Annotated in this window: 95 protein-coding genes and 4 pseudogenes (2 of these 99 cut by a window edge); 54 read left to right on the top strand and 45 right to left on the bottom strand. The window is 71.2% G+C overall.

The annotated features are described in order from the left end of the window. The 5 genes from ASC56_RS11795 to tatA form a co-directional block, all read left to right on the top strand. Nucleotides 1-643, top strand: partial view of a class I SAM-dependent methyltransferase gene (locus tag ASC56_RS11795; protein ID WP_079102449.1) — the 3' portion only. 242 nt of this gene lie to the left of the window's left edge; only the last 643 of its 885 coding nucleotides appear in the window; its start codon lies beyond the left edge, outside the window; it ends in the stop codon at nucleotides 641-643. A 40-nt stretch (nucleotides 644-683) separates the two neighbouring features. Further along, the gene (locus ASC56_RS11790; protein ID WP_055491267.1) at nucleotides 684-3377 is read left to right on the top strand and encodes an NACHT domain-containing NTPase; all 2694 of its coding nucleotides are present in this window, start codon (nucleotides 684-686) and stop codon (nucleotides 3375-3377) included. Between the two features lie 247 nt (nucleotides 3378-3624). Continuing rightward, a complete protein-coding gene (locus tag ASC56_RS11785; RefSeq protein WP_159039636.1) occupies nucleotides 3625-4272 on the top strand; it encodes a hypothetical protein in 648 nt (215 codons plus the stop codon). Nucleotides 4273-4456: 184 nt separating this feature from the next. Continuing rightward, the gene (locus ASC56_RS42975; RefSeq protein ID WP_055491265.1) at nucleotides 4457-5593 is read left to right on the top strand and encodes a TerD family protein; all 1137 of its coding nucleotides are present in this window, start codon (nucleotides 4457-4459) and stop codon (nucleotides 5591-5593) included. 274 nt (nucleotides 5594-5867) lie between these two features. Then, nucleotides 5868-6155, top strand: coding sequence for a Sec-independent protein translocase subunit TatA (tatA, locus tag ASC56_RS11775; RefSeq protein ID WP_055491264.1), 288 nt, complete (start codon nucleotides 5868-5870; stop codon nucleotides 6153-6155). A gap of 16 nt (nucleotides 6156-6171) precedes the next feature. On the opposite strand, the gene ASC56_RS11770 is transcribed toward tatA, so the two are convergent. After that, entirely contained in the window at nucleotides 6172-6402 is a 231-nt protein-coding gene (locus ASC56_RS11770; protein WP_055491263.1) for a hypothetical protein, read from the bottom strand. 190 nt (nucleotides 6403-6592) lie between these two features. Between ASC56_RS11770 and ASC56_RS11765 the strand changes: the two genes are divergently transcribed. Then, nucleotides 6593-6844 carry a DUF6400 family protein gene (locus ASC56_RS11765; protein ID WP_055491262.1) on the top strand — a complete coding sequence of 84 codons (252 nt, stop codon included), beginning with the start codon at nucleotides 6593-6595 and terminating at the stop codon, nucleotides 6842-6844. Between the two features lie 240 nt (nucleotides 6845-7084). Here ASC56_RS11765 and ASC56_RS11760 read toward each other — a convergent pair whose 3' ends face one another. The 5 genes from ASC56_RS11760 to ASC56_RS11740 form a co-directional block, all read right to left on the bottom strand. Beyond that, a complete protein-coding gene (locus ASC56_RS11760; protein WP_234376932.1) occupies nucleotides 7085-8536 on the bottom strand; it encodes a cytosine permease in 1452 nt (483 codons plus the stop codon). A 206-nt stretch (nucleotides 8537-8742) separates the two neighbouring features. Next, on the bottom strand, nucleotides 8743-10161 hold the full coding sequence (locus tag ASC56_RS11755; RefSeq protein ID WP_055491260.1) for a cell wall metabolism sensor histidine kinase WalK: 1419 nt from the start codon (nucleotides 10159-10161) through the stop codon (nucleotides 8743-8745). Further along, on the bottom strand, nucleotides 10142-10816 hold the full coding sequence (locus ASC56_RS11750; RefSeq protein WP_055491259.1) for a response regulator transcription factor: 675 nt from the start codon (nucleotides 10814-10816) through the stop codon (nucleotides 10142-10144). Before ASC56_RS11750 ends, ASC56_RS11755 begins: the two co-directional genes overlap by 20 nt. A 3-nt stretch (nucleotides 10817-10819) precedes the next feature. Then, a complete protein-coding gene (locus ASC56_RS11745; RefSeq protein ID WP_159039635.1) occupies nucleotides 10820-11572 on the bottom strand; it encodes an LmeA family phospholipid-binding protein in 753 nt (250 codons plus the stop codon). A 230-nt stretch (nucleotides 11573-11802) separates the two neighbouring features. After that, on the bottom strand, nucleotides 11803-13980 hold the full coding sequence (locus ASC56_RS11740; protein ID WP_055491257.1) for an MMPL family transporter: 2178 nt from the start codon (nucleotides 13978-13980) through the stop codon (nucleotides 11803-11805). A gap of 316 nt (nucleotides 13981-14296) precedes the next feature. Between ASC56_RS11740 and ASC56_RS11735 the strand changes: the two genes are divergently transcribed. The 6 genes from ASC56_RS11735 (at nucleotide 14297) to ASC56_RS11710 (ending at nucleotide 20811) form a co-directional block, all read left to right on the top strand. After that, a complete protein-coding gene (locus ASC56_RS11735; protein ID WP_055491256.1) occupies nucleotides 14297-15427 on the top strand; it encodes an ABC transporter substrate-binding protein in 1131 nt (376 codons plus the stop codon). Between the two features lie 6 nt (nucleotides 15428-15433). Next, nucleotides 15434-17179, top strand: a complete 1746-nt coding sequence (locus tag ASC56_RS11730) for an iron ABC transporter permease (RefSeq protein ID WP_055491255.1) — start codon at nucleotides 15434-15436, stop codon at nucleotides 17177-17179. Beyond that, a complete protein-coding gene (locus tag ASC56_RS11725; protein WP_055491254.1) occupies nucleotides 17172-18308 on the top strand; it encodes an ABC transporter ATP-binding protein in 1137 nt (378 codons plus the stop codon). Before ASC56_RS11730 ends, ASC56_RS11725 begins: the two co-directional genes overlap by 8 nt. A gap of 18 nt (nucleotides 18309-18326) precedes the next feature. Beyond that, on the top strand, nucleotides 18327-19040 hold the full coding sequence (locus ASC56_RS11720; RefSeq protein ID WP_055491253.1) for a GntR family transcriptional regulator: 714 nt from the start codon (nucleotides 18327-18329) through the stop codon (nucleotides 19038-19040). Between the two features lie 83 nt (nucleotides 19041-19123). Continuing rightward, the gene (locus tag ASC56_RS11715; RefSeq protein ID WP_055491252.1) at nucleotides 19124-20494 is read left to right on the top strand and encodes an acyclic terpene utilization AtuA family protein; all 1371 of its coding nucleotides are present in this window, start codon (nucleotides 19124-19126) and stop codon (nucleotides 20492-20494) included. Next, nucleotides 20491-20811, top strand: coding sequence for a DUF4387 domain-containing protein (locus ASC56_RS11710; RefSeq protein WP_055491251.1), 321 nt, complete (start codon nucleotides 20491-20493; stop codon nucleotides 20809-20811). The genes ASC56_RS11715 and ASC56_RS11710 overlap by 4 nt, the downstream gene beginning before the upstream one ends. Nucleotides 20812-21012: 201 nt before the next feature. On the opposite strand, the gene ASC56_RS11705 is transcribed toward ASC56_RS11710, so the two are convergent. The 11 genes and pseudogenes from ASC56_RS11705 to ASC56_RS11665 form a co-directional block, all read right to left on the bottom strand. Beyond that, nucleotides 21013-21471, bottom strand: coding sequence for an Rrf2 family transcriptional regulator (locus ASC56_RS11705; protein WP_055491250.1), 459 nt, complete (start codon nucleotides 21469-21471; stop codon nucleotides 21013-21015). Nucleotides 21472-21690: 219 nt separating this feature from the next. Beyond that, nucleotides 21691-21759, bottom strand: a pseudogene (locus ASC56_RS41810) (4Fe-4S binding protein); the annotation flags it as partial. Next, the gene (locus ASC56_RS41805; RefSeq protein WP_234376931.1) at nucleotides 21756-22307 is read right to left on the bottom strand and encodes a hypothetical protein; all 552 of its coding nucleotides are present in this window, start codon (nucleotides 22305-22307) and stop codon (nucleotides 21756-21758) included. The pseudogene ASC56_RS41810 and the gene ASC56_RS41805, both read right to left, overlap by 4 nt. Nucleotides 22308-22637: 330 nt before the next feature. Further along, nucleotides 22638-23867, bottom strand: a complete 1230-nt coding sequence (locus ASC56_RS11695; RefSeq protein ID WP_055491248.1) for an acyl-CoA dehydrogenase family protein — start codon at nucleotides 23865-23867, stop codon at nucleotides 22638-22640. A gap of 13 nt (nucleotides 23868-23880) precedes the next feature. Beyond that, nucleotides 23881-24009: pseudogene (locus ASC56_RS41800) on the bottom strand (winged helix family transcriptional regulator); the annotation flags it as partial. A 542-nt stretch (nucleotides 24010-24551) separates the two neighbouring features. Next, complete coding sequence (locus ASC56_RS11690) at nucleotides 24552-27314, bottom strand: fumarate reductase/succinate dehydrogenase flavoprotein subunit (RefSeq protein ID WP_079102447.1); 2763 nt, start codon at nucleotides 27312-27314, stop codon at nucleotides 24552-24554. Then, nucleotides 27311-28099 (bottom strand): ABC transporter ATP-binding protein, encoded by a 789-nt coding sequence (locus ASC56_RS11685; RefSeq protein WP_055491246.1) that lies wholly within the window; start codon nucleotides 28097-28099, stop codon nucleotides 27311-27313. The genes ASC56_RS11690 and ASC56_RS11685 overlap by 4 nt, the downstream gene beginning before the upstream one ends. Beyond that, nucleotides 28083-28964, bottom strand: a complete 882-nt coding sequence (locus ASC56_RS11680) for an ABC transporter permease (protein WP_055491245.1) — start codon at nucleotides 28962-28964, stop codon at nucleotides 28083-28085. Before ASC56_RS11680 ends, ASC56_RS11685 begins: the two co-directional genes overlap by 17 nt. After that, nucleotides 28961-30304, bottom strand: coding sequence for an ABC transporter substrate-binding protein (locus tag ASC56_RS11675; protein WP_055491244.1), 1344 nt, complete (start codon nucleotides 30302-30304; stop codon nucleotides 28961-28963). Before ASC56_RS11675 ends, ASC56_RS11680 begins: the two co-directional genes overlap by 4 nt. Nucleotides 30305-30319: 15 nt before the next feature. After that, a complete protein-coding gene (locus ASC56_RS11670) occupies nucleotides 30320-30547 on the bottom strand; it encodes a ferredoxin family protein (RefSeq protein ID WP_055491243.1) in 228 nt (75 codons plus the stop codon). A 36-nt stretch (nucleotides 30548-30583) separates the two neighbouring features. Next, nucleotides 30584-31375 (bottom strand): GntR family transcriptional regulator, encoded by a 792-nt coding sequence (locus ASC56_RS11665; RefSeq protein WP_055491242.1) that lies wholly within the window; start codon nucleotides 31373-31375, stop codon nucleotides 30584-30586. A gap of 254 nt (nucleotides 31376-31629) precedes the next feature. On the opposite strand from ASC56_RS11665, the pseudogene ASC56_RS41790 reads away from it, so the two are divergent. Continuing rightward, a pseudogene (locus ASC56_RS41790) lies at nucleotides 31630-31764 on the top strand (FMNH2-dependent monooxygenase); the annotation flags it as partial. 256 nt (nucleotides 31765-32020) lie between these two features. Here ASC56_RS41790 and ASC56_RS11660 read toward each other — a convergent pair. Further along, nucleotides 32021-32944, bottom strand: coding sequence for an LLM class F420-dependent oxidoreductase (locus ASC56_RS11660; protein ID WP_055491241.1), 924 nt, complete (start codon nucleotides 32942-32944; stop codon nucleotides 32021-32023). 388 nt (nucleotides 32945-33332) lie between these two features. Here ASC56_RS11660 and panD point away from each other — a divergent pair, with 388 nt between their 5' ends. Further along, nucleotides 33333-33752 (top strand): aspartate 1-decarboxylase, encoded by a 420-nt coding sequence (gene panD / locus ASC56_RS11655; RefSeq protein WP_055491240.1) that lies wholly within the window; start codon nucleotides 33333-33335, stop codon nucleotides 33750-33752. 38 nt (nucleotides 33753-33790) lie between these two features. Continuing rightward, nucleotides 33791-34465 carry an aspartate/glutamate racemase family protein gene (locus tag ASC56_RS11650; protein WP_055491239.1) on the top strand — a complete coding sequence of 225 codons (675 nt, stop codon included), beginning with the start codon at nucleotides 33791-33793 and terminating at the stop codon, nucleotides 34463-34465. Nucleotides 34466-35155: 690 nt separating this feature from the next. Here ASC56_RS11650 and gndA read toward each other — a convergent pair. Beyond that, the gene (gene gndA / locus ASC56_RS11645) at nucleotides 35156-36595 is read right to left on the bottom strand and encodes an NADP-dependent phosphogluconate dehydrogenase (protein WP_055491238.1); all 1440 of its coding nucleotides are present in this window, start codon (nucleotides 36593-36595) and stop codon (nucleotides 35156-35158) included. Nucleotides 36596-36949: 354 nt separating this feature from the next. On the opposite strand from gndA, the gene ASC56_RS11640 reads away from it, so the two are divergent. Next, nucleotides 36950-38104, top strand: coding sequence for a transglycosylase family protein (locus ASC56_RS11640; RefSeq protein ID WP_055491237.1), 1155 nt, complete (start codon nucleotides 36950-36952; stop codon nucleotides 38102-38104). On the opposite strand, the gene ASC56_RS11635 is transcribed toward ASC56_RS11640, so the two are convergent. Further along, complete coding sequence (locus tag ASC56_RS11635) at nucleotides 38074-39186, bottom strand: DMT family transporter (protein WP_199835968.1); 1113 nt, start codon at nucleotides 39184-39186, stop codon at nucleotides 38074-38076. The genes ASC56_RS11640 and ASC56_RS11635 overlap by 31 nt on opposite strands. 263 nt (nucleotides 39187-39449) lie before the next feature. Between ASC56_RS11635 and ASC56_RS11630 the strand changes: the two genes are divergently transcribed. The 7 genes from ASC56_RS11630 (at nucleotide 39450) to ASC56_RS11600 (ending at nucleotide 48930) form a co-directional block, all read left to right on the top strand. Next, nucleotides 39450-40169 carry a (2Fe-2S)-binding protein gene (locus ASC56_RS11630; protein WP_055491236.1) on the top strand — a complete coding sequence of 240 codons (720 nt, stop codon included), beginning with the start codon at nucleotides 39450-39452 and terminating at the stop codon, nucleotides 40167-40169. Nucleotides 40170-40244: 75 nt separating this feature from the next. Beyond that, nucleotides 40245-41396: a glycogen synthase gene (gene glgA / locus ASC56_RS11625; RefSeq protein ID WP_055491235.1), complete on the top strand. Its 1152-nt coding sequence runs from the start codon at nucleotides 40245-40247 to the stop codon at nucleotides 41394-41396. 45 nt (nucleotides 41397-41441) lie between these two features. After that, nucleotides 41442-42662, top strand: a complete 1221-nt coding sequence (gene glgC / locus ASC56_RS11620) for a glucose-1-phosphate adenylyltransferase (RefSeq protein WP_055491234.1) — start codon at nucleotides 41442-41444, stop codon at nucleotides 42660-42662. A gap of 290 nt (nucleotides 42663-42952) precedes the next feature. Then, on the top strand, nucleotides 42953-45283 hold the full coding sequence (locus tag ASC56_RS11615; RefSeq protein WP_055491502.1) for a GH92 family glycosyl hydrolase: 2331 nt from the start codon (nucleotides 42953-42955) through the stop codon (nucleotides 45281-45283). 145 nt (nucleotides 45284-45428) lie between these two features. Next, the gene (locus ASC56_RS11610; protein ID WP_055491233.1) at nucleotides 45429-46790 is read left to right on the top strand and encodes a wax ester/triacylglycerol synthase family O-acyltransferase; all 1362 of its coding nucleotides are present in this window, start codon (nucleotides 45429-45431) and stop codon (nucleotides 46788-46790) included. Nucleotides 46791-47107: 317 nt separating this feature from the next. After that, nucleotides 47108-48598, top strand: coding sequence for an SDR family NAD(P)-dependent oxidoreductase (locus ASC56_RS11605; protein ID WP_055491232.1), 1491 nt, complete (start codon nucleotides 47108-47110; stop codon nucleotides 48596-48598). A 98-nt stretch (nucleotides 48599-48696) separates the two neighbouring features. Next, a complete protein-coding gene (locus ASC56_RS11600) occupies nucleotides 48697-48930 on the top strand; it encodes a hypothetical protein (protein WP_055491231.1) in 234 nt (77 codons plus the stop codon). Nucleotides 48931-49070: 140 nt separating this feature from the next. Here ASC56_RS11600 and ASC56_RS41785 read toward each other — a convergent pair. The 4 genes and pseudogenes from ASC56_RS41785 to ASC56_RS11585 all read right to left on the bottom strand — a co-directional run. Continuing rightward, nucleotides 49071-49175: pseudogene (locus tag ASC56_RS41785) on the bottom strand (3-oxoacyl-ACP reductase); the annotation flags it as partial. A 111-nt stretch (nucleotides 49176-49286) separates the two neighbouring features. Next, the gene (locus tag ASC56_RS11595; protein ID WP_055491230.1) at nucleotides 49287-50501 is read right to left on the bottom strand and encodes a glycosyltransferase 87 family protein; all 1215 of its coding nucleotides are present in this window, start codon (nucleotides 50499-50501) and stop codon (nucleotides 49287-49289) included. A gap of 103 nt (nucleotides 50502-50604) precedes the next feature. Then, nucleotides 50605-51501 carry a LysR family transcriptional regulator gene (locus tag ASC56_RS11590; RefSeq protein ID WP_055491229.1) on the bottom strand — a complete coding sequence of 299 codons (897 nt, stop codon included), beginning with the start codon at nucleotides 51499-51501 and terminating at the stop codon, nucleotides 50605-50607. A gap of 151 nt (nucleotides 51502-51652) precedes the next feature. After that, nucleotides 51653-52213 carry an HD domain-containing protein gene (locus tag ASC56_RS11585; RefSeq protein ID WP_055491228.1) on the bottom strand — a complete coding sequence of 187 codons (561 nt, stop codon included), beginning with the start codon at nucleotides 52211-52213 and terminating at the stop codon, nucleotides 51653-51655. A 486-nt stretch (nucleotides 52214-52699) separates the two neighbouring features. Here ASC56_RS11585 and ASC56_RS41160 point away from each other — a divergent pair, with 486 nt between their 5' ends. The 4 genes from ASC56_RS41160 (at nucleotide 52700) to ASC56_RS11570 (ending at nucleotide 56082) form a co-directional block, all read left to right on the top strand. Then, complete coding sequence (locus tag ASC56_RS41160; RefSeq protein ID WP_199835967.1) at nucleotides 52700-52876, top strand: hypothetical protein; 177 nt, start codon at nucleotides 52700-52702, stop codon at nucleotides 52874-52876. Nucleotides 52877-52930: 54 nt separating this feature from the next. Continuing rightward, entirely contained in the window at nucleotides 52931-53413 is a 483-nt protein-coding gene (locus tag ASC56_RS11580; protein WP_055491501.1) for a GNAT family N-acetyltransferase, read from the top strand. Between the two features lie 211 nt (nucleotides 53414-53624). Then, nucleotides 53625-54509 (top strand): SDR family oxidoreductase, encoded by an 885-nt coding sequence (locus ASC56_RS11575; protein ID WP_055491227.1) that lies wholly within the window; start codon nucleotides 53625-53627, stop codon nucleotides 54507-54509. Between the two features lie 43 nt (nucleotides 54510-54552). Continuing rightward, the gene (locus ASC56_RS11570; RefSeq protein WP_055491226.1) at nucleotides 54553-56082 is read left to right on the top strand and encodes an FAD-dependent oxidoreductase; all 1530 of its coding nucleotides are present in this window, start codon (nucleotides 54553-54555) and stop codon (nucleotides 56080-56082) included. 118 nt (nucleotides 56083-56200) lie between these two features. On the opposite strand, the gene ASC56_RS11565 is transcribed toward ASC56_RS11570, so the two are convergent. The 4 genes from ASC56_RS11565 to ASC56_RS11550 form a co-directional block, all read right to left on the bottom strand. Further along, the gene (locus tag ASC56_RS11565; protein WP_055491225.1) at nucleotides 56201-56566 is read right to left on the bottom strand and encodes a TraR/DksA C4-type zinc finger protein; all 366 of its coding nucleotides are present in this window, start codon (nucleotides 56564-56566) and stop codon (nucleotides 56201-56203) included. A gap of 50 nt (nucleotides 56567-56616) precedes the next feature. Then, on the bottom strand, nucleotides 56617-57801 hold the full coding sequence (locus ASC56_RS11560) for an alcohol dehydrogenase catalytic domain-containing protein (RefSeq protein ID WP_055491224.1): 1185 nt from the start codon (nucleotides 57799-57801) through the stop codon (nucleotides 56617-56619). Nucleotides 57802-57899: 98 nt separating this feature from the next. Continuing rightward, nucleotides 57900-60155, bottom strand: a complete 2256-nt coding sequence (locus ASC56_RS11555; RefSeq protein WP_055491223.1) for a catalase — start codon at nucleotides 60153-60155, stop codon at nucleotides 57900-57902. Nucleotides 60156-60684: 529 nt separating this feature from the next. Further along, nucleotides 60685-62199: a sugar porter family MFS transporter gene (locus ASC56_RS11550; protein WP_063784961.1), complete on the bottom strand. Its 1515-nt coding sequence runs from the start codon at nucleotides 62197-62199 to the stop codon at nucleotides 60685-60687. A gap of 199 nt (nucleotides 62200-62398) precedes the next feature. Here ASC56_RS11550 and ASC56_RS11545 point away from each other — a divergent pair, with 199 nt between their 5' ends. Further along, nucleotides 62399-62818 carry a CBS domain-containing protein gene (locus ASC56_RS11545; protein WP_055491222.1) on the top strand — a complete coding sequence of 140 codons (420 nt, stop codon included), beginning with the start codon at nucleotides 62399-62401 and terminating at the stop codon, nucleotides 62816-62818. Nucleotides 62819-62855: 37 nt separating this feature from the next. On the opposite strand, the gene ASC56_RS11540 is transcribed toward ASC56_RS11545, so the two are convergent. Together ASC56_RS11540 and ASC56_RS11535 are read right to left on the bottom strand one after the other, a co-directional pair. Continuing rightward, complete coding sequence (locus ASC56_RS11540) at nucleotides 62856-64199, bottom strand: amidase (protein WP_055491221.1); 1344 nt, start codon at nucleotides 64197-64199, stop codon at nucleotides 62856-62858. Nucleotides 64200-64359: 160 nt separating this feature from the next. Beyond that, nucleotides 64360-65406 (bottom strand): LacI family DNA-binding transcriptional regulator, encoded by a 1047-nt coding sequence (locus ASC56_RS11535; RefSeq protein ID WP_055491500.1) that lies wholly within the window; start codon nucleotides 65404-65406, stop codon nucleotides 64360-64362. A 232-nt stretch (nucleotides 65407-65638) separates the two neighbouring features. On the opposite strand from ASC56_RS11535, the gene ASC56_RS11530 reads away from it, so the two are divergent. Genes ASC56_RS11530 through ASC56_RS11505 form a run of 6 tightly spaced genes read left to right on the top strand, consistent with a single transcriptional unit; the run spans nucleotide 65639 to nucleotide 75102 of the window. Beyond that, on the top strand, nucleotides 65639-66931 hold the full coding sequence (locus ASC56_RS11530; RefSeq protein WP_055491220.1) for an extracellular solute-binding protein: 1293 nt from the start codon (nucleotides 65639-65641) through the stop codon (nucleotides 66929-66931). 6 nt (nucleotides 66932-66937) lie between these two features. Continuing rightward, the gene (locus ASC56_RS11525; protein ID WP_055491219.1) at nucleotides 66938-67831 is read left to right on the top strand and encodes a carbohydrate ABC transporter permease; all 894 of its coding nucleotides are present in this window, start codon (nucleotides 66938-66940) and stop codon (nucleotides 67829-67831) included. Then, nucleotides 67828-68733, top strand: coding sequence for a carbohydrate ABC transporter permease (locus tag ASC56_RS11520; protein ID WP_055491218.1), 906 nt, complete (start codon nucleotides 67828-67830; stop codon nucleotides 68731-68733). Before ASC56_RS11525 ends, ASC56_RS11520 begins: the two co-directional genes overlap by 4 nt. A 46-nt stretch (nucleotides 68734-68779) precedes the next feature. After that, nucleotides 68780-70012 carry a glycosyl hydrolase gene (locus ASC56_RS11515; RefSeq protein WP_199835966.1) on the top strand — a complete coding sequence of 411 codons (1233 nt, stop codon included), beginning with the start codon at nucleotides 68780-68782 and terminating at the stop codon, nucleotides 70010-70012. A gap of 40 nt (nucleotides 70013-70052) precedes the next feature. Further along, on the top strand, nucleotides 70053-72047 hold the full coding sequence (locus ASC56_RS11510) for an endo-beta-N-acetylglucosaminidase (protein ID WP_055491216.1): 1995 nt from the start codon (nucleotides 70053-70055) through the stop codon (nucleotides 72045-72047). 37 nt (nucleotides 72048-72084) lie between these two features. After that, nucleotides 72085-75102, top strand: coding sequence for a glycoside hydrolase family 38 C-terminal domain-containing protein (locus tag ASC56_RS11505; RefSeq protein ID WP_055491215.1), 3018 nt, complete (start codon nucleotides 72085-72087; stop codon nucleotides 75100-75102). Nucleotides 75103-75138: 36 nt separating this feature from the next. Here ASC56_RS11505 and ASC56_RS11500 read toward each other — a convergent pair whose 3' ends face one another. Beyond that, on the bottom strand, nucleotides 75139-75876 hold the full coding sequence (locus ASC56_RS11500; RefSeq protein ID WP_371330055.1) for a FadR/GntR family transcriptional regulator: 738 nt from the start codon (nucleotides 75874-75876) through the stop codon (nucleotides 75139-75141). Nucleotides 75877-76037: 161 nt separating this feature from the next. On the opposite strand from ASC56_RS11500, the gene ASC56_RS11495 reads away from it, so the two are divergent. From ASC56_RS11495 to ASC56_RS11465, 7 genes are all read left to right on the top strand, one after another. Next, nucleotides 76038-77123 (top strand): sugar ABC transporter substrate-binding protein, encoded by a 1086-nt coding sequence (locus ASC56_RS11495; protein ID WP_107309232.1) that lies wholly within the window; start codon nucleotides 76038-76040, stop codon nucleotides 77121-77123. Further along, nucleotides 77120-78616, top strand: coding sequence for a sugar ABC transporter ATP-binding protein (locus ASC56_RS11490; protein WP_055491214.1), 1497 nt, complete (start codon nucleotides 77120-77122; stop codon nucleotides 78614-78616). Before ASC56_RS11495 ends, ASC56_RS11490 begins: the two co-directional genes overlap by 4 nt. Next, nucleotides 78609-79634: an ABC transporter permease gene (locus ASC56_RS11485; RefSeq protein ID WP_055491213.1), complete on the top strand. Its 1026-nt coding sequence runs from the start codon at nucleotides 78609-78611 to the stop codon at nucleotides 79632-79634. Before ASC56_RS11490 ends, ASC56_RS11485 begins: the two co-directional genes overlap by 8 nt. Before the next feature lie 77 nt (nucleotides 79635-79711). Next, the gene (locus ASC56_RS11480; RefSeq protein WP_055491497.1) at nucleotides 79712-81052 is read left to right on the top strand and encodes an L-fuconate dehydratase; all 1341 of its coding nucleotides are present in this window, start codon (nucleotides 79712-79714) and stop codon (nucleotides 81050-81052) included. Next, nucleotides 81049-81804, top strand: a complete 756-nt coding sequence (locus ASC56_RS11475) for an SDR family NAD(P)-dependent oxidoreductase (protein ID WP_055491212.1) — start codon at nucleotides 81049-81051, stop codon at nucleotides 81802-81804. The genes ASC56_RS11480 and ASC56_RS11475 overlap by 4 nt, the downstream gene beginning before the upstream one ends. Beyond that, a complete protein-coding gene (locus tag ASC56_RS11470; RefSeq protein WP_055491211.1) occupies nucleotides 81801-82787 on the top strand; it encodes an aldo/keto reductase in 987 nt (328 codons plus the stop codon). The genes ASC56_RS11475 and ASC56_RS11470 overlap by 4 nt, the downstream gene beginning before the upstream one ends. Nucleotides 82788-82893: 106 nt before the next feature. After that, the gene (locus ASC56_RS11465; protein ID WP_055491210.1) at nucleotides 82894-83733 is read left to right on the top strand and encodes an amidohydrolase; all 840 of its coding nucleotides are present in this window, start codon (nucleotides 82894-82896) and stop codon (nucleotides 83731-83733) included. Here the strand turns inward: ASC56_RS11465 and ASC56_RS11460 are convergent. Further along, on the bottom strand, nucleotides 83721-85145 hold the full coding sequence (locus ASC56_RS11460; protein WP_055491209.1) for a lipase maturation factor family protein: 1425 nt from the start codon (nucleotides 85143-85145) through the stop codon (nucleotides 83721-83723). The two genes, ASC56_RS11465 and ASC56_RS11460, sit on opposite strands and share 13 nt — an antisense overlap. A gap of 226 nt (nucleotides 85146-85371) precedes the next feature. Between ASC56_RS11460 and ASC56_RS11455 the strand changes: the two genes are divergently transcribed. Further along, nucleotides 85372-87462, top strand: a complete 2091-nt coding sequence (locus ASC56_RS11455) for a SpoIIE family protein phosphatase (protein ID WP_055491208.1) — start codon at nucleotides 85372-85374, stop codon at nucleotides 87460-87462. Between the two features lie 48 nt (nucleotides 87463-87510). Beyond that, a complete protein-coding gene (locus tag ASC56_RS11450; RefSeq protein ID WP_055491496.1) occupies nucleotides 87511-88371 on the top strand; it encodes an Fpg/Nei family DNA glycosylase in 861 nt (286 codons plus the stop codon). Nucleotides 88372-88491: 120 nt separating this feature from the next. Here ASC56_RS11450 and ASC56_RS11445 read toward each other — a convergent pair whose 3' ends face one another. From ASC56_RS11445 to ASC56_RS11425, 5 genes are all read right to left on the bottom strand, one after another. Further along, entirely contained in the window at nucleotides 88492-89151 is a 660-nt protein-coding gene (locus ASC56_RS11445; RefSeq protein ID WP_055491207.1) for an anti-sigma factor, read from the bottom strand. A gap of 143 nt (nucleotides 89152-89294) precedes the next feature. Continuing rightward, a complete protein-coding gene (locus ASC56_RS11440) occupies nucleotides 89295-89810 on the bottom strand; it encodes a hypothetical protein (protein WP_055491206.1) in 516 nt (171 codons plus the stop codon). Between the two features lie 135 nt (nucleotides 89811-89945). After that, the gene (locus ASC56_RS11435) at nucleotides 89946-90494 is read right to left on the bottom strand and encodes a sigma-70 family RNA polymerase sigma factor (RefSeq protein ID WP_055491205.1); all 549 of its coding nucleotides are present in this window, start codon (nucleotides 90492-90494) and stop codon (nucleotides 89946-89948) included. Between the two features lie 168 nt (nucleotides 90495-90662). Continuing rightward, on the bottom strand, nucleotides 90663-92087 hold the full coding sequence (locus ASC56_RS11430; protein WP_055491204.1) for an amino acid permease: 1425 nt from the start codon (nucleotides 92085-92087) through the stop codon (nucleotides 90663-90665). A 119-nt stretch (nucleotides 92088-92206) separates the two neighbouring features. Next, nucleotides 92207-92668: a universal stress protein gene (locus tag ASC56_RS11425; protein WP_055491203.1), complete on the bottom strand. Its 462-nt coding sequence runs from the start codon at nucleotides 92666-92668 to the stop codon at nucleotides 92207-92209. Nucleotides 92669-92831: 163 nt separating this feature from the next. On the opposite strand from ASC56_RS11425, the gene ASC56_RS11420 reads away from it, so the two are divergent. Then, nucleotides 92832-93677 (top strand): polysaccharide deacetylase family protein, encoded by an 846-nt coding sequence (locus ASC56_RS11420; protein WP_055491202.1) that lies wholly within the window; start codon nucleotides 92832-92834, stop codon nucleotides 93675-93677. Between the two features lie 91 nt (nucleotides 93678-93768). Here the strand turns inward: ASC56_RS11420 and ASC56_RS11415 are convergent, their stop codons facing one another. From ASC56_RS11415 to ASC56_RS37845, 4 genes are all read right to left on the bottom strand, one after another. Continuing rightward, entirely contained in the window at nucleotides 93769-94419 is a 651-nt protein-coding gene (locus ASC56_RS11415; protein ID WP_055491201.1) for a class F sortase, read from the bottom strand. Nucleotides 94420-94536: 117 nt separating this feature from the next. Continuing rightward, a complete protein-coding gene (locus ASC56_RS40565) occupies nucleotides 94537-95220 on the bottom strand; it encodes a hypothetical protein (RefSeq protein WP_055491200.1) in 684 nt (227 codons plus the stop codon). A 195-nt stretch (nucleotides 95221-95415) separates the two neighbouring features. Further along, nucleotides 95416-96180, bottom strand: a complete 765-nt coding sequence (locus ASC56_RS11405) for a DUF4239 domain-containing protein (RefSeq protein ID WP_079102445.1) — start codon at nucleotides 96178-96180, stop codon at nucleotides 95416-95418. 16 nt (nucleotides 96181-96196) lie between these two features. Further along, complete coding sequence (locus ASC56_RS37845; protein ID WP_159039634.1) at nucleotides 96197-96772, bottom strand: hypothetical protein; 576 nt, start codon at nucleotides 96770-96772, stop codon at nucleotides 96197-96199. A gap of 293 nt (nucleotides 96773-97065) precedes the next feature. Here ASC56_RS37845 and ASC56_RS11400 point away from each other — a divergent pair, with 293 nt between their 5' ends. The 3 genes from ASC56_RS11400 to ASC56_RS11390 all read left to right on the top strand — a co-directional run bounded on the left by ASC56_RS11400 (nucleotide 97066) and on the right by ASC56_RS11390 (nucleotide 101392). Further along, nucleotides 97066-98019 (top strand): SCO0930 family lipoprotein, encoded by a 954-nt coding sequence (locus tag ASC56_RS11400; protein WP_055491198.1) that lies wholly within the window; start codon nucleotides 97066-97068, stop codon nucleotides 98017-98019. Between the two features lie 416 nt (nucleotides 98020-98435). Further along, the gene (locus ASC56_RS11395) at nucleotides 98436-99248 is read left to right on the top strand and encodes an SAM-dependent methyltransferase (RefSeq protein ID WP_055491197.1); all 813 of its coding nucleotides are present in this window, start codon (nucleotides 98436-98438) and stop codon (nucleotides 99246-99248) included. Further along, nucleotides 99245-101392, top strand: a complete 2148-nt coding sequence (locus ASC56_RS11390) for a bifunctional diguanylate cyclase/phosphodiesterase (protein ID WP_055491196.1) — start codon at nucleotides 99245-99247, stop codon at nucleotides 101390-101392. Before ASC56_RS11395 ends, ASC56_RS11390 begins: the two co-directional genes overlap by 4 nt. Before the next feature lie 154 nt (nucleotides 101393-101546). On the opposite strand, the gene ASC56_RS11385 is transcribed toward ASC56_RS11390, so the two are convergent. After that, entirely contained in the window at nucleotides 101547-102431 is an 885-nt protein-coding gene (locus ASC56_RS11385; RefSeq protein WP_055491195.1) for a LysR family transcriptional regulator, read from the bottom strand. Between the two features lie 120 nt (nucleotides 102432-102551). Here ASC56_RS11385 and ASC56_RS11380 point away from each other — a divergent pair, with 120 nt between their 5' ends. The 6 genes from ASC56_RS11380 (at nucleotide 102552) to ASC56_RS11355 (ending at nucleotide 109682) form a co-directional block, all read left to right on the top strand. Beyond that, entirely contained in the window at nucleotides 102552-103223 is a 672-nt protein-coding gene (locus tag ASC56_RS11380) for a succinate dehydrogenase (protein ID WP_055491194.1), read from the top strand. Nucleotide 103224: 1 nt separating this feature from the next. Continuing rightward, entirely contained in the window at nucleotides 103225-105183 is a 1959-nt protein-coding gene (locus ASC56_RS11375; RefSeq protein WP_055491193.1) for a fumarate reductase/succinate dehydrogenase flavoprotein subunit, read from the top strand. Then, nucleotides 105180-105929 carry a succinate dehydrogenase/fumarate reductase iron-sulfur subunit gene (locus ASC56_RS11370; protein WP_055491192.1) on the top strand — a complete coding sequence of 250 codons (750 nt, stop codon included), beginning with the start codon at nucleotides 105180-105182 and terminating at the stop codon, nucleotides 105927-105929. The genes ASC56_RS11375 and ASC56_RS11370 overlap by 4 nt, the downstream gene beginning before the upstream one ends. Nucleotides 105930-106272: 343 nt before the next feature. Then, entirely contained in the window at nucleotides 106273-107043 is a 771-nt protein-coding gene (locus ASC56_RS11365; RefSeq protein WP_055491191.1) for a GNAT family N-acetyltransferase, read from the top strand. A gap of 245 nt (nucleotides 107044-107288) precedes the next feature. Continuing rightward, nucleotides 107289-108113, top strand: a complete 825-nt coding sequence (locus ASC56_RS11360) for a 1-acyl-sn-glycerol-3-phosphate acyltransferase (protein ID WP_055491495.1) — start codon at nucleotides 107289-107291, stop codon at nucleotides 108111-108113. Nucleotides 108114-108263: 150 nt separating this feature from the next. Next, nucleotides 108264-109682: a metallophosphoesterase gene (locus tag ASC56_RS11355; protein WP_055491494.1), complete on the top strand. Its 1419-nt coding sequence runs from the start codon at nucleotides 108264-108266 to the stop codon at nucleotides 109680-109682. 42 nt (nucleotides 109683-109724) lie between these two features. Here ASC56_RS11355 and ASC56_RS11350 read toward each other — a convergent pair whose 3' ends face one another. The 3 genes from ASC56_RS11350 to ASC56_RS11340 all read right to left on the bottom strand — a co-directional run bounded on the left by ASC56_RS11350 (nucleotide 109725) and on the right by ASC56_RS11340 (nucleotide 113783). Then, entirely contained in the window at nucleotides 109725-110759 is a 1035-nt protein-coding gene (locus ASC56_RS11350; RefSeq protein ID WP_055491190.1) for an LLM class flavin-dependent oxidoreductase, read from the bottom strand. Nucleotides 110760-110821: 62 nt separating this feature from the next. Continuing rightward, nucleotides 110822-112774 carry a hypothetical protein gene (locus ASC56_RS11345; RefSeq protein ID WP_055491189.1) on the bottom strand — a complete coding sequence of 651 codons (1953 nt, stop codon included), beginning with the start codon at nucleotides 112772-112774 and terminating at the stop codon, nucleotides 110822-110824. Between the two features lie 451 nt (nucleotides 112775-113225). Then, the gene (locus ASC56_RS11340) at nucleotides 113226-113783 is read right to left on the bottom strand and encodes a hypothetical protein (protein WP_055491188.1); all 558 of its coding nucleotides are present in this window, start codon (nucleotides 113781-113783) and stop codon (nucleotides 113226-113228) included. A gap of 501 nt (nucleotides 113784-114284) precedes the next feature. On the opposite strand from ASC56_RS11340, the gene ASC56_RS11335 reads away from it, so the two are divergent. Further along, nucleotides 114285-115343: the 5' portion of an APC family permease gene (locus ASC56_RS11335; protein ID WP_055491187.1), read on the top strand. Its footprint extends 759 nt past the window's final position; 1059 of the gene's 1818 nt are visible here — the first part of the coding sequence; it begins with the start codon at nucleotides 114285-114287; the stop codon falls past the right edge of the window.

Below are 115343 nucleotides of genomic sequence, written 5' to 3'. Positions count from 1 at the left end.
TGCGTTGGCCATGGCCCGCCGTCGGCCGGCGCTGTCCGGCGCGGCGCTGGTTGAGGGCCGGGCTCAGGAACTCCCTTTCGCCGACGACGGTTTCGACGCCTGCGTCTCACACATGGCACTGATGCTGATGAGTGACATGGACCAAGTCGCCGTGGAGATCGCCCGGGTGCTAGCCCCCGGTGGTGTGTTCGCGTGCGTGGTGGGAGGCGGAGTCGCGGGCGGCGAGGCCTACGAGCGGTTCCGCTCGCTGCTGCGCTCCACCATCGCGGAGCTCCCGGGGCGGCGCATTCCGGTGCTGGGCGACGCAAGGACCCGTAGCCGCGACGGACTCGACGAACTGCTCGGCCCGGTCGGGTTCGAGCCGGTGGACTGGGCGACGGTCTCGATCGATCTCGGCGGGCCCGCGGAGGAGGTGTGGATGGCCGTGTCCGGCGTCTACGACATGGGCCCGCTCGACCGGGAGACCCGCGACACCCTGCGCGAAGCCTTCCTGGACGAGGCCCGGTCGGCGGAACCCTTGAGCGGTCACGTTCCTTGCACGTTCAGGATCCACCTCGCCACGACGCGGCTGGGACCCCACCCCTTCGGGTTCTGCTCGGCCTCGCCCGGGAACACGGCGGGGAGTCGGCGTGATATCCCGTGAGTACGTGACGTGCGCGGGACCTTTGATCGACAATTCGCTCATGGACACTCGACGGGGTGGGTGGGGCGGTTGGCGGCCGCCGTCCGAGGTACGCAACATCGTCCGGAACAGCACCGTCGAGTACCTGGTACAGGCAGGACACATCCACGGCGACCTCGTGGTGAACCTGCCGTCCCCCCGCGACCCGGTGGACGTCGCCGCCGAGGAACTGGCCCGCGCGGTGCGCGCCCGGTGGTCGGCCGAGGCCGCCGGCTGGGAGCTCGGCGACACCGAGGCGCCGCTCGCCGTACGGTGGCTCGCGCGCTGGACGTCCGCCGCGGAACCCGGTGCCGCCGTCCGCAGCGACCGGCTCGGCGACGTCGTCGACACGCTGTGCGGACTGGACCCACGCCGGCTCCTCGTCCTCGGCGCCCCCGGCTCCGGCAAGTCCACGCTGCTCGCCATGACCGTCCTGCGCCTGGCCGAGCGTCATCTGGGTGATGTGACCCGCGGCGTCCGCGGCGACCGCGCCACGCCCGTCCCGGTGCTGCTGACACTGGAGTCCTGGGACGCGGAGACCGTGGCCTTCCGCGACTGGCTGGTCAGGCGCATCGAGGACGAGCATCCGGGGCTGCCACGGGTGGCGGGCGCGCACCCGGCCCGTCGGCTGGTCCGCGACGGCCGGGTCCTCGCCGTGCTCGACGGCCTCGACGAGCTCCCCGACCACCGCCGTGCCGCCGTCGTCCGCCAACTCGACTCCTCGCCACGGGAGTCGGGCTTCGTCCTGGCCTCCCGCACCGAGGAGTACCGCGCCCTCGGATTACACCTGGCCGGCGCCTCCGACATCGAGGCACTCCCGGTCGGCCCTCGTGACGTGGCCCGCCACCTGCTGCGCACGGCTCCCGACGCACTGCACGAGCCGTGGGGCCACGTGGTCGACGAACTGGCCGACCACCCCGAGGGGCCGCTCGCCCAGGCGCTGGCGACTCCGCTGATGATCTGGCTCGCCCGCCGCGCCTACCACGCCCCGTACACCAACCCGGGGCGCCTCACCGACCGGGTCCGGCTGCCCACGCGCGAGGCCGTCGAGAAGCACCTGCTGGACGCGGTGATCCCGGCGGCCTTCGCCCCCCGCGCCCACGACACGGAGCGGCTCCACGCGCCCGGTCACTGGAACGCGGTGCGGGCCCGGGGCTGGCTCGCGTTCCTCGCCCGTGAACTGGACCGCCGTGGCACCGCCGAGTTCTCGTGGTGGCGACTGAACCGGGCGTGGGCGGCCCGGCTCCTGGCCGCACCGACGCTGCTGGCCGTGTGCATCGTCGTCGCCGAGTCGGTGCTGTCGGTCACCACATGGGCGCAGGACAGGTACGGGGACTCGCTGCTTCCGGCGAGCATCTTCGCGCACACCGACATGTTGATGGGTTTCGCCTTCGGCATGGGCGTGCAGATGGCGACACTGCTCTGGTTCGGCGACCGCGTCTGGGAACCCCGGCGCCGGGCCAACCCCTTCAAGGCGGGCGCCGCCCTGCGCTCGGCCTCGCGCGGAGCCTCCGTGCGCAAGGGGCTGACGGCCCTCGCCATCCTCCTCGTGCCCAGCGCGCTGTACCTGCTCATGGACCAGGGCACCTACCATGCCGGCGCGTTCACCGTGCAGTCCCTGCTGAGCTACGCCGTACCGGCACTGGTGACGGCGGTGATCGCCGCGCCGTCGGACACGGTCGACGCCGCCACCCCCGACGACCTGCTCCGCGACGAGCGCCGCACCGCCCTGCTCACTCTGGGCGTCGTCAACCCGCTGATCGGGCTCGGCGCCGGCGCGCAGGCCCTGCTGACCGGCCACGGCCCCGTGGAGGTCTGGGCGGCTGCGGCGAAGGCCTTCACCGGTGCGGCGATGGTGCTCGTGGTGCTGAGCCCGTGGTTCCTGTGGGTCGTCTCCAAGGCATGGCTCGCGGTCCTGGGCCGGGTGCCCTGGTCGCTGATGGAGTTCCTGCGCGACGCGTACGGCCAGGGGCTGCTCCAGCGGTACGGCGGCGCCTACCGCTTCCGGCACCTGATGCTTCAGGAACACCTGGCGGGACGCGTACAGCACACGCAGCGCCCGCCCGTCATCCCGGCGCCACGGCAGCAGCCCCTCGTCGTCACGGGGCCGCAGCCGCGCCGGCGACCGCCGGCCACGAGACCGGCGCCCCGCCTCTCGGAGGTGCTGGACAACCCGCCCCCGGTGCACCAGCTGCGCGGCTACACCGTGGTCTCCACCGAGGAGGCATACGTCCTGTCCGGCCGCGACCGCCGACTGCCGCTGGGCCACTGGCCGTGGTGCGGGCTGTTCATGATCGTCGCGATGCTGCGCCTCGCCGCGACCGGAGAGTGGAACAACCTCTCCGGCTGGAGCAGCGTGGCGTTCTGGCCCGTCTTCGCCGTGTTCTTCAACCTTGTGGCATGGGTGCTGCCCAAGACCACCGTGGAACTGCGCCTCGATGCCCATGGGGTCGAGGCCCGCATGGGGCGCCGCCGGGTCGCGTACGCCTGGCAGGACGTCCTGGCTGTGCGCGTCCGGCAGGTCCATGTCCGGGGCCGCAACCAGCGCTACTACGGCCCGCACGTCCGGCTCAGGCCGGGGGCGCCTGAGCCGGGGCGGGCGTTCCGCGGCAGGGACGACTGGTATCTGGTGATGCCGCTGCACGTGCGCCCGGCCATGCCTCCCGATGTGGTCGATGCCTTCGTACGCTTCTCGGGGGGCCGCTGGCGGGGCTGATTCGTCGGCCACGGGGAGTGGCAGCGCCGCACGAAGGTGTGAATCGGCGGAGGACTGAATTCCCTTTCGACGGTGTCGAGTTGGCGTCCCGGCACGAGGTGGCGTCACGCTCGACTACGCCCCCGAGGGACCTTTTAAAGGTTGCGCAAGTCGGGAACTATTACACTCGCCATCCTCCGACCGCACTCGATTGCGGCAGACCCGCGGACGCCGACGGGCGCCGCGGCATCGTCCATTGGGGGGCCACATGCTCGATCCTGAGCCTTCAGAGCCGGACATTCGCGTTGCCTTCGACCGGGTTCTGGACCGGGCGCTCAACTCCCAGCAGGTTACCGACGCCCTCGATCGCTCGGGTGGATCACTCAACCGTGAGCAGTTGCGTACGCGGGCACTGGAGGCGCGTACCGCCATCGTGGCCGCCGCGGACATCGAGTACCGCGAGTACCTGGAGGCGAAGGCCATGGACGCCGGGCACGGCCGTCGGCCGGGGGCCGCCGGCTCCGACGCGGCGAGCGAGCGCGACGCCGCCGGGCTCCTGCCGACGCTGGCCGTGCTGGTGCCGAGTCTGTCGGCCGTCGCCGCGACCGTGTTCCTGGTGTCCGGTTTCGCTCTGCGTGCCTTCGGCGCGCGGCCCTATGTCGGCGGCGGACTGATCACGGCAGGGCTGATCGCCGCCTCCGTCGCCGTCGGCGCTGCGGTCGGTGACGTCGTCTGGCTGCTGCGGGCCGCGGCGCGCAACCGCCCCGCGGCGGAGAACGGCACCACGGGCACCTCTGGTTCGGAGGTCCGCAAGGCGTGGGACGAGTGGCAGCTCGCTCTGCTGGAGCGGGGGATCCTCCCGTTCCTGCTCGGCCGCATCGAGGCGGGGGAGCGGGGCGGGCGCCCCGTTCGCTGACCGGGCTCGACGCGTCTCCTCCCGCCACGCGGCGCCCAACTCCCAGCTTCTACAGTTCTGTGGATTCAGGCGCGACGGTTGGTCATCCCTTACTTTGTTGATTGCGCAACCGAGGAACCATAAAGGTGTGGATCACGTCATTCCTGGTGAATGAGGCGGGCCGGAGCAGGAGCAGAGGAGTCCCATGGGTGTCCCCTTGACCAAGGGCGGCAATGCGTCGCTGAGCAAGCAGGCTCCCGGCCTGACTGCCGTGACGGTCGGGCTGGGCTGGCAGACGGACTCCGCCGCGGGGCCCGACTGCGAACTGGACGCCAGTGCGCTGATGTGCGACCGATCGGGAAGGGTCCTGTCGGACCGGCACTTCGTCTTCTTCAACAACCCGAGCAGCCCGGACGGTTCGGTGCGTCTGTCCGGACCCGGCGGCTTCCCGGCCACCGGAGAGGACAGGCAGCGGATCGAGGTCGACCTGGTCCAGGTCCCGCCCGAGGTCGAGAAGATCGTCTTCCCGGTGTCCCTCTACGACGCGCAGGTCCGCGGACAGAGCTTCGGACTCGTTCGCAGGGCCCACATCCGCGTCATCGACCGGGACGGCGGCAGCGAACTCACCCGCTACGACCTCGCGACCGCGGGCTCCGCCACGGAGACGGCGCTCGTCTTCGGGGAGTTGTACCGGCACGGCGCGGAGTGGAAGTTCCGTGCCGTCGGCCAGGGGTACGCCTCCGGCCTTGCGGGCATCGCCACCGACTACGGCGTGGACGTCCTGCGCGACGCCGCGGGCTCCGCACCGGCCGCCACCGCCCGGGCCGAGGTACCCGCACCCGCCCAGGCGGCGTACGCGCAGCCCGTCGCCTCACCCACTCCGACCGTCGCCGTGCCTCAGGCGCCGACGATCGCCGCATCACCGCAACCGACAGGGAGTTCTTCCGTGACCTGCTTCTTCGACCCCAACCACGGCCCCGGCATGTCGTCGGTGACGTGGTCCCCGCAGTGGGGCGTACCCCGGCCGATCCAGGCCTGCGGCAGCTGTGCGCAGCGGGTGCAGACCACGCCCCCGCCGTACTACATGCCGCCCCAGCAGGGCTATCCGCAGCCGGGCTACCCCGCGCCGGCGCCGCAGGGCTACCCGCAGGGGGGTTACCCGCAGCAGGGCTACCCGTCCCAGCCCGCCGACCACTCGCAGCAGCACGGCGGCGGACGGCGGTTCGGCGCGGGAGCGCTCATCGGCGCCGGTGCGGCCGGTCTGGTCGGCGGCGCACTCCTCAACGAGGCGTTCGACGACGACGAGCCGGAAGTGATCGTCAACAACTACTACGAGGACTGACGGGTCCCCGCCCCGCTGGCGCCCGTCCGCGTTCCCTCGCGGCCGGGGCCGGCGCGCGGTCGACCTTCGCGGGGGTCGGGCAGTTGGCGGCACGCACCGAAGCGTCCGCGGCCTGGGGCGGGTTGTGACCTCGGGCGGGGTGGGGCGGGCCCTCGCCCAAGAGGACGAACCACACCACCGAACGCTTGTACAGTTGCGCAAAGTGGTAACTGTCGCGGATGGTGGGACGCGTCCGGCGGGCACCATGGCCCGCCGAAGAGAAGGGACGAGTGGGATGCTCCGCAACGGACTGGAACCCTGGCACCTGCTGATCGTGGCGATCGTGCTCATCGTGCTGTTCGGCTCCAAGAAGCTCCCCGACGCCGCCCGCGCGCTCGGCAAGTCGATGCGCATCCTCAAGAGCGAGGCGAAGGCGATGAAGAGCGACGGTGCCGAGCAGCCGTCGACGGCGTCCGCCCCGTCCGCCGATGCGGCCGACCAGCCGGCGCAGCGGATCATCAAGTCCGCTCCCGGCGAGACCGCGCCCGCCCCGTCCGCCACGGAGAGCAGCACGGCCGGCTGAACCTCGCGGTGGCCCGTCAGGGGCTTGCCGCGTCGTAGCCGTAGCGCAGGGGCTCGCTGTGCACCTTCAGGTCCCGGCGGTAGATGTACAGCGCCTCGGCGCGCATCCCCTCCGGTGGAGAGCTCACCTCGCAGGGGTAGGTGACCTGCAGGGCCCTGGGCCGGTGGGTGACCTGCACGCGCAGTCCGTCCGCGGGGCCTCCGTGGAGGGTCGCACTCTCCAGACCCGTCGTACCGCTCGTATCCATGGCTAATACTTTAGCAGTTACGCAAGTATTGAACTGTTGATGGGCCGCCTAGCTCGGTCTGATCGTCCGGTGGGGCGGGCCGGGGCTTGTCCGCGTGACCGGGATCTCCCGACGGCTGTGTCCGGAAATGCGGACATCCCTGATAGAAATGTCGAATAGCTGTCCGGTTTCAATGCAGGAAAGCCCGCTCATGGCCCACGAGAACACCCCCGACCATCACATATTCGAGATGGATCTCACCCTCGACGAAGCGCGTCGGCGGGCGGAGTTCCTCGCGGCGATGGGACCCGACTGGGACCCGATGGTGGCGTTCGAAGAGGAGAACGCGGCGTACCGCATGCTCTACTCCGGCCTCGACGACCGGCAGCAGGAGATCTACGACCGGCTCGTGGCCGCCGGAGTACTGCCCCCCGACCTCGGAGGCGGTCGTGCTTCCGATTGATCCCCACGCCGACCGGGCGCGCCGAGCCTGGCTCCGCTGCCCGCAGTGCCGGGACCATGAAGGCTGCGAGATCTGCCAGGCCGGACGGACATGCCCGCATCACTGGCGGTATCTGCTGGGCAACGTGGCTCATGTGGTCCACCTGCAGTGCCCGAACTGCACCCATATCTGGTCCCAGGACACAGCCGCCTGACCGTCGGCGCGGAACCATCGCCGACGGTCCCTGGCGGGCGGCGGCCGTCACGGTTCGCGATGCTCGTGCGCCGCCCGTTGCAGTTCCTCCGCCTCGGTCTCGGCCAGCCGCCGCTCGGCTGCCACGTCGATCGACCGGGTCAGCAGCCAGTAGAGCAGCGCGGCGACCGGCAGCCCGACGAACAGGGAGATGTCGGCTCCGCCGAGCGCGCTTGCGGCGGGCCCGACGTAGAGCTTGTCGACGGAGAAGAACGGCACCATCACGGCGAACCCCACCAGGTACGCGATGATGCCGTGCCGGCCCCAGCGCCCGTAGACCCCGTGCGGATCGAAGATCTCGGCGATGGCGTAGTGCCCACGGCGCACGACGTAGTAGTCCATGAGGTTCACCGCGGTCCACGGGATGAACAGGTAGAGCACCAGCAGCAGGAAGCTGTTGAAGTCCTGGAGGAAGTGGGAGGTCGCGGCCAGCGCCCCCACCAGGGAGAGCGCCGCGGTGAACCCGATGGTCACCAGCCGTACGGCGAGCGTCGGCCGCACCTTCTTGAAGGAGTCGACGGCGCTGATGAGCGTCAGCGACCCGCCGTACATGTTGAGCGCGGTGACGGACACCAGGCCCAGGGCGGCGAACAGCAGTACAACCGCCCCGAACCCGCTGAACACCTTGTCGCCCGCGGCCCTGATCGACCGGATCGCGTCGAAGTCCTTGCCCGCCCAGGCGGCGAGCAGCGCCCCGAGAACCATCAGCCAGATGCCGCCGAGCGCCGACCCGAAGTAGGTCCAGTAGAAGGTCTTGCGGACGGTCACGTCCGGCGGGAGGTAGCGCGAGTAGTCCGAGACGTAGATGGCCCAGCTGATCTGGTAGCCCGCGGCGACGCCGAACTGGGCCAGGAACGGGGTCCACTTGAAGCCGCCGAGGTCGAACGAGCCTGGCGGGTAGTGCAGGTGGACCAGGACCCCCACGGTGAAGACCCCGAAGACCACCAGGAAGGTGTACGTCAGGACGCGCTCGGCCCGATGGATGATGTCGTAGCCCACCAGCGCGATGACGAGCGCGAGCACGGTGACCACCACCACCCACAGCTTGACGCCCCCGTGCACCGTGGTGTGCAGCGCGTCCCCGGCGAGGATGGTGTTGAAGACGTTGAACCCGGCGTACTGCACATAGGCGAAGAGCCACACCAGAAGCGCCCCGACGTAGCCGAACTGCGGCCGCGACTGGATCATCTGGGGCAGCCCCAACTGGGGGCCCTGGGCCGAGTGGAAGGCCATGAAGAAGGTGCCGACGACGGTGCCCGCCACGATCGCGATGAGCGACCAGAGGAGATTGCCGCCCTCGGTGATGCCGATCAGCCCGACCGCCAGCGTGGCGATCTGCGCGTTCGACATGAACCAGAGGGGCCCCAGATGCCACAGCTTGCCGTGCCGCTCGTCCAGCGGGACGTAGTCGATGGACCGGATCTCCAGGCCCCGCACCTGCGGTTCTGATCGTGTGCTCACGGCCCCTCCCGGGTGCGTCGCGGACCTGTGCGCAGGCAGGTGCGCTGTCTCGCCCAGGGCGCTTCTGACGGAGATCCGTCAGAGGGGCCCTGAGGCAGGGAGCCTGGTTTCAGGAGTATCTCGATGCCCCGCATGATGTTCAAGGACGGGGCGCCTGTTCGTGGCAGAGCGCACCGCCGATGCGACCAGCGCCGCTGTCCTGATCCTCAGTGGGATCCGGGCCGGGAGGCGGTGTCTGACGACAGCGTGGGCAGCAGGACGGTGAAGGTGGCTCCCGGTCCTTGGCCGCCGCGCGCGGGCTCGGCGTAGGTCTCCTGGACGGTGAGGGAGCCGCCATGGGCGGTGGCGATGTCCCGGACGATCGGAAGCCCGAGTCCCGCCCCGGTGGCTTCGCCCGCGTGTCGGGTGCGGGCGCTCTGCAGGCGGACGAACCGGTTGAAGATCCGTTCGCGGTCCTCGACCGGAATGCCGGGGCCGTCGTCCGCGACGGCGATGACGGCCGTGTCCGGGGCTTGGGTGGTGACGGTGACGTCGACGTGTTCGTGGGCGTGGCGGTCGGCGTTGTCGAGGAGGTTGCGGATCAGGCGCGTGAGCTGGTCGGGGTCGCCGAGGACGTGGACGTCCTCGGCGCGGTGGAGGGTCACGGGGACCTGTGAGGGCGCGGCGTCGATGGCGGCCTGGACGAGGGCGGTGAGGTCGACGGGTTCGCGGCGGGAGACGAGGGTGTCGTCGTCGGAGCGGGCGAGGAGGAGGAGTTGCTCGACCAGCCGTTGCAGCCGGGTGGTCTCGGTGACGGCGCGCTCGGCGAGTTCGGGCCAGGGGGCGCGGTCGGGGTGGGCGAGGCCGACTTCCAGGGAGGTGCGCATGGCCGCGAGGGGGGTGCGCAGTTCGTGGGAGGCGTCGGCGACGAAGCGGCGTTGGCGGGAGGCCGAGGATTCCAGGCGGTCGAGCATGGTGTTGAGGGTGTGGGTGAGGCGCCCGATCTCGTCGTTGCCGGCGGGTTGGGGGATGCGGCGGTGCAGGTCGCTGCCGGTGATCTCGGCGGCTTCGGCGCGGATGCGCTCGACGGGGCGCAGGGTACGGCCGATCAGCAGCCAGGACATTCCCACGGCGCCGACCAGGACCAGCGGGAGGGCGTAGAGCAGGTGGCCCTGGAGGTCGCTGGTCAGCAGGGAGAGCAGTTCGGTGGAGCCGCCGACGTAGATGACGACCGGGGTGGTGCCGGAGACGTGGCGCTGGGCGATGACGCGTTCGTCGACGTGGGCGGCGGTGGAGGCGGGGGAGATGCGGGGGGTGGTGCTGCCCGGGGGCAGGGTGTAGCGGGCGGGTTGGCCGGCGACGTTCGCGGTGGAGGCGAGGACGGTGCCGGAGACGTCGACGACCTGGGCCCAGGCTCCGAGCCCGCCTGGGGGGGAGGGCAGCGGTTTGGGCCAGGTGCCGTTGGTGCCGGAGCGGGAGATGCTGTCGGCGTAGGCGTTGAGCGTGGTGGTGACGTTGCCGCGTACGGCGTGTACGACGCTGAAGAGCAGCACCGCGGTGGCCAGGGAGACGGCGACGGCGATGGCGAGGGTGGCCAGCGCGGTCAGTCGCAGGCGCAGGGAGCGGCTAGGGGCGGTGCGGATCAATGCGGTACCCCGATCCTCGGACCGTCTCGATGATGCGGTGGGTGAACGGCTGGTCGATCTTCCGGCGCAGGTTGTGGATACGGACCTCGACCACGGCGGGGTCGCCCGCGGCGGCGTCCCAGCAGTGTTCCAGCAGTTCGCTCTTGGGCACCGCCCGCCCGTCCGCGCGCAGCAGGTACTCCAGGACGGAGTGTTCACCCGGGGTGAGGGCGATGGCTCGTCCGGCCCGCTGGACGGTGCGGGTGGAAGGGTCCAGGGTCAGGTCGCCCGCCGTGAGGAGGGCGGGCCGCGGGGCGGCGGCGCGACGCAGCAGGGAGCGGATGTGGGCGAGCAGGACCGGGTAGGAGAAGGGCTTGGTGAGGTAGTCGTCGGCGCCCAGGTCCAGGCCTTCCGCCTGGTCGAGGTCGGCGTCCATGGCCGTGAGCATGAGGATGGGTGTCCAGTTTCCGGCTTCCCGCAGGCGGGAGCAGATCTGGTAGCCGTCGAGGCCGGGGAGCATCACGTCCAGGACGATCAGGTCGAAATCGTGCTCGGTGGCCTCCCACAGGCCCTCGGTCCCGTCGGCGGCGAGTACGACGGCGTAGCCCTCGGCCCGCAGACCCCAGGTCAGGGAGGCGCCGAGGGCGTCGTCGTCTTCGATCACGAGGATGCGCATGGTTCAAGCCTGAGTGGTCGCCGCGCACCCCGCGCCCCCGGGGCTGCCCGCCGAGCCGACCAGGCTGCTGGTCCCCGGGATGGCGAGCTGCAGGGCGAGGCCGGTGTGGTCGGGGCGGGCTGAGGTCAGTCGGGCTCCCGCAGGCAATCCTGCCAGGGAGACGGTGTGGGGTCTGAGGCTCGCGGCCAGGCCGGCGCCGCCCGGTGTCTTGGTGAGGGCGCTGACGGGCAGGGCCCGGCCGAGGATCGAGACGGTGGCCGGGGTGAGGGTGATGCTGTGTGCGGTGGTGGTGATGCTGCTGGCCACGGTCACCGGCAGGCCGAGACTCCCGACGGGGCCGGTGAGGGTCAGGTCGTTGCCGTCCGTGCCCAGGTTCAGGCGGGTGGCCGCAGCGCCCAGGTGCCGGCCCAGGGCGGCGTAGGGAATGGTGGCGGTGGCGCTGCCGCCGGTGGTCGAGCCATGGGTGGTGACGCCGTGCAGGGTGGCGGCGACGTTGCTGAGCCGGATGCCGGCGCGTTGGACACCGTCGGCGGTGATGCGGACGGTGCCGAGGGTGCCGGTGAGCGTGTCCAGGCCGGCCAAGGGGTCGGTGAGTCGGGCAGTGACCGCTCCGGTGGGGTGGAGCTTGCAGCGGGTGGCCTGGACGATGCGCTGTTGCGCGGTGTCGGCGACCAGGGTGTCGGTGATGCCGACGGCGGTCGCGCCGGCCGCTGCCAGAGCGGCAGCGATGATCACTGGGGTGCGGCGGAGTTTCATCGTCAGGGCTTCCTGTCCGGGGGCGGGACTCCGGGAAGGCGCGGACCCCGGCACAGGCGCCGCGTCGCGCCGGTGCCGGGGGTGCCGCTCACGGCACGAGGTGGGTGGGATACGGCAGCGCCGATGCCCTGCTCGGGTTCAGGGAGGCGCTCCCTGCGTGGATCAGGGAGGTGCTCCCTGCGTATGGATCTGGGAGGTGCCGGGGCCGTCGGTCACGAGGACTCGTTCGCTCAGGCCCGCAGTTGCGGCAAGGCACCGGTGCGGTCGAGGAGATCGTCGTCGTGGTCGTCGAGGTCCGGCCGCTCGACAGGGGCCGCAGGCTTGATCCACAGGGCCTTGGCGGCCCAGGCGGGCAGGTACCAGTTGGCCTTGCCGAACAGGACCACCAGGGCGGGGGTGAGCAGGGTGCGCACCACCACGGCGTCGATGAGGACACCCGCGGCCATGCCGGTGGCCATCATCTTGACGGTCACGTCGGGGGCGGAGGACAGCGAGAGCAGCGCCAGGAAGAGGATCAGGGCGGCGCTGGTGACCAGCCGTCCGGTGCGGGAGATGCCCTCGACCACGGCCCCGTTGGTATCGCCGGTGCGGTCGAAGGACTCGCGGACGCGGGCCAGGATGAACACTTCGTAGTCCATCGAGACGCCGAAGAGGAAGCCGAACAGCAGCATCGGCACCAGGGGGCTGATCGACCCGGTCGCGGGGATCCCCCACAGGGCGTTGGAGCCGTAGCCGAGCTGCCAGACCAGCACCAGGATGCCGTAGGCGGCGCCGACGGAGAACACGTTGAGGGCGACGGCCTTGGCGGGCAGCAGCAGCGATCGCATGCCGCGGGCCAGCAGCACGAAGGTGACCAGGGCGACGACTGCCAGCAGCACGGGGAGCCACTGGGTCATGATGTGCGTGACGTCGGTGTTCTGGACGTCTTCGCCGCCGATCAGGGCGTCGTGCGGGGCGGCGGCGCGCAGGTCGGCCACGACGGACCCGGCGTGGGAGGTGCCGACCTCCGTCTTGGGCAGCCCCATGACCACCGAACTGCCGGTGTGGTGCCAGGCGGGGGTGTCCGCGACCAGGATGCCGTGCATCGAGGGCAGGGCGCGCAGGGTCGCGGCGGTGGCGGCGGGATCCGTGCCGGCGGGCAGTTCGATGGGAGCCGAGGTCAGTACGCCGGTGGGGAAGCCGTCGTTCTGCAGGGCCACCAGGGCCCGCTGAGCGGGGCTGGTGGGGGAGAGCGAGGTGACGGCAGGCTGGTTCATGTTGATGGTCAGCCCGAAGGCGCACAGCGCACCGAGGATGGCGGCGCCCGCGGCGGCGGCGATCTTGGGCCGCTTGACGATCGCCTTCGCGGTGTTCGTCCACATCGTTCCGGGGCCGGTGTTCTTGCGCTTGCGCAGCCGGATCCTGTCCATGCGCGGTCCGGCGGTGGCCAGCAGCAACGGGACGACGGTCAGTGCGACCAGGGCGGCGATGGAGGGAATGAACAGACCGGACATGCCCACGCCCTGCAGGAAGGAGACGGGCACGACCATGAGCGCGAACAGGCCGAGGGAGGCGATGAGCGCACTGAACGCGACCGAGTGCCCGGCCTTGTGCAGCGAGCGCAGCACCGCCTGCTTGTTGTCGGCTCCCGCGTCGCGCTCCTCGCGCCAGCGGTTGACCAGCAGCAGGGCGTAGTCGACGGAGAGGCCGAGACCCAGCAGGGCGACGATGAACTGAACGGAGGGGTTGATCGCGATGCTGGTGGCGTAGGTCAGGCCCCAGATGGCCAGTTGCATGGTCAGCACCGAGATGATCGCCGAGATCAGCGGCAGGACGGCCAGCGCGGACCCGAAGACCCAGGCCAGAACGATGAGCGCCAGGCCGATCCCCACGAGGATCTCGCTCAGCACGCTGCCGCCGGAGCCACCGCCGCCGGAGCTGAGCTGCTCGACACCGGTCACCTGGACGGTCGCCCCGGGAACGGCGTGGCTGATCGCGGAGCCCATGGCGTCCGTCACCTGCTGCGGCACCGGGTCACCCATGCGCGGAGGATAGACCATCACCAGGGTGGAGGTCCCGCCGGTGCCGACCAGCGAGCGGTCCCCGGTGTTGGCGTAGGACAGGTCGCGCACCTGCGGCAACGAGGCGGCGACCCTGTCCGCGGCTGCCAGGCCGGCCTTCACCGTCGGACTGTCCACGGTGGTGCCGTGCGGCAGGCCGACCACCAGCACGCTGGGCCGGGCCGCGACCCCGCCGTACTCCTTCTGCAGGGCCTGGTTGGCGGTGTAGCTGGCGGCGCTGATCGTGGTGCCGCTCTTGAGGCGGCCGGACACGTGCGGCGCCATGAGCACCCCGACGACGGTGACGGCGACCCAGGCCACGGCCACCCAGATCCGGTGCCGCATCACGAATGCGGCGAAGCGTTGCATGACTGGATACCTCCAAGAGCGGGTGGGGTCCGCAGTCGCGGACCTCTCACGCGTGCCGAAGGTAGGAAGCCGAACCTTTCGATTCGCTTAACGGGCCGCCCTCGCGCAAGCGCCTCGTTTCGGGCAGGTTGGTGGCCGGTGACTCGCAGGTCTCGTCTGCCCCGGACAGCCCAGACCCACCGACGCCGAGCTACGCCATAGCAAACAGCGATCCGCACAGCCCACCGCCATTCCTTCAAACAGCCCACTGTCATCCCTTCAATCTGCATCGCAAGCGTGATGCTATAGCATATTGACTATTAGAGAGGTCATCGCTATGCGCCCCAAGTCCTCCCGCTCCGCCGTCCGGCTGGCGCTCGCCGCACTCGTGGCGGGTGCGGCCGTCGCGGGCTGTTCGACGAGCGGCTCCACCACCCCCACGACCGTGTCGTCCGCGCCGCCGGCGTCCCCGGCGCGGGCCGCCGATCTGGTGACCCGGTCTCACGGTGAGTCCGGGCTGATCGTCTACGGCAACACGCCCGCCGCGGCCATGAAGCCCCTGCTGGACGCCTTCACCAAGGCCTATCCGTGGATCAAGCCGGCCTACTCGCAGCTGTCGGACAGTCAGGTGTTCAGCAAGTACCAGTCCGAGCACGCCCAAAGCGCCCGCAGCGCCGACCTGTTGATCTCCGAATCGATCCCGCAGTTCCTGCAGGGCAGGCAGAACGGTCTGTTCGCGAACGTCGTCCCGCAGGGCATGGACAAGTTCCCCGCCTTCACCGACCAGGGCCAGGGCGTGTACGTGATGTCGCCCGAGCCGGTGCTGGTGACCTGGAACACCAAACTGGTCCCGGGGGCCGAGAGCCCGACCAGCTATGCCTCCCTGGCCGCGAAGGTGAAGGCCGACCCGTCCCACAACCCGCTGGTCAGCTATTCCCCCAACAACCCGCTCGGGTACGAGGCGGTCTACGGCCTGACCCACATCCTGGGCGCCGACACCGTCTACCGTCAGCTCGACACCTTCGGCCCGCACACCAAGACCTTCGACGAGGGCCTGGACGGTCTGCAGCACCTGGTCCAGGGCGGCGCCTCGGTCGGCTGGCTCTCCAGCGGTCTCGCCCAGGGCGTCGTCCCCCAGTACAAGGGACTGATCAAGTACGGCTACATGAGCGACGCCACCCCGCTCGTCCCGCGCCTGATCGCCCAGACCTCCGGCGCCGCCTCGCCCGCCTCCGCGCAGCTGTTCCTCGACTTCGTCTTCAGCGAGAGGGGCCAGCAGGTCATGTGCGCCGCCGGGATGGAGGCGTCGATGAACGGCTTCAAGCCCGCCACCGGCTGCACGGCGGACCTCATCGATCTGGCCAAGCACGTCCCCGCCGCGAAGACCTACCTGGTCCCGGTGTCGCAGGACGTCGTCGACCAGCAGAAGTCGATCACCGACCACTGGAACAAGGCCCTCGGTCGCTGACCCGCCATGACACCCGACACGTTCCCGGCACAGCTCGCCCCGCTGCGACGCGACCGGCGCCGCCTCGCTCCCGCCGCCCCGGGCCAGTACCTGGTCTGGGCCCTGGTCGCCGTGCCGGCCCTGGCGCCGCTGGTGCCGCTGGTCTACACGTCGCTGCTGTCCAAGCCGTACTACCTGCCCGGCGGTGTGCTGAGCGTCGACGCCTACCGGCAGCTGTTCACCGACCCCGCCTTCCGTACCGCGGCCCTGAACACCGTCCTCTTCGCCACCTGCGCCACCACGGCCGCGGTCGCGCTGGGCGCCGCCTTCGCCGTCCTGGTCACCCGCACCAACGTCCCGGGGCGGCGCCTGCTCGGACCCGCGCTACTGGCCCCGCTGCTCATCCCCCCGCTCGGCCTGATCGTGGGCTGGGAATCCCTGTACGGACCGTCCGGCTACCTCACCCAGCTGTGGCACAAGAACCTGCACCTGCCCGTCTGGAATCTCACCTCGCTCCCGGGCATGTCGACGCTGGGCGCCGTGCTCACCCTCCCCATCGCCTATCTGACCTGCAAGGCCGTCCTGGAAGGCGCCGACGGAACCCTGGAGGACGCCGTGCGTGCCTCGGGCGGCGGCACCCTTCTCGTGCTGCGCACGGTGACCGTGCCGACGCTGCGCACCGCGCTGCTCGACAGCGGGATGCTGATCTTCACCCTCTGTCTGGAGGTGCTCGGCATCCCGCTGTTCCTGGGGCGGCCGGCGAACATCCAGTTCATCGCGAGCTACCTCTACGACTCCTGGTCCAACAGCCCCGTTCCCGACCCGCCGATCGTCTCCGCCGGAGCGATCCTGCTGCTGGTTGTGGTCTCCGGCATCCTGCTGCTGCGCGGACGGCTGCTGCGCCACTCCGCCCGCTACACCGCCGGCGCCCGCGCCACCCCACCCGCGCACCCGATGGACCTGGGCCGCTGGCGCGCGCCGGTCATCGCCGCCTCGGCCGCGTTCGTCGCGCTCACGTCGGTGATCCCGCTGCTGGGTCTGGCGCTGATGTCCAGCGTCACCTCCCTGACCACCCTGGTCGCGCCCTGGCACCTGTGGACCGGCGACAACTGGCGGCAGATCTGGACCGACCCCACCCTGCACCGGGCCATCACCGACAGCCTGACCGTGGCCGCGATCGGCAGCGTCGTCACCGTCGCCCTGGTCGCCCTGGCCACCGTGATCGCCCACCGCTCCGGGTTCCGGCTCCGGCGCACCCTGCCCGCGCTGCTGGTCTATCCGCGGGCCACCCCCGGCATCGTGTTCGGGGTCGGCTTCTTCTGGCTGTTCCTCATCGTGGACTGGCCCGGCGCGATGCTCCGCACCAGTCTGTGGGGCGAACTCGTCGCGCTGTGCGTGCGCAACATGACCCTCTCGTACGTCATCCTCGCCCCGGCCCTGGCCCGCCTCAGCCCCGAGTTGGCCAAGGCATCCGCGGCCTCGGGCGCCGGCTGGTGGACCACCACCCGCCGCATCACCCTGCCCCTGCTGCGCCCCGCGCTGCTCAGCGCCCTGGTGCTGATGTTCGTGACCCTGATCAGCGACTACGACCCGGTGGTCTTCCTGAGCAAGCCCGGCACCGAGCTCATGGGGACCACCATGCTCCAGACCTGGTCGAAAGGGCTGCCGGGCCCGGTCGCCGCCCTCGCCCTGGTCCAAGTCCTCCTGGTCGCCCTTGCCCTCGGCCTCGGCCTGGGCTGGACCCTGCGCAAGAAAGCCCGCCGCCATGCCTGAGATCACCGTCCGCCGGCTCAGCCAGACCTTCGGGACCGCCAAGGTCCTCGACCAGGTCGACTTCACCGTCCCCGACGGTCGTTTCGTGACCCTGCTCGGCCCCAGCGGCTGCGGCAAGACCACCACGCTCATGTCGATCGCCGGGTTCCACACCCCCGACGCCGGCACCATCGCCCACGGCGACCGCGTGCTGTTCGACGCCGCGGGACGCAATCTGCCCGCCGAGCAGCGCGACCTCGGCGTCGTCTTCCAGTCCTACGCGCTGTGGCCGCACCTGACCGTCGCCGAGAACGTCGCCTTCCCGCTCAGGATCCGCAAGGCCGGGCGCATCGAGATGAAGCACCGCGTGGCCGACATCCTCGAACTGGTCGAACTCGTTCCCCGTGCCGACGCCTATCCCCACGAGCTGTCGGGCGGACAGCAGCAGCGGGTCGCCCTGGCCCGCGCGCTCGCCCACGGCCCCCGCGCGCTGCTGCTGGACGAGCCGTTCTCCAACCTGGACGCCAGGCTCCGCGACCGCGCCCGCGAATGGCTGGGCGAGCTGCAACGCGACCTCGGCATCACGACCGTCTTCGTCACCCACGACCAGACCGAGGCGCTCGCCATGAGCGACCGCGTCCTGGTCATGAACCGCGGCCGCATCGTCCGCGCCGGCACACCCGAGGACGTCTACCAGCGCCCCGGCAGCCGTTTCGTCGCCGAGTTCCTCGGCCGCTGCACCTTTCTCACCGGCACCGCCCGCAAGCTCGACGGCTCCGCGTGGCTCCTGGAGGCCCCCCACCTGCCCGGCGGCCTGCCCTTCCACGCGCTCACCCCGCCGCCGCCCGGACCGGTCACGCTCGCCCTGCGCCCCGAGTCCCTCCTCCTCGACACCCCCGCCGCCCCTGGCGCACCCACCTGGCAGGCGGCGATCACCCGTGCCACCTTCCTCGGCGACCACTATCTCTACACCCTCCGGGTCGGGCCTCACGAACTGCAGGCCCTCAGCCCCCGGCGGCTGCCCGAGGCCACCGTCCAGGTCACCGTCGCCCCCGAAAGCGCCACCGTCGTCACCGACGATCCCGACCACTTCCCCATCGAGGACCCGGCGCCGTCCACGCCCCTGGACACGTTTGACAATGTGCTGTAGCACATATCGAATACGTCCATGCCGCTCCCCGCGCTCAGCTCGCAGTCCCTGTCCGAGCAGGCCTACCACGCCCTTCGGGCGGCGATCGTCCAAGGTGACCTCGCCTGGGGCGAGAAGATCACCGAGCGAGGGCTGGCCGAACGCCTCGGCGTCAGCCCCACCCCGGTGCGCGAAGCCCTGCGCCGCCTGGAGCAGGAGCAACTCGTCGAGCGCACCGGGCCCCGCTCGCTGCGCGTGGCCACCGTCTCCCCGCTCGCCCGCAGTGAGAGCGGCACCATCGAGGCTGCCCTGGAAGCAGTGGCCGCGCGCTTCGCCGCCGAGAAGGCGACTCCCGAGCAGCTGGATGGCATGGAGCGACTCTTGGACGAGGCGGACGAGGCCGCCGAGACGCTGCGCGCCGACCGGGCCGCCGGCCGTGATCTGTCCCCCCATCAGATCGAGCGCATCTTCCACGCCGTGCGCGACTTTCACGGCGCGGTCGAAGCCGCCGCCGACAACGCCCAACTCATGCGCACCCTGGACCAGGTGCGGGCCTTCAGCCGCTCCGAGCGCCTGAAGATCGCCTCCGCCCAGCTCACCGCCGGCCGCACCGCCGGCCAGGAACAGCGCTACCAGCAGCACCGGGAGATCCTCGACGCACTGCGCGCCCGCGACGCCGACCGCGCCGAGCAACTCGCCCGTGCCCACGCCATGTCGGCCGTCGGGGAGCTCGTCGGCTGGGACCGCACCTGAGGAGGGGCCCCTCCGCTCGGGAGGGCCTCCTCGTGGCCACTTGCTATATCTAATAGACAAGTCCCTCATGAAGAGGACGAGAGATGGAAATCAGGATTCTGGCGCCCACCGGGGCGCTCGGAGCAGGCTTTCCGGCCGTTTCCCTGGAACGCGGTGTCGCGCTGCGGCCGCATGTGATCGCCTGCGACGCGGGGTCGACCGACAGCGGACCGTTCTACCTGGGCAGTGGAGAGCCGAAGCTGTCCCGTGAGGCCGTACGCCGCGACCTGCGGCTGCTGCTGAAGGCCCGCGACACCCTGGGGGTCCCGCTGATCATCGGTTCCTGCGGCACGAGCGGACGCGACACAGGAGTCGATCTGGTCGCCTCCCTCGCCCACGAGATCGCCGCCGAGGAGGGCCTGTCGTTCACGGCGGCCCGCATCTACGCCGACCAGGACCCGGTCCGGCTCGCCAAGTACTACGCCGAGGGGCGTGTCCGTCCCCTCGCCCCCGCGCCACCGCTCGACCTCGACATCCTGACGAGCAGTCATGTCGTCGGCATGATGGGCGTGGAGCCGATCCAGCGTGCTCTCCGTGAGGGCGCCGATGTCGTCCTGGCCGGACGCGCCAGTGACACCGCCCTGTTCGCCGCGGTCCCGCACCTGCGGGGGGCGGACCCGGGCCTGACTTGGCACATGGCCAAGACCGTCGAGTGCGGCGCGGCGTGCGCGGTCCCGCCCAGCGCCGACGGCCTGTTCGTCCACCTGCGCGACGACCACTTCGACGTGGAACCACTGGACCCCGCCGCCCGGCTGACCCCGCACTCGGTGGCCGCTCACACCCTGTACGAGAACGCCAACCCGTACCTGATCACCGAACCCTCAGGCGTACTCGACACCACCCGCGCCACCTACACCGCCCTGGACGAGCGGCGCGTCCGGGTGGCCGGCGCCGAGTTCCGGCACAGCGACACCTACACGGTCAAGCTGGAGGGGTCGCGGCTGGCCGGCTACCAGACCATCGCGGTGGGCGGGATACGTGACCGCGTCGTCATCGAAGAGCTGCCGAAGCTGATTCCCATGGCCCAGGACTACTTCCGTGCGAAGATCATCGACGTGTTCGGCGGGCAGGTCGACCCCGACCAGGTCGGCATCGCCTACCGCCTGTACGGCCAGGACGCCGTCCTCGGCGCACGCGACCCGCAACGCAACGATCCCGTCCACGAACTCGGGGTGCTCATCACGGTGACCGCACCCACCCAGGAGACCGCACACGCGGTGGCGACCTTCGTCGCCCACATCTCCTCCCACCTGCCCGTTCCCGGCTACGACGGCCTCGCCAGCACCGTCGCCTACCCCTTCTCACCGCCCGAGACCGACCGCGGCCCCGTCTACCGGTTCACCGTCAACCACGTCGCAGTGCCGGCCGACCCGTACGAGATGTTCCGTATCGTCCACGAGGAGGTGGCCCCGTGACCCGGCTGCTCGACCTGTGCTCCCTGATCCGCTCGAAGAACGCGGGCCCGTTCGTGCTCACCTTCGACTTCATGTGCCACGACCAGGAGAGCTACGACCTCCTCACCACCTCCGGCGTGCTCACCCCGCAGCTCTTCGCCGACCTGTACGGCGCCGACCCGGCCGAGGTGCTGCTGGTCCACCACGCGCTCGCCCACGCCGTCAAGGTCTCCTTCCCCCGCCCGGTCCGCCAGGGAGACATCCACGACGCCGACTGCTACGGCGGCCAGCAGTACGCCCCCTTGGTCGACCTCGCCATCCCTGCCACCCCTGACTGACCTGCAACTCGGTCAACAGCGCAGTCGAGAGAGGGTACGCCGGGGACATCGGATCGGACGCTGCCCGGACCTGCGACTCCGCCCTGCGTGTCCGCGACCGTCTGCTGACCGAGTTCGCGGCGGGCCTCGGCAACGGACGGCGCCGTGGCGCCGGGTACGCCCGGCGGACTCTGCGAGATCAGCTGTGAGTGATCCAGCCTGTCAGGGGTTGACCCAGGCGCCCGGTGTGTTCGTCAACGCCGCTACGGCGTCGGGTAGTTGGGCCGACGCGACTTCGGCGAGCGACACACCCTCGAGGATCTCGCGGACGTTGGACCGCAGTGCGATCCACAGGGGGAGCAGTGACTCGGCGGCGCCGGAGTAGGAAAGTTCCGGGGGGCGGACCCCGCGCACCGAGACCAGCGGTCCGTCCACGGTGCGTATGACGTCGGCGATGCTGATGGAGTCGGCGGGTCTGGCCAGCCGGTAGCCGCCGTTGCCACCGCGCTGGCTCAGCACGAGACCACCGCGGCGCATGTCGTTCAGGATGCTTTCGAGGAATTTGTGCGGGATGTCCTGGGCGTCGGCGATGGCCTCGGCCTTCAGTGGCGCATCGTCCCGTGACGCGGCGAGCTGCAGCGCGGCACGTACCGCGTAGTCCGCCCTGGCTGAGATCCGCATGTGGGCATTATCCGGTACGGCTCGGGTCGGTGTCCGTGCGGGCGGGCCGCCGGGCAGGGGGCGGGTGTCCCCTGCCCGGCGGTCGACGTGCTCAGGCCGCGGCGGGCGTGTAGTGGGAGGCGTCGTCGCCCTCGGGGTGAACGCGGACGACCGGGTGGGCGGTGCGGTACTTGCGTGAGACGAATCGCCGGGGATGCCGTCCTCGCCGCGGTCGAAGACGTTGGTCGGGCAGACCTTGATGCACTTGTCGCAGGTGATACAGCGTTCTGCCGAGACCAGTTCGATCACGAAGCCACCTCCAGTGGTGCGGCCGGTGCTGTCAGTGCGGTCGTCAGGGGCTCGGTGCGGGTCCACACCTGGTCGAGGCCGCCGGTGACGATGCGGTGGTGCTGCCGGGGGTCCTGTGCCGGGAAGTCGAGGCGTTTGGCCATGCTGCGGGTCTCGGTGCGCGCGAGCGCCGCGGTGTACATCCAGCGGGCGTGCGCCGCCATCGCCGCCGCCTGCCGGGCCCGTATTCCCGACCTTCTTGCCGACCAGATCGCGGGCCGAGTGGATGGGGCTGTCCTTGAGGACGTAGAAGCCGTTGTAGGCGCGGACTGGATGTCCTGCGGCCCGCTGATCGTGTTGCCGACCCACTTCAGCTTCACGTCCTCCAGATAGCCGAGATCCTCGGCCAGTTCCGGCAAGGTGACCTGTCCTGCCCAGCCCTGGTAGCGGAGCGTCTTGATCTGGCTCTTACCGGAAGTGGCTCCGGTCGCGGTGCCGCAACTCACGGCCACCGCCGAAAGACCGAGCAGAGAGAGGACCTGGCGTCTGGTCGCTGCCGTAGTGGCCATGAAGAGTTCCTGTTCAAACGAATGGAGAGCGGCGTGGATGCATCGGCACGCCGAAGCGCCAACCGAAAGCAGTGGTCGAGAGTCAGGCGCAAGCAAGGCGCGCGGCAATAGTGGAGAGAGACCGCGTCAGAAATGCCTGCGGGAAATCAGTCGTCTACGGCAACAGCGGTATGGGCTGGTAGCCGACTGTGAAGTGGAGCGGGAGAGCGGTGCCCGCCGGCCTGTTCAGCGGCCGGCACAGATGGCGCTGGCCTGACGTCGCAGATCGACGTCGCGTGGCGCATGCCGATCAGGCCCGAGCCGGCGGGGAATTCAAGCGGTATCGCGCGGTCAGACAGGCAGGACGAACGGAGGATGGGCACCGTTGAGGAAGTAATCCCCGACGTCGCGAAGCCGGTGGGAGACGGGCTCGTACAAGGTGTGGGTCCGCGCATTGCGCCAGAAACGGTCGAAGCCCAGCCGCGAGGACGCGGAGCGGGCGCCGATGATGTCGAGGGCGCGGGTGGTGGACTCCTGCGCAGCCCTGGAGGCGGCGGCTTCGGCCATGGCCACGAGGACCGAGATGTCCGCGTACTCGTCGTAGGTGAGGTCCTCGCCGCGCGCCAGACCGCCGTGCACGGCTTGAAGTGCTTGTTCGTTGAGCGCGGAGGCGGAGCGGGCGAGGACGGTGAGTTCTCCGTAGGTGGCCAGCACCTGCGGGTCCTGGGGAGAGCCGGCCGGCGAGGCGGGATGCCAGGGTGAGTAGCCGACCCTGCGGTACTCACGGGCTTCGGCGAGCACTCCCTCAGCCATGCCGAGAAGGAGCTGGACGGAGAGGAGACGTCCGACCGGCGATGTGAGAGCAGCCAGGGGCGACAGGACATCCTCGTCGGCGGACAGGGAGCCGAGTACGTCGTGGGCCGCGACCGGCACGGCGTCGAACTCCACGCTGCCGCCGGCCGCGAGCCGCTGGCCGAAGGTGTCGGCGTCGCCGCCGATCGTCACGGCGTGGTGGGCGGGATCCACGACGACGGCGAGTGGTTCGCCGGTGTCTGCTCGTACGGCCCGCACGGCGAGGCGGTCGGCGACCAGAACCCCCGTGGCGTAGCTCTGACGACCGTCGAGCACATAGCCACGGGATGCCCTGGCCAGCGTCGGAGGCGGTTCGTGAGAAGCGAAACCACCGCCCCAGCACCACTCCTGGGTCGCGGACTGCCGCTCGAGTCGGGCGGCGCGAGCGGGCTCGGTGAAGTACCGGGCACTCCACGACAGGAAGTAGTGACAGCCGAGCAGCTGACCGATCGCGCCGTCGGCTGCGGCGATCTCCCGGACGACGTCGTAGGCCGTGTCCCAGTCCGCCCCGCCTCCCCCTAGCTCAGCCGGTATGAGGAGCCTGAGCAGTCCCGCCTCACGCAGTCGGGACACCTCGTCCAGCGGGGCCTTGCCCGCCTGCTCCCTGGCCACCGCGTCAGTGGCCAGGTCGTCGGCCGTCTCGCGGGCGACGCGCAGCCAGTGCGCACGGCCGGGCGCGGTCCGAACGGATTCCGAGGCGGGTTCGGACGACGCGGTGGCAACGCCCACGGCGATGGTCTCCTCAAGGTCGGCGGCACGGTGCGCTGGTGGGGCTCTCTTGCTGGCGTGGCACGTACTTGTAGCCCACGCGCCGTACGGTGACGATCCGGTGCCGGTGAGCCCTGCCCAGCTTGCGGCGCAGTCCCGCGACGGGTGGGTTCGCCTGATCACCCGGGATGAGAGAGAAGGAGCGGAGTGGCACGCGCAAGGTGTGGGCTGCGTGCCCTGCACGCGACAGCAGGCGGCGCTGACGACGTGACCGAAGTCGACATGCCGAACGACGAACGAGTCGTTGCTGCGTGTGGGGCATGTGCATCATCCTGCGCACCCGCAGGGCGGGCCGTCAATGTATTCCTAGTAAATCGATAGGAAATGTAGGGAAGGCAACACTGCGGTTGGGTTCACCGACCCCCGGAAGATCCAGACGTAGCCCCAACTCGGCGTGCTCAGAAGAGGGTTGGCAGACAACCGCATCACGGCCGGCGGGGTGCCGAGCAGGAAGCCGAGCACTGCCGCACGGCTTGTATCGCTTCGCCGTACAGGTACTACCGATCCTGCGCCATCACCGCGGACTGCCGTGCCCATCGGCAGTCGGTGCGCTGCGCCCGGCGGGCTCCGGCCGATGGCCGGTGGCGTCGTACCGGTACGACCGGCGGAACGCGGCACGACTCTTGGTCCGTCGCCACGGCGCCATCACAGTGCCCGCGCCGCATAGGCCCTGACGTCCGCGTCGGAGTCCGTCGTCGCCGTGGCCAGGGCTGCTCGGGCGTCGTCGGTGGCACGGTGCCGGGACAGGGCCAGTACGGCGGCCTTGCGGACATCGGCGTTGGGGTCGGCGACGGCCTTGGCGAGTGCGGGAACGGCCACGTCGGGGTCCGCGGCGGACAAGGCGGTGGCGGCGCCGGCCCGTACCTGCCAGGCGGGGTCGGACAGGGCTGACTCGGCGTGTACGGCCAGAAGCGTCGGGCAGCCGGTCGTGCCCAGGGCTTCGTAGGCTGCGCCGCGCACCAGGGCGTCGGGATCGTCGACCAGTTCGGCAAGGGCGGAGTGGACTACGTCCGAGTCCGGACCCGGAGCCGTGCCGGCCAGGGCCTTGGCGATCGTGACGCGGACCTCGCGAGAGGGTTCGGTGGCCGCCGCGCGGGCGACCTCCGCAGTGGCGTCGACCGACACGAGCGCTCGCACCGCCGCAATACGGACGGCGATGTCGGAGTCCGACAGGGAGGCCGCGAACAGGTCCGCGTCACCGGCGCGCAGGCCGCGCAGGATGTCCAGTGCGGCGGCACGGACGACGGGATCGGACTCGGAGAGGGCGGCGACGAGGCCGTCACGCAGGACCGGGTCCGGGGTCAGGGTCTCGACCAGTTCACGCAGCGAGGCGGCCGCGGCGGCGCGGACGCCCGCGTCGGTGTCGGCGAGAGCCGCGGCCAGTGCCGGTCCGGTACCCGGCGGCGTGGTCTCCGTCAGGACGGCGATGGCCGTTCGGCGGACAGCGGGCTCCGAGTCGGTCAAGTAGGGGGCGAGTGACGAGAGTTCGGGTTGGTCCTCGGTGAGGGCGAGGAGTTCGAGGAGGCGCGGTGTGGCTGGTGCCTCCGCATCGGTACCGGGGCGGGCGGTTGTAGCGGCAGTGGCGGGCTCCTGCCGCATCGTCACCGGGGCCGCCTCCCGAGCCCCCGCCGTCGCCACCTGGTCCGGGCGGACCTCACCGAGGTGACGTGAGGGGCCGCCGACCGGGGTGAAGCCGTGTACCGGAACCAGATAGGGAGCCACGGGGCGTGCCGTGAACTCCATCGCACCGGATGGGGACTTGCGTAGATCGAGGTGATGGAACCAGGACGCGTCGTCACGGTGGGGGTGGTCGATGCGGTCGTGGTAGAGGCCCCAGCGGGACTCCGTGCGGGCCAGGGAAGCACGGGCGGCCATCTCCGCGCAGTCGCGGATGAACGTGACCTCCGCGCAGCGCATCAGTTCATGCGGGGTGCGCGCGCCCATCGCGGCGATGTCGGCGCGCATCCGCTCGAACGCCTCCAGGGCGAGTGACAGCCGGGCGCCGGACTTGGGTGGAGCCACGTAGTCGTTCACGAAGCGGCGCAGCTTGTACTCGACCTGGGGCTGCGGCGGGCCGTCGGGGTTGCGCAGCGGGCGATAGATCAGCTCGTGCGCGTCGCGCAGTTGTCCGGAGGGAAGTTCCCCTTCATAGGGCGTGTACTGTGCGGCGTCCGCGCCCGCCAGCTCGCCGAAGACGAACGCGCCGATCATGTAGTTGTGCGGTACACAGGCCAGGTCGCCGGCGGCGTACAGGCGGGGGACGGTCGTGCGGGCGTGGTCGTCCACCCGGACGCCGGAGGCGGAGTGGCCGCCGCACAGGCCGATTTCGGAGATGTGCATCTCGACGTCGTGGGTGCGGTAGTCGTGGCCGCGGCCCGCGTGGAAGGTGCCGCGGGTGGGGCGCTCGGTGGAGTGCAGGATCGACTCCAGTGCCGTGATCGACTCCTCTGGGAGGTGGCTCAGCTTCAGGTACACCGGGCCGCGGTCCGACGCCACCTCCGCCGCGAACTCCGCCATCATCTGGCCCGACCAGTAGTCGGAGTCGACGAAGCGTTCACCGCGCCGGTTGACCTGGTAGCCGCCGAAGGGGTTGGCGACGTAGGCGCAGGCCGGGCCGTTGTAGTCCTTGATCAGCGGGTTGATCTGGAAGCACTCGATGCCGGTCAGTTCGGCGCCCGCGTGGTAGGCCATCGCGTAGCCGTCACCCGCGTTGGTCGGGTTCTCGTACGTGCCGTACAGGTAGCCGGACGCGGGCAGGCCGAGCCGTCCGCAGGCGCCGGTCGCGAGGATCACCGCGCCGGCACGGACGGTGACGAAGGCGCCCGTGCGGGTGTGGAAGCCCACTGCACCCACCGCCCGGCCCTGCGCGGTGAGCACGCGCACCGGCATCACCCGGTTCTCGATCCGGATCCGTTCGCGCATCTCGCGCCGCCGCAGTTGCCGGTACAGGACCTTCTTGACGTCCTTGCCCTCCGGCATCGGCAGCACGTAGGAGCCGGAGCGGTGGACCTGGCGGACCGCGTACTCGCCGTGCTCGTCCTTCTCGAACTTGACCCCGTACGACTCCAGTCGCTGCACCATGGCGAAGCCGCGGGTGGCGGTCTGGCGGACGGTGGACTGGTCCACGATGCCGTCGTTGGCGCGGGTGATCTCGGCGACGTAGCCGTCGGGTTCGGCGCGGCCCGGGATGACCGCGTTGTTGACGCCGTCCATGCCCATGGCGAGTGCGCCGGAGTGGCGTACGTGGGCCTTCTCCAGCAGCAGGACGTCCGCACCGTGCTCGGCGGCGGTCAGCGCCGCCATGGTGCCGGCCGTGCCGCCGCCGATGACGAGGACGTCGCAGGTCAGCTCCTCGGCGTCGGTGAGCGCCGGGATCTCCACAGGGGTGTCCACCAGGGTGCCTTTCAAGAGCCGAGTGACGTGAGGATGTCGCGCCGCAGGGCGATGCGCGCCGGATCGTCGTGGGCGGCTCGCTCGCGCGGTCGCGGTACGTCCCTTACGGCGACAAGTCGGCCCGCGCCGAGCACGGCCACGCGGTCGCCGAGGAACAGGGCCTCGTCCACGTCGTGGGTGACGAAGACGACGGTCGCGCCGGTGCCGCGCAATACCTCCACCAGCAAGTCCTGCATGCCGACGCGGGTCTGGGCGTCGAGCCCGCCGAAGGGTTCGTCCATCAGGATGGCGCGTGGGCGTCCGGCGAGGGCGCGGGCCAACTGGGTGCGCTGGCGCTGACCGCCGGAGACGCGGTGCGGCAACTGCCGGGTCCGGTCGGCGAGTCCCACCCGTGCCAGCCAGCCCTCGGCCTGTTCCCTGCGTCGCGCGCGTGGCAGGCCCTGGACGGCGAGGGGCAGTTCGACGTTGGCGCGCAGGGTGCGCCAGGGCAGCAGGGCGTCCTCCTGGAAGATCAACGCCCGGTCCGCACTCGGGCCGGTCACCGGCCGTCCGTCCTGTTCCACCGCCCCGTCCAGCGTGGGCAACAGCCCGGCCCAGGTGCGCAGCAGCGTCGACTTGCCGCAGCCGGAGGGGCCGACGACGGTGAGGATCTCGCCGGCCGTGACGTCCAGGTCGACGTCGACCACGGCTGGGGCGTCCGGCCGGCCGAGCACGGCGCCGCGCAGGGTGAGGCGGGTGCCGCGCGGGGTCGCCGGCACGCCTCTCGACTCGGCCGGCCTGGTCTCAGACGAGGTGCTCATCACGTGCCTCCTCGGCCTTTGCGGGTTCGGTGGTGGACGTGACCATCAGGGCTCGAGCGGGCCGGGGGCGGGCGCCGGGGACGTACGACGTGCGCGGCAGCCAGCGGGTGAGGCGGCGGCCGAGCAGTTCGACGGCGGTGGAGGTGAGCCAGCCGAGCAGGCCGATGGTGACCATGCCGACGAAGACGCCCGGGTAGTTGACGATCGTGTAGTCCTGCCAGGTGCGGTAGCCGACGCCGTACTGGCCGGAGATCATCTCGGCGGAGATCACACAGATCCAGGACACGCCGATGCCGACGGACAGGCCGCCGAAGATGCCGGGCAGTGCGCCGGGCAGGACGACGCAGCGGAGGATCCGCCACCGGCTGCCGCCCATGGTGCGTACCGCCTCCTCCCATACGGGGGTCAGCGCGCGAACCGCGTGCCGGGTGGAGACCAGCACGGGGAAGAAGGCGGCGGTGAAGGTGATGAAGACGATGCCCTGCTCGTTGGAGGGGAAGAGAAGGATGGCGACGGGGACCATGGCGATGGCCGGGATGGGGCGCACGACCTCCAGGACCGGGCCGAGCAGGTCCTCGGCGAGCCGCGAGCGTGCCACGAGCACGCCGGTGGCCACGCCCAGGACGGCGGCGAGCAGGAAGCCCGTCACGATGCGGGTGAGGCTGTCGGTGAGGTCGGTCCAGTAGTCGGGGCCGGAGAGCCGGTCGGCGAAGGTCCGGGCCACGTCGGTCACCGTCGGGAACTGCGAGAAGCGCACCCACACATTCACGTGGAGTGCGGTCAGCAACTGCCACAGGCCGAGACCGGCGGTCAGTGAGCCGGCCCGCAGCACGAGCCGACCCGCCCGCCTGGGGTACCGGGTCATGAGGCCCGCCCCAGGGCGTCCGCGTACGTGATCACCTGGGCACCGCTGTGACCGGCCACATAGGTCTGTGCGGTGGCCGGGGCGACGAAGGGCAGCAGTTGCTTGCCGTCCGCCACCCAGACGGCCTTGTCTGCGAACCAGAGGGTGCCGGTCGTGGCGTCGGGGACATAGGCCGCGCGGATGCCGTCCTTGTGCCGGGCGACGTAGGCGAGGAGCCGGGCGGGGGACGTGAAGCTCCGGGTTTTCGTGGCGCCCTTGGACCAGACCTCGCTCCCGGCGGCGAGCGGCGTCGCGGCGAGCCGCCTGGCGTAGCCGGCGCCGAGGGCTCTCTTGACGTACTGGTCGTCGACGAAGGAGTTCACGTCGATGTCGCCGGTCAGCTTGGCCGTCTTCAGGACCGACACGTCCTGTATGAGCGCGGAGACGAGCTGCGGCTTGACGGCGGGGTCGAAGGTGGAGATGCCGTGGGCGCCGTTGTAGAGGTAGACGACCTCGGCGGGCAGGCCGGTGGCCTTCGCGACCTTCTCGGCGGCGTCCACCGGATGGGCGTTGAGGTAGTCGGTCGCTTCCGCCTGGGCCTTCAGAAACGCCTCCAGCACGGCGGGGCGCTGTTTGGCGAAGTCCTCGCGGGCGGTGACGCCATGGAAGGTGGGCAGGTTCAGCTGGGCGCCGTCGTACAGGGCCTTCGCCTTGCCCTGGTAGGCGAGCAGGCCCGGCCAGGCCACGAACTGCGACAGCGCGTCCGCGCTGCCCGCCGAAAGGGCCGACGCGCCCACCGCGGGTTGCTGGTTCAGCTTCTCGATCCCCGTGTTCGGGTCGATGCCGGCCCTCTGCAGGGCCCGCACCAGGGTGCCGTCGGCGGCCGAACCGACGCTCGTGGAGATCCTCTTGCCCTTGAGGCTCTGCAATGAGGTGAGCTTGGATTTCGGTGCGACGACGACCGTGTTCAGGCCGCCCTTGAGGTTGTAGCCGGTGACCGAGACCAGGTGGGTAGGTTTGCCCAGCTGCTTGCCGCGGGCCGCGTTGATGAGCAGCGGGAAGTCCCCCATGGAGCCGATGTCGATCTTCCCGGCGGCCATCTGCGCCGTGATGGGTGCGCCGGTGGCGTAGTCCTGCCAGTCGACCTTGTACGTCTTTCCGTCGTGGAGGGCGTTGAGCTGCTTCTCGAAGTAGCCGAGGGAGCGCAGGAGGGTGCCGGCGGTGACCGTGTTGATGGTCTTGGACTGGTATCCGACGGTGACGGTGACCGTGGAGCTGCCGCCCGCCTCGGCGCTGCCGCCGCAGGCGGACAGAGGGAGCAGCAGAGCGGATGCGGCGAGTGCGACTGCCTTGCGTTCCATGGAAGTTCGGGCCTCTCAGCGGAGCAGGTAGGGCATGTTGACCGTGACGGCTCCGGTGGGACAGCGGGCCGCGCACGGGCCGCAGTACCAGCACTCGTCGACGTGCATGTACGCCTTGCCGCTGCTGACGTCGATGGCGAGGGAGTCCAGCGGGCACATGTCCACGCAGAGCGTGCAGCCGTCGATGCACTTCGACTCGTCGATGGTCACGGGCACGTCGGCCCGCTGGGGCGCCAAGGGCATGGCTGTCTCCAGGGAAGGTCGAGCTCTTCGGGGGCGTCAGACGGAGCGGTGCAGCAGGCCGCTCATCGTGATGCGGTCGCCGCGGAAGCGGATGAACTCGAGGTCGACGGGCCGGCCGTCGGCGAGATGCGTGAGTCGTTCCAGCATCAGGACGGCCGCGCCGTGGGGGGCCTGCAGCACGGCGGCGGAGTGGGCGTCGGCGTTGACCGCCTCCAGGGTGATCTCGGCATGGCCGAGAGGCAGGCCGCAGGTCGCCTCCAGCAGGCGGAAGACGTCGGTGTTCTCCAGGTCCGCGGCCAGGAGCGCGGTGCCGATGTCCAGGGGGATGTAGGTGAGGTCGAGGGAGAGGGGGAGGCCGTTCAGGCGGCGCAGGCGCTCGATGTAGAGGACGTCGGCGCCCGAGGGCACGTGGAGTCGTTCGGCGACGGGGGCGGGGGCCGGGACGGGGCCCATGGTGCGGACCTCGTTGGTGACCCGGCCGTGTTCGCGGAGGGTTTCCGCGAGGCCCAGCAGGCGATCGAGGCCATGGGGGTACTTCCGGGCCACGACCAGGGTGCCGACACCGGGCTGGCGTTCCACGAGGCCCTCGGTGCGCAGCAGGTCGAGGGCCTGGCGGACGGTGTTGCGGGAGGCGCGGTAGTCGGTGGCGAGGGTCGACTCGTGGGGGAGCGCGCCGTCGGCGAAGGCGCCGGTGAGGAGCTGGCGGCGGAGCAGGTCCGCGAGTTGCCTGGCCCGGTCGGCGCGCAGCCTGCGCCGACTGCGGTGAGCGGCGACCGTGGTCGCTGCGCCTTGGCCGGCGTGGTCTCGGATGCGGTCGGAGGGCGGCATGGCTCGAACCATAGCTATCCGATAGGAATAGTGGTGTTGCTGGAGTGTTGCGCCACCTGACGCCTCGCCGGATGCGTCGCTGACCTGGGCGTTCGGTAGGCCGGCGGGAGCATCCGCCAGGCTGTGCCGGTCGTGGCGGTGGGGGCGCTGGGCCTATGTGTGCCGCCACCAGGCCAGGGCCCGAGTCGTCCGGGTAGACCCGGCTGCGCGTCGGCGCGCGCTATGCCGCAGTGCGGCGTCTTCTCGGCGGAACACTGGTGGGTCGCTCCGCCGACATCGGCTATGTCACCCCGCACGACACCGACCAGGCCCGCGCAGCCGTCGCCGAGGTCCGCGCCGTCCAGGACGCGGCAGGGCGGGCCGAGGAGCCGCTCCACATCTTCGCCGACTCCTGGCCGAAGAGTGGCAACGCCGATGAGCTGGTCGCGGCCAGTTGGACTCGGCGAGGCTGTTCACCCGGTATGGCGCGAGGGCGACGGCTCCGAGGACGGGTACGCCACAGGGCGGTAGGCGCGGCACGTCAGGAACCTTGCGGTCGGTCTCGGTCTACCCGCGTCGACGCCACTGCGCTCGGCAAGCCACGCGAGGCTCGGCCTCACACAGGGGTGCAGGGCATCTGCCCGGGCCGACGCCCGATGGGCTCACTCAGCCGGCCAGTTCGCCGAGGAGTGCCCACGTGCGACGGCGATCCGCCTCTCCCGCGATCTCGGTGCCCGAGAACACGACCTCGGTCGCGCCGGCGTCGCGGTAACGTCGTACTTCCGCTTCGACCGCCTTCTCGTTGCCGATCACGGCCACGTCGGCGGCCCGGCGGCCGCCGGAGAGTTCGATGACCCGGGCGTAGGACGGGATCTGTTCGTAGAACGCGAGGCTGTCGGTGGCCTTCGCCCGCACCGAATCCACGTCGTCCGTCACCACCCCGGGCACCAGGGCCACGATCCTGGGCGCGGGACGGCCGGCGGCCTCCGCCGCGGCGGTCAGTGCGGGGACGATGTGTTCCGCCAGGGCACGCGGGCCCGCCAGATACGGCAGGATCCCGTCCGCCAGCTCCCCGCTGACCCGCAGCGCCTGCGGCCCCATCGCGGCGACCAGCACGGGGACGCCGCTCTCGGCGCCCGGTACCCGTGCCGGGACCGGGGTGGTGGCGGTGAGCAGCTCACCGTGGAAGTCCGCCGTGCCGGTCTCCGTCAACTGCCGTAGCGCGGTGAGGAATTCACGCAGGCGGGCGATGGGGCGCTCGAAGGGCAGGCCGAAGCCGGTCTCCGTCAGCAGCTTGGTGCCCAGGGCCAGACCGAGGTGGTAGCGGCCGTGCGTCGCGGCCTGCGCGGTCTGGGCCTGGCTGGAGACGAGCAGTGGGTGCCGGCCGAAGACGGGGATCGCCGAGGTGCCCACATGCAGTCCGGGCACCGCGCGCCCGACGATCGCGGCGAGCTGGGGTGAGTCCGCGCCGAACGTCTGGCCGAACCAGGCCGACCGCAGACCGGCGGCCGCGGCCTCCTGGGCCAGCTGCACGCTGGCGTCGACCTGGTTCTGCGCGCCGGAGGCGTTGAGTGCTACTCCAACAGTCATGCCAGTCGGAACGGGCACCCGCCGGACTCGCATTCCTGTCCACGTGTGACAGCTTCTTGTCAGTCATGTGTACGCGAGCCATACCTCCCCGCATCAGAAGCGCGGCATATCGGTGTTCCCCTCTTCGACGAGCGCTACGCCGTGTCCCTCGCTCAGCCGGTCGAAGCGTTTCTCCAGGGGGTGGAACCGATTGGAACGGGAAGCGCGCCGAGGCCCCGTGACGCGGGTGCGCGTTCGACTGGCGCGGCGTCAGAAAGGTCGGCAATGGGTCAGTGCGGGTCCTCAAGCACCGGGCACAGCCGACCGAACATGCGAGACGCTGTAGCCTCCGAAGACCGCCCTTGACCTGCACAGGCAGGCAGGGAGCAGACAAACCGGGAGTTTCTTCGTGTTTCGTACAGTATTCAAGTCCAAGATTCACCGTGCCACCGTCACCCAGGCCGATCTGCACTACGTCGGATCCGTGACCATCGACGCCGACCTCCTCGACGCCGCTGACCTGCTGGCCGGTGAGCTCGTCCATATCGTCGACGTCACCAATGGCGCCCGCCTGGAGACGTACGTCATCGAGGGCGAGCGTGGGTCCGGTGTCATCGGGATCAACGGCGCCGCGGCCCATCTCGTCCACCCCGGCGACCTGGTGATCATCATCAGCTATGCCCAGGTCTCCGACGCCGAGGCACGCGCGCTGCGGCCGCGGGTCGTGCACGTGGACGCCGACAACCGGATCGTGGCCCTGGGCGCCGACCCGTCCGCCCCGGTACCGGGCTCGGACCAGGAGCGCAGCCCGCAGGCCGTCACGGCCTGACCACCTGACCGACACCACCCGACCGAAAGGCAGGGTCGATGACCTCGTACGCCGGGCCGCTCCTCCTGCTCCACACCTCGCCCGTGCACATCCCCGTCTTCGAGTCCCTGCGCGACGAGGACCATCCCGGGCTGGAACTGACGCACTTGGTGGCCGAGGAGTTGCTGGAGCGTGCCCGTGCGCAGGGCCCGGACGCCGTCGCCGACGACGTCCGGGAGACCCTTGGCCAGGCCGTCGCGGCAGGTGCCCGCGCCGTGCTCTGCACCTGCTCGACCATCGGCGCGATCGCCGAGCGTGCGGGCGTCGGCGTGCCCGTGCTGCGGGTGGACCGGCCGATGGCCGCCGCCGCGGTGGCGGCGGGCACGCGCATCGTGGTGCTCGCCGCGCTGGAGAGCACCCTCGAGCCGACGGTCGCCCTGATCCAGGACGAGGCAGCGGGGCGGTCCGTCGACGTACGCACGTTGCTCGTCCCGGGCGCGTGGGACCGGTTCGAGGCCGGCGACATCGACGGCTACGTCCGCGCGGTGGCCGATGCCGCCGACATGGTCACGGGCGCCGACGCGATCGTCCTCGCCCAGGCGTCCATGGCTCCGGCGCGGTACCTGACCACGACCGCGGTGCCGGTGCTGTCGAGTCCCGGTCCGGGACTCGCGGCGGCGGCTGCGGCGGCGTCCGGCACCGTCGGCGGGCCCGGCCGCGCGTGGCCGGCCTGAGCCCACCCGGGCCCACCCCGTCCCGCGACGGGGTGAGTGCCGGTGCGGCGGTCGGGTACCCGGGGGACAAGTCCAGGGCCGATGCAGCAACTGGCTGGAGGACACGATGACGCATCCGTTCCCCGATCCCGCGCAGCCGGGACCGCCCCCCGGACCGGGACCGACCCCGGGACCGGAGCCGACCCCCGAACCGGGCCCCGCGCCGGGGCCGCAACCCGTGCCGCCGGGACCGGAACCCGTGCCGCCGGGACCGCCTCCCACGCCCCCCGCGCCGGGACCGGAACCCACACCGCCGGGACCGCAACCCGTGCCGCCGGGACCGGAACCCGTGCCGCCGGGACCGCCTCCCACGCCCCCCGCGCCGGGGCCCACACCGCCGGGACCGCCTCCCACGCCCCCCGTACCGGGGCCCACACCGCCGGGGCCGGGCCCCGTGCCTGGTCCGGGCCCCGACCGTCCGCAGCCCGTGCCGGAGCCGGGACCCGCTCCGGAGCCGGGCCCCGGCCCCCAGCCGCCCCCGTCCCCGATTCCGAAGCCGCCGGGTCCGGACCCGGTCCCCGAGCCCGAACCGGGACCGCCGCTGTCCTAGGAGCGGTTTTGCGGGCGACACATCGCCGGCACGACAGCGGCGGCCCGGCGCTGAGGGGACTCCCCTCGCGCCGGGCCGTCCGTCGGCCGTGCGCGGACCCGCTACGCCCTGACCTCCGACCGGTCCCCGCCCCACAGCGTGTGGTACGAGCCGTCGCGGTCCGTCCGCCGGTAGGTGTGTGCGCCGAAGAAGTCCCGCTGTGCCTGGGTGAGCGCGGCGGGCAGCCGTTCGGCGCGCAGGGCGTCGTAGTAGGCGAGCGCCGCGGCGAAACCGGGCGTCGGGACGCCCTGGCGGGTCGCCGCCGCGAGGACCTCGCGCCAGTCGTCCTGCGCCTCCCCGATCTCTCGTGCGAAGGTCTCGTCCGACAGCAGGCTCGGCAGGTCCGGGCGGGCGTCGTACGCGGCGCGAATGCGGTCGAGGAAGGCCGCGCGGATGATGCAGCCGCCGCGCCAGATGGAGGCGATCCTGCCGAGGTCGATGTTCCAGTCGTACTCCTCGCTGCCTGCCGCGATCTCGTGGAAGCCCTGTGTGTACGACACGATCTTGGAGGCGTACAGCGCCTGCTCCACGCGGTCGGCGAAGGCCGCGGCCTCCTCCTTGTCCAGCGGTGCCGGCTTCGGACCGGCCAGCCCCCGCGAGGCCTCGCGCAGTGCCGTGTGCCCGGACAGCGAGCGGGCGAACACGGCCTCGGCGATCCCGGAGACCGGTACGCCCAGATCCAGCGCGATCTGCACCGTCCAGCGGCCGGTTCCCTTCTGCTCCGCCTGGTCCTGGACCACGTCCACGAAGGGCTTGCCCGTCGCCTCGTCCACCTGGGAGAGCACCTCCGCCGTGATCTCGATCAGGTACGAGTCCAGTCGGCCGGTGTTCCAGGTGCGGAAGATCTCCGCGATCTCGGCGGGGGAGTAGCCGGCGATGTCGCGCAGCAACTGGTACGCCTCGCCGATCAGCTGCATGTCGGCGTACTCGATGCCGTTGTGGACCATCTTCACGAAGTGGCCGGCGCCGTCCGGGCCGACGTGCGTGACGCACGGGGCCCCGTCCTTCGCGTTCGCGGCGATCTTCTCCAGCATCGGGCCGAGGGATTCGTACGACTCCTTCGAGCCGCCCGGCATGATGCTCGGCCCGTGCAACGCGCCCTCCTCGCCGCCGGAGACGCCCGTGCCGACGAAGTGGATGCCCTGCTCGCGCAGCTCCTTCTCCCGGCGGCGGGTGTCCGCGAAGTGCGCGTTGCCGCCGTCGATGATCATGTCGCCGGGCTCCAGGAGCGGGGCGAACTCCTGGATCACCGCGTCGGTCGGCGCGCCCGCCTTCACCATGATCATCAGGCGGCGGGGGCGCTCCAGCGCCGCCACGAAGTCCTCCGGGGTCTCGGTGGGAACGAAGTCGCCTTCGTGTCCGAATTCCTTCACGAGCTCGTGCGTCCGTGACGCGGTCCGGTTGTGCAGGGCGACCGCATAGCCGTGGCGCGCGAAGTTGCGGGCGAGGTTGCGGCCCATGACCGCGAGACCCGTGACGCCGATCTGGGCTGAAGTGCTCATGGCGGTTGGCTCCTAGAGGTCCTGGAACCGGCGGTGCCGGTTCGGTCCTGAAGACATCCTCGGTGGGGTGCCGGTCGTGCTCGTCAGTGCTCGTCAGTGGTGGTCAGTGCTCGTCGGTGCTCGTCAGTATTGCCCCGTAACCATCCTGACGTGCCGGTACGCCGCACCGCACATCCGGATGTCCCGGTAAGGAGTACGCACAACCGGCCCCGGCCGCCTCAGTCGTTCCCCGTGGTCGCAACGGGGGGCGATTCCCGGTCAGTTGGCGCTCCCGAGCGGCCGATTGCCGTCTTGTCACGCCTTCTTCGCAGCCCTTACTTTTGCCCCTCCTGACGCATGTCGAGGGGGCTCTCCATGGCCGTACGCGGCCGGCACCGCCGGTATCAGCCGACAAGGATCAACCGCGCCTCGCTCACCGTCACGGCGGGTGGCGCGGGCATGGCGCTCCCGCTGATCGGCACCGGCGTCGCACACGCGGCCGACGTGAGCACCTGGAACAAGGTCGCCGCGTGCGAGTCCAGCCACAACTGGAGCATCAACACGGGCAACGGCTACTACGGCGGACTGCAGTTCACCCAGTCCACCTGGGAGGCGTACGGCGGACAGGCGTACGCCCGGCGAGCTGATCTGGCCACCAAGGACCAGCAGATCGCCGTGGCCGAGAAGGTCCTCAAGGGACAGGGCCCCGGCGCCTGGCCCCTCTGCTCGGTACGCGCCGGTCTGACCCGGGGCGGCGCCACCCCCGAGCTCGACACCTCGGACACCGCCACCCGGATCGCCAAGCGTTCCGTGCGTGACGTGAAACCGCAGACCACACCCCAGTCGCAGGCGGGCACCGCCGAGATGTACACGGTCGTACGGGGCGACACGCTCTCCGGCATCGCCGACTCCCACCGCGTCCAGGGCGGTTGGCAGCGGGTCTACGAGGCCAACCGTACGACGATCGGCACGGACCCCGACCTCATCCTGCCCGGCCAGCGGCTGAACCTCCGGACCAAGGCCCCGACGCACTCGGGGCCGCCCTCCACCCGGCCCCACAGGCCGTCCCCGCACAAGCCCAACTCCGCACCGCACAAGCCCAGTTCGGACGGGGGCACCACCACCCACTCCCGGGTCGCCCCGGTGGACGCCGCGATGGGCACGCCGTACCACGCCGCGGGTTCCTCCTGGTCGAAGGGCTACCACACCGGTGTGGACTTCCCCGTGCCCACCGGCACCTCGGTGAAGGCGGTGGCGCCCGGGCAGGTGGTCAGTGCCGGCTGGGGCGGCTCCTTCGGCTATCAGGTGGTCATCCGGCACACCGACGGCCGCTACACGCAGTACGCCCATCTGTCGGCGATCTCCGTGCAGGACGGGCAGAGTGTGGGGGCCGGCCAGCGCATCGGCCGCTCCGGCTCCACGGGCAACAGCACGGGCCCCCATCTGCACTTCGAAGTGCGGACAGGGCCCGAGTTCGGCAGCGACGTCGATCCGGTCGCCTATCTCCGGGCGGGCGGTGTCGCGATCTGACGGTCGTGGTGCCCGTCCGGCACGGGCACCGGCACGAGCGGGCCGCCGTAGAAGGGGCCGTACGGGTGTGCCGGCCGGCCGTAGGGAGCCGGCTCCCAGTCCTCGTACGTGCTCGAACTGACCGGTGCCGGCACGAACGTGTCGTCCTTCGCGGTCGCGGTGGGTGCGGGCACCGGGACCAGCAGGTCCTCCACGGGCTCCGGCTCGACGGTCCCCACCGGGACGGCCTCGACGGCCGCCGCCGTGGGCTGCTCGCCGCTGACGCGACGCGTGGTCAGCAGGATCAGACCGCCCCCGGCGACGACACCGCAGCCCAGGGCGAGCAGGGCGCCCGTCGTCCCGTGTCGGAAGGTCTCGCCGAACATGGTGATGCCGACAGCCGCAGCCACCAGCGGGTTCACCACCGTCAGCGCGGCGAGCGGCGCCGCGAGTCCGGCGCCCCGGTAGGAGGCCTGCGACAGCAGCATTCCCGCGGTCGCGAAGACGGCTATGACCGCGAGGCTCGGCAGCTCCGCGAGGGAGACCCCGTCCGTCCAGTCCACCGCGACCGTCTTGGTGAAGACGGACGACATGCCGAAGGCGACACCGGACGCGACCGCCAGCAGCACGCTGCGCACCGCCGGATGCCGGTGCGCAGCGCGGGCAGCGGCCATCAGCGCCACCACGCCCACGGCGCTGACCAGGGCCACCAGCACGCGCTGGGCGTCACTCAACGCGTGCGCCTTGGCGGCACCGACCAGTGACAGCAGGCCCGCGAGGCCCACGGTCGCCATCAAGGCACCCCGCCATGCGGTCGCCCCGGCCCGGCGGCCCGCGAACAGGGCCGCCATGGGCAGCGCGAACACGATGGTCAGCGCGCCCAGCGGCTGGACCAGGCTCAACGGACCGTAGGCGAGCGCCGCCACGTGCAGCAGCCCGCCGAGACCGTTCAGCACGACGGCCACCCACCAGCCCGGCCGCCGCAGTGGCGCGTACGACTCGCCCGGCGACGACACCGCCACGCGCTCCTGCACGATCGCTCCGCCGGCGTATGCGACGGCGGAGACGAGCGACAGGAACACGGACAACGCGAGGGCGCTCACGAGCGGCTCCTCTGCGTCGGGCCGGGGCGGGGAGCCCGGCGCGGCGAACGGTCTTCTTCCATGGTCGACACAATGCCGTGCGGCGCTCTTCCCGTCGTCGTCCCTGAGCAGGCATTGGGTCATACTGCCGGTGTAGTACTGAGGGTGTCCCGTCCTCCCCGAGAGGGGTGACACCCTGGGCGTCCCCCCTGGTGGAAGCACCTAGGGGTCTTGGTGACCTTGGTACTACTGACGTTCGTGGACCTCGGGTACTACTGACGTTCGTGGACCTCGACCCCGAACTCGCCGCGCTCGGCGCCCTCGGCGGCTTCTTCGTGCTGCACACCGGAGTGCCGCCCCGGGACGCCCTGCCGACCCTCGCGCGGGCGTATGCGCCCGAACACCCCGCCGCCCCCTGCGGTCCGCGTGCGGATCCGCTGACCGTTCGCGTCCGCAGGGTCGCGCGCAGTCTCGGCGCGCCCGAGGAACGGGTCGCCGCCTCGATCGCCCACCAGGGCCTGGCCGCCCGGCTGTGGTCCGTCGCCCTCGGCTGCGCCGCCCTGTACGGATGCCTGCCCGACCTCGATCCCCGGCTGCTGCACTGGGATCCGGACGGCGGCGCGCCGGACGACCTGTGGCTGAGCGAGGTGCGCGCGCTGCCGGTCGAGTCGCTCGACACGGTCGTCCGCGCCGACCACCTCGCACCGCTCGCGACCGCCCTGACCTCCCGGTACCGCGTCTCCGCAGGCCTGTTGCGGGGCAACGCGGGCTCCGCCCTCGCGGGCGCCGTGCGGATGGTCGACCACTGGGCGCGCACGGCAGGGCGCCCGGAGGTGGCGGAGCGGGCCCGCGCCCTGGCCGCGGGGCTGTTCGCGCACCCCGACCTGGCAGGCACCCTCGACCCCCTCACCGGCCGCCGCCGCAGCTGCTGCCTCTACTACCGGCTGCCCGGCGGCGGCCTGTGCGGCGACTGCTGCTTCGACCGCCCGCCGCTGCGCGGTTGAAGCACGGGCGGTCTTCCCCAACCGCCGCATCTGGGTGACCATGTGGGAAGCGACCGCTGAGACAGGGGGTACCGGGTGCGTGTGGGACTGCTGACCCGGGAGTACCCGCCGGACGTGTACGGCGGTGCGGGCGTCCATGTCGAGTTCCTCGCCCGGGAATTGGGCTCGCTCACGGACCTGGACGTGCACTGCTGGGGCGAGGGCGGTGCGGGCGGCGTCGTACGTCACCGGCCGTGGCCCACCCTCGACACCGCCAACGACGCCCTGCGCACCTTCTCCGTGGACCTCTCCATGGTCGCCGCCCTCGAAGGCCGAGAGCTGATCCACTCGCACACCTGGTACGCCAATCTCGCCGGCCACCTCGGCAAGCTGCTGTACGGCGTCCCGCATGTGATGACCGCCCACTCGCTGGAGCCGCTGCGTCCCTGGAAGGCCGAGCAACTCGGCGGCGGATACGCCCTCTCCAGCTGGGCCGAGCGCACCGCGATCGAGGCCGCGGACGCCGTGATCGCGGTCTCCGGCGCCATGCGCGACGACATCCTGGGCTGCTATCCGGCCCTCGACCCGGCGCGGGTCCACGTCGTGCACAACGGCATCGACACCACCCTCTACCGGCCGGACCACGACACGGACGTCCTCGCCCGCATCGGTCTCGACCGCCACCGCCCGTACGTCCTGTTCGTCGGCCGAATCACCCGCCAGAAGGGCGTGCCCCATCTGCTGCGCGCGGTACGGGACATCGACCCGGCGGCCCAGGTGGTGCTGTGCGCGGGCGCTCCGGACACTCCCGAGCTCGACCGCGAGTTCCGGGAGCTCTTCGAGGAGTTGAGCAGGAGCCGCGGCGGCGTCCACTGGATCCCGAAGATGCTGCCGCGTCCCGACGTGATCCAGCTCCTCACCCACGCCGCCCTCTTCGTCTGCCCGTCGGTGTACGAGCCGCTGGGCATCGTCAACCTGGAGGCCATGGCGTGCGGCACGGCCGTGGTCGCCTCGCGCACCGGCGGCATTCCGGAGGTCGTGGACGACGGCCGTACCGGACTGCTGGTGGACGTGGACGACGACTTCGAGGGGCGCCTCGCACGCGCCCTCGACGCCGTCCTCGGCGACCCGGAGGCCGCGGAGCGCATGGGCGAGGCGGGACGGAAGCGGGCGGTGGAGGAGTTCGGCTGGGACACGGTGGCCCGCCGCACGGTTCGCCTGTACGAGGAAGTCCTCGAACAGGGGTAGTCATTGAGCAGAGAGCGGCACAACCGGGCGTAGAGGGGCGGCGGCATGCGGCGCGGTGGACCTTCGGTGCTGGGAATCGTACTGGCCGGCGGGGAGGGGAAGCGGCTGATGCCGCTGACCGCGGACCGCGCGAAACCGGCCGTGACCTTCGGCGGAACCTACCGCCTCGTCGACTTCGTCCTGTCCAACCTCGTCAACGCCGACATCCTGCGCATCTGCGTGCTCACGCAGTACAAGTCGCACTCGCTGGACCGGCACATCACCACGACCTGGCGGATGTCCAGCCTGCTCGGCAACTACATCACGCCCGTGCCGGCCCAGCAGCGGCTCGGCCCCCGCTGGTACCTGGGCAGTGCCGACGCGATCCTGCAGTCGCTGAACCTCGTCTACGACGAACGGCCGGAGTACGTGGCGGTGTTCGGCGCCGACCACGTCTACCGCATGGATCCCCGGCAGATGCTCGCCCAGCACATCGACAGCGGCGCGGGCGTGACCGTCGCGGGGATACGGGTGCCGCGCGTGGAGTCCTCGTCGTTCGGTGTGATCAGCCCCGGCTCGGACGCCCAGACCGTGGAGCGCTTCCTGGAGAAGCCCGCCGATCCGCCCGGCCTGCCGGACGACCCCGAGTGCGTGTTCGCCTCGATGGGCAACTACATCTTCACCACCAAGGCGCTGATCGAGGCGCTCCAGCGGGACGCGGAGGACGCGAACTCCGTGCACGACATGGGCGGTTCGATCCTGCCCGCGCTCACCGACCGCGGCGAGGCCCAGCTGTACGACTTCAGCGCCAACCACGTGCCCGGTGAGACCAGCCGGGACCAGGGGTACTGGCGGGACGTGGGCACCCTGGACGCGTACTACGACGCCCATATGGACCTGATCGCGGAGCGGCCCGCCTTCAACCTGTACAACCGCAGCTGGCCGATCTACACCCATTCCGGCCAGCTCTCGCCGGCCCGTTTCAACGCGGGCGGCATCGCCAGCGAGTCGATCATCAGCGCCGGGTGCCTGATCCGGGGGCAGGTGACGCGGTCGGTTCTGTCGCCGGGAGTCGTGGTGGACCCGGGCGCCGTCGTCCAGGGTTCGGTCCTGCATGACAACGTGCATGTCGGGCGGGGTGCGATCGTGCGCGGGGCCGTCCTCGACAAGAACGTGGAGGTGCCGCCAGGCGCGACGATCGGCGTCAATCCGGAGCGGGACGCGGAGCTGTACACGGTGTCGAAGGGCGGGGTCATCGCGTTGGGGAAGGGCCGGCGCGTGTCGTAGGACGTCGCTGGACGGCCCCGGTGACGCAGCGCGCCGGGGCCGTCCGGCAGGCCGGGGGAACCACGCCCGGGCTGGCTTGTCATGTACCTGTACGTGAAGCGGAATGCGTGTTGTCATGCCAACTGCCGTTGGTGACAACGTTGTACCGCCGTCACCGCGAGCACCGCACCGCCGCGGGGCCCGCCCCCTGATACGCGACGCGCCCGGATCAACCCTTCCGGTTGCCCGGGAAACTGACGCCCCGCCAGCACCATGTGCACAACGATGTCGATCCTCCGGAGGCTTCCGAGATGAGATGGACCCGGCGCCTGCGCCTGTACGTCGCGGGCGCGGTGACGGCCTCGGCGCTGTTCGCCCTGCCGACCGCCCATGCCGCCGAGCCGCACGACGACAGGCTCACCGACCTGGTCAACCCCTTCATCGGCACACAGGACGAAGGCAACACCTTCCCCGGCGCCGCCGTGCCCTTCGGCATGGTGCAGTTCTCGCCGGACACGGGCCACAACACCGGCTACGACTACACCCAGCACCAGATCCGCGGCTTCTCCCTGGTCCACCTCTCCGGCGTCGGCTGCGCCATCGGAGGGGATCTGCCCGTGCTGCCGACGACCGGTGACGTCACCGAGACGGACTACGCCAAGTACGCGGCCCACTTCAGCCACGACCATGAGCAGGCGAGCCCCGGCTACTACCGGGTCGGGCTCGACAGCGGCATCCAGGCCGAGTTGACGGCGACCGAGCGCACCGCGGTGCAGCGCTACACGTTCCCGGCCACCGGCAAGGCCAACGTGCTGCTCAACGCGGGCCAGTCGCTGCACAAGAACGTCTCCTCCAAGGTGGAGATCCTCGACGACCGCACCGTGCGCACCGAGATCACGGGCAGCGGGTTCTGCCGCCCCACCCGGCCGTACACGGTGTACACGCTCACCCGTTTCAACCGGCCCTTCACCGCGCACGGGACCTGGTACCAGGACTCCATCACACGGGGCGCGAGGACGTCCTCCGGCCCCGGGCGCAACGGCGCCTACGTCACCTTCGACGCGACGAAGGACCGTACGGTCGAGGCGACCACCGCGCTGTCGTACGTCGACGCGCGCGGCGCCGCCGTCAACCTGGGTGCACCGGACGTCCGTTCGTTCAAGGACGCTCGCGAGGCCGCACGCCGTGCCTGGGAGGACCGCCTCGACGATGTTCGGGTGCAGGGCGGCAGCGCCGCCCTGCGCACCGCCTTCTACTCGTCCCTGTACCGGTCGTTCCTCGCGCCGAACATCGGCAGCGACGCCGACGGCCGCTACACCGGCTGGGACCAGCGGATCCACCGGGCGCAGGGGTTCACGTACTACCAGAACTGGTCGCTGTGGGACACCTACCGCACCCAGTCCCAGCTCCTGTCCCTGCTCGCGCCGCGCCAGGCGCGCGACATGGCGATCTCCGTGATCAAGATCGACGAGGAGGGCGGCTGGCTGCCCAAGTGGGGCTACGGCACGGTGGAGACGAACATCATGAGCGGCGACCCGGTCACCCCGTTCCTCACCCACGCCTACCAGCAGGGACTGCTCAAGGGGTACGAGGAACGGGCGTATCGCGCGCTCAAGAAGAACGCCGACGGCGTACCGCCCGCCGACACCATGTACGTGGGCCGCGAGGCCAACCGCGAGTACATCGCGAACGGCTTCGCGCCCTACACCAAGGACAGCCCGTACGCCAAGCCCGGCGACTCCGACTACCACCACGGTGGGTCGGTGACGCTGGAGTACGCCCTGTCCGACGCCATGCTCGCCCAGATGGCGCGCGGCCTGGGACATGACGCGGACGCGGCGCGCTATGCCGCACGGTCGCGCAACTACCGCACCATCCTCGACCCCTCGACCGGCTTCTTCCGCGCCCGGGACGCCTCCGGGGCCTTCGTCGGACCGGCCGACCCGGCCAAGAGCGAGGGCTTTCACGAGGGCACGGCCTGGCAGTACCAGTGGCTCGTGCCGCAGGACCTGCCCGGCATGGTGGGCCTCATCGGCGGCGAGCGGGCGGCGAACGACCGGCTCGACGCCTTCTTCGCCTACGACCAGCTGCTGAAGAACCCGGCGAAGACGGCGCGCGAGGTCTGGGTGAACGGACCGTACGCCTACTACAACGCGGACAAGTACAACCCACAGAACGAGCCCGACCTCATCGCCCCGTACACCTACCTCTCCACCGGCCAGCCGTGGAAGACCACGGACGTGGTGCACGCGGCGCTGACCCTCTTCACGGACGGGCCGACGGGCATCACCGGCAACGACGACCTCGGCACGATGTCCGCCTGGCACGTGCTCTCGTCGATCGGCATCTTCCCGGTGCAGCCCGGTTACTCGACCTGGGGCCTGACGGCGCCCGTCTTCGAGCGGGTCGACCTGGTCCTGGACCGGGCGTACTACCCCAACGGCGGGCTGACCATCACCGCTCCGGGCACGTCCGACGGCAACCGGTACATCCAGGGGGTGCGCGTCCTCGGAACGGCCTACGAACGGACGTATGTCACGTCCGACACGCTACGCCGTCTGGGCACCCTGGAGTTCACGGTCGGCGCGCGGCCGTCCGGGTGGGGCACGGCCCCGAACGCCGGGCCGCCGGCACTGAAGTGACCTCGTGCGTCACCTGAGTCCCGCCCCTCCCCGAGGGGCGGGACTTCATCCGCCGTTAACTGTACGTAGCCTGATCGTACTTGACCGTAATCGCTTGTCGGAGGTTGACTTCTTGCTTCCCACCCCGTCGACGCGAGGCAAGCCATTGACTTCTGACCTGCTCGCACCACTCGACCTGGCGTTCTGGAACATCGAGTCCGCCCGGCACCCCATGCACCTCGGTGCCCTCGGCGTGTTCTCCTGCCTCTCACCCACCGCGGGCGCCCACGCCGCCGATCTGCTCGCGGTCCGCGCCGCCGCGGTGCCGGGGTTGCGCATGCGGATCCGGAACGTCTGGCTGCCGGACGTACGTCTTTCGCGCCACCTCGCCGCCGCACGCCTCCCGCTCGCCCTGGGCGGTGCTGCCCGTGAAGCCGCACCCGACTTCGACCCGCTCGACCACGTTCGGCTGCACGCCCCCACCGACGACTTCCACGCCGTGGCGGGGCAGCTCATGGGACGCCCCCTGGAACGCGACCGACCGCCGTGGGAGGCACATGTGCTGCCGGGCGAGTCCGGCACCTCCTTCGCCGTGCTCTTCAAGTTCCACCACGCCCTCGCCGACGGGCTGCGGGCCCTGACGCTGGCGGCCGCCGTCCTGGACCCGATGGACATGCCGGAGCCCCGCCCGCGTCCCCAGGAGAGCGCCCGTGGTCTCCTGCCCGACGTGCGCAGACTCCCGGGCCTGCTGCGGGGCACACTCGCCGATGTGGGCCGCGCCCTCGACATCGGGGCCTCCGTCGCCCTGTCCACCCTCGGCATGCGTTCGTCGTCCGCGCTCGTCTCCGAGCCCAGCGGCACCCGCCGCACCGCCGGTGTGGCCATCGACCTCGACGATGTGCACCGGGTGCGCAAGTCGGAGGGCGGCACCGTCAACGACGTCCTCATCGCGGTCGTAGCGGGTGCCCTGCGCCGCTGGCTGGACGAACGCGGCGACGGCAGCGCGGGCGTCGAGCCCCGCGCCCTGATCCCCGTCTCCAACCGTCGTCCGCGCAGCGCGCACCCGCAGGGCAACCGGCTCTCCGGTTACCTGATACGGCTCCCGGTCGCCGACCCGGACCCGCTGGAGCGCCTGCGGACGGTGCGCACGGCGATGGACCGCAACAAGGACGCCGGGCCCAACCGGGGCGCGGGCGCGGTCGCGCTGCTCGCCGACCATGTGCCGGCGCTGGGCCACCGGCTGGGCGGACCGCTGGTCAGCCTGGCCGCCCGGCTCTGGTTCGACATCCTGGTCACCAGCGTGCCCCTGCCCAGCCTCGGCCTGAAGCTCGGCGGCAACCCGCTCACCGAGGTCTACCCGCTCGCCCCGCTGGCCTGCGGCCAGTCCCTCGCGGTGGCGATCTCGACCTACCGCGGTCGCGTGCACTACGGGCTCGTCGCCGACGGCCGGGCGGTGCCGGACCTGGAACGGCTGGCGGACGCGGTCCGTGAGGAGGTGGAGACGCTGCTGGCGGCCTGCCGAACCTGACGAGCGGCGGCACCCGTCCCCGCGCACGGTCGTCGCCGCGTCGCTCGGGCGCCGTTCCTCGGCGTGCGTGGGCGGGCACGCTGCCGTCGTCGGTCACGCGGCGCTCCGTGTGTCAAGCGCCCCGCGCGGCTGTCCGCGCGGGCCCCGCGCAGCCGCGTTCCCCCACGACCCGGTGCGATCCGGGGCCGCCCGGACCGTCACCGCTCGTGGCGGTGACCGGTGCGGGTTTGGTGACCCGGCCCTGCGCTCCGTAAAATTCCGCGTTCGAAGGCGAGCGCGGTCGGAGCGCTGCGCGGGTGAGCGAGGAATGCAGCGCGATGACGGTGACACAGGACGGCCCGGCGGGCGACGTCTCGGCGGCCATGGACGAGGTGACGTACGGGCCCGGCATCGACCCGGAGCGCCTTGCCGTCTGCCTCAGCGTGCTCCAGGAGCTCGACCGGCTGGACGTCGACCACCCCGACGCGGTCATGGTGCGCCGAGCCACCTCGCACCTCTACCGCACGGTCAAGCAGCGCCGCCGCCAGGAGCGCCGGGCAGCCAAGACCGCCCATGACAAGGCGGTCACCGAGGCGACGGCGACGGGCTCCGCGCAGCGCATCGACGACGAGACCGAGGGGATCCTGCCGTCGTCGGCCACCGAGGCGGGCCGGATCGCGGGGATACTCCAGCGCCCGCGCTCCTGCTACGTCTGCAAGACCCGCTACGTCGAGGTCGACTACTTCTACCACCAGCTCTGCTCGCGGTGCGCCGCCGAGAACCGGGCCCGCCGCGACGCCCGCACCGACCTCACCGGCAGGCGCGCCCTGCTCACCGGGGGCCGCGCCAAGATCGGCATGTACATCGCGCTTCGCCTGCTGCGGGACGGCGCCCACACCACCATCACCACCCGGTTCCCGAACGACGCGGTCCGCCGCTTCAGGGCCCAGCCCGACAGCGACGAGTGGATCGACCGGCTGAAGATCGTCGGTATCGACCTGCGCGACCCCGCCCAGGTGGTGGCGCTCGCCGACTCGGTGGCCGCCGAGGGACCGCTGGACATCCTGATCAACAACGCCGCGCAGACCGTACGCCGTTCCCCGGAGGCCTACAGCGAGCTGGTCGCGGCCGAGTCCGCGCCTCTCCCGGCGGGCGAGCTGCCGTCCGCCGAGGTCATCGGCACCTTCGGCTCCGGGGCCGTGGCCGCGCTGCCGGTGGCCGGTGGCGGCGCGCTGACCGCCCAGGACGTCACCGACCTCGCGCTGGTCTCCGGCTCGGCCTCCCTGGAGCGGATCGCGGCCGGTACGGCGATCGACGCGGGCGGGCTCGTCCCCGATCTGCACGACACCAACAGCTGGATCCAGTCGGTGGAGGAGGTCACGCCGGTCGAGCTGCTGGAGGTCCAGCTGTGCAACTCCACGGCGCCCTTCATCCTGATCAGCCGTCTGCGCGCCGCGCTGGCCGCCTCCGCGGCCCGGCGCACGTACATCGTGAACGTCTCCGCGATGGAGGGCGTGTTCAACCGCGGTTACAAGGGCGCCGGGCACCCGCACACCAACATGGCCAAGGCCGCCCTGAACATGCTCACGCGCACCAGCGCCGACGAGATGTTCGAGAAGGACGGCATCCTGATGACCGCCGTCGACACCGGCTGGATCACCGACGAGCGCCCGCACCCGGACAAGATGCGCCTGGCCGACGCGGGCTTCCACGCCCCGCTCGACCTCGTGGACGGAGCGGCCCGGGTATACGATCCGATTGTGCGCGGCGAGCAGGGCGAGGACCTGTACGGCGTCTTCCTGAAGGACTACGCGCCCGGGAAGTGGTGATCCCAGCGGTCCACAGGGCGGTGACGCGTCACCCCTGACGCGTGGCCTGGCGCCGAGCGGGAACTCGGGCTCTCATGAGCACCGCGCAAGGAGGTCTCATGCCCACTCCACACGAGATCGATCCACGCGCCGCCGGCGATCCCCGCAACGTGTATCCGAGCGACGAGCAGTTCTACGCGTCCGACCGTCCGGCGCACCCCGACCTGCCGGAGGACCGGCCGCGCGGCGGGCGCGCCCCGGAACCGCTGAAACACCGCGGGACCTGGGCCACCGTCGGGCTGATCGCCTGCATCGTCCTGCTGATCCTTGCCGGGATCGCGCTGTTCCCCTGAGCGCTCGAAGCGAATGACGGTCACCGTCACGAGTGAGGTGGTGCCCGTGCTGCCACGTGCGACGGGGTGCGTATGACCACAGCCGTTCATGAACGGCGTACGCCCCGGAGACGGAGGTCTCCGGGGCGTACGCCGCCCTGGACGAAGCGGGCCATCTCGGTGCGGACGAGACCGGGGGACACCGAGTTCACCCGCACCTTCGGCGCCGGCTCACCCGCGAGCTGCCCGGTGAGGTGCAGCAGGACCGTGGCCGCCCTGCCCTCGAATCCGTACGGCGGCGTCAGCCGCGTACCGTCTCATGACGGACCGTCAGATGACAGCCGCCAGGCGCGTAAGGCATACCCCTGCCCCGGCCCTCAGCGGGCGCGCTCGGCGTACAGGGGCCTTGATCCGCCGACCGGCTGGCCGCCGTACGGCCGAGCGGCGACGGCCGCGAAGGTCAGGACCGCACAGGCGGCGTACGCCGTGCCGGGCCATGCCAGCACGGCCGGGTAAGGGCTGGGGTGCGCCAGGCCGTCCTCCATGCGGATCAGGAGGGGCACCAGGCGAGCGGCCGTGGTGACGGTCCACGCCGCCAGCGTGACACGGTTGAGCAGGCTCGCCCGGCCGGGCCCATGGGCCAGCCACATCATGGCCGGCAGGCACCACACCCAGTGGTGGCTCCATGAGATGGGCGACACGAGCAGACCGTACAACTCGGCGGTGACGAGGATGCCGAGAAGGTCCTGACGCCGTACGGCGCTCCGCAGGGCCCAGGCGGCCACAACCGTGACCAGGAGGAGGGCCGTCCACCATGCCACGGAGGCTCCCGGGCCAGGGTCCAGGAGCCTGCCGAGTGCCCCGCGCAGGGACTGGTTGCGCACCGACCATGCGGGGCCGATCCGCTGAGTGTCCGTCACCAGGGTGAACCAGTAGCGGGCCGACTCGTGCGGGGCGGCCAGCCAGGCCAGGGCCGTTGCTCCGCCCCCGGCGGCGAGGGCCCATGCCGCCGCCCGCCACTGCCGGGTCGCCAGCAGGTACAGACCGCCGAAGGCCGGAGTGAGTTTCACCGCGGCCGCCAGGCCCAGGGCCGCTCCCCGGGCCGCGGCCCCGCGCAGTACGACCAGCGCCGTCATGACCAGGGCGGCCAGCAGCAGATTCACCTGTCCCTGGTCCAGGGTGTGGCGCACGGGTTCCAGCCACAGGCCGGCCGTGGTCCACAGCAGGACGCGGGGCGCTTCGGGTCGGTCGGCACCGGGGGACAGGAGCCGGTCGGCGCAGTAGCCGATCACGGCCAGGGCCGCCACGGAGGCCGCCTGCCACAGGACGACGACCGCCGTCCAGGGAAGGTGCGACAGCGGCAGGAACACCAGGGCCGCGAACGGCGGATAGGTGAACGGCAGGACGGGGATCGGCGGGCCGGTGTGCAGCCGGTAGTCGTACAGTCCGCCGGAGAACACCAGAGGAGAGGCTTCCCGGTAGACACGGAGGTCCAGCGGCTGGGGAGGGAAGACCAGGACCGCGAGGAGATGGAGTGCCAGGGAAGCGGCCAGGCACCACGCGGCATGCCTGGTCGTCCACGTTCCGATCACGCGGCCCCAGGCGCGAGGGAATCCGTGTCGGCGGCACATTTCATACAGTGTGACGCGGCCGAACGGTCCCATCGTGCCCATTACGCCGACAGTAGCGTGTCGCTCAGCCGCTCCCCAGGCGGTCCAAAGCGGCGATGAGACGCGCCAGATCACGGCGCCGCGACGCGGCCGGCCACACCGCCCAGGTGCGGCGGACCAACGGGTGGCCGACCAGCGGTGACCAGGTCACACGGGCGGGCAGGGACCCCCACTCCGGTGGCGCCAGGGCGAAGGCCCGCCCCGCGCTCACCGCGGCGAGCTTCACGTCCGCGAGCAGGAGCTGTCCCTGCGGCGCCGCGGGGCCGAGGTCCAGGCCGTGGCTGCGCAGGATGGCGGTCAGCTCGTCGTACCAGGCGGGGCTGCCGGCACGCGGGAAGCCCACCCACTCCAGTCCCACGAGCGACTCCAGCGCGATGCCGTCGGGACCGACGAGTTCCGCCGCCTGCTCGGTGGCCAGCAACACGCCCAGCCTCTCCCGCACCACGAGCAGCGCATCGAACTCCTGTCCGGGTGGTCGCTCCCGCAGCAGACCGAGGTCGAGCTCGTCGGCCTGCAGTGCGGTCATTTGTTGCGCGGTGGACAGATGGCGTGCCTGCACCCTCGTGCCGGGGTGGGCCCCGGCGAGTTCCGCGAGGGCCGAGTCCAGCAGACCGGGCGGCAGCTCCAGCGGTATCCCGATCCGCAGCACACCGCCCCCGTCGCCGGTGTAGGCGGCCATCGCGCGCACCGCCTGGTCGTGCCGGGCCAGTACCGCGCGTGCCTCCCCGAGCAGCGTCGCCCCCGCGTCGGTGGCGCGCACACCGGCACTGCTGCGGGTCAGCAGCTTCACACCGAGCCGCCGTTCCAGACCGCTGATCGTCTGGGACAGCGCCGGCTGGCTGAGGTGCAGCCGCCGGGCCGCGGGCGACAGGCCGCCCTCTTCCACGACGGCGACGAACGCGCGCAGCTCCCGCAGCTCCATGCACGTATGCCATCACGCTCGTCCCGCGGGTGTCACACGGGGCTGAGCGGCGCTCATGGAGCGGGATGACCTGGGATCAGGGAGCAGGAGGTCGGGGCTTCGACGGCCTCCACCTCGCGGCGGAGCGTCGGAAGGCGGCCTCCGGGCCTCCTCAGTCCACCGCCCCCAGCCGGGCGTGCCGGGCCGCCACCAGCTCCAGGACCGTCCGCCAGTCCTCGAGCACCCCGGCGTCCAGGCCGGCCACCTTGGCCGCCTCGTCCGCCTGGCGCAGGGTGACCGCGTCGTCGGCCATCGGGTCGCGTTCGAACGCGGCCGCCTCCGCCGGCGTCATGGGCCCGCCCTGCCGCGTCAGGACCGGCGCGCTGAGCGCGGACGTCCCGTGTCCGCGCGTGGCCGCGGCCAGATAGCGCTTGGCGGCCACGTGGAGGCGTACGAGGCGGGAGACCCGTTCGCCGAGCAACGGCCGTACGGCGTCGGCCGCGTGGTCCGCGTGCCCGGCGTCGTCACCCGGCCGCAGCATCCGGCCGATGTCGTGCACCAGTCCGGCGACCTGGAGTTCCTTGTCCGCGGGGTGACTTCGGCGCAGCAGCGCGGCGGTCTGCAGGGCGTGGTCGTGCAGATCGACCGGCTCGATGCCGCCTTCCGGGACGTTCCGCGCGCCCCGGCAGGCGTGCAGCAGATCCATCAGCTCCTCGACGCTGCGCAGCCTCATGCGTCAGTCCTCCCGCGAGAAAAGCCGTTGCCGACCGTCAGCAGATCATGGCGAGCTTGCGACTCGGCCAACGGGACCTGAACTGAGCACCGAATGCGTCGAGCCGGGCACCTGACGTACCGGTGAGCAGTTCGACCGTTGGTCCGAATGGGTGGCCATGAACGGGGCAATCCACGCCAAAGTGGTTGAGAATCGGGCTGAGTGAATTCCGTATGACTCAAGACAGTTACCTGGTTGTTTCAGCCCCATCGAGCGGGCACCCGCTCATTTGGTTACTCTGGACGGTAAGGACAGCCTTTTGGGGTCCCACCCACACCCAGGGTCCGTCCCAGGGACAGGCCGGTCACCACGGCCTGTTCTCCTACGAGTTGCCGACGCCACCGCGTCCGACCTGATTTCGACCAAGACCCGAGCGGACGTCGAGGGCGCAGCGGCAGACTGGGCCGGTACGTCCCGAGGGTTACCCGACACATGAAGGAGTGCGCGGTGACACCGGAGAAGACGAATCACGATCAGCGGCCCAAGGAACGCGGGGAGCGCGGCGGCCGCCGGGCGGAGAAGAAGCTCGGCAGCCTGGACGTGTGGGCCAGGTCCGCCCCCATCAGACTGGCCGGCTACGAGGACGACCTCGCCGAGCCCCACATCCTGCCGAGCGTCGACTGACCTCGCGGACCCCTCGTGATCGCTGACGGCATGGGCGTGCCGGACTCGGCGCCCATGCTGATCAGAGAAGCCGAGGCTGACGACTGGCCGCGCATCTGGCCGTTCTGGCACCGGATCGTCGCCGCCGGTGAGACCTACGCCTGGGACCCGGACACCACCGAGGAAGCGGCCCGCGCCCTGTGGATGGCGCCGGTCAAGCGTGTGTACGTCGCCGAGGACGACTCCGGGGCGGTCGTCGGCTCGGCCTACGTCATGCCCAATTACGGCGGTCCCGCCGCCCGCATCGCCAACGCCGGCTTCATGGTCGACCCCGACCGGGCGGGAGAGGGCATCGGGCGTGCCCTGGCCGAACACGTCCTGGCCGTGGCGAAGGCCGCCGGCTACCGCGGCATGGTCTTCAACGCGGTCGTGGAGACCAACCCGGCCGTGACGCTGTGGACGTCCCTGGGCTTCACGATCCTGGGCACGGTTCCGGGAGCGTACGAACACCCCCGGTTCGGCAGGGTGGGGCTGCACATCATGTACCGGGCACTGTGACGGCGATCCCCGAGGCCCCCGGGAGCGTCGGAGGGCGTCCGCGCGGTCGGCCGGACCCCTGACGCATGTGTCGACCACGCGCGGAGGGGGACTCGACGCTGCGTGGGCACGAGACCCTGGTGTTTCGCCGCTCACCTGCTGCGGGCCGGCGTGGGGGCGACAGCCCACCGCTCCGGCCCGGGCCGTCCGCACCGGCAGAGAGGCACGAAGCGTGAAGGACAACGGACCGCAGCACCCGGCGGAGCGGTACCCCCGTCCCGAGTTCCCCCAGCAGGATCAGCCGCACCCCGGCTGGACGGGCCCGATGGACCCGCCGCCGGACCACGGCGAGGACTCGTACCGCGGATGTGGGCTGCTCACGGACCGGAAGACACTCATCACCGGGGGTGACTCCGGTATCGGGCGTGCCGTGGCGCTGGCCTATGCCCGGGAGGGTGCCGACGTCCTGTTCACCCATCTTCCGGAGGAGAGCGACGAGGCACGCGAGACGGCCCGCCTGGTCGAGGAGGCGGGGCGCAAGGCGGTCCCGGTGGCCTGCGACATCCGCTACGAGGAGCAGTGCGACCGGCTGATCGAACGGGCGCTCGCGGAGTTCGGGCGCATCGACGTCCTGGTCAACAACGCCGCATACCAGATGTCCCAGCCCGACGGCATCGAAGCCATCACCACGGAACAGTTCGACCGGGTGATGCGCACGAACCTGTACGGGATGTTCTGGCTGTGCAAGAAGGCCCTGCCGCACATCCCGGCCGGCGGGTCGATCATCAACACCACGTCCGTGCAGGCGTACAAGCCCAGTCCGCACCTGCTCGACTACGCGACCACCAAGGGCGCCATCGTCACGTTCACACAGGGTCTGGCCCAGATGCTCGCCTCGGACGGCATCCGTGTGAACGCAGTGGCGCCCGGGCCCGTCTGGACCCCGCTCATCCCCGCCACCCTTCCGGACACCACCGAGTTCGGCAAGCAGTCTCCCCTGGGCAGGCCCGCCCAGCCGGCCGAGATCGCTCCCGCCTATGTCTTCCTCGCCTCGGAGCAGGCGAGCTACATCACGGCCGAGATCGTCAACGCGACGGGCGGCGTACCTCTGCCCTGACCCCTGCGCGCTTCGGAGATCCGGTTCGGGGAACCCGGCCCCCATGAGCGAGCACACCGGCACACAGGCGTCGTACTGGATCGAGACGGCGCCTGGGCTTCCCCGTCCGGCCCTCACCGAGGACATCGGCGTGGACGTGGCCGTGATCGGGGCCGGCATGGCGGGGCTGAGCACCGCCTGGGAAGTGGCCCAGAGCGGCCGCAGTGTCGCCGTGCTGGAGGCCGGCTGCCTGGCCGGCGGCGTCACCGGCCATACGACGGCCAAGCTCACCGCGCTCCACTCCCTCGTACACCAGCGCCTGCGCCGCACGCGCGGCCCCGAGGGCGCGAGGCTGTACGGCCACTCCCAGATGGATGCCCTCCGCAGAGCAGCCGCGCTCGTCGACGAACTCGGCATCGACTGCGACTGGGAGGACGCGGCGGCGTACACCTACACGCTGGATCACGACCGCGTGCCGGAAGTACGCGCGGAGGCGGAGGCCGCGCGTGAGGCGGGGCTGGCCGCCGAGTTCGTCACCGACACACAGCTGCCCTTCCCCGTTGCGGGGGCGGTCAGGGCCGCCGGCCAGGTGCAGTTCCACCCGCGCAAGTACCTCCTCGCCCTCGCAGACGAGCTGACGCGCAGGGGCGGGCAGCTCTACGAGGGCACCCGCGTGGTCGGTCTGCACGAAGGCGAACCCTGCCGCCTCACCACCGAGGCGGGGTACACGGTCACGGCAAGGGACGTCGTGGTGGCCACCCACTATCCCGTCTTCGACCGCGCCATGCTCTTCACCCGACTGGCCCCGCGACGCGAGGTCGTCCTGACGGCACCGATCGACGCCGGGCGCGACCCGCACGGGATGTACATCACCCCCGACGAGAACACACGGTCCCTGCGGACCGCTCCCTACCGGGACGGCACCCGCCTGCTGATCGTCACCGGTGAGCACTTCACTCCGGGTACGTCGGACAGCGGCGACCACTTCTCCCGCCTGGCCGACTGGGCCACCGAACACTTCGGGCCGCTCGACTTCACATACCGCTGGGCCACCCAGGACAACGACTCCACGGACACGGTGCCGCTCGTCGGGCCCCTGCACCCCGGAAGCCGCCACACCTACGTCGCCACCGGGTTCGGAGGCTGGGGCCTCAGTGGCGGAATCATGGCGGGGCTCCTGCTCTCCGCACTGATCGACGGGCGGAAGCCGCCATGGACGCATCTGTACGACCCGCGCCGGCTGGGCTCAGTGGTGCGCGAGGCACCCGCCTTCCTCAGGCACCAGGCCAAGGTCGCCCAGCACTTCGTGGGAGACCGGCTGACACCCCTGGCCGGCGGCGGGAGGTCGGTCGACGACATCGCTGCGGGCGACGGCGCCGTGATCCGGGTCGGCGCACACCTGTGCGCGGTCTCCCGCGACCAGGCGGGACGGGTGCACGCGCTGTCGGCGCGCTGCACCCACCTGGGGTGCCTGGTCGCCTTCAACCGCGCGGAACAGGCGTGGGAGTGCCCCTGCCACGGCTCCCGCTTCGACCTCGACGGACGGGTGCTGCAGGGGCCCGCCACGCGGCCGTTGGAGCGACGGGACCTCTGACGACGACATCCTGACGACGGCCCGGGGCCTCTGACGACATCCTGACGACTGACGACATCCTGACGACGGCCGTGGCCGGCGCGGGTGACGCTCGGGCGGACCTCAGACCTGCGCGTCCTCACACCTGCGCGCCCGCGCCCGACCGGGCACAGCCGATGCACACCTCCGTGTGCGGCACCGCCAGCAGACGGTCCCGGCCGATGACGTCGCCGCAGGTCGTGCACCGTCCGAAGCCGGGCGTTCCCACCTTGGGCAGGGCGGCGAGGACCCGGTCCAGCAGCTTCCGTGCGCGGTCGGCGTCCGCGCGCAGAGCCGCGAGCGCGGTCACCCGTGCGCCCACGTCGGCCGCGTCGAGGTCGCAGTCCGCGTAGAGGGCGGGCATCTTCGACTCGGCGTCGGAGAGTTCCTCGCGCAGCGCGTCGGCCTCGGCGGTGAGCCGGTCCGTGATCTCTCTCAGGTCGTCTGCCGACAGTTTCGTGGGCATGGGGGCTCCAACCGGGTAGGGGAGGTCGTGCGCGGTCAGGGCGTGCTCGGTCAGGGCTTGAGCAGCGTCTTGACCATGCCGTCCTCCTTGGCCTGGAACATCGCATAGGCCTTGGGGCCGTCCACCAGGGGCATGGCGTGCGTCTTGAAGGTGTCCACGCCGAGCGGATCCTCGTCCGTGAGCAGCGGCAGGATGTGCTCCACCCAGCGCCACACGTTCGCCTGTCCCATGCGCACCTGGATCTGCTTGTCGAACATGGCCAGGAGCGGCATGGGGTCCGCGACCCCGCCGTACACCCCGGAGACGGAGACGGTGCCACCCCGGCGTACCAGGTCGATGGCCGCGTGCAGGGCGCCGAGACGGTCCACTCCGGCGTGTTCCATCAGGGGCTGCGCCACGGCGCCGGGCAGCAGCCCGGTGACCCACTGCGCGGCCTTGGCCAGCGGCGCGCCATGCGCCTCCATGCCGACGGCGTCGATCACCGCGTCCGTCCCCCGGCCGTCGGTGAGGTCCCGTACGGCCTCGGTCAGGTCCCTACCGTGCCGGCGCACGTCGAAGCAGACGACCCCGCGCGCCGCGGCCCGCTCCAGACGTTCGTCCACCAGGTCCACGCCGATGACGAGGCCGGCGCCGCGGTGGCGGGCGACGCGGGTGGCCATGTCGCCGATGGGGCCCAGCCCCAGGACGGTGACACTTCCGCCCGGGGGCACCGCCGCGTACTCCACCGCCTGCCACGCGGTGGGCAGGACGTCGGAGAGGTAGACGTACCGGTCGTCCGGCGGCCCCTCGGGCACCTTGATGGGCAGCTTGTCGCCGAACGGCACCCGCAGGAACTCGGCCTGTCCGCCCGGCACCTGCCCGTACAGCTTCGAGTACCCGAACAGGGCGGCGCCGGTTCCGCGCTCCTTGACCTGGGTCGTCTCGCACTGCGAGTGCAGACCCTGGTTGCACATGAAACAGTCACGGCACGAGATGGTGAACGGTATGACCACCCGGTCGCCCGGCTTGAGCGCGCGCACCTGGGGTCCGACCTCCTCGACGATGCCCATGGGCTCGTGGCCGAGAATGTCCCCCGGGTCGAGATAGGGACCGAGGAGCTCGTACAGATGCAGATCGGAACCGCAGATTCCGGTGGACGTGATCCGCACGATGACATCGTCGGGCTTCTCGATCCGGGGGTCGGGGACGGTCTCCACGCGGACGTCCCGCCGGCCCTGCCAGGTCAGTGCTCGCATCACTCAGCTCCTCGGGTATCGCGTGCCGGGCACGGCACCGGCTTTCCGAGTCCCCTGGGGGCCCGCTTCGACACACCGGTGCCGTGACCCCACGGCGGTCAGACGCGGGAGGCGAACCGGTCCCAGACGCGGTGACCGGTCAGCAGCCGGGTGATCTGCTCCAGCACACTCGTACCGGAGTCCGCGGTCACCACTCCGGGAGCGTCCAGGGGCACGCCGGCCGCCCGCAGCGCGGCCTCGGCGCCGGCCCAGCCGCCGATCGCCTTCCCGTGCCGGAAGGCCTCCGCCAGCATCAGCAACACCCGTGGGTCCACCGTTCCGTCGGCTCCCGGCTCCCCGGCCTTGGCGTCCCGCGCCCCGTACGCGTCCGGTGCGGGCTCCGGGGTGCCCGCGAGCAGCACGGCGTCGTACTCGACGGACCGGGCGGTCGCGAAGGTGCGCTGCACGGTGATGGGCTCACCGTCCGGGTCGAGCTTCCCTCCGGTCGGCGCGATGACCAGGGGCACCATCCCCGTGGCGAGCACGGCTTCCCGGAGGACGCGTACGCCGTCCAGGTCCGCGCGCCCGTCGGTGACGACGCCGATGACCCGCCCGTCCAGCGGCCAGACGCCGCCCATCTGGGAGAGGGCGGGGCTGGCGTCCACGGCGACGAGCGGCACCGTGGGCTCGGGTGCCGGCAGGCCGAGGCCCGCCGCGACCTGTTCGCACAGCTCCGGGTCGATGTTGGCGAGCGCCTTCAACACCCGTTCCTTGACCGCTTGTTCGTAGCACTTGCCGAGTTCGAAGGTGTACGCGGCGACGATGTGCTCGCGCTCCACCGGGCTCATGCTCAGCCAGAACATCCGGGGCTGGGTGAAATGGTCCGAGAAGGACGCCGGGGTGCCCCGGGTCTTCTCCGCATCCGGGACCCGCACCGGTGCCTCGACGTACGCGTGGGTGTCCGCGCCGGCCAGGAACGGGCAGCCCCCGTCCAGGGAGTTGGGCCGGTAGGGTGCCACACCGGTGTGCACGGCGGTCTGGTGCATGCCGTCGCGCAGCATGTCGTTCACCGGGGCGTGCGGGCGGTTCACGGGGATCTGGGCGAAGTTGGGTCCGCCCAGGCGGCTGATCTGGGTGTCCAGGTAGGAGAAGAGGCGGCCGGCGAGCAGCGGGTCGTCGGTGATGTCGATGCCGGGGACGAGATGGCCGGGGTGGAAGGCGACCTGCTCGGTCTCGGCGAAGAAGTTGGTGGGGTTGGCGTTCAGCGTCAGCAGACCGACGGGCTGCACGGGCGCGAGCTCTTCGGGGACGATGTTGGTGGGGTCGAGCAGATCGATGCCCTCGAAGGTCTGTTCGGGGGTGTCCGGGAAGGTCTGGATGCCCAGCTCCCACTGCGGATAGGCGCCCGCCTCGATGGCGTCGGCCAGGTCACGACGGTGGAAGTCCGGGTCCATGCCGCCGATGAGCTGCGCCTCCTCCCACACCAGCGAATGGACACCCAGCCGGGGCTTCCAGTGGAACTTCACCAGCGTGGTGGCGCCCTCCGCGTTCACCAGCCGGAAGGTGTGCACCCCGAAGCCCTGCATCATGCGGAAGGAGCGCGGGATGCCGCGGTCGGACATGTTCCAGAGCGTGTGATGGGTGGCCTCGGTGTGCAGGCTGACGAAGTCCCAGAACGTGTCGTGCGCGCTCTGCGCCTGGGGGATCTCCCGATCCGGATGCGGCTTGCCGGCGTGGATGACGTCCGGGAACTTGATCGCGTCCTGGATGAAGAACACGGGGATGTTGTTGCCGACCAGGTCGAAGGTGCCCTCGCTGGTGTAGAACTTCGTCGCGAAACCCCGGGTGTCGCGCACGGTGTCGGCCGACCCGCGTGAGCCGAGCACGGTGGAGAACCGGACGAAGACCGGTGTCTCGACGTCCCGCCGCAGGAAGGCCGCCCTGGTAACGCTCTCGGCGGTGCCGTAGCCCTCGAAGACACCGTGGGCCGCGGCGCCACGGGCGTGCACCACCCGTTCGGGGATGCGCTCGTGGTCGAAGTGGGTGATCTTCTCGCGCAGATGGTGGTCCTGCAGCAGTACGGGGCCCCGGGCGCCGGCCTTCAGCGAGTGGTCCGTCTCGTACAGGCGGTTTCCCTGCGCGGTGGTCAGATAGGGATCGGCCTGGGCCCGCACCGTGGGATCCGCTCCCGTGGGGCGGCCGGTCGGGCTGACCGCGGCGGGAGCCGCCTGGTCGGGCTTGGGCGGCGCCGGCGGCACGGGCTCGGTCGGCTCCGCCAGGGGAGGCGACTCGATCCCGGGCCCGCGCGGAACGTCGTCCGCGCGCGGGGGCCGGCCGGTCTCGTCGGTGGTCGCCTTGTCCGGGTTGTGGTTCATACGTGTGCAGCCTTCCGGGCGAGTTGTCCGCGCGCGACGGGGCCCGAAGGGAGAACATCGCCGAAGGCGTCCCGTCGCCTTGCGCCTCGTGGGCGAAGCGCCGCGCGATCACGTTCAGTTGCGTCGCCTGGGTACCCACACCCTCGGCACTGAAGCGTGTACGATGCAGCCGCTTCCCGCGGCCGCGTCCGCCTCACCCGCCCGGCTGCTCGCGCCGGTCCCTCAGTCCTCGCCTCGGACGATGTTCCACTCCGGGCCACGGCGGGCTGACGGATCCGTCCCGTTCTCCACGGCCGGGAGGCAGGTGCGCGGACCCTCCCTGCGTGAGGTCCGGGCCTGCGCCCAGCCCGACTCGGGCGGGCGGACGACGGGTTTGCCGTTGGTGTGCGCGATCACGACGCTTCATCTTCCCTCTGCATCCGGTGGCGCCGCATCCGGTGGCGGGCGAGGCGTGCGACTCCAGCCCCTCCAGCCCGTTGGCGCCTGCAGGCCGAGTCCCCCTCGACGGCGGTGGGAAACGCCCGGGCCCTCAGCCGGGCCGGGGCCGGGGCGCCGAGCCCGGGCGGGCGGGCGATCGTGCGGCGCGTGCCTGGTCCTCGTACAGGTGGATGATCTCCTCCACCGACAGCCCCTTGGTCTCCGGCAGGAAGACGTACACGAAGACGATCGCGAGCAGACACAGCCCGGCGAAGCAGACGAGCACCCCGCTCAGGCCGATGACGCCCTGCCAGGAGGGGAAGACCTCGATCAGCGCGAAGTTGGCCAGCCAGTCCGCCGTGGCGCAGAGGGAGGCGGCACGCCCGCGGACCGCCGTGGGGAAGGTCTCGCCCTGGATCAGCCATCCGGTGCCGCCGACGCCGACCGCGAACGCGGCGATGAACAGATCGAGGCCGGTCATCACCACCACGATTTCGGCCGTGCCGCGCAACAGCCCCAGACCGGCGGCCGCGAGCACCGCGGAGGCCGCCATCCCGGCGTAGGCACCCATGGCCAGCCGTCGGCGCCCGATCCGGTCGATGTACTTGAAGCCGAAGTACGTCGCGGCGACGTTCACGGCGGTCATGATCGCCGTCACCTCGACACCCGCGATCGCCGCGTCCACCGCCTTGCCGTGGCCGCCGGTCAGGAAGAGTGGGGCCAGCAGATGAGGCCCGTAGTACAGCGGGACGTTGATGCCGGTGATCTGCTGGAAGACGAAGAAGACGGAGACCACCACGAGCGCTCGGCGCACCCCGGGAGTCCAGTGGCTGACCCGCTTCTCCCCACTGCGCCTGCGGTCCTCCTCCTCGAACGCCGCGGCCGTGCGCTCGATGTGACGCAACGGCACATCGACCCCCAGCTTCCCGAGCGCGGTGCGCGCGTCCTCGTACCGGCCCTGCTGCAGCAGCCATCGAGGTGACTCCGGCATGCGGGTGCGCAGGACCAGGGCGGCCAGCGCGGGCACCGCGCCGAGACCGAACATCAGCCGCCAGTCGAAGCCGTAGGCGTTCCCGGGCATGGTGCGCAGGACGACCAGGGCGACCAGGTAGGAGGTCAGGATGCCGACCGTGATCATCCACTGTTGCAGCATGCTGAGCGCACCCCGCCGGTCGGAGGGCGCGTACTCGGAGATGTACGCCGTGGCGATCGCCGAGTCCGCCCCGATGGCGAGCCCGATCAGGGTACGGGCGGCGATGAGCACCCCCGCGTTCCAGGAGACGGCGGAGAGCAGTGCCCCCGAGGCGTAGATGCCGGCGTCGACGACGAGCAGCGACTTGCGGCCGAACACATCCGTCGCCGGCCCGGCCGTGATCGCGCCGACCGCCGCGCCCACCGAGGCTCCCGCCACGAGATACCCCAGCGCGAATCCGCCGAGGTGATAGGGGATGAAGTCCAGGGCGGAGCCGATGTTGGCGGTGTCGTAGCCGAACAGGAAGCCGCCGAGAGTCGCCAGCAGGGTCAACGACCAGTAGAACGAGGTGGGCGGCCGCCGGTCCAGCGCCGCCAGGACGTTGTCGCTCCCGTTCGGCTCGGGAGGACGGTCGCCTTCACGTACGTCGCTCACAACACCGCCGAGTACCCGGCTCGCGGAGGCCAAACGCCCGGCTCGCGGGTTCGGCCGTGGCCGTCCCGCCGTCGTGACCCCGGCCGGTGAGCGCCCGCGGACGGCGACGTGACAGGCAGGGTTCGTCGGGTACCCGAGCGCGCGAGCGCGGTGACCGGCACCGCCGGCATACGCGAGACCTACGCGAAAGGGACATGAGATGACCCAGCACGTACGCGACATCATGACCGCCGCACCCGTCACGGTGGAACCGCGGACGTCGGTGACCGCGGTGGCGCGGGTGATGCGCGACGAGAACATCGGAGCCGTCCTCGTCACGGAGGGAGAACAGCTGCGCGGGCTGGTCAGCGACCGCGACCTCGTGGTGCGGGCGCTCGCCCAGGGTGCCGACCCCGATGAGACCACGGTCGTCAGCGCGTGCAGCGACGATCTGGTCACCGTCAGCCCCGAGGACGAGGTCGGCCGGGTGGTGCGGTTGATGCGCGAGCACGCCGTCCGCCGCGTCCCGGTCGTCGAGGACGGCCGGCCGGTCGGCATCGTCTCGCTGGGCGACCTGGCCATGGAACGCGACCCGGAATCGGCGCTCGGTGACATCAGCGTGGCGAAGTCCAACAGGTAGCACGCCCCCGCGTCCTGCGGGCGGTCTCGGACGGCTCCTAGCCCACGGGAGCGGTGCGCCGCCAAGGTTCCAGCGCCTCCAACTGCCCGGCCACATCCAGCAGTTCGTGCTCCGAACCCGGCCGTCCGACCAGTTGGACGGCGCAGGGCGCACCGTTCGGGAGCGCCCCGAACGGGATCGACATCGCCGGCCAGCCCGTGAGGTTCCACGGCGGCGTCATGGGGGAGTAGGTGGTGTTCGCGAGCAGATTGCGCAGCCAGCCCCGCTCGTGCCAGGGTGCGGCGGCCGGGCCTCGGCGCGCGAGAGCGGGCGTGAGCAGCACGTCGTGTGCGGCGAAGAACGGCTCGAGGCGGCGGCGCAACTGCGCGCGGCGGTCACCGGAACGGACGCTCCGCACGAACCGGCGGCCCACCGCCGCATGGACCCGGGTGCGCCGGGCCAGCCGCCGCGGGTCGAGGCCCTCGGCGTCGACCGCCGTACCCGCGGTCCAGTGCGCCAGCGAAGTCGTGCCCAGCCACCAGGGATAGGGCGGTTCGGCCGGACGTACGTCGTGACCGGCCCCGGTGAGCAGCGTGGCCGCCGCACGGGCGGCGTCGGCGTACGGGCGGCTCACGCGCACGCCGAGCAGGGGGCTGCGCAATGAGAGGGCGATCCTGCGCGTGGCGGGCGGCGAGGCATGCTTCTCCCGCTCGTCCGCCAGGACTTCGAACATCAGCCGTGCGTCCTCGACCGTCGTCGCCAGCGGGCCGTTCTCGGACATGCCGAACCAGTCGCCGTTGCCGATGCCCGCCGGAACCGTACCGTGACCCGGCTTGATGGTCACCAGCCCGCAGTTGGCCGCCGGGATGCGCAGTGAGCCCATCCCGTCGTTGCCGAGCGCGATCGGCACCAGGCCGGCGGCCACCGCCGCCGCGCTGCCGCCGGAGGAGCCGCCCGCCGTGCGGGTGGTGTCCCACGGGTTGCGGGCGATCCCGTGCACGCCCTCCGTGGTGCCGAAGACGCACAGCTCCGGCACGTTCGTCAGGCCTACGACGACCGCGCCCGCCGCCCGCAGCCGGGCCACCGTGACGTGGTCCTGGCCGACGGGTGTGTCAGGGGTCGCGGCCGAGCCGTTGCGGACCGACTCGCCGCGCACGGCCAGATTGTCCTTGACCGCCACGGGCACGCCGGCGAGGGGGAGTTCGGACAGGTCCGCGCGGTCCCCGACCGCGTCGGCCTCGGCGAGCGCCGCGTCCCCGCGTACCCGGCGGAACGCGCCGAAGCGGCCGTCGAGCCGGTCGATCCGCGCGAGGTGCTCGGCCACCACCTCGCGCGGCGTGGCCCGCTTCTCGCGTACGGCTGTGGCGATCTCTGCGGCGGTCCGGCCGACCCAGCTGGTCACGGGCGCTCCCTGTCGGTGCTCGGCATGTCGAGGCGTGGACGTACTGGCGAGTACGAGGAGCACTGTGCCCTGCGGACGCCGCCGCGTCGAGAGCCTGACGGCCCTCTGTCACCGGCGTCACCGGAGCCCCGCGGCCGTCACCGGCGGGCGGGCGCGCCGTCTACGCGCTTCTCACCACCCCGGTGCTCTCCCGCTCGATGAGCCGGGGCACCGGTACCTGCACCGTGCGGGTGGGTCCGCCGTCCAGCAGGGCGGTCAGTTCCTGTGCCGCGGTGCGGCCGAACTCCACCGTGTCGCGGGAGAGCGCGGACAGCCACGGCTTGACCATGCGGCACAGCGCCGAGTCCTCCCAGGCGACCACCGACACGTCGGACGGGACCGAGAAGCCCAGTTCCGTGGCGGCGGCGACCCCGGCGAGGGCCATCACGTCGTTGTCGTAGACCAGCGCGGTCGGGGGAGTGCCCCGCGCCAGGACGCGGCGCGTGACGGCGGCGCCCTCCGCGTCCGAGTAGTCCGTGGTCACCGACCGCACCTCGGAGAGGCCCCGCCGTTCGGCCTCGGCGCGCAGCGTGCGGACGCGGCGCTCCGTGTGCGCGAGGCCCGGCAGGCCCGCGATGTGCACGATCCTGCGGTGGCCCAGCGCGTACAGCTGGTCGACGACCGCGGCCATCGCGCCCGCGTCGTCCGCCCAGACCGTGGACAGACCGGGATGGCGCGCGTCGGGCACACCGCCGATGACCACGGCGGGCAGGCCCAGTTCGTCGAGCAGGCCGGGGCGCGGATCGTCCGTGCGCGGGTCCACCACCAGGACACCGTCGACCCGGTGCTCGGCCCACCAGCGCCGGTAGACCGCGCACTCGGCGTCCACGTCCTCGACCACCTGGAACAGCAGGCCCAGATGACGATCCGCCAGCACTTCCTGGATGCCGGAGATCAGCTGCAGGAAGAACGAGTCGACGCCCAGTGTGTCCGCCGGCCGCGCCACCACCAGGCCGACCGTGGCCGCGCCCTCGCCGGAGAGCTGGCGCGCCGCCGTGCTCGGCCGCCAGCCCAGCTGCTCGGCCACACGGCGCACCCGGTCACGGGTGACCTCGGAGACGCCTGGCCGCCCGTTCAGCGCGAAGGAGACGGCGCTCTCGGAGACTCCCGCGCGCCGCGCGATGTCCCTCATCGTCGGCCGGCGGGCGGGGGACCGCTTGGCTGGCACGTTGCTCCCCATTTCTCCACGGTGAGGATTGATCCACCTGACTAATGCGCTTGAGCGCAACACCCTAAAGCGCATTAGTCATGGCTGACAAGTTCCCGTCCATGAGCTCCTGAACTGCACTAATGATGCGCGGATTTCTTTAGCTGCCGCGAATGCATTGACTTTCCACGAACACGCCGGGCAGGGTCGCTGGCGTCACTCGCCGCCGACGCCGCAAGGGAGCCGTGTCACCGTGTCCACACCCCGCAGAGCACTCGCCGTCGCCGCCGTCGCCGCCGTCGTCCTGCCGTTGAGCGCCTGCGGCTCCTCGAACGACGGCGGCGGTTCGTCGGACGCCTCCGGCAAGGTCGAAGGCGACATCACCTTCCAGACCTGGAACCTGCGCGCCAACTTCACGCCGTACTTCGACGGCCTCATCGCCGGCTTCGAGAAGAAGTACCCGGGCACCCATGTGAAGTGGATCGACCAGCCCGCCGAGGGCTACGCCGACAAGATCAGCGCGGACGCGGCCGGCGGTACCCTGCCCGACGTCGTCAACATCTCGCCCGACCTGGTCGCACCGCTCGCGAAGGCGGGGCTCGCCCTCGATCTCGACAAGGCTGGGGCCACCTACCGCCCGGAGTACCTGGACGGCGCCTGGGCGAGCCATCGGATACCGGGCATGACCGGCACATATGCCTTCCCCTGGTACCTGAACACCGGCCCGTTGTTCTACAACAGGAGCCTGTTCACGGCAGCCGGACTCGATCCGAACAAGCCCCCGAGGACATATGCCGAACTCTTCGACGACGCGCTGCTGATGGCGAGGAAGAGCAACGGCAGGGTCGCGACGCTCGCCAACGTGCCCACCATCGAGGACTTCGGCCGCTACGGCGTCGGGCTGATGAACACACAGGGCACCGCCTTCGCCTTCAACGACGCCAAGGGCGTCGAACTCCTTGCCAGGTACAAGGAGCTGTACGACGCCAAGGCGCTCGACCCACAGGCCCTGACCGCCACCCCCGAGTCCTCCGGCAAGAAGTTCCTCACCGAGGCCGTCGCCATGAACCCGGGCAGCGCGCTGGACCTCGGCAACTTCAAGAAGCAGGCGCCCAACCTCTACAAGAACATCGGGATCACGGACCAGATCACCAGCACCGGCCACGTCAACATGTACGTGATGGGCGTGATGGTCAACTCCCGCACCAGGCACACGCCCGCCGCGGTGGCCTTCGCGCACTACGTGACCGACGCACAGAACCAGATGTCGTTCGCGAAGAAGGTGGCGATCTTCCCGAGCACCGCCGGCTCGCTCGACGACCCGTACTTCACCAAGGAGGACGGCACGGACGAGACCCGGGTACGGATCGCCGCCGCCGAGTCCCTGAAGAACGCGGTGAACTACACGCCCGTACTCTTCAGCGACCAGATGAAGACCGCGCTGCGCAACGAGGTCGCCAAGGCGCTGCAGGGCAAGGAGAGCCCCAAGGCGGCGCTCGACAACGCTGTCACGGCCTGCAACCGGCTCCTCCAGCAGCAGGGCTGAGCCGTCATGGCGAGTACCGCTGTGTCCCGGGTGCGGCGTCAACTTCCTACCAGCCCATGGCTGTTCGCCGCACCGGGGCTGCTGGTCACCGGCGCCTTCGTCCTCTATCCGTTCGTCTCCACCTTGGTCAACGCCTTCACCGACCGCCGTACCCTGATCCCGGGCCACTTCGTCGGCCTCGCCAACTTCCGCGAGCTGCTGCACGACGACATGTTCTGGACCGGCCTGCGCAACAGCGCGCTCTACGTCGTCGGGGTCGTCCCCGCGCTCGTCGTCCTGCCGCTGCTGCTCGCCCTGCTGGTGCAGAAGAACATCCCGGGCATCGCGTTCTTCCGCGCGGCCTTCTACACCCCGGTGGTCGCCTCCATCGTCGTGGTGGGCCTGATCTGGGTGTGGCTGCTGGACGAGCGCGGTCTGGTGAACTCCCTGCTGGAGACCGTCGGCGTGGGCCGGGTCGGCTTCCTCAGCGACCAGTGGATGCTCCTGCTGAGCGCCATGGCCGTCACGGTCTGGAAGGGCCTCGGCTACTACATGATCATCTATCTCGCCGCGCTCGCCGACGTGCCGCACGAGCTGCACGAGGCCGCGGCCGTGGACGGCGCGGGCCCCGTACGCCGCTTCCTCACGGTCACCGTGCCCGCTGTCCGCTCCACCATGGTGCTGGTCGCCGCGCTCTCCTCGGTCGCCGCCTTCAAGGTGTTCTCCGAGGTGTACCTGATGGCCGGTCCGTCGGGCGGTCCCGCGGGCGAGGACACCACCCTCGTCATGCTGGTCCAGCGCACCGGCACCGGACTCACGGGCCGTGTCGGCTACGCCTCCGCCCTCTCGGTCGTCGTCTTCGTCGTCACCGTCGCGCTGATGCTGGTCGTCCTGCGCGCGGATCGGAGGCAGGACACATGAGCGTCGTCGAGAAGACGCGTCCCGCCCCGCCGCCGGCCGCCGTACGGGAACCCCGGGTGACCGACGAGCACGGCCGCCGCGTCCGCGGGTGGGAACTCGTCCTGCGCTACGTCCTGTTGCTCGCGGTGCTGACGCTGACCGTCGGCCCGTTCCTCTGGCAGCTGTCCACCTCGCTCAAGGGCCCTACCGAGGGCATCTTCAGCTCACCCCCGAAGTTCCTGCCCAGCCGTCCCACGCTTCACAACTACGCGCGCGTGGCGGACACCATCCCCGTCTGGGACTACGCGTCCAACTCGCTGAAGGTCGCGGGCGCCAGCGTCGTGACGAACTGCGTCGGCTCCGCGCTCGCGGGCTATGCGCTCGCACGGCTCCGCTACCGGGGCCGCCGGGTGGCGACCCTCGTCTTCATCCTGGCGATGCTGGTCCCCGTCGAGGGCATCATCATCGCCCAGTTCACGACCATGCGGGAGCTCGGCCTCAACAACACACTGATCGGCGTGGTCCTGCCGGGCAGCATCGGCGCGATGAACGTGCTGCTCATGCGTAACGCCTTCCTCAATGTGCCGCAGGAGATCGAGGATGCCGCCTTCGTCGACGGGGCAAACGCCTGGCAGCGGTTCCTCAGGATCGCGCTGCCGTCGGTGAAGGGCACCCTCGCCGTCGTCGCGATCTTCGCGTTCATGGGCGCCTGGGACGACTTCCTGTGGCCGCTGCTCGTGCTGAGCGACCCGTCCAGGTTCACCCTGACCATCGGACTCAACTATCTGCACGGCACCTTCGCCAATGACGAACGCCTCGTCGCCGCGGGCACGATCATCGCCGTGGCGCCGCTCATCGCCCTCTTCGCCTGCCTCCAGCGGTACTTCTTCCGCGGTGTCGGTGAGGGTGCCGTCAAGGGCTGACCTCCGCACGTGCACCACCGTTCGAAGGAACGCAAAGGAACCCCGTATGCCTTCTGACGTGCGCTTCGGCGTCAACTACACCCCGAGTGAGGGGTGGTTCCACCACTGGCTCGACTTCGACCTCGACTCCGTACGCGCCGACCTCGACTCGATCGCCGTACTGGGCCTCGACCACATCCGGGTCTTCCCGCTGTGGCCGTACTTCCAGCCCAACCGCACACTGATCCGCCCACGCGCGGTGGAGCAGCTCGTCGCGCTCGCCGACGCGGCGGCCGAGCGGGGCCTCGACGTCAACGTGGACGGCCTTCAAGGGCACTTGTCGAGCTTCGACTTCCTGCCCGCGTGGACGCGGACCTGGCACCGGCGCAACATCTTCACCGATCCGGAGGTCGTCGAGGGGGAGGCCGAGTACCTGCGCACCCTTGCCGCCGCCCTCGCCGACCGGCCGAACTTCATCGGCATGACCATCGGCAACGAGGTCAACCAGTTCGCCGCCGGGCCGCATCCGGATCCCGACCGCATCACATCGGGACAGGCCGAGCGGTGGCTCGCCCGGCTGCTCGCCGCCTGCGCCGAGGGCGCTCCCGGCAAGCTGCATCTGCACGCCTCTTACGACGCCGCCTGGTTCCAGAACGACCAGCCCTTCACGCCCGAGCACTCGGCCCGCCTGGGGGACGTCACCGCGGTGCACTCCTGGGTGTTCAACGGCACCGCCCAGCGCCACGGCCGCACCGGCACCGCCACCGAGCACCACGCCGCGTACCTCATCGAACTGTCCAAGGCCTGGGCGGACGACCCGCACCGCCCGGTCTGGCTCCAGGAGGTCGGTGCCCCCGCCCCCCTGATCCCCGCCGAGCACGCGGCCGCCTTCACCGAGGCGACCGTCGCCCATGCCCTGGACTGCACGGACGTCTGGGGCGTCACCTGGTGGTGCTCCCACGACGTCAGCCGGGACCTCGCCGACTTCCCCGAACTCGAATACGCGCTCGGGCTGTTCAGCAACGACCGGCGGCCCAAGGACGCCGCCCGGACCCTCGCCCGGTTCATCGGGGAACGGCGGCCGTACCAGCCCGCCCCCCGCACCACCGCGCTGGTCGTCGACACCACGGCCGGCCGCTCCGTCTGCGCCCCCGGCGGCCCCGTCTTCGAGGCCTTCGCCCGGCTGACCGCCGACGGGGCCCGGCCCACCACCGTTCTCGCGAGCCGCGCCGACGACCAGGACCATCTCGCGGCCCGTGGCATCACCGACGTCGTCACCCCTGACCAGGTCACCGAGTAGCCCGTCCCCACACCGTCCCCCCGACGAAACGGAGCGCACAGTGAACCTCAGCAGACGCACGGTCCTCCTGGCCGGAGCCGCGGCCGCCCTCACCCCCGCGCTGCCCGCGACCGCCACCTCGGCGGCCACCCGTGACCTCCAGCCGTACGCCTCCTACTGGTACCCCGACTCCCTGCCCTCCGGCACGCCGGGCGCCGGGATCACCTGGCGCAGCCTGACGGCCTGGAGCGCCGCCACCGACCCGGACCTGCCCTTCAACGCCGCCTCCGTGCCCCTCGCCGCCCGCTTCACCCCCACCCCGGCGAACACGACGGCCCGCTCCGGCCAGGCCCGCATCCAGTCGCTGGTCTCCTTCGGGCCCACCTCGGGCAACCCCTCCCAGGGCGCGCCCACCGCCGACTACTACGCCCTCACCCACTGGGCGTACCTCGACGAGCTGGTCTTCTGGGGCGGCTCCGCGGGCGAGGGCCTGATCCTCGCGCCCAACGCTCCGATCGTCGACGCCGCCCACCGCCACGGCGTCCCCGTCCTCGGCAACATCTTCCTGCCGCCCGTCGCCTACGGGGGACAGCTCCGGTGGACCCGCGACCTGGTCCGGAAGGACAGCGCCGGGCACTACCCGCTCGCCGCGCAACTCGTCGCCGTCGCGGCGGCGTACGGCTTCGACGGCTGGTTCGTCAACGCCGAGACCGGCGGCGGCAACAGCACCCTCGGCGCCGACATGCGCGGCTTCATGAAGGAGCTGAAGGCGCTCAGCAAGGCGAAGGGGCTGCGTGTCACCTGGTACGACGCGATGACCGTGAACGGCACGGTCGCCTGGCAGGGCGCGCTCGACGGCCGGAACCAGGCGTTCTTCCAGGCCGCGGACGCCATGTTCGTCGACTTCCGCTGGTCGGGGAGTTCGCTGGTCTCCTCCGGGAAGCTGGCCGGGCAACTCGGACGCGACCCCTACGAGTTGTGGGCGGGCGTCGACGTCGAGTCGAACGGTACCGGCTCCGCGGTGAACTGGGACGCGATCGTGCCCACCGCCTCCGCGCACATCACGTCCATCGGCTTCTACCGGCCGGAGTGGACCCGCAACCACCTGCCCGCGAGCCGTACGCCCGGCGACTTCCACACGGCAGACGACCTCTTCTGGACCGGCGCGTCGCTCGACCCGTCACGGCCCGACACCACGGCCGGCTGGCGCGCCCCCGCGGTGTCGGTCGCCGACCGCTCGACCGTCGCCGCACTGCCGTTCGCGACCGTCTTCAACACCGGGCACGGACTGAGGTGGTACGAGGACGGCGAGATCACCTCGGACACCGCATGGAACCACCTCGGCCTGCAGGACCGGCTGCCATCGCGCCGCTGGGTCGTCCGCACCAGCGGCACGCGCCCCACCGTCGCCTTCGACTTCGCGGACGCCTGGCGCGGCGGCAGCAGTCTGCTGGTCTCCGGCACTCTCGACGCGCCCACCACGCTCGACCTGTACGCCACCCGGTTGCCGCTCGGCCCCCGGACGGTCGTCGAGCTGACGCATCGGGTGGACGCGGGCGACGTACGGGTCGAGCTGGCGGTCGCCACCGCCGAGCCGGGCAGGCCCGGCCAGGCACCCCCGTACACCTATGTCCCGGTCGCCACCGGAGCCGGCTGGCGGACCACGACCGTGCCACTGGACGGCCTGTCGGGCACGGTGCGCACGCTGGCGGTGCGCCTCACGGGCGGCGGCCGGATGCGCTGGCGGCTGGGCGGACTCGCGGTGCGGGACGCGGCGAGCAGCCCGGCCGCCCCCACCGATCTGCGCGTCACCGACGCCGACGGCGGCACCATGCGCTTCGCGTGGCAGCCCGCACCCGGCCCCGTCCGCCACTACGAGCTGCACCGGATCCTGCCCGACGGCACGCGCCGCTTCCTCGGCGGCACCTGCCAGCACGCCTTCTACGTCGGCGGACTCGCCGCCGAGCAGGGGGAGAGCACCGCACGGTTCGAACTGCGCGCGGTCGGGGAGCTCTACAACGTCTCGACTCCCGCCACGACCACCCACCGCTGGTGACACCCGGCATCCCGCACCCTCACCCACGGAGCACCCCATGCATGACGACCGCACCCTGGTCGAAGCCCGCCTCAAGCGCGTCCTCGACGAGCGCCTCCGCCCGGCCGTGTACCCCGAGTCCGTTCCCCTGGAGGTGGCGGTGTGGCACGCGCCCGGCGAGCCCGTGCCGGTCGCCGAGGGCCTGGCGGCCCCCGTCGAACCGGTCGCGGTGGGCACCCGCTGGGGCGCCCCGTGGGGCACCAGCTGGTTCCGGGTGACGGGGACGGTGCCCGAGGCCTGGGCCGGGAGGACCGTCGAGGCCCTGCTCGACCTCGGCTTCGACGAGAACATGCCCGGCTTCCAGTGCGAAGGTCTCGTCTACCGCCCCGACGGCACCCCGGTGAAGGGACTCAACCCGCGCAACCAGTGGGTGCGGATCGGCTCGCCCGTCGAGGGCGGCGAGCAGGTCGAGCTGCGCATCGAGGCGGCGTCCAACCCGGTCATCCTGGACTACCACCCCTTCGTGCCCACCCGGTTGGGCGACAAGGAGACGGCGGGCAGCGAGCCGCAGTACACACTGCAACGCATGGACCTCGCGGTCTTCGACGAGACCGTGTGGCAGCTCGTCCTCGACCTGGAGGTGCTCGGTGAGCTGATGGCCGAGCTGCCGGTGGAGTCGGCGCGGCGCTGGGACATCCTGCGTGCGGTGGAGCGGTCGCTGGACGCGGTCGATCTCCAGGATGTGAACGGGTCCGCCGGACGGGCGCGTTCGCAGCTGGCCGAGGTCCTGGCGGCGCCCGCGGCCCCCTCCGCCCATCGCATCAGCGCCGTCGGGCATGCCCACATCGACTCGGCGTGGCTGTGGCCGCTCCGTGAGACGGTGCGCAAGGTGGCCCGTACGACGGCCAACATGACCGCGCTCATCGAGGACGAGCCGGAGTTCGTGTTCGCCATGTCGCAGGCGCAGCAGTGGGCGTGGGTGAAGGAGCACCGGCCCGAGGTGTGGGCACGGGTGAAGAAGGCGGTCGCCGACGGCCGGTTCGTGCCCGCGGGCGGTATGTGGGTCGAGTCGGACACCAACATGCCGGGCTCGGAGGCGATGGCCCGTCAGTTCGTGCACGGCAAGCGGTTCTTCCTGGACGAGTTCGGCATCGAGAACGACGAGGCGTGGCTTCCGGACACGTTCGGCTTCGCCGCCGGACTGCCGCAGATCATCAAGGCGGCGGGCTCCAAATGGCTGCTGACGCAGAAGATCTCGTGGTCGCAGACGAACAGCTTCCCCCACCACACCTTCCTGTGGGAGGGCATCGACGGGACCCGGATCTTCACCCACTTCCCGCCCGTCGACACCTACAACTGCTCCATGAGGGGCAGCGAGATCGCCCACGCCGCACGCAACTTCAAGGACAAGGGGGTGGCCCGGCACTCCCTGGCGCCGACCGGCTGGGGCGACGGTGGCGGCGGCACGACGCGGGAGATGGTCGCGAAGGCGGCGCGGCTGCGCGACCTCGAAGGCTCGGCGACGGTGGTGTGGGAACGACCGGGGGAGTTCTTCGGGAAGGCGCAGGAGGAGTACCCCCACCCGCCGGTGTGGGTGGGTGAGCTGTATCTGGAGCTGCACCGCGCCACGCTGACGAGCCAGGCGAAGACCAAGCAGGGCAACCGGCGCAGTGAACACCTGCTGCGCGAGGCTGAGTTGTGGGCCGCCACGGCAGCCGTGCGGTGCGGGTTCTCGTACCCCTACGAGGAGCTGGACCGCATCTGGAAGACGGTGCTCCTCCACCAGTTCCATGACATCCTGCCCGGCTCGTCGATCGCCTGGGTGCACCGGGAGGCACGGGCGACGTACGAGCGGATCGCGGGAGAGCTGAACGGGATCATCGACGCCGCGCAGCGGTCGCTGGCCGGGGAGGGAGCCGTCCCGCTGGTGTTCAACGCGGCGCCGCACACCCGCGACGGTGTCCCGGCGGGCGGCGCCGGTACCCCGCTCGTCGCGGGCGAGGTGTCACTGACGTCGGAGACCGACGGCGGCTTCGTGCTGCACAACGGGCTGCTGCGGGTGGAGATCGACGCACGGGGACTGGTCGTGTCGGCGTACGACATCGAGGCCGACCGGGAGACGATCGCACCGGGTCGCGCCGCGAACCTGCTGCAGCTCCACCCCGACTTCCCGAACATGTGGGACGCGTGGGACGTGGACGCGTTCTACCGGAACACGGTCACCGACCTGGTGGACGTGGAGGAGATCGCGCCCGGTCAGGACGGCGTGTCGGTCCGGATCGTACGGTCCTTCGGCGCGTCGCACGTCACCCAGGTGCTGGCGCTGGCGCCGGGGGAGCGGCGGCTGGAGATCGACACGGAGGTCGACTGGCACGAGACGGAGAAGTTCCTGAAGCTGGCGTTCCCACTCGACGTACACGCCGAACGGTACGCGTCCGAAACGCAGTTCGGGCACTTCCACCGGCCGACGCACACCAACACCTCCTGGGAGGCGGCGAAGTTCGAGGCCTGCAACCACCGTTTCGTGCACCTGGCGGAGCCCGGCTGGGGAGTGGCGTTGGTGAACGACTCGACGTACGGCCACGACGTCACACGGACGGTACGGGAGACGGACTCCGGTACGACCACCACCGTCCGCGTCTCCCTCCTGCGCGCCCCGCGTTTCCCGGACCCGGAGACCGATCAGGGCATCCACCGCTTCCGGCACGCGCTGGTGCCGGGCGCCGGCATCGGGGACGCGGTGCGCGAGGGCTGGCGGGTCAACATCCCGCAGCGGCGGCTGACCGGCGCCGGAGCGGTGACGCCGCTGGTGAGCGTGGCGGAGGACGCCGTGGTGCTGACAGCGGTGAAGCTGGCCGACGACGGCAGCGGTGACGTGGTCGTACGCTTCCACGAGTCCCGGGGCGGCCGTACGGGGGCCACGCTCACGGCGGACTTCGACGTCGCGGAGGTGACGGCGACGGACCTGCTGGAACGCCCGCTCGCGAACGCGGCGGCCCCCGGGCGCGCCGGCAACCGGATCACCCTGCGACTGCGGCCGTTCGAACTGGTGACGCTGCGGCTCAGGAGGGCCTGACCTCTCCTCGGTGGAGGCGTGGCCATCCGGTGCTGACTAGCGCCCCAGCTGGGTGCGCAGCCACTCCTCCACCTCTCCCACATGCGCGGCGGCAGCCGCCCGTGCGGCCTCCGGATCGCGGGCGGCCAGGGCGCGGTGGATCGCCGTGTGTTCGCGGCGGGTGCGGGCGAAGGCGCCCTCCTCCTGGTAGCCGCGCCAGACGCGGGCGCGGAACGTGCGTGAGGACAGGCCCTCCAGGATCGCCGCCATCGTCTCGTTGCCCGCGGCGGCCGCGATCTCGCGGTGGAAGGCGAGGTCGTGAGCGAGGATCTCCTCCGGATCGTCGGTCGCGTTCATCGCCGTCAGGTGCTTGCCCACCTCGGCCAGTTGGTCGTCCGTGATGCGGGCGGCCGCGAGCGCGGTCGCCGTCGACTCCAGGATGCGGCGGACCTCCAGCAGCTCGACCAGGCGCGGTCCGCGCGAGAGGTCCGCCACCACGCCGAACGTCTCCAGCAGGTCGCCCGCCTCCAGTTGGGTGACATAGATGCCCGAACCGTGCCGGGCCTCCAGCACACCCAGGACCGTGAGCGCCCGGATGGCCTCCCGCATCGAGCTGCGCGAGATCCCCAGCTGGGCGGCGAGATCGCGTTCCGTCGGCAGGCGCTGACCGGGCTCCAGCCGGCCCTCTGTGATCAGCGCCTTGATCCGCTCGATGGCGCGCTGGGTCACGGTGCCCTTCTGTGGGGTGTCCGCGGCGATCTCCGTCTCCCACTCCGCGGTCGGGATCTCGTCCACGCCACTCCTCCTGTCGCCGTGCGCCGCAGTCTAGCCACGAATGTGGTCCGACCACTACGGCTGGATAGCGCGGAAATGCGGCGCCGAAGGGTGTTGTGCGAGTTGAGTGGTCTGATAAGTATGCGGGCAACTGCTCGACACGCTCGATGAGGAGCCGACAGATGGCCGGCAGGACAGCGCGGAACGGACGGCAAGGCAGGCGAATCTCCTCGTGGGCGGTGCGTGCGACGGCTGCGGCCGCCTGCGGCACCCTGGCGCTCACGGCCTGCGGCAGCACCAAGGACACCGGCGCGTCGAGCGCCGACGGCGGCGGTACCGGAAAGGTGGGAGTGATCCTGCCCCTGCTGACCTCGCCGTTCTGGCAGTCGTACAACGACTACGTGCCCAGGATGGCGAAGACCGAGGGCGTCGACGCCCTCAAGACCGTCAACTCCAACAGCGACCCCTCGCAGCAGATCACCGACATCAACAACGAACTCAACCAGGGCGTGCAGGGCCTGGTCGTCGCGCCGCTGGACAGTGCCGCCATCCAGGCCGGGCTCGACCAGGCCGAACGCAAGGGCGTCCCCGTGGTCGCCGTCGACGTGGCACCCGACAAGGGCAAGGTCGCGATGGTCGTCCGCGCCAACAACGTCGCCTACGGCGAGAAGGCGTGCGACTACCTCGGTCAGCACATCACCGCAGGCAAGGTCGTGCAGATCATGGGAGACCTGGCCTCCGTCAACGGCCGGGACCGCTCGGCAGCCTTCCGCTCCTGCGTCAGGAAGAAGTACCCGAAGCTGCAGGTCCTGGAGATCCCCGCCAAGTGGGAGTCCGACACCGCGGCCTCCAAGCTCGACACGCTCCTGAACGCCGATCCCGACATCAAGGGCATCTACCTGCAGGCCGGCGGTGTCTATCTCGCGCCCGCTCTGCAGACCCTCAAGTCCAAGAACATGCTCAAGACGGCGGGCCACAAGAACCACATCGTCATCGTCTCCAACGACGGCATACCGCAGGAGTTCGACGCCATCCGCAAGGGCGAGATCGACGCCACCGTCTCACAGCCCGCGGACGCCTACGCCAAGTACGGCATGTACTACATCAAGGCCGCGATGCAGGGCAGGACGTTCAAGCCGGGTCCCACCGACCACGACTCCGAGATCGTCAAGCTGCCCAGCGGCATCCTGGAGGACCAGCTGCCCGCCCCGCTGGTCACCAAGGACAACGTCGACGACCCCAAGCTCTGGGGCAACACGGTCAAATGAGCACTCCACTGGTCCAGGCGCGGGGCATCGTCAAGCGGTACGGCCCCACCGTCGCCCTCCAGGACGGCCGTCTCACCGTGCTGCCCGGTGAGTCCCACGCCCTCGTCGGCCGCAACGGCGCCGGCAAGTCGACCCTCGTCAACGTCCTCACCGGCCTCCAGGCCCCGGACGAGGGCACGGTCCGCTTCGACGGCGAGCCCGCGCCCCCGCTCGCCGACCGCGACGCCTGGCGTCGCAAGGTCGCCTGCGTCTACCAGAAGCCCACCGTCGTACCCGAGCTGACGGTCGCCGAGAACCTTCTCATCAACCGGCAGCCGACCGGGCGCGGCGGCCTCATCAGCTGGCGCAGGCTGCGGGCGGAGGCGGCCGAGGTCCTCGGCACCTGGGACGTGCATGTCGACCCCGAGGCGCGCACCGCCGACCTCAAGGTCGAGGACCGCCAGATGGTGGAGATCGCCCGGGCGCTCAGCTTCGGCGCCCGCTTCATCGTCCTCGACGAGCCGACCGCCCAGCTCGACAACCGCGAGATCGAGCGCCTCTTCACCCGGATGCGCGCCCTGCAGGACTCCGGCGTCACCTTCCTGTTCATCTCGCACCACCTCCAGGAGGTCTACGAGGTCTGCCAGACCGTCACGGTCCTGCGCGACGCCCGCTGGATCACCACCGCCCCGGTCGCCGACCTCCCGCGTGCGGCCCTGGTGCAGGCCATGGCCGGGGAGGTCGTCGCCGAGCGCGCGGCGACCGCCCGGGACTCGGTCCCCGAGGACGCGCCGGTCGCCCTCGAAGCGCGGGGGCTCACCTCGGAGTCGTACGAGGACATCCACCTCACCGTCCGCCACGGTGAGGTCGTCGGGCTCGCCGGCTCCAGCGGCAGCGGGAAGACCGAACTCGCCGAGGCCCTGGCCGGACTGCGCACCCCGACCGGCGGGACGGCCCGGCTCGACGGCAGGCCGCTGCCGTTCGGAGACGTCCAGGCCGCGCTCGGGGCGGGCGTCGGATGCGTCCCCCGCGACCGCCATGAACAGGGGCTCGTGGCCGCAATGACCGTCGGCGACAACGCCACCCTGAGCGTCCTGGGCCGCCTCGGCCGGTACGGGTTCGTCGGCACCCGGCGCAGACGCGGCTTCGCCACCGACCTGATCCAGCGGCTCGACATCCACGCCGAAGGCCCCGACCAGCCCGTCTCGGACCTCTCCGGTGGCAATGCGCAGAAGGTCGTCATGGCCCGCGCCCTGGCCTCGGACCCGCGTCTGCTCGTCCTGATCAACCCCACCGCGGGCGTCGACGTGAAGTCCAAGGAGTCGCTGCTGGCCCGGATGGACAGCGCACGCGAGGACGGCACCGCGGTGCTCGTCGTCTCCGACGAGCTCGACGATCTGCGGCGTTGCGACCGCGTCCTCGTCCTCTTCCACGGCCGGATCGTCGCCGAGCACCCGGCGGGCTGGCACGACCACGAGCTGATCGCCTCCATCGAAGGAGTGGACCATGGCTGACATCAAGGCCCCGCCGCTCACGCCCCTACCGGTCCCCGCCGCCCGCTCGGCCAAGGCCGTCCTGCTCCGCCGGGCGCGCGAACTGGCCCTGGTCCCCGCCCTGTTGCTGCTGATGGTGCTGGGGGCGTTCGTCAACGACTCGTTCCTCACCGAGCGCAACATCATCTCCATCCTGGGCGCCTCCGCCGCCCTCGCGATGGTCGTGCTCGCCGAGTCACTCGTCCTGATCACCGGCAAGTTCGACCTGTCACTGGAGTCCGTGGTCGGTATCGCACCGGCCGTGGGCGCCCTGCTCGTCCTGCCCGCCGCCCAGTCCGGCTGGGGCACCGGACTGCCCACCGTGCTCGCGCTGGTCGCGATCCTCCTCGTCGGCGCGGCGATCGGCGCCTTCAACGGCGTCCTCGTGGTGAAGTTCAGGCTCAACGCCTTCATCGTCACCCTCGCGATGCTGATCGTCCTGCGCGGTCTGCTGGTCGGCGCGACCAAGGGCAAGACGCTGTTCGGGATGCCCGACGCCTTCTTCACCCTGGCCACGACGACCTTCCTGCGCGTCCCGCTGTCCGTGTGGCTGGCTGCGGTCGCCTTCGCCGTCGCCGGTCTCGTCCTGCGCCACCACCGCGTCGGCCGCGCCCTGTACGCGATCGGCGGCAACGCGGACGCGGCCCGCGCGGCCGGTATCCGCGTCGAACGCGTGATGCTCGGTGTGTTCGTCGTCGCGGGCTGCCTCGCCTCCGTCGGCGGGATCATGCAGACCGGGTACGTGGGTGCGATCAGCGCCAACCAGGGCAACAACATGATCTTCACGGTGTTCGCCGCGGCGGTCATAGGAGGCATCGGCCTCGACGGCGGCAAGGGAACCATGTTCGGCGCCCTGACCGGCGTGCTCCTGCTGGGCGTCGTACAGAACCTGCTCACCCTCGCCCAGGTGCCGTCGTTCTGGATCCAGGCCATCTACGGCGGAATCATCCTGGCCGCCCTGATGATCGCGCGTGTGACGACGGGCCGTGCCCAGGACTGACCTTCCTCGTTCTCGTACGGCGCCGTACGACGTACGACCTCGTGTACGACCTCGTGCCCCGGACCGAAAGGCCTCTCGTGTCCCCAACTGCCGCCCGTATCACCGCGGTCGACACCTTCGACATCCGCTTCCCCACCTCGCGCGAGCTCGACGGCTCCGACGCGATGAACCCGGACCCCGACTACTCGGCCGCCTACCTCGTGCTGCGCACCGAGGCCGCCGACGGCCTGGAGGGGCACGGGTTCACCTTCACCATCGGGCGGGGCAACGAGGTACAGGTCGCCGCGATCGAGGCACTGCGCGGACATGTGGTCGGGCGGAGCGTGGACGAGGTGTGCGACGATCCCGGATCGGTCTTCCACGACCTGATCGCCGACAGCCAACTGCGCTGGCTCGGGCCCGAGAAGGGCGTGATGCACATGGCGATCGGCGCGGTCGGCAACGCCGTGTGGGACTTGGCCGCCAAACGCGCGAGGACGCCCCTGTGGCGGCTGCTCGCCGAAGCCGACCCGGAGTGGCTGGTCCGCCAGATCGACTTCCGTTACATCACCGACGCGCTCACCCCCGATGAGGCGCTGGAGCTGCTGCGGCGCGGCAAGGACGGAGCCGGGGAGCGCACGGCCCGGCTGCTGGCGAAGGGATTCCCCGCCTACACCACCTCGGCCGGCTGGCTCGGCTACAGCGACGAGAAGCTCTCCCGACTGGCCGCGCAGGCGGTCGCCGACGGCTTCCGGCAGATCAAGCTGAAGGTCGGCGCGGACCTGGCCGACGACGTACGCCGCTGCCGGGTCGCCCGCTCCGTCGTCGGCCCGGACATCCGCCTGGCCATCGACGCCAACCAGCGCTGGAACGTCGACGAGGCGATCATCTGGACCAGGCGGCTCGCCGAGTTCGAACCGTACTGGATCGAGGAGCCGACCAGCCCCGACGACGTCCTCGGCCACGCGGTGATCCGCGAGGCCGTGGCCCCGGTGAAGGTCGCCACCGGCGAACACGTACAGAACCGCATCGTCTTCAAACAGCTCCTGCAGGCCGGGGCGATCGACGTCCTCCAGATCGACGCGGCCCGCGTCGGCGGCGTCAACGAGAACCTCGCGATCCTGCTGCTGGCCGCCAAGTTCGGTGTTCCGGTCTGCCCGCACGCGGGTGGGGTCGGGCTGTGCGAGCTGGTCCAGCACCTGTCGATGTTCGACTTCGTCGCGCTCTCGGGCACCACCGACGACCGGGTCATCGAATACGTGGACCATCTGCACGAGCACTTCGTCGACCCGGTGATGATCCGGCAGGGGCACTACGAGGCACCCACCACGCCGGGCTTCTCGGCCGCCATGCGGCCCGAGTCCATCGCGCAGTTCACGTTCCCCGGCGGTACCTTCTGGGCCGCCGACCTGAAGCGTGGGAAGGGGCATGCGGCATGAGCGACTTCGAGGGCCTGGCGGCCCTGGTGACCGGCGGGGCCTCCGGCATCGGACGGGCCACCGCGGACCTGCTGGCGGCGCGCGGTGCCCGGGTGGCCGTACTCGACCTCGATCCCTCGTCGGTGCGGAAGCCGCTGCTCGCGTACCGGGCCGACGTCACCGACGACGCGTCCGTGCGCGCGGCCGTGGCCGCCGCCGTCACCGACCTCGGCGGCCTGGACGTCCTGGTCAACAACGCCGGTGTCGGCGCCCAGGGCACGGTCGAGGACAACGACGACGAGCAGTGGCGGCGCGTGCTCGACGTCAACGTCCTGGGTGTGGTCCGTACGTCCCGGGCGGCCCTGGCACACCTGCGTGCCTCGGCGCACGCGGCGATCGTGAACACGTGCTCGATCGCCGCGACGGCGGGACTCCCCCAGCGGGCGCTCTACAGCGCCAGCAAGGGCGCCGTCCTCTCGCTCACCCTGGCCATGGCCGCCGACCATGTGCGCGAAGGCATCCGGGTCAACTGCGTCAACCCCGGTACGGTCGACACCCCGTGGGTCGGCCGCCTCCTCGACGCGGCCCCCGACCCGGTCGCCGAACGTGCCGCGCTGGAGGCCCGTCAGCCCACCGGCCGGCTGGTCACCGCCGCCGAAGTCGCGAGCGCCATCGCCTACTTGGCGAGCCCCCTGTCCGGCGCGACCACCGGGAGCGCCCTCGCCGTGGACGGGGGGATGCAGGGCCTGCGGCTGCGCCCGGCGGGCCGGTGAGCACGATCGGCAGGAGCGGCGTCCAGATCGGCGAACTGGCCTTCGGCGCCGCCGGGATCGGCAACCTCTACACCGAGGTGAGCGAGGAACAGGCCTACGAGGCGGTCCAGGCCGCCCGGCGGAGCGGAATCCGCTACTTCGACACGGCTCCGCACTATGGGCTCGGCCTGTCCGAACGCCGCCTCGGCGCCGCCCTGCACGAGCACCCGCGCACCGCGTACACGGTCTCCACCAAGGTGGGCCGCCTGCTGGAGCCGACGGACGCGGGCGGTGACGACCTCGCCCATGGCTTCGCCGTACCCGCCACCCACCGCCGCGTCTGGGACTTCACCGCGGACGGCGTACGACGCAGCCTCGAAGCCAGCCTCGAACGGCTCGGTCTCGACCACGTGGACGTCGTCTACCTCCATGACCCCGACGACCACGCCGAGCAGGCCTTCCGGGAGGGCTACCCGGCGCTGGAGAAGCTGCGCTCGGAGGGCGTGGTGGGCGCGATCGGGGCGGGCATGAACCAGACCGAAATGCTCACCCGGTTCGTGCGCGAGACGGATGTGGACGTGGTGCTGTGCGCGGGGCGCTACACCCTGCTCGACCAGCGCGCACTGATCGACCTGCTGCCGGCGGCCGTCGAGCGCGGTGTGCCGGTCGTCATCGGCGGCGCATTCAACTCCGGGCTGCTGGCCGATCCCCGGCCGGGCGCGACCTACAACTACGCGACCGCAGCCCGGGAACTGCTCGACCGGGCACAGCGGCTCAAGGCGCTGGCGGAACGGCACGGCACCACACTGCGGGCCGCGGCACTCGCGTTCTGCTCCGCCCACCCGGCCGTGGCGAGCGTGCTGATCGGGGCGCGTTCGGCGGCCGAAGTCCACGACTGCGCCGAGCAGTTCACCGCGACCGTACCGGCCGGATTCTGGCAGGAGCTCAGCGAGGCCGACCTCCTGCCGGCCCACGCCCCCGTCCCCGCCGAGGAGCCGTCATGAGAGTCGCCCTCCGCGCCGACCGCATCGAGGAGTACGAGGCCGCCCACCGCACGGACGTCTCCGGCGAGGGCGCGGGCACCGGCCTGTCCGTCGTGTGGGAGCTGCCGTGACCGTCGACGCCCACCACCATGTGTGGGACCTCGCCGTCCGCGACCAGGACTGGATCAGGGGCCCCGAACTCGCGCCGCTGCGACGCCACTTCACCGTGGCCGACCTCGAACCCGAGGCGCACGCCCTCGGCATCGACCGCACCGTGCTGGTGCAGACCGTGACCGTGGCCGAGGAGACCCCCGAGTTCCTCGCCCTGGCGGACGGCACCGACCTGATCGCCGCCGTCGTCGGCTGGACCGATCTGACCCGCCCCGACGTCGCCGACGCGCTCGCCCGGCTGCGGGAGGGGCCCGGCGGCCGGTATCTGCGCGGCGTCCGGCACCAGGTCCAGAGCGAGCCGGACCCCGACTGGCTGCTGCGGCCCGACGTGCAACGCGGCCTCGCCGCCGTCGCCGGCTCCGGCCTCGTCTACGACCTGGTGGTGCTGCCCCACCAGCTGCCGGCCTGTGTCCGGGCGGCCGCCGCACTGCCGGAACTGACCTTCGTCCTGGACCACTTGGGCAAGCCGCCCATCGCCTCCGGGGCCCTCGAACCCTGGGCTTCGGACCTCAGGGCGCTCGCCGCCCTGCCCAACACGGTGTGCAAGCTGTCGGGGATGGTGACGGAGGCCGACCGGAGGACGTGGACCACCGCGGACCTGCGGCCCTACGCCGACACCGCGCTGGACGCCTTCGGCCCCGGACGGCTGATGTTCGGCTCCGACTGGCCGGTCTGCACGGTCGCCGCCACGTACGCCGATGTGACCCACACGGCCGCGGCGCTGACCCAGGACCTCGGCGACGACGAGCGCCGACAGATCTTCGAGGGCACCGCCACCCGGGTCTACCGGCTCTGAGCCACCGGGGCGGCGAGCCGGGTCGGCGGCATGTACTCCCGCACGTATGCCCGGTCCCAGCAGGCCCCCGTCTGCCGCAGTTCGCGCCACGTCGTGTACCGGTAGTGGTACAGGACGGCCCGTACGTAACGCGGTGGGGCGTCCGGCGGGAAGGGGGAGCGGCGCAGCAGCCGTAGCGTGTCGCGGTCGTTCTCCAGGAGGCGCTCGATCAGGCCGCCGAACCAGGAGGCCGCATAGGCGGGGGAGAGCGCGGCGAACCACATCAGCCAGTCGAGCCGCAGATGGTACGGGGCGTACTGGCGCGGCCAGCGGCGCGGGTCGCCCGGTTTGCCCTTGAACTCGTACTCCCGCCAGTCGGAGTCCTCCCGCGGCACGTCGTCCGCCGTGCCCTCGATCACGACCTCGTACCGCGTCCGGCTGACGCTGCCGAACGCGCCGTAGGTGTTGACGAGGTGCAGCGGGTCGAAGGAACGGTTCATGACCTGGCCGCGGGAGATCATGTTGCGTACGGGCTGGCAACTGAGGGCGACCAGGCCCGCACCGACCGCCAGGACCACGACCTCGTACCACAGCGGCGGCCCCGCCACCGGCGGGGGCGTGGTGGGGAACTCGACCGCCGACAGGGCCAGCACGATCGTGATCCAGTTCAGCCAGGCGAAGTTGCCGGACAGCACCAGCCACAACTGGGTCAGGATCATCAGGGACGCTGCGGCCGTCGCGATCGGCTGCGGGGTGAACAGCAGAACGGGGATGATCAGTTGGGTGACATGGTTCGCCGCCACCTCCACCCGGTGCAGCGGCTTGGGCAGATGGTGGAAGAACCAGCTCAGCGGGCCCGGCATCGGCTGCGTCTCATGGTGGTAGTCGAGACAGGTCAGCTTCCGCCAGCAGGCGTCCCCGCGTATCTTGATCAGCCCGGCCCCGAACTCCACACGGAACAGGACCCAGCGCAGCAGGAACAGCACCACGATCGGCGGCGCGACCCTGTCGTTGCCCAGGAAGACGGCCAGGAAGCCGACCTCCAGCAGCAGTGACTCCCAGCCGAACGAGTACCAGGTCTGGCCGACGTTGACGATCGACAGATACAGCGCCCACGGGATCAGCCACAGCAGCATCCCCGCCCAGAGAGGCACTTGGGAGTCGGCCCCGGCGATCAGCGCCACGGACACCGCGCAGCCCGCCCACGACCAGACGGCGAAGAACCGGTCGGAATAGTGGAGGTGGAAGACGCTCGGCGCCTGTTTGAAGGACACCCGGGCGAGGTAGCGCGGCACCGGCAGCATTCCGCGTTCCCCCATCAGCGCACGGAACTGCAGCGCCGCTGTCAGGAAGGCGAAGAGGTACACGACGGCCAGGGCCCGCTGGAAGACCAGCCGGCTCAGCCAGTACTCCGGTGCGACGAACCAGTTCACGGCGAACGCTCCTCTCCCTCCAGTGTCGCCCCGTACCCCGCCTCGGACCGACCCGCTCATGACGCTCCGTGTACCCTCCTGCCGCTTGCGTGACCCGCGTGAGCCCATCAGCGGCCGTCCCCGAGCGGCGGCGACGCGTCGCCCGTGCGACCGGGGCGTTCCGCGGTCCGCCGAGGCGTTGAGGGCAGGACTCGAAGATTCGCGGAAACCCTGGCAAGGTGGCCCCATGGTTGAACGGGCCGCGAGCGCCCTGTCACTCCCGGAGGACTGGCCCGCCCACCCGGATCCGATCCTGGCGCTCAACCGCATGGGCAGCTTCGACTGGGACCTGGACACCGGGCTGTTGCACATGGACGCCCAGGCTCACGAGATCTTCGAGGTGCGCCCCGAGGAATACGACGGCCGCCCCGAGACCCTGACCATGCGCATCCCGTCGCCCGAGGGCCGGCGCCTCGACACCCTCGTCGCCCAGGCCATCAAGGACGGCAGCGAGAACTACGGCACCTATATCCGGACCCGCCGCCGTGACGGCACCCTGCGGTGGATCCACACCCAGGGCTACATCCGGCGTGACGAGACCGGCCGGCCACGCCGGATCATCGGCATCGTCCGTGACGCGACCGAGGAACTGCGCGACAGCATCGCGCGCAGCGGCCAGGTCGAGACCGCTCAGGACGAGGCGCTGCGCCGACAGACGAACGTCGTCCAGATCACCACCGCCGCGCTCGCCCACGCCCGTACCGTCCAGGACGTCATCGACGTCCTCAAGCACAGTCACGGCCTCACCCACCTCGGTGCGACCAGCCTCGTGATGGGCCTGGTGGAGGCCGGCCGCATCCGGCTGGTCGCCGAGGGACCGGAGGGCAGTTTCGTACCCGGCACCCTGGTCACGCGCATCGACGAGCAGTACCCCATGAGCGAGGCCGTGCGCACGCTCAGCCCGCAGTTCATCGAGTCCCCCCAGGAGTTCGCGGAGAGGTATCCGATCCTGTGGCCGCACCTCACGGATCTGCGCATCACCTCGGCCGCCTATCTGCCGCTGATCGTGCAGGCCCGCCCCATCGGTGCCCTGGGCCTGCTCTACGACGACCGGCGCGGCTTCACCCCCGAGGAGCGCAACGTCCTGGTCGCGCTCGGCAGCAGCATCGCGCAGAGCCTGCAGCGCGCCATGTTCTACGAGCAGGAGAAGGACCTCGCCCAGGGCCTCCAGCAGGCGATGCTGCCGCGCTCGATCCCGAGCGTGCCCGGGGCCGACGTCGCCGTCCGCTACCGCGCCGGCGGTGCCGGGGGCTCCCTCGGCCTGGACATCGGCGGTGACTGGTACGACCTGATACCGCTCCCGGGCGGCCGCGTCGGCGCGGTCATCGGCGACGTCCAGGGCCACGACCCCCACGCGGCCGCCGTCATGGGACAGCTGCGGATCGTCCTGCGCGCGTACGCCGCCGAGGGGCACACGCCCGCCGCCGTGATGGCTAGGGCCTCGGTCTTCCTCAAGGAACTCGACACCGATCGCTTCGCGACCTGCCTGTACGCCGAGGCCGACCTGTCCACCGGAGTGGTGCAACTGGTCCGCGCCGGACACGTCGACCCGCTGCTGCGCCGGTCCGACGGCGAATGCCGGCGGCTGCGCGTCGAGGGCGGTCTGCCGCTCGGCCTGTCCGCGGAGTTCGGCCGCATCGAATACCCGGTGACCACCGTCGAGCTGGACCCCGGCCAGACCCTGGTGCTGTGCACCGACGGTCTGATCGAAGAGCCCGGAGCCGACCTCGACGAGGGCGTGCACACCCTGCGGGACCTTGTCTGCACGGGCCCGGACGACGTGGACGACCTCGCCGACAAGCTGATCGACGTCGCCGAGGAGCGGGGCGGTGACGACGACGTGGCTCTGCTGCTCCTGCAGCGCCGGAGCCTGGCCCAGCGGTCCGGCGGCCGCCTCCAGCAGCATGTGGGCCTCGGCGACCCGGAGGCGCTCATCTCGGCCCGCCACATGATCCGCGCCGCCGTCCGCGCCTGGGGCGCGGGCGAGCGCTCCGACGAGATCGAGCTGGTCGCGGACGAGCTGATCACCAACGTCCTCATGCACACCGAGGGCTCCGCGGTGGTCACCCTCCGCGGCATGACCGGCCACGACCGCAGGCTCCGCGTCGAGGTCGAGGACTCCTCCAGCGCGCTGCCCCGCCGCCGGGAAGCGGGCGAGTCGGGGGTCTCGGGGCGGGGCCTGCTGCTCGTCGACCGGCTCGCGGACGTGTGGGGCGTGGAGGCGCGCGGCGGTGGCAAGGTCGTCTGGTGCGAGTTCATGGTCGGGCAACGCGGCTGACACCGGCGACGAGTCGCGATGTCGGTGGCGGGTGGCACTCTGGTACACATGCCGGAACTGCCCGAGGTCGAAGCGCTCAAGGACTTCCTGGTCGACCATCTCGTCGGCCGGCAGATCGTGCGCGTGCTGCCCGTCGCGATCAGCGTCCTGAAGACCTACGACCCTCCCGTCACCGCCTTCGAGGGCCGCGAGGTCACGGCCGTGCGGCGGTACGGCAAGTTCCTCGACCTGGAGTCCGACGGACTGCACTTCGTCACCCATCTGGCCCGCGCGGGCTGGCTCCAGTGGAGGGACCGCCTGCCCGACGGCGCGCCCCGCCCCGGGAAGGGCCCCCTCGCCCTGCGGGTCGCGCTGGAGACGGGGGAGGGCTTCGATCTGACGGAAGCGGGCACCCAGAAGCGGCTCGCGGTCTACGTCGTACGGGATCCGCAGGAGATCCCGGGGGTCGTCCGGCTGGGCCCGGATCCGCTGGCCGCCGACTTCGACGAGCAGTGCCTCGCGCGGCTCCTCGCGGGCGAGCGCCGCCAGATCAAGGGCGCGCTGCGCGACCAGAGCCTGATCGCGGGCGTGGGCAACGCGTACAGCGACGAGATCCTGCACGCCGCGAAGATGTCCCCGTTCAAGCTGGCGACGTCGCTGTCGCCGCAGGAGACACACCGCCTGTACGAGGCGCTGCGCGCCACGCTCACCGAGGCGGTCGGGCGCTCCCGGGGTCTGGCGGCCGGAGGTCTGAAGGCGGAGAAGAAGAGCGGGCTGCGGGTCCACGGCCGCACGGGGGAGCCCTGCCCGGTGTGCGGTGACACGATCCGCGAGGTGTCCTTCAGTGACTCCTCGCTGCAGTACTGCCCGACCTGCCAGACGGGTGGCAAGCCGCTGGCGGACCGCCGGATGTCACGGTTGCTCAAGTAGGTCGGGGGCACCGCGCGAGGCTGGGTGACAGGGATCCGGCCGCCTGCACGTGGCGGGGGTGGACTCAAGGGCCGGCCTTCGGGGCAGTGGAGAGGGGGCTCGCGCCGCCTCGTCGGCGGGTCAGCGGGACTTCAGCGTGACCAGGTGCTGCCCGGCCTTGGTGCGCACCTCGAAGTGGTCGATCTGCTGCGCCCGTAGCGCCGAGCCGCCCTGCAGGGTGGTCGCCTCGCCGTCGTCCGCCGGCACCATCCAGCTGGTCACCGTCTGCTCGGAGCCGTCCTTGCCGACCGCGACGAGCCGGCACGGGTGCGGTCCGGACTTGTCCTTGACCGTCACATCGATCTGGCTGCCCCAGATCCGGTCCCGCGTGGTGAGCTGCGCCCACACGCCCGTGTCCGGGTCGGTGGCGGTCATGGCGTTCGCCGCCGTGCCCGACGAGCCCTGCCCGGAGATCGCCGCCACCGCCGGCCCGCCGACCGCGAACACCACGGCGGCCGCGACCGCGTACAGCCACCGCCTGCGCCCGCTGCGGTGCTTTGCCGTCACCTCGTCGAGCAGCCGCTCCAGCAGGCGTGGTCCGGGGGCCGCGAAGGGGTGCACGGGCCGCGGGGTCGCCCTCCGGTAGAGCATCAGCTGCCGGGCGGCCGGTCGGAGCTCGGACACATGTGCCGTGCAACTCGCACACTCCATGAGGTGGTCCTCGAAGCGGAAGGCTTCCGCCTCGTCCAGCACGCCGAGCGCGTAGGCGCCGACGTCGCGATGGCGTTCCAGGGACCTCATAGCAAATCCTCATGCCGGTGAGCGGGGTGGGGGTGGTGCTGCTGTTGCCCACCGGTACGGACCGGGCGGCCGAATCACTCAAGGCCGTTACCGAATCGCGGCCAAGGCATTCGGAGCCGTCGGGTCGGCGGATTGGTCGTTCTTCAGAAAAGATGGATGGCCAGATGTCCCAGGGGGAGCCCCAGCTGCCAGGCCGGCGTCCAGACCTTGGGGCCGTCGTCCTCGCCGACGACCGCGCCGCCGCCGGGCACCGCGTCCAGGTCGGGCGCGAGCAGCTCGGTCTCCTCGAGCCAGCGCCAGGCCGCCGAGGCCAGGTCCAGGTCCGGCGCCGGGCCGCCGGACTCGACCGCCTCGGCGGCCAGCTCGGCCATCCGCCCGCGCACCCAGTCCTGCCACGGCTGGTCGTACGCCGTCAGCGAAAGCCAGGTCTCCAGCTGCGAGACGACCCGGATGCCGGAGAGCTCGCCGCCGGTGTCGGACAGGAAGATGGTCAGTGCCAGGGCGTCGCGCCCCGCGCGGAATTCGAAGGACGTCGGCGGCATGAGGTCGCCGGTGCGCAGCAGTTCGTCCGCGATGTACTCCGCGTACAGCCACGCCATCGGGACAGCCAGTTCACCGCCGCCGGTGCCGTCCGTGCTCTCTTGGCCTCTGTGCAGCATCCCTTCCTGCCTTCCTCCGGTGCGTGCGCGTCGCCCGAACCCGGGCCCCAGTCCGGAACACGGATGAGGCAAGCTGATTGCTCAACGGTGGTCCACAGCAAGGCGCTTTACGGAGGTTTGACTCGGCCTTCGGTTTCACCGCAGCTCGGCCGCGTATCCCGGAAGAACCCGGCGCAGGGCGCGCAGCGCGTAGTACGCGCGAGACTTCACCGTACCCGGCGGAATGCCGAGGGCCTCGGCGGCCTCCGCCACACTCGCCCCGCGGAAGTACACCTGCACCAGTACGTCCCTGTGTTCGGGAGTGAGTGTCTTCACAGCCTCGCGTACGTCGAGCGTCGCGGCGGACCGCTCGGCGTGGTCGGCGATCACCCGTGCGTTCTCCAGCACGGCGTCCCCGACCTCGGCGGGACGCGCCTGGCGGGCCCGTCGCGCGTCGATGGCGAGCCGCCGTCCGACGGTGAGCAGCCAGGGGCGCACGGAGTCGAAGTCATGCGCGCGGAGCGCTTCGGGGTGTTGCCAGGCGCGTACGAACGTCTCCTGCAGCAGGTCCTCGGCGCGCTGGCGGTCGCCGTCACAGAGCCTGAGCAGCAGGGCGAAGAGGGGGCGGCCGTGCTCGCGCTGCAGCTCGGCCAGCTCGTGCTCGGCGGTCGTCCCGGTGGTGGGCGTGGTGGCTCCGGCCGTCATGGGCGTATGGCAGCGCGCCTCGTCCCGCCGGGACAGGGCCGGGACGGGGTGGTGCGGTGGGCGGTCGCATTCGTCGGTGAACGGTGCGGCGAGCGGTCGGCGCGTCGACCGCCGGGGCGAGGCCCGGCGGTCGCGACCGGGTGACGGGTCGAGCTCGCCCGGGGCCGGTCAGCGGGAGGTGCGGGCCTTGGCCAACTCGGAGTGCTGGTACGCATACCCGAAATACACGGCCTGACCGATCAGGAACCACAGGGCGAACCGCACCCACGTCTGCCACTGCAGGAACGTGATGAGCCAGATCGAGAAGACCACGCCCAGCGCGGGTACGAACGGCATCCAGGGCGTGCGGAAGGTGCGCGGCAGCTCCGGCCGCCGGTAGCGCAGCACGATCACCGCCGTGCACACCACGACGAACGCGAGCAGGATGCCGATGTTGGTGAGTTCGGCAGCCTGCCCGATCGGCACGAACCCCGCGATGACGGCCGACGCGACCCCGGCGATCCAGGTCACGCGCGTCGGGACGTGCCGCGTCGGATGCGTCTTGGCGAACCACTCCGGCAGCAGTCCGTCCCGGGACATCGAGAACCACACACGGGTCACGCCCAGCATGAACGTGAACATCACGGTGAGGATGCCGACGATGGCGCCGACCGCGATCACATCCGCGAGACCGCTCAGACCGACCGCCTTGAAGGCGCTGGAGAAGCCGCTCTCCTTGTCGATCCGGCGGTAGTTCTGCATGCCCGTCAGGACCAGGCACGCCGCCACGTACAGCACCATGGAGATCACCAGCGAGTAGATGATCGCCTTCGGCATATGGCGCTGCGCGTCCTTGGACTCCTCGGCCGCGGTCGACATGGCGTCGTAGCCGAAGACCGCGAAGAAGACGGTCGCCGCACCGGTGAACGCGCCGCTGAGGCCGTACGGGAAGAAGGGGTGGTAGTTGCGGGTGTCGACGTGGAAGACGCCGACGCCGATCACGAGCAGCACCACGAGGATCTTGAGGGCCACCACCGACGTCTCGAAGCGGGCCGCGTTGCGGATGCCGAGGTTCAGCAGGTACGCGATCAGCAGGCACAGGACGACCGCGAACAGGTCGACCCGATGGCCGGCGCCCGTGCCCGGCGCGCCCAGCATCCACTGCGGCAGATGGGCCCCCATCGCGCCGACGAGGAAGCCGAAGTAGCCGGAGATGCCGATCGCGACCACCGCCACGATCGCCGTGTACTCCAGCAGCAGGTCCCAGCCGATGAACCAGCCGGCGCACTCGCCGAGCACCGCGTAGCCGTACGTGTACGCCGAGCCGGCCTTCGGGATGAGGCCCGCGAACTCGGCGTACGACAGCGCGGCGGCCGCGCTCGCCACGCCCGCGATCAGGAACGACACGACCACCGCGGGCCCGGCCGTACCGTTGGCGACCGTGCCCGCGAGAGTGAAGATGCCTGCGCCGATGATCCCGCCGACACCGATCGCGGTCAGCTGCCACAGGCCGAGAGAGCGTTCGAGCCTGGTGCCCTCGGCGACTTCCGTGTCCTCGATGTGCTCAAGGGATTTGCGCCGGAGAATCCCCTCACCCATTCTGAGCCTCGCCATGAGCCTCACCTCTTCGCGGTCGGCAATGGGCTGACGGCGGATCATGATGACGCAGGCGCGGTGGCGGGGGAAGACGGCATGCCCCGGGTCGATTCCGTGTCGGGCCGCCCCTGTGGGGCCTACGGTACGACCGTCACCGGCCAGCGTCCCGCCTTGACCAGGCGGATCGCCACCGAGCCGATGATCCGGTGGCCCGCCTGTTCGGAGGCGCCCACCACGACCGCGTCCGCCTTCAGTTCGTCGGCCGCCTTGACCAGGCCGTTGTAGGGGTCGCCCCGGAAGGTGTGGAACTCCCAGCGCACCTCGAATATGTCCTTGACGCGCTCGGCGGCCTCGCGGATGTACTTGACCAGGTCCTCCGCGATCTCGTCGGTGGTCTCGGCCACCGGCGCCCCGAGCGCCGCTCCCGCCGCCAGGACCGGCTGCACGTACACGACCGCGAGCAGCGCGCGCTGCCGCCTCGCCAGGCCACCCGCATAGGCGGCCGCCCGCATCGAGGAGTCGGAGCCGTCCACGCCGACGACGATGACCTTGGGCCCGTCCGTGCCCCGCTCGAACTGGTGCGAGTGCTGTTCCGTCACGGCCCTGAGGCTATCGGAAGCCGCAGCTCCGCAACCGTACGGGCCACGGGGAATGTGCCGTCGGCTCGGGAGACTCGCCACCGCTGGTCCCATCGAGTGGTCTTCCGCCACCGTGCCGGTGTTGCGCGGACATGACGCTCGCCCTCGGAGCGACTGATGAATCATGAAAGAGGATCAGCTGCTCACGCGACGCCGGGCCTTGTTCGCCGGCGCGGCGGTCCTGGGCCTGGGCGGGGCGGTGGGCACGGCCCGGCTGTTCGGCGCCGACGACCCGGCCCGGCCGGTGCGGAGCGCCGCCGCGGCCGCGGGCCCGCAGGCGCGCACCCCAGTGAAGTCGTCGGTCTACCGCCTGCAGCCCCTGACCGGCGACGGCCCGTCGCGGCATACGCCCGCACGGACCGCCGTCCGCCACGAGCCGATCCTGAGCCTGTCGGGACGCGGCAGGAGCATGGCGCTGACCTTCGACGACGGTCCCGACCCCCAATACACCCCCGACATCCTGCGCACCCTGCGGGCGTACGACGTACGCGCGGTGTTCTTCGTCTGCGGCGAGATGGCGGTCGGCCACAAGGACCTGCTGCGCGAGATGGCCGACGACGGCCACATCGTCGGCAACCACACCTGGACCCACCCGCTGCTCACCCAGCTGACCCGGTCGCAGATCCGTTCCGAGATGGTGCGCACCTGCGCGGTCATCGAGGACGCGTACGGTGAGGCCCCTCTGTGGTTCCGCGCGCCCTACGGGGCCTGGAACCGGAACGTCTTCGAGCTCGGTGCCGAGTTGGGCATGGAGCCGCTCGGCTGGACGGTGGACTCGCGCGACTGGACGGCCCCGGGCACGGACACCATCGTCGACCGCGTGGAGGGCGGCGCCGCACCGGGCGTCATCGTGCTCTGCCACGATGCCGGCGGCGACCGGTCGGGGACCGTGGAGGCACTGCGCCAATACCTGCCGTCCCTGCTGGACTCCGGCTATCACCTGACCGTGCCCAGACGGCGGGTCGGCTGAACGCGCCCGCCGGGCGGTGACCCCGCCGTCCCGGCGCCGGAATCCCGTCGCATCCGCCGCCCGGCCCTCGGGCCCGGCCGTACCACCGCGCTCAGCGCACCGCGACCATACGCGCGAAGACCACCACGTTCCCGCTGTATCCGTTCTGCGCCGAGAACCCTCCCCCACAGGTGATCAGGCGCAGTTCCGCGGCCCCCTTGTTGCCGTAGACGCGGTCGCCGGGAAAGGCGGCCTTGTCGAAGACCTCGTTGCCGTACACCTCGAAGACGGCGATCTTCCCGTCCCGGCGCTGGACCTCGACGCGGTTCCCCTTCGTCAGTGAGCCGAGCCCGTAGAAGACGGCCGGTCCCACGTTGTTGTCGACGTGTCCCACGATCACCGCGGTGCCCCGTTCGCCGGGCGAGACCGCACCGGTGAACCAGCCCGCGAGGTTCGGGTCGCCGGGCGGCGGCGCGTCCACCCAGCCGGACATGTCCAGGCCGACCGGCATGACGGGCGCGTCGACCCCCAGCGCGGGAATGCGGACACGGTCGACCACGGAGTACGTCAGCTGGGGAACGCCGGCGGACTGGGGACCCGTACCGCTGCGGGTGTCGGGGGCCGCCGCCGACGCGGGCTGCGGAGGACCCACCGTGAACTCTCCCGAGCCGTTGCGAACGAGGGCGAGGCCCGTCAGCAGAACCAGCGCTATCGCGCCCCATGGGGCTCGCTTCCTCGGCCGCTCCTGCTCGGACGCAGACATGCACCCTTCCCCTCTTGACGCGGCCGTCGCCGCGCCGGTGAAGCCTCCACCGCTCATGTGACGGTGCTTCGCGCCGGGCCCCGGCAGGGCCGGGTGCGAAGCACCGTGCGGTGCGCGTCAGGACCGGCCGTCGGCGGTGCGCCGGCGCGACATGTGCCAGGCCGCGCCCAACGTGCCCGCGATCAGCACCACTCCGAGACCGATCTGCTTCGGATCGAAGCCACCGATGCTGCCGCCGACACCGGCGTGCACGCCGTGCCGCTCAAAATCGGACCGCTCGGAGTCGCGCTCCTCGCCGTCGTTGCGGCCGTTGCCGTTTCCGTTCCCGTATCCGCCGTTTCCGTTCCCGTTGCCGTATCCGCCGTTCCTGTTGCCGTATCCGCCGTTCCCGTTTCCGTTCCCGTACCCGCCGTTCCCGTTCCCGTATCCGCCGTTCCCGTTCCCGTTCTCGCGCGCGGCGGCGATGGCGAGATTGCGGTGGCCGAAGTCATGGCCGCACTGGAACGTCACGTCGTAGTTGGTGCCGGGTCTGGCGTCTCGGGCGATCGTGGCCTCGGCCGCGCCGTGGCCCTTGGGGATGGTCACCGTGTCGAAGGCGCCCGAGAAGACCGTCGCGTTGTCGTTGCAGCCGCGTACCGGAAGCGTTATCCGTTCGCCCGGGCCGATCGTGGTCGGCCGCACGTCGTAGTCGAACGCCGTGCGCTTGGTCTCGTGGTCGCCTCCGGTGACGGACGTCGGCGCCGTACAGGCCAGGGCGGTGCAGCCCAGCAGTGCGACCGAAACGACGCGTAGCACGCGCATGAAGAGCCTCCAGGTCCCCGAGGAGCCTTGCTGCGGACCGTTTCCGCCTGCGCTAGAAATGCACCTCGATGACCGAAATGTAAAGAAGGCGGATATGCGGGCGCGATCGCAGTCGCGCGATCGGGGCACATGCGTGGGCCGAACAGGGGACGGGTGTGAGCGGCATCCGTCCCCCGACGTCCGGACCGTGGACCCTCAGCCGCGCAGATAGGGGAACAGCGTCAGGAACGGCTCCGAGGAGGCCGTGACGCCCCGGCTGTAGGGCGCGTCGAAGTCCCAGATCAGGAAGAGCAGGAAGGCGATCAGTGCGGAGAAGAGTCCGGCCAGGATCAGCTCGCGGGCCGTGCGCCGGATCTGCAGCGCGAACACCATGCCGATGGTGACCACCGCTCCCGCGATCAGCCCGAACCACACCACCGGCGGCATGGTCGACCCCGTCGAGTCGGAGCGGGCGGCCCGCGCCGCGTCCGCCGCGCTCACCTGGTCGATGAGCGGCTGGTACGACTGTGCCTGGAAGTCCGTCCTCGGCTGGTAGTCGGAGACGTCCTGACGGATCCGCTGGAGCAGCTCTCCGCCGCGGGCGGTCACCTCGCCGTGGTGGGTCATGGTCTTCCACTCGGTGCTGACGACGTGGCCGACGTAGGCGTTGACGTCGGCGCGGATGCGGTCGCGGACGTCCGCCGGATAGACGCGTACCCGCTCCGAGATCTCGTGCAGCGCCTGCGCCTCGGTCCGCACGTGGTCCTGGGCGGCGCTGCGGGCCTCCCAGACACCGGCGATGGCCAGGCCCAGCACGATGGCGTACACCACGCCGATCCACATCGTCATGTACTCGATCACGTCCGGAGTCTCGGAGGGATCGTCGTCCACGGCGGCCGTCCGCTGCCGTACGAGGGTCACCACGATCACGACGGCGCAGGCGGCCGCCATGGCGAGGGCGAGAACAAGCCATTCCGACAAGAGGTGCCTCCAGAGATCAGCGCGGACGCATCGCGGCGACGGCGAACACCGCTGGTGCGGCGATGAGCAGGGTGAACGTGAGCGGTGAGGGGCCGTCGTGCGGTGGCCGTGGGTGGGACACCGGGTGGTACGGCGGATAGTGCACCGGACGCGCCGAGGGGCGCGGGCTCGGCTTGGGCGAGGGTGTCGGGGTCGGCGTGGGGATCGGCGTGGGGGTGGGGGCGACGACCGGTTTCGGCGCCGGCCGGGGGCGCGGTGCCGGAGTGTGCGGTGGTGGGGGCGGTGGCACGGGCTTCGGTGTCGGTTGCGGTGCGGGCGGCGGCTTGGGGGCGGGCGGCGGCTCGGGCGGCGGCTTGGGCGTGGGGGTGGGCGCCGGAGTCGGGGGCGGGCTCGGTGACGGGCACGGCGGAATGGGCCAGTGGTCGCCGCCCGCGACCGCCACCGCCGCCGTGCCGTCCGGGCCGGTCGAGGCGTACGCGCACGCGTCGGCCCTCGCCGCCGGGGCGGGGGTGCCCACGAGGATCCATACCAGCGCCACCACGGCCAAACCCCATGTGGCCAGGGTGGATCGGGTCCGTTCGGGTCGATGCACGACCGAGATCATGAGCTTGTCCGCACCCGTGCACGCGCGGGCTCCGGCGAATTGCCCCGAAGGAGGGAGATCCGCCTTCGGATGGTTTGGCCGACTGTGCCCGGACCGCTGTGAGTTGGGTACATCTGCGCGAGGGAGTGCCGAATCCGCCGGGCGGGTGGCCGAGATGCGTCACAGGATCCGGAAAGAAATATGCGGCCCGATTGAACACATCGGGCACCTCCGCGCGTACCCAATGGCACAAGCGGCGCTCAGAGGACGCTGCAACACCCAAGCTAACAGCGGGAGTTGAGATGAAGACATCCTGGCGGAGCGCCTCCCTCGTGGCGACAGCTGCGGCCGTGCTGGCGCTCACGACGGCGTGCGGTCAGGAGAGCGGCACGCAGTCGACCGGTAGCCAGAACGTTGGCGCCACCGCTGCCGCGGGCGGTTACGGCTCGATCTCCACCACTCCCGGGAACGGCTACGGCGCCGACTCCACCACCGCGCCGAGCGCCTCGGCCTCCGCGGGTGGGCAGGCGGCGGGTCAGCTGGCCGTCGCCGACAACGCGAAGCTCGGCAAGATCGTCACCGACGGCGCCGGGTTCACCCTCTACCGCTTCGACCAGGACACGGCCGAACCGCCCAAGGCCACCTGTGACGGCGACTGCGCGAAGGCCTGGCCGCCGGTTCCCGCCGAGGGCGCCTCGGTCGCCTCCGGTATCGACAAGTCCCTGCTGGGCGAGGTCACGCGCGCCGACGGCAGCAAGCAGCTGACCATCGCCGGCTGGCCGATGTACCGCTTCGCCAAGGACACCAAGGCCGGTGAGACCAACGGCCAGGGCGTGAAGGGCACCTGGTTCGCGACGGCGCCCACCGGGAAGAAGGCCGGCGCCACCTCGCTGCCCGGTCTCTCGGTCCGCAACGACCCCAAGCTCGGCCCGATCGTCGTCGACAAGAACGGCATGACGGTCTACCGCTTCCTCAAGGACCAGGCCTGGCCCACTCCCAAGTCGGCCTGCATCGGCGCCTGCCTGCAGAAGTGGCCCGTCGTCGCGCCGGTCTCGCCCGACAACACCAAGGGCGTCAAGAAGAAGGGCCTCATGGGCTTCACCCGCCCGGACGGCGCCCAGCAGATGACCGTCAACTGCTGGCCCATCTACACCTTCTCCGGCGACAAGGCCCCCGGAGACACCAACGGTCAGGGCGTGGGCGGAACCTGGTACGCCGTTTCGCCCGAGGGGAAGCCGGTCGGCGCGCCCAAGTAGAGATCACCTCCCAGGGGCGATCGCTCGCCTCGTCCAGTCGGCCACGGAGCGCGGAAGGGAGTGGACGCAGAAGCCGGAACGAACGGGACACAAGGGTGCACGATCAGGTCCGCCCTCTCCGCGCCGCACGGAGAGGGCGGACCGCTTTGGCGTGGGCCGAGGCGAAGTCACCCCGAAGGGGGCCGCGGGCCCGAGGCATGCCGCGGCTCCGCCGCGTGCGCGCGACCAGCCGCGAACGACCCGCAGTCGCCGACCGGCCGAAGGCTCCCCCGGCGGCGGCGACCCGGCACGTGCCGCTGGCAGTGACCGGAACGGACGGTCAATTTCCGTTTTTACTCGCCCTGTTGGCGGACGATCAGTAGCCTCAGCTCGAACACCGGATCGCCCACACCGCCGCCTACGTCTTGGAGAGCTACATGGAGCGTCCCGCCTGGGCTCCACGGAGCATCGACATCTCCGTACCGAGCGTGTCCCGTATGTACGACTTCTACCTGGGCGGGTCGCACAACTTCGAGGTCGACCGGGAAGCGGCGCGCAAGGCGATGGAGTTCATGCCGGGGCTTCCCAAGATCATGCAGGCGAACCGGGCGTTCATGCGCCGCGCGGTGCGTTTCGCCGTCGAGGAGGGCATCACCCAGTTCCTCGACGTCGGCTCCGGCATCCCGACCTTCGGCAACGTCCACGAAGTGGCTCGACAGGCGCATTCGGGCGCGCGTGTGGTGTACGTCGACCACGACCCGGTGGCGGTCGCGCACAGCAAGGCCGTCCTTGAGGGCAACGACCACGCGGACGTCGTCGCGGCGGATCTCCGCAAGCCCCAGGACATCCTGGCGAGCCCTCAGATCGAGCGGCTGATCGACCTGAACCGGCCGGTCGCGCTCCTCCTCGTTGCCATACTGCACTTCGTGGAGGACACGGACGACCCGTACGGTGCGGTGGCCGAGCTGCGCGGCGCGCTCGCGCCGGGCAGCCTGCTCGTCCTCACGCACGCCTCGTACGAGGGAATCCCGCTCCCCCAGGAGCGGTCCGAGGGCGCGGTCGACGTGTACAAGGACATCCGCAATCCGCTGATCATGCGCTCGCGCGACGAGATCGCGCGGTTCTTCGAGGGGTACGACATGGTGGAACCCGGACTGGTGCCGATGCCGAAGTGGCGGCCCGACACGGCACCCGAGGACGAGGATCCGTATTCCTTCTCGGGGTTCGCCGGCGTGGGGCGCTCGGCGTGACCGCGGAGCCGGGGGGACCGGAGGACAGACTGCGCAGGTTCGCCACGATCTGGAGCCGGGCGGTCTTCCCGGTGACTTCCACGTGGCTGACCCGGCCGGAGTTGGAGGAACGACTGCTGCCGCTGGCCCGGCGGCTGAGTGACGCGCTGCGGTCCAGGACGTTCGACGCGGGGGTGGCCAGGGGGATCGGCGCCGCGCTCGTCGAGGCGCACTGCACCGACCCGGAGGCCCTCAGCCGTACGCTCGACTGTGTCGACGCCTACCTGGTGCTCTACTGCGGCGACCCGGAGGCCTCCGCCGACGCGCAGGAGGCGCTGCGCACCCGCTCATCGCGGCTGCAGCACGCCATGGCCGCCGGGTACGCCGGAGAACTGCGGGAACGCACGCTCGCCGAGCAGGAGGCCATCTCCCAGGCCGCCCTCACCGCCCAGAGTGCGGTGGCGCAGGCCCTGCACTCCAGCGAGGCCCGCTTCCGCGCGGTCTTCGAGGGCGCGGCCATAGGCATCGGCATCGCGGACCTCGACGGCAACGTCCTCCAGGTCAACGGCGCGCTGCTGCGGATGTTCGGCGGCTCGGAGAACCTGGTGCGCGGCCGCAACGTCGCCGCGTGGACCCATCCCGACGACGCGCCGCAGGTCTGGCGCCTGTACGACGAACTCGTCCGCGGCGAGCGCGACCACTACCACGTGGAGAAGGCCTTCTGCCGGCCCGACGGAACGGTCCTGTGGACCAACCTCACCGTGTCGCTGCTGCGGGACGCGGACGGGCGTCCCCAGTACCAGCTCGCGCTGATGGAGGACACCACCGAGCGGCGCCTGCTCAACCTCCGGCTGCGTTACGAGGCCACGCACGACGCGCTGACCGGACTGCCCAACCGCACCCTCTTCTTCGAGCGCCTGGAGAAGGCACTGGCGGCGGGCGAGGGCCAGCGGTTCGGTCTGTGCTATCTCGACCTCGACGGCTTCAAGACCATCAACGACAGCCTCGGGCACGCGGCTGGGGACCGGCTGCTCGTCGAGGTCGCCGACCGTTTGCAGAGCTGCGCGACCGCGCCCGGCGAGATGGTCGCGCGCCTGGGCGGGGACGAGTTCGTGGCGCTGACCACCGGGCCCGACACCGAACGCGGGGTCGACGAGCTCGCCGGACGCATCATGAACGCGCTGGTCACGCCGATCAGCATCGACGGGCGCGAGCTGACCGTGCGCGGCAGCATCGGCATCGTCGAGGGGCCGGTGGGGGAGCGCGGCCCGGCGGAGGTGCTGCGCAGCGCCGACATCACCATGTACCGGGCCAAGTCCGCGGGAGGCAACCGTTTCGAGCTCGCGGACCCCGAGGCCGACGCCCGCGCCATCACCCGGCACGGGCTGACCACGGCACTGCCCACGGCCCTGGACCGGGGGGAGTTCTTCATCGAGTACCAGCCACTGGTGCACCTCGGTGACGGCACGGTGCACGGCGCCGAGGCCCTGGTGCGCTGGCTGCATCCGCAGCACGGTGTGCTCGGCCCCGACCGTTTCATCCCGCTCGCCGAACGCACCGGACTGATCGTGCCGCTGGGCCGCTGGGTGCTGGGGGAGGCGGTACGGCAGGCCCGTGCGTGGCAGGAGAGGCACGAGCGGACGGGCCCGCTGCGCATCAACGTCAACCTGTCACCGTGCCAGCTCACCCATCCCGGGCTGGTCTCCGACACCGTCGACATCCTGGAGCAGGCCGGACTCGAACCGGATGCGCTCTGCCTGGAGGTCACCGAGTCCGCGCTCATCGGCGCGGACGACGACCTGCTCAAGCCGTTGCGCCGGCTGGCCGAGATGGGGGTGGACATCGCCCTCGACGACTTCGGCACGGGCTACTCCAACCTCGCCAACCTGCGGCGCCTGCCCGTGCGGATCCTCAAGCTGGACCGCTCCTTCACCCAGAGCATGCAGCAGTATCCGGCGGACCCCGTCGATCTCAAGATCGTCGAAGGGATCGTATCCCTCGCCCACAGCCTGGACCTGGCGGTCACGGTCGAGGGCGTGGAGACCAGCGCCCAGGCGGAGCAGTTGCGGATGATGGGCTGCGACACGGCCCAGGGCTGGTACTACGCCCGCCCGGGCCCGCCGGAGCGGCTGCACGAACTGGCCCTGGTGGACGCTACGGGCTGACCCCACCCGGCACCCTGCCGCGCGCGCGACTTCCCGGGCGGCAGCGTCGACCTGCGTCACCGGTTCCCCCGCCGGGACGGTCCGATCGAACGTCTCGTCATCCAGCCCTGAGGGTGCGGCGGCTGCGGGCGTCCCCGACGAGTGCCCCGTCCGCTCACCGCTCCAGCAGCATCCGCTGCAGTTCCCGCGCCGCCCGCGGCGGCGCCACATCGCTGCGGTGGGCCAGCGCGATCGTGCGATGCAGCCCGGGCCGGGCCAGCGGGGTCACCCGCAGGCCGCGTCCGGACCGGGTCGCGACCATGCGCGGGACGACGGCGACGCCCAGCCCCGCCCGTACGAAACCAAGGACCGCGTCCATCTCGCCGCCCTCCACCGCGAAGTCCGGCTCGAAGCCCTCGGCGCGGCACGCCGCCACGGTCAGTTCCCGCAGGTCGTAGCCGTGGCGGAACATCACAAGACGTTCGCCCTCCAGATCCGCGACACGGACCGTGCGACGGCCCCCGCCGGGTCTCGGCGCGTCGGGCGAGGACACCACCACCAGGTCTTCGCGCAGCAGCTCGACCGTGGTCAGCGCGGGGGACGGGGTGGGCAGGGGGAGGACGACCAGGGCGAGGTCGAGGGCACCGCGCGCCAGTTCCCGTACGAGATCGTGCGAGCCCCCCTCCTCGATCAGCAACCGGATCCCGGGATAGCGGTCGTGGAAGGCGCGCAGCACGTCCGGCAGCAGACCCGTGCACAGGCTCGGCGTCGCCCCGAGCCGCACCCGGCCGCTGCGCAGCTGTACCAGCTCCTGCACCTCGTGCCGGGCCGTGTCCGCGTCGGCGAGGATGCGGCGGGCCAGCGGCAGCAGCGCCTCGCCCGCGTCCGTCAGCGTGATGTTGCCGCGCGCCCGCAGGAACAGATCCGCCCCGAGCTCCCGCTCCAGCGCCTTGATCTGCTGCGACAGCGACGGCTGGGCGACATGGACCAGATCGGCGGCCCGGGTGAAGTGCCGGGTCTCGGCCACCGCCACGAAGTACTGGAGCTGCTGGAACTGCATACCACCACCATAGGGTCTGTCTATCGAAACGAGCCGGACCATGTCTTGGACCGATGGGGACCTTCCGCCCTAGCGTTCTGAGACATGGCTCTGGCAACGCGGACGGACCGACGGCCGTCCATGGCGCGCACCGCGTGGGACAGCACCGTCGGCAAGAAGACAGTGATGGCGGTCAGCGGCCTGATCATGCTGCTCTACCTGGTCGCCCACATGATCGGGAACCTCAAGATCTACTTCGGGGCGGGCGAGTTCAACCACTACGCCCACTGGCTGCGCACCGTCGGCGAACCCTTCATGCACTACGAGTGGACGCTCTGGCTGATCCGCGTCGTGCTGGTCGTCGCCGTCGTCGCCCACGCCGTGTCCGCGTACCAGCTCAGCCGCCGCGACATCAAGGCGCGCCCCAGCAAGTACGTGCACAAGAAGCCCCGGGCGAGCTACGCCACCCGCACCATGCGCTGGGGCGGGATCATCCTCGGCCTGTTCATCGTCTGGCACATCCTCGACCTGACCACCGGCACCGTGCACTCCGGAGGCTTCCAGGAGGGCCACCCGTACCAGAACGTCATCGACACCTTCTCCACCTGGTACGGCAACGTCATCTACATCGTCGCGATGCTCGCCCTCGGCCTGCACGTCCGGCACGGCTTCTGGAGCGCCGCCCAGACCCTCGGCGTCGGCAGCCGCACCCGCGACCGCGCCCTGAAGACCATTGCCAATGTCCTCGCGCTGCTGCTCACGGCCGGATTCATCGCCGTGCCCGTGGGTGTCATGACCGGAGTGGTGAGCTGAGATGACTGCTACCTCTGAGTACACGGACTACACGACCGGCGAGCCGGTCCTCGACACCAAGGCCCCGTCCGGCCCGATCAACGAGCGCTGGGACAAGCGCCGCTTCGAGGCCAAGCTGGTCAACCCGGCCAACCGGCGCAAGCACACGGTGATCGTCGTCGGCACCGGACTCGCCGGCGGCTCCGCGGGTGCCACGCTCGCCGAACAGGGCTACCACGTCGTCCAGTTCTGCTACCAGGACTCCCCGCGTCGCGCCCACTCGATCGCCGCGCAGGGCGGCATCAACGCCGCGAAGAACTACCGCAACGACGGCGACTCGATCCACCGCCTCTTCTACGACACCGTCAAGGGCGGTGACTTCCGGGCCCGCGAGTCCAACGTCCACCGCCTCGCCCAGATCTCCGTCGAGATCATCGACCAGTGCGTGGCACAGGGCGTGCCCTTCGCCCGCGAGTACGGCGGCCTGCTCGACACCCGCTCCTTCGGCGGCGTCCAGGTCTCCCGCACCTTCTACGCCCGCGGCCAGACGGGCCAGCAGCTCCTCCTCGGCGCCTACCAGGCGCTCTCACGGCAGATCGCCGCGGGCAACGTGGAGATGCACCCGCGCACCGAGATGCTCGACGTGATCGTCATCGACGGCCGGGCCCGCGGCATCGTCGCCCGCGACCTGGTCACCGGCCGGATCGACACGTACTTCGCGGACGCCGTCGTCCTCGCCAGCGGCGGTTACGGCAACGTCTTCTATCTGTCGACGAACGCCATGAACTCCAACGCCACCGCGATCTGGCGGGCGCACCGGCGCGGCGCGTACTTCGCCAACCCCTGCTTCACCCAGATCCACCCCACCTGCATCCCGCGCACCGGCGACCACCAGTCCAAGCTCACCCTGATGAGCGAGTCGCTGCGCAACGACGGCCGGATCTGGGTGCCGAAGGCCAAGGGCGACAACCGTCCGCCGAACGAGATCCCCGAGGACGAGCGCGACTACTACCTGGAGCGCATCTACCCGTCGTTCGGCAACCTCGTGCCCCGCGACATCGCCTCCCGCGCCGCCAAGAACGTCTGCGACGAGGGCCGCGGCGTCGGACCCGGCGGGCAGGGCGTGTATCTCGACTTCGCGGACGCGATCAAGCGCATGGGCCGGAAGAAGGTCGAGGAGAAGTACGGCAACCTCTTCGACATGTACGAGCGGATCACCGCGGAGAATCCGTACGAGGTGCCGATGCGGATCTACCCGGCCGTGCACTACACGATGGGCGGCCTGTGGGTCGACTACGACCTGCAGACCACGATCCCGGGTCTGTTCGCGGTCGGCGAGGCGAACTTCTCCGACCACGGCGCGAACCGCCTCGGCGCCTCCGCGCTGATGCAGGGCCTCGCCGACGGCTATTTCGTCCTCCCGTCGACGATCAACGACTACCTCGCGCGCAACCCGCACCAGCAGCAGGTGACCACCGAACATCCCGCCGTCCGGGAGGTGCTGGCCGAGACGGAGGACCGGCTGAACCTGCTGCTGTCCGTGGACGGCGACCGTACGCCGGACTCCTTCCACCGCGAGGTCGGCGAACTCATGTGGGAGTTCTGCGGCATGGCCCGTACGGAGGCGGGCCTGCGCAAGGCCCTGGAGCGCATCCCGCAGATCCGCGAGGAGTTCTGGAGGCGCATCAAGGTGCCCGGCACCGGCCAGGAGTTCAACCAGTCGTTGGAGAAGGCCAACCGCATCGTCGACTACCTGGAGCTCGCCGAGCTGATGTGCCTGGACGCCCTGCACCGCGCCGAGTCCTGCGGCGGCCACTTCCGCGAGGAGTCCCAGACGCCCGACGGCGAGGCGGCCCGCAGGGACGACGCCTTCGCGTACGCGGCCGCCTGGGAGTTCACCGGCACCGGTGAGGCCCCCGTCCTGCACAAGGAAGACCTGGTCTTCGAGTACGTCCACCCCACTCAGCGGAGCTACGCATGAAGCTCACCCTGCGCGTCTGGCGGCAGAAGAACGCCGACGCCGAAGGCGCCATGTCCACGTACGAGGTGGACGGCATCTCGCCCGACATGTCCTTCCTGGAGCTGCTGGACACCCTCAACGAGGAGCTCATCCTCAAGGGGGAGGAGCCGGTCGCCTTCGACCACGACTGCCGCGAGGGCATCTGCGGCGCGTGCTCGCTCGTCATCAACGGCGACGCGCACGGCCCCGAGCGCACCACCACCTGCCAGCTGCACATGCGGTCCTTCCAGGACGGCGACACGATCGACGTCGAGCCGTGGCGGGCCTCGGCCTTCCCGGTGATCAAGGACCTGGTCGTCGACCGCTCGGCCTTCGACCGGATCATCCAGGCCGGTGGCTACATCACGGCCCCGACCGGATCCGCGCCCGAGGCCCACGCCACGCCCGTACCGAAGGCGGACGCCGACTTCGCGTTCGAGCACGCCGAGTGCATAGGCTGCGGGGCCTGCGTGGCGGCCTGCCCGAACGGCGCGGCGATGCTGTTCACCTCGGCGAAGGTCAACCACCTCAACGTCCTGCCGCAGGGCGCGCCCGAGCGCGAGACCCGGGTGCTCGACATGGTGGCGCAGATGGACGAGGAGGGCTTCGGCGGCTGCACGCTCACCGGAGAGTGCGCCACCGCCTGCCCGAAGGGCATTCCGCTGGTCTCCATCACCAACATGAACAAGGAGTGGCTGCGCGCGACCCGCAAGGCGGGGCGCCGCTAGGGCACGGGAGGGCCGGCGCCGCCCGGAGGGGGGCGGCGCCGGCCGTAGGCGTTCGCCGGCAGGGTGCGGACGGGCGGGACCGGGCGTGGTGCTCAACCCCGGTCCCGTCACCAGTACGGGGGCAGGGGGCGTCCGGCCGCCACGGGGCACGGCCCGGCGTGCCTTCGCCCGGCACGACCGGCCCCCGAAGCAACCGCCACCCCTGGCATTCAACATTCCCACATCCCGACTCCTGGCTGCGGTCACGCGCACGCCAACCGGCATCGGAAGAACAGGAGCGCGCGGACCGACCGACACGGTCCGCCGCCGCACCGCCGAACCGGCCCGTGACCAGGAGAGAGCCATGACCGGCGTTTCCGCCCTCGCAAGCCCCCCACCGCCCGTGGCACCGACCCGCTACACCGTCACCCTCGCCCGTGACGAAGCCGATGTCCGGGCCGCCCAGCGGCTGCGCCACGACGTCTTCGCGGGGGAGATGGGCGCGCTCCTGTCCACCCCGCAGCCGGGCCTCGACATCGACCCCTTCGACGCGTACTGCGACCACCTGCTCGTCCGCGACACGGTGACCGGTCAGGTCGTGGGCACCTACCGGCTGCTGCCGCCCGAGCGGGCCGCGGTCGCCGGCCGACTGTACTCGGAGGGCGAGTTCGACCTCGGCCCGCTCGCCGGGATCCGCTCCGGGCTGGTCGAGGTCGGCCGTTCCTGCGTCCACCCCGACCACCGCGACGGCACCGTCATCGGTCTGATCTGGGCGGGCATAGCCCGCTACATGGTCGAGGGCGGCCACGAGTGGCTGGCCGGCTGCTGCTCCCTCCCGCTCGCCGACGGCGGCACGCTCGCCGCCGGCACCTGGGAGCGGGTGCGGTCCAAGCACCTGGCACCCGAGGAGTACCGCGTACGACCGCTGCTGCCCTGGCGCCCCGAGACCGCGGCCCCGACCGGGCACACCGAGCTGCCCCCGCTGCTGCGCGGCTACCTCCGGCTGGGCGCCTGGGTCTGCGGTGAGCCCGCGCACGACCCGGACTTCGGCGTCGCCGATCTGTACGTGCTGCTGTCGATGCGCCGGGTCAACCCGCGCTATCTGCGGCACTTCCTCTCGCTAGTCCCCGCGTGATGAACGCGCCCCGGACGGTTGTGAGGAAGGCGTCGCGGACGGCTGTGACGAACGCGTCGCGGACGGCCGTGACCCATGCGTCCCGGACGGTGGTGACCCGCGCGTCCCGTCTCGGCGTGACCCTGCGCCCGCGCCGCGGCAGAGCGGTGCTCGCGAGACAGGGCGCGGGCACGGCGGTGCTCCCGGCCACCGCCACGCTGCCCGAGCCGCGACGCCCCGGCGCGCGGCCCGAGCCCGTCGCCCCCGTGAGCGCCTGGCTGCCCAGCGCACCCTGCTCGGCGCGGGCCTGTGTGGACGCCACGGCCTCGGCGACCGCCGTACCGCGCGCCGTGCTCCGGATCCTGGCCGTACTGACCGTGACGGTCGCCGGACTCGTTCTCCTCCCGGTCGTGGGCCGGCTTCCCGTCCCACCGCGGGAGCGGATCATCAGGGCCTGGTCCCGGACGGTCGTGCGCGCGGCGGGCGTCCGGGTACGGATCACCGGGGCCGCCCCGCCGGACGGCGGTCTGCTGATGGTCGCCAACCACATCTCGTGGCTCGACATCCCGCTGCTCGCCGCCGTACGACCCGGGCGGATGCTGGCGAAGACCGAGATCCGGCAGTGGCCGGTGGCCGGCGCGCTGACCGCGCGCAGCGGTGCCCTGTTCATCGACCGCGACCGGCTGCGCGCGCTCCCGGACACGGTCGCCCGGATAGCGGAGGGACTGCGCGCGGGCTCGGCCGTCGTGGTCTTCCCCGAGGGGAGCACCTGGTGCGGCCGGGCGCAGGGGTACTTCCGCAGGGCCGTCTTCCAGGCGGCGCTGGACGCGGGCGTGTCCGTGCAGCCCGTACGCCTCCACTACCGGCTCGACGGGGGACCCGCCAGCACCGCGCCCGCGTTCGTGGGGAGCGACTCCCTGCTGACGTCACTGAGGCGGGTCGTGTCGGCGCGTCGGCTCGTCGCTGAGGTCCGCGTCATGCCGGTGCTCGCACCGCACTCCTGTACCGACCGACGCGGCCTCGCCCTGGCCGCCGAGCGTGCCGTCGGTCTCCCGAGCGGCCCACACGCGGATCTGCCGGCCCACCGCTGACGACCGTGACCCGTGTGGGGTCCGGTCCCGCGCGGTCCCGAGGTCGTACGGGCCCGCGGGTCCGGCCGCCGTCACCTCCGACGGCGGCCGGACGGGGCGCTCCCGCCGTCGCGGAGGCGCAGCGGAGGCCTCGCTCTCGCCGCCGTCTCGATCATTATCGAGAAGCTGTCCTGGCTCGACCCGAAGACCTTGTGGGCGGCGCGCAACGGTGTGCTGGCCTCCTGGTTCGGGGATCCCACCGGAGGGACCCGAAGTCGCTGGGTGCGGCAGCGGGAAGCGGCGGGCGCGCCCGCCGACAAGGTGATCCGGCGCGACGATCCGGACCACTTCTCCTTCATGGTCATCGGTGACACCGGTGAGGGCGACGATCCCCAATACGCCGTCGTCCCGGGCTTCCTGAAGATGAGTCAGGACACCCGGTTCGCCGTCGTGGCGAGTGACGTCATCTATCCGGTCGGGGCCACCGACGACTACGGAACCAAGTTCTTCCGCCCGTACCAGGGCTATCCGGCGCCCATCTACGCCATACCCGGCAACCACGACTGGTACGAGGACCTGCACGGGTTCATGCGCGTCTTCTGCGACGCCGCGCCGCCGGCCCCGGCCGCCCCGCCGCGCCCGCTGACCCGCGCCTGGCTGCGCGGCCTGCTGTGGCACAACCCGAGCAAGCCGCACGAACAACGCCTGGCCGAGGCAAGGAAGTTGCGATCGGCTCCGGGCCAACGGGCCGACCTGCCCGGGCCGTACTGGGCGATCGACGCCGGACCCGTCCGCATCATAGGAATAGACACCGGCCTCCTGGGCACCATCGACGCGGAACAGGGCCGCTGGCTGCGGGAGGTCTCCCGCGGGCCCCGCCCCAAGATCCTCATCACCGGTTCGCCCCTGTACGTGGACGGCGAGCACCACCCCTGTCCCATCGACGGCGGCGGCACGGTCGACGACATCGTTCGCGACCCGGACCACCGCTATGTCGCCGCGATAGGCGGCGACATCCACAACTACCAGCGCTACCCGGTGGACGTGGACGGCCGCACCATCCAGTACGTGGTCTCCGGTGGTGGCGGCGCCTTCATGCACGCCACCCACACCATTGCGCGGGTGTCCGTGGCGAACGTCACGGAGAAGGAGTTCCGCTGCTATCCGCTGCGCGGTGACTCCCTGGCCTTCTACAGCAGGCTCTACGGACGCCGGCTGCGGCTGCGTCGTTTCTTCACCCTCTCCGAGGCGGAGGCCAACGCGGTCATCGCCGAGCGCCTCGGTATCCCCCCGACCCGCGCCCAGGCGGCATCCGCCCGGGTCACCCGGCGCACCCGCCTCGTCGCCAGTCTGCTGGGAGCCGGAGGTCGTCCCGACCGGACCTCGCGGTTGCGGCTGCCCGTGCGCAAGATCCACACGCAGCTGTTCTCGCCGAGCTCGGCCACCTACAGCCCGCCGTTCTTCAAGAGCTTCCTACGCCTTGACGTCACCCCGGAGGCGGTGCGGCTGCGCTGTTTCGCCGCGACCGGCAATCTGCGCCAGGAACTCGAACCGCCGGTGGAGGACGAGGTGACCATCCCCCTGGCGTGACGGTCCCGGGTGGCGGCAACTCCCCGTTCCGCCCGCCTTCGGTCACTCGCCCGCGCGCAGGCCCCGGCCCCGGTCCGCCCCGAGCCCGGCCACCCGGGCAAGCCTGCGGTACGAGTCCACAAGGGCCGTGCGGTCGTACGTGCTGGTCGTGACGAGCACCTCCTGAGCCCCCGTCTCCTTGAGCAGATGCTCCAGCTCATGGGCGACCTGCTCCTCGGTGCCCGCGACATGACCGGCGAGCCCTGCCTCGTAGAAGCCGCGCTCCCTGGCGCTCATCGGCAGGGACTCGACGCGCTCGGCGGGCGGCAGCGGCGGGAACGCGCCATGGGTCCGGGCGTACGCCATCGACCAGGCCTCGGGGAGCAGGAGACGACGGGCGTTCTGCGGGGTGTCGGCGACCGCGACCGTGCCGGAGACGACGACATACGGCTCGCGCGCCCAGGCGGAGGGCCGGAACGTCGCTCGGTAGTGGTCGATCCCGCGCAGCATCCTGTCCCGGTTCCGGAGGTCCCCGATGACCATGGGCAGACCGGCGCGGGCGGCGATGGTGGCGCCCTCGCCCATGGCCAGCACGAACGGCGGCACGGCGAGACCCTCCGTGGGGCGCGCGTGGACACCGGTGGAGGAGGTGCCGCGGAACCACCCCAGGAGCTCGTCGAGCTGACCGGCGAAGTCGTCGGCATCGCCCTTGTCGCGGCCGAGTGCCCGGCGCACCCCGTCCGTGAATCCGACGGAACGGCCGAGCCCCATGTCGATCCGCCCGGGGAAGAGGGACTCCAGCACGCCGAACTGCTCGGCCACCACGAGCGGTTGGTGATTGGGCAGCATCACGCCGCCCGTCCCCACCCGAATGGTCCGGGTGGCGGCCGCGACCGCCGAGGCCAGCACCGTCGGAGCGGAACCGGCCACACCGGGCACCCCGTGGTGCTCCGAGACCCAGAACCGGTGGTACCCGAGCGCCTCGGCCTCCTGTGCCAGCCGCACCGTGTCCCGCAGGGCTTCCGACGTCTCGTGCCCCTCGCGGGTGCGCGAGCGGTCGAGTACCGAGAAGCGGGTGTCCGCGATCACTGGGCTCACATGGACTTCAACGCTCCGACGGGCGGGTGATTCCCGGCGCGTGCCGGGACACCGGGGCCGTGTCAGCCGACGTGGACGCGTGGGCGTCGTTGCCGGTCGGGTTCGGCCTCGCGCAGTACCTCCCGTGTCACCGGTGCCACCTCGCCCTGACCGAAGAGGAAGAAGCGCAGGAAGTTGGCGAACGGGTTGCCCTCGGTCCATTCGAAGTAGATGTGCGGGATGCAGCCGGTGGTGTCGCGGACGTGCAGGAGCAGGGCCGCGAGGGCGTTGGGGATGGAGGACGACTCCAGGGTGAGCACACGGTAGCGCTCGTGCAGAACCTCACCGCGTACGGTCAGACCCGCCTCGAACTCCGACGGATCCGTGACCGTCACCTCGACGAAGACGACGTCGTCCTGGGGCGAGACGTCGTTGTCCTTGCGGATCTGCTCGATCTTCTCCCGGTACTCCGCTCGGTCACGGCGATCCGGTTCGTTGGCGATGAAGCGGATACGGCGGCTGGCGATGTCTCGGACGAATCGTTCCGCCATGTCGTCGAGGGTCACGCTGGTCACCCGCAGTTCGAAGGCGCGGGCGAGCCGGGACAGCAGCGAGACGAGGATGATTCCGGCGATGAAGCAGGCGCCGATCTTCACACCGTCCGGCCGCTCGATGACGTTCACGACGGTCGTGTACAGGAACACCGCGGAGATCGCGGCGAAGGCGACGGCCCAGCCCTTCTGGCGCGCCTTGCGGGCGGCGATGGTGACGGCGATCGCCGCCGAGCTGATCAGCACGAGCACGCCGGTGGCGTAGGCGCCGCCCTGGGCGTCCACGTCGGCGTCGAAGATCCAGGTGACCAGGAACGCGATCAGCGTGAACACGATGACCATGGGCCGTACGGCGCGGGCCCAGTGCGGGGCCATGCCGTAGCGGGGCAGATAGCGGGGCATCAGGTTGAGCAGTCCCGCCATCGCGGAGGCCCCCGCGAACCACAGGATCGCGATCGTCGAGATGTCGTAGACGGTCCCGAACGCGCCCCCCAGATACTCGTGCGCCAGATAGGCGAGCGCGCGGCCGTTGGCCGGCCCGCCCGGCTTGAACGCCCGCTCCGGGATCAGCAGGGTCGTGATGAAGCTCGTGGTGATCAGGAAGCCGCTCATGATGACGGCGGCGGTGGTCAGCAGCTTCTTCGTGTCCCGGATCCGGCCCGTGGGCCTCTCCTCGGTGTCGCCGGGGTCGCCCTGCACATGCGGCATGACGGCGACACCGGTCTCGAAGCCGGACAGGCCGAGCGCCAGCTTGGGGAAGACCAGCAGAGCCACACCGATCATGACGAACACGTTGCCGTGCTGGGCGGTCAGGGCGCCGGTCCAGTCGGTGACCACGTGCCCGGCGGTGACCACGTGCCACAGACCCACCACCACGACCACCGCGTTCAGCGCCAGATAGACGCCGACCAGGGCGACCGCGACGCCGATGGCCTCCAGGAAGCCCTTGAGGAAGACCGCGCCGAGCAGCGCGACCAGCAGCAGCGTGATCAGCATCTGGTAACCATGCAGGGTGCCCGTCAGGTGGGGGTTCTCCACCAGGTGGGTGGAGGCGTCCGCCGCGGACAGGGTGATGGTGATCAGGAAGTCGGTCGCCGCGAAGCCGAGCAGGGTCAGCACGAACAGCTTCCCCTGCCAGAAGGAGAGCAGCCGCTCCAGCATGGCGATCGAGCCCTCGCCGCGGGGGCTCTCCTGGGCGACACGGCGGTAGACGGGCAGGGCGCCTGCGAGCGTGACGATCACCAGCACGATGGTGGCGACGGGGGAGAGCAGTCCGGCGGCCAGGGCCGCGATGCCGGGCTGGTAGCCGAGGGTGGAGAAGTAGTCGACGCCGGTCAGACACATCACCCGCCACCAGCGCTGGCCCTTGTGCGGGGGCTCGGGCTCGGCGTGCGGGCCCTGCGGGGCGCCCTTGCCCATGTCGGACAGCCCCTCCAGCATCCACGCCCGCAATCGGCTCGCAGGTGGGTGTTCGGTGGTGGCCATCGGCGTGCTCTCCTGTGGGTACGGCTCGGTGCGGGATTCGGCCATCACACGGACGGCCGCACCAGCGTATGCAGAGAGTGACGCGTGGGCCCACGAATGAGAGGCCTGGAGGCGTCAAGCTTGCGTTAAGAGCTCCGGACGGAATGGGAGTCCGATCAGCTCGCGGCGTCCGGTGCGTGCGATCGCAAGGCGCCGGAAGGTCCTCGTAGCGGAACCACCAGGGCCTTTCGGATGGAACGTCGAGGCGAGCGGCTGGCCGGAGGGCGAGGTCGAACTGCGCGCGTACGGCAAGGGGCGCTATCTGGGCCGCTTCATGCCGAGTCCCGGCCCAGGCCCAGTACCGCCGCTCGGGGCCCGGCAGGTCGCGGTGACGCCGGCCGACCAGGCGAGGGCGGCGCTGGACACGGCGGGCCCTGGACGCGAGGTCCGACACCGGCGACGCGGCGTACCGCTACTCCAGACCGGACACCCTGAACACGGTCCGCGCTGTCTCGCGGTCGATCCGCTCCTGGACGCGGCCGAGCGCGATCACCCCGCACAGCAGGCTGCCGAGGGCCGCGGACTTCTGCGCGTCCTCGTCCAGGCGGTGCCACAGCTCGGGGTTGTTCACCAGGACCTGCGGGTCGAGCTCGACCCGTCCGCCGTGGGCGTCCCGCAGGACGAGCCGTTGGCAGACGCCGTCCGTGCAACGCACCGACACCAGCAGGTCGGTGCGGACCCGCCGCGTGCACAGTAGCCCGCGCGAGGCCAGCCAGCCCTCACCCGCGCAGATCCGGCGCGGACACAGCACGAGGAAGAGCAGGACCGACAGCGCACACCACAGGACGGCCCGCCACGGTGTCGCGGCGCCGGAGCCCCAGTCGATGAGCAGCAGCAGGGCGAGCAGCGCGACCGCGCAGCGGATCGAGCTGTGCATCTCTCCGGCCCAGCGGCGGTCGTGGACCACCCGCCCCGGCCCTCGTGCGTCTGCGCCCGCGACCTCGTGTCGCGTGGCGTCGCGGCCTTCCATACGGCCGACGGTAGCCAGCGGCGGAGCCCTGCGCAGCGTGCCTTGACGCGACTCTGACGGGTCCGTGGCCGTTCTTGACGCGGTCACAGCGAGCCCGCGCGGTCACCCGCATCACACACGCGCCAAGGCGGCGTCAAGGTCGCCGGATTCGGCGGGAAGAACGCGCAATGACCGCTCGGACCCGGCCGGACGCGGTCGGAACCGTGGTGCACCGTGTGCGCTTCCGTACGCGGCCGTTCACGCCCGCCGGTGGCCGCCGTGGCCGCCGGGCACGGCCGCCTGCTGGTACGCCGCGAGTCGCTGGACGACATCGCAGCCGTGACGTGGGTCCCTGGCCCGCGCGGCCCCGAAGCCACCCCCGGGCGGTGGTGGCCCGCTCCCCGCCCGGAGGTGTGCCACGGCCCCACTCCGCCGGCCCCGGACCCGTACGCACGGCGCGCGCCCACGCCCGGGGCGGCGGAAACTGTTGCCGACTTGTCCCACCGGCCGTGTGAGGTGCCCATGGCGTATGGCCTGGCACGTCGTGAGCTGCGCCCCCGAGTTCCGCTGCGCCCGGGCGAGGGCGAGAGGGACCACCTCACGAGCCTGGAGGGCCTGGCCGCGCTGTCGCTGGACGCGCTCAGCTCGGTGGCATACGGTCCCGAGGCGATCGTGCTGGCCCTGGTGGCCGCCGGGACGGGCGCGCTGACCGCCACCCTGCCCATCACCCTGGCGATCACCTTCCTGCTCGCGGCGCTGGTGGTGTCGTACGCCCAGGTGATCGCCGTACACCCGGACGGCGGAGGCGCCTACGCCGTGGCGAAGAAGGACCTGGGCCGGACGGCCGCCCTGCTCGCCGCGGCCAGCCTGGTCGTCGACTACGTGCTCACGGTCGCCGTCAGCCTCTCCGCGGGCGCCGACGCCCTCGCGTCCGCCTTCCCCGTGCTCGTCCACGGCAAGCTCGTGGTCTGCCTGGTCGGTCTTGCGCTGCTGACGGCCGTGAACCTGCGGGGTGTCACCGAGAGCGCCCGGGTGCTGATGTTGCCGACCGTGCTGTTCATCGGGTCGATCGTCGGCGTCATCGTCCTCGGCCTCGTCCGCTCGCACCCGGCGGCCGTCGTGGGCACCGCGCTGCCCATCCACGCGCACGAGACCCTGGGTCTCCTGCTGATGCTCAAGGCGTTCTCGTCCGGATGCTCGGCCCTGACGGGTGTGGAGGCCATCGCCAACGCCGTGCCCACCTTCCGCACGCCCCGCGTCCAACGCGCCCAGCGCACCGAACTGATGCTCGGCGCGCTCCTCGGCCTCATGCTCATCGGCCTGGCCGTGCTCATCCGCCGCGACCATGTCGCCCCGCGCGCGGGCGTCACGGTCCTGGCCCAGCTCACGGCCGGCGCCTACGGCACCGGATGGGCCTACTACGGCACCAACCTCATCGTCACCCTGATCCTGCTCCTCGCCGCGAACACCAGCTTCGGGGGACTGCCGGTGCTCATGAGCCTGCTCGCCCGCGACCACCGTCTGCCCCATCTGTTCGGGCTGCGCGCCGAACGGCCGGTGTACCGCTACGGCGTGCTCACA

Origin of the sequence: Streptomyces sp. TP-A0356 (assembly GCF_001417775.1) — a bacterium.
GTDB lineage: Bacteria > Actinomycetota > Actinomycetes > Streptomycetales > Streptomycetaceae > Streptomyces.
The sequence above is the reverse complement of the archived record's forward strand: the minus strand, read 5'-3'. Positions and strand labels throughout refer to the sequence as shown.

Coding starts and splice junctions, on each gene's coding strand:
- ASC56_RS11440 (WP_055491206.1), bottom strand. CDS start 89,810: ATGCTGCACAGAGGCCAAGAGAGCACGGACGGCACCGGCGGCGGTGAA.
- ASC56_RS11555 (WP_055491223.1), bottom strand. CDS start 60,155: ATGAACCACAACCCGGACAAGGCGACCACCGACGAGACCGGCCGGCCC.
- ASC56_RS11740 (WP_055491257.1), bottom strand. CDS start 13,980: ATGCAACGCTTCGCCGCATTCGTGATGCGGCACCGGATCTGGGTGGCC.
- ASC56_RS11345 (WP_055491189.1), bottom strand. CDS start 112,774: ATGGCCACCACCGAACACCCACCTGCGAGCCGATTGCGGGCGTGGATG.
- tatA (WP_055491264.1), top strand. CDS start 5,868: ATGCTCCGCAACGGACTGGAACCCTGGCACCTGCTGATCGTGGCGATC.
- gndA (WP_055491238.1), bottom strand. CDS start 36,595: ATGAGCACTTCAGCCCAGATCGGCGTCACGGGTCTCGCGGTCATGGGC.
- ASC56_RS11570 (WP_055491226.1), top strand. CDS start 54,553: ATGAGCGAGCACACCGGCACACAGGCGTCGTACTGGATCGAGACGGCG.
- ASC56_RS11660 (WP_055491241.1), bottom strand. CDS start 32,944: ATGACTGTTGGAGTAGCACTCAACGCCTCCGGCGCGCAGAACCAGGTC.
- ASC56_RS11495 (WP_107309232.1), top strand. CDS start 76,038: ATGGCCGGCAGGACAGCGCGGAACGGACGGCAAGGCAGGCGAATCTCC.
- ASC56_RS11565 (WP_055491225.1), bottom strand. CDS start 56,566: ATGCCCACGAAACTGTCGGCAGACGACCTGAGAGAGATCACGGACCGG.
- ASC56_RS11455 (WP_055491208.1), top strand. CDS start 85,372: ATGGTTGAACGGGCCGCGAGCGCCCTGTCACTCCCGGAGGACTGGCCC.
- ASC56_RS11420 (WP_055491202.1), top strand. CDS start 92,832: ATGAAAGAGGATCAGCTGCTCACGCGACGCCGGGCCTTGTTCGCCGGC.
- ASC56_RS11650 (WP_055491239.1), top strand. CDS start 33,791: ATGACCTCGTACGCCGGGCCGCTCCTCCTGCTCCACACCTCGCCCGTG.
- ASC56_RS11580 (WP_055491501.1), top strand. CDS start 52,931: ATGCTGATCAGAGAAGCCGAGGCTGACGACTGGCCGCGCATCTGGCCG.
- ASC56_RS11590 (WP_055491229.1), bottom strand. CDS start 51,501: ATGGAGCTGCGGGAGCTGCGCGCGTTCGTCGCCGTCGTGGAAGAGGGC.
- ASC56_RS11735 (WP_055491256.1), top strand. CDS start 14,297: ATGCGCCCCAAGTCCTCCCGCTCCGCCGTCCGGCTGGCGCTCGCCGCA.
- ASC56_RS11665 (WP_055491242.1), bottom strand. CDS start 31,375: ATGCCGCCCTCCGACCGCATCCGAGACCACGCCGGCCAAGGCGCAGCG.
- ASC56_RS11640 (WP_055491237.1), top strand. CDS start 36,950: ATGGCCGTACGCGGCCGGCACCGCCGGTATCAGCCGACAAGGATCAAC.
- ASC56_RS11600 (WP_055491231.1), top strand. CDS start 48,697: ATGCCCACTCCACACGAGATCGATCCACGCGCCGCCGGCGATCCCCGC.
- ASC56_RS11585 (WP_055491228.1), bottom strand. CDS start 52,213: ATGAGGCTGCGCAGCGTCGAGGAGCTGATGGATCTGCTGCACGCCTGC.
- ASC56_RS11525 (WP_055491219.1), top strand. CDS start 66,938: ATGGCGAGTACCGCTGTGTCCCGGGTGCGGCGTCAACTTCCTACCAGC.
- ASC56_RS11395 (WP_055491197.1), top strand. CDS start 98,436: ATGGAGCGTCCCGCCTGGGCTCCACGGAGCATCGACATCTCCGTACCG.
- ASC56_RS11685 (WP_055491246.1), bottom strand. CDS start 28,099: ATGAGCACCTCGTCTGAGACCAGGCCGGCCGAGTCGAGAGGCGTGCCG.
- ASC56_RS11765 (WP_055491262.1), top strand. CDS start 6,593: ATGGCCCACGAGAACACCCCCGACCATCACATATTCGAGATGGATCTC.
- ASC56_RS40565 (WP_055491200.1), bottom strand. CDS start 95,220: ATGCGCGTGCTACGCGTCGTTTCGGTCGCACTGCTGGGCTGCACCGCC.
- ASC56_RS11370 (WP_055491192.1), top strand. CDS start 105,180: ATGAAGCTCACCCTGCGCGTCTGGCGGCAGAAGAACGCCGACGCCGAA.
- ASC56_RS11485 (WP_055491213.1), top strand. CDS start 78,609: ATGGCTGACATCAAGGCCCCGCCGCTCACGCCCCTACCGGTCCCCGCC.
- ASC56_RS11375 (WP_055491193.1), top strand. CDS start 103,225: ATGACTGCTACCTCTGAGTACACGGACTACACGACCGGCGAGCCGGTC.
- ASC56_RS11715 (WP_055491252.1), top strand. CDS start 19,124: ATGGAAATCAGGATTCTGGCGCCCACCGGGGCGCTCGGAGCAGGCTTT.
- ASC56_RS11505 (WP_055491215.1), top strand. CDS start 72,085: ATGCATGACGACCGCACCCTGGTCGAAGCCCGCCTCAAGCGCGTCCTC.
- ASC56_RS41805 (WP_234376931.1), bottom strand. CDS start 22,307: ATGGCCACTACGGCAGCGACCAGACGCCAGGTCCTCTCTCTGCTCGGT.
- ASC56_RS42975 (WP_055491265.1), top strand. CDS start 4,457: ATGGGTGTCCCCTTGACCAAGGGCGGCAATGCGTCGCTGAGCAAGCAG.
- ASC56_RS11400 (WP_055491198.1), top strand. CDS start 97,066: ATGAAGACATCCTGGCGGAGCGCCTCCCTCGTGGCGACAGCTGCGGCC.
- ASC56_RS11605 (WP_055491232.1), top strand. CDS start 47,108: ATGACGGTGACACAGGACGGCCCGGCGGGCGACGTCTCGGCGGCCATG.
- ASC56_RS11415 (WP_055491201.1), bottom strand. CDS start 94,419: ATGTCTGCGTCCGAGCAGGAGCGGCCGAGGAAGCGAGCCCCATGGGGC.
- ASC56_RS11560 (WP_055491224.1), bottom strand. CDS start 57,801: ATGCGAGCACTGACCTGGCAGGGCCGGCGGGACGTCCGCGTGGAGACC.
- ASC56_RS11385 (WP_055491195.1), bottom strand. CDS start 102,431: ATGCAGTTCCAGCAGCTCCAGTACTTCGTGGCGGTGGCCGAGACCCGG.
- ASC56_RS11365 (WP_055491191.1), top strand. CDS start 106,273: ATGACCGGCGTTTCCGCCCTCGCAAGCCCCCCACCGCCCGTGGCACCG.
- ASC56_RS11430 (WP_055491204.1), bottom strand. CDS start 92,087: ATGGCGAGGCTCAGAATGGGTGAGGGGATTCTCCGGCGCAAATCCCTT.
- ASC56_RS11670 (WP_055491243.1), bottom strand. CDS start 30,547: ATGCCCTTGGCGCCCCAGCGGGCCGACGTGCCCGTGACCATCGACGAG.
- ASC56_RS11450 (WP_055491496.1), top strand. CDS start 87,511: ATGCCGGAACTGCCCGAGGTCGAAGCGCTCAAGGACTTCCTGGTCGAC.
- ASC56_RS11730 (WP_055491255.1), top strand. CDS start 15,434: ATGACACCCGACACGTTCCCGGCACAGCTCGCCCCGCTGCGACGCGAC.
- ASC56_RS11520 (WP_055491218.1), top strand. CDS start 67,828: ATGAGCGTCGTCGAGAAGACGCGTCCCGCCCCGCCGCCGGCCGCCGTA.
- ASC56_RS11380 (WP_055491194.1), top strand. CDS start 102,552: ATGGCGCGCACCGCGTGGGACAGCACCGTCGGCAAGAAGACAGTGATG.
- ASC56_RS11435 (WP_055491205.1), bottom strand. CDS start 90,494: ATGACGGCCGGAGCCACCACGCCCACCACCGGGACGACCGCCGAGCAC.
- ASC56_RS11745 (WP_159039635.1), bottom strand. CDS start 11,572: ATGAAACTCCGCCGCACCCCAGTGATCATCGCTGCCGCTCTGGCAGCG.
- glgC (WP_055491234.1), top strand. CDS start 41,442: ATGCGGCGCGGTGGACCTTCGGTGCTGGGAATCGTACTGGCCGGCGGG.
- ASC56_RS11750 (WP_055491259.1), bottom strand. CDS start 10,816: ATGCGCATCCTCGTGATCGAAGACGACGACGCCCTCGGCGCCTCCCTG.
- ASC56_RS11340 (WP_055491188.1), bottom strand. CDS start 113,783: ATGGAAGGCCGCGACGCCACGCGACACGAGGTCGCGGGCGCAGACGCA.
- ASC56_RS11615 (WP_055491502.1), top strand. CDS start 42,953: ATGAGATGGACCCGGCGCCTGCGCCTGTACGTCGCGGGCGCGGTGACG.
- ASC56_RS11770 (WP_055491263.1), bottom strand. CDS start 6,402: ATGGATACGAGCGGTACGACGGGTCTGGAGAGTGCGACCCTCCACGGA.
- ASC56_RS11725 (WP_055491254.1), top strand. CDS start 17,172: ATGCCTGAGATCACCGTCCGCCGGCTCAGCCAGACCTTCGGGACCGCC.
- ASC56_RS11445 (WP_055491207.1), bottom strand. CDS start 89,151: ATGAGGTCCCTGGAACGCCATCGCGACGTCGGCGCCTACGCGCTCGGC.
- ASC56_RS11490 (WP_055491214.1), top strand. CDS start 77,120: ATGAGCACTCCACTGGTCCAGGCGCGGGGCATCGTCAAGCGGTACGGC.
- ASC56_RS11515 (WP_199835966.1), top strand. CDS start 68,780: ATGCCTTCTGACGTGCGCTTCGGCGTCAACTACACCCCGAGTGAGGGG.
- ASC56_RS11790 (WP_055491267.1), top strand. CDS start 684: ATGGACACTCGACGGGGTGGGTGGGGCGGTTGGCGGCCGCCGTCCGAG.
- ASC56_RS11680 (WP_055491245.1), bottom strand. CDS start 28,964: ATGACCCGGTACCCCAGGCGGGCGGGTCGGCTCGTGCTGCGGGCCGGC.
- ASC56_RS11545 (WP_055491222.1), top strand. CDS start 62,399: ATGACCCAGCACGTACGCGACATCATGACCGCCGCACCCGTCACGGTG.
- ASC56_RS11475 (WP_055491212.1), top strand. CDS start 81,049: ATGAGCGACTTCGAGGGCCTGGCGGCCCTGGTGACCGGCGGGGCCTCC.
- ASC56_RS11705 (WP_055491250.1), bottom strand. CDS start 21,471: ATGCGGATCTCAGCCAGGGCGGACTACGCGGTACGTGCCGCGCTGCAG.
- ASC56_RS11675 (WP_055491244.1), bottom strand. CDS start 30,304: ATGGAACGCAAGGCAGTCGCACTCGCCGCATCCGCTCTGCTGCTCCCT.
- ASC56_RS11785 (WP_159039636.1), top strand. CDS start 3,625: ATGCTCGATCCTGAGCCTTCAGAGCCGGACATTCGCGTTGCCTTCGAC.
- ASC56_RS11720 (WP_055491253.1), top strand. CDS start 18,327: ATGCCGCTCCCCGCGCTCAGCTCGCAGTCCCTGTCCGAGCAGGCCTAC.